Origin of the sequence: Paenibacillus phyllosphaerae (genome assembly GCF_014192105.1) — a bacterium.
Taxonomy (GTDB): Bacteria; Bacillota; Bacilli; order Paenibacillales; family Paenibacillaceae; genus Paenibacillus_Z; species Paenibacillus_Z phyllosphaerae.
Genome location: NZ_JACHXK010000021.1, coordinates 1 through 115,343 on the forward strand (window position 1 = coordinate 1; position 115,343 = coordinate 115,343).

Here is a 115,343-nt window from a genome sequence, read left to right on the forward strand (position 1 = left end):
GCGTGAGCCTTCCTAAACCACCTCAAAAACAACTCGAGAAAGCAAAAGAGAAACCCGACGTTTGAAAAAACGTGGGGTTTCTCTACAATCTGAAGCCATTCCTGGCAGAAGGAATGGCTTTTCGTTGTGCACGCCTCATCTTGATGTGGTAAGTTCAGACGCTCTTGCTCAGGAAGCCTATAGGCTTCTCTCTAATAAAGCCCCGACTTGCTTGGCCATATCTTGCGGCGAATGCGGCATTCCGTTGCGAATCCACCACTCGATGACCCCTACATAAGCCGTTCCGGCGTATTGCAGAATCACCTCATCGCTCAGGCCGGCATTCTTGCCGCTTTCCCGGTCAATCTCGCCTTCGAAGCCTTCCATGAAGTTTGCGAGGAGGCGAGTGCGGAACGAAGAGGGGGCTCCTTTCGCGTCTTTGCTTGCCAACATGGTCGAGAAGAAGAGATAGTTCTTCTCGAAATACTCGAAATAAGGCACTAAGGCATCGACCCAATCCATCTCGCATGCCCACTTGTTCATTTCCTCGATTTCATCGAAGTGAGTCTCGATGAGCTTGTCCAATAAATCATATTTGTCCTGATAATGAAGATAGATGGTACCGCGGTTAATGTTCGCGCGATCGGCAATATCCTGAATGGTGATGTTATCGAAGCTTTTTTCGGTCATCAGCTCAATGACCGCTTTTCTCATCGCTTCTTGCGTCTTAAGTATTCTCCGGTCTATTTTGGACATCGGATTATGCCACCTGGCTCTCTGAAGGAAGTTAATGAACATTATTGGCGTCGGTGTTGAGATATCAACAATCCGCGATTTATTAACCATTGCTTGTGCATGGCTAACTTAATAATATTAGACATGAGTTGAATAAACAATCGGTTTTGGTTATCCGCTCCATGTTGCTTTATTTTACCGCAACTCGTCTAATAACGTTAATTCATGATTCCAGGAGGATAAACGATGATAACTGCTAATGCACGTGCCGTACACAGTCAAGAAGGTTCGTTCCAGCTGACCGCGATCGAACGCAGGGATCTGCAGCCGCATGACGTGCTCATAGAGATTAAATTCGCCGGTATTTGCCACTCGGACATCCACTCCGCACGCGGCGAATGGGGACCGGTCCAATATCCGTTCGTCCCTGGACACGAGATCGCCGGCATCGTCAGCCGGGTCGGTTCGGAAGTGACCAAGTATGCCGTCGGCGACCGGGTAGGGGTTGGCTGCATGGTGGATTCGTGCGGGAAGTGCGTGCACTGCCATGATGGCGAAGAACAATACTGCCTCGAGGGAATGACGGGGACCTATGGTTCTGTCGACCGGTACGGGCAGTATACCCAAGGCGGCTATGCCACCCATATCGTCGTAACGGAAGATTTTGTGGTCCGCATTCCCGACGGCTTGGCGCTGGACGTTGCCGCTCCGCTCTTGTGCGCCGGCATCACGACTTACTCGCCGCTGCGCCATTGGGGCGCCGCACCCGGCAAGAAGATTGCCGTTGTCGGACTTGGCGGGCTTGGACATATGGCGGTGAAGCTTGCTCATGCCATGGGGGCAGAGGTGACGGTATTATCGCAATCGTTGAAGAAAAAAGAAGACGGGCTGCAGCTTGGCGCGGATCATTACTATGCGACGAGCGATCCCGAGACGTTCAAGACGCTGGCCGGTTCCTTCGACCTCATCGTGAATACGGTGAGCGCGAAGATCGATATTAACGACTACCTATCGCTTCTGGCAGTAGACGGTACGTTGGTCAACGTCGGCGCGCCATCGGAGCCGCTGCCGGTACACGTATTCTCGCTGATCCCGCATCGCCGCTCGTTCGCCGGTTCGTCCATTGGCGGCATCCGCGAAACGCAAGAGATGCTGGACTTCTGCGCGGAACATAACATCGCGCCGGAGATCGAGGTCATCTCCGCTAACCAGATCGATAACGCTTGGGAACGCGTACTGGCGTCCGACGTCCGGTATCGTTTCGTCATCGATATCAGCACGATGGATAAGGAATAACATTGCATCGTTTCAACATACGGGGGCACGCCGATTATGGCGTGCTTCTTTCGTTATCCGTACGTCGCAGACGGGAACTCAAGGGAGCCGAAGGTATCTCCAACCGACAAAATAAGTGCCTGTCCGCTGTATAATCCGACAAACAAATAGAAGGGGACGGTCTATAATTTGAATGACCGTTTTTATTTTGTTCCCTTCCGTTGGAAGCGCTTAATCGCTTAATCGTAATCGACAGAGGGATTCTCTGCATGCTTAATCCTACAGAAAAGGTGAAGGTGACTTGACGATGAAAATTACGGGCTATGAGACATTTATCGTACCGCCGCGCTGGCTGTTCTTGAAGATTGAGACGGATGAGGGAATCGTGGGTTGGGGAGAGCCTGTCGTCGAGGGCAAAGCCCATACCGTTCAGGCCGCCGTAGACGAGCTCATGGACGCGCTGATCGGCCGCAATCCGCTGCGCATCGAGGACCATTGGCAGGTCATGTACCGAGGCGGATTTTACCGTGGCGGGGCGATCCTGATGAGCGCGATAGCCGGCATCGACCAGGCGTTGTGGGACATTAAGGGCAAATATTACAATGCGCCGGTCTACGAATTGCTCGGCGGGGCATGCCGGGATTCGATCCGCGTCTATTCCTGGATCGGCGGGGACAGGCCGTCCGACGTGGGCCTGGCAGCGCTCGAGAAGAAGCAGGCCGGATTTACCGCCGTGAAGATGAATGCGACGGAGGAGCTGCAATTCATCGATTCCTACGAGAAGATCGATCGTGTTGTCGAGCGGGTAGCCGCGATCCGCGAGTCGGCGGGGCCGCATTTCGGCATAGGCGTCGATTTTCATGGCCGCGTGCATAAGCCGATGGCGAAGGCGTTAGCGAAGGCATTGGATCCGTACCGGCTGATGTTCATCGAAGAACCGGTCCTGCCGGAACATAACGAGGCGCTGAGGGATATCGTCGCGCATACGAGCACGCCGATTGCCACCGGAGAGCGGATGTTCTCGCGATGGGATTTCAAGTCGCTGCTGCAGAGCGGTTACGTGGATATTATTCAGCCGGATCTGTCCCATGCCGGAGGCATTACGGAGTGCAAAAAAATATTCGCCATGGCCGAGGCCTACGATGTCGCCGTCGCTCCGCATTGCCCGCTCGGTCCGATTGCGCTCGCCGCTTGTCTGCAGGTCGACGCAACCGCCCATAATGCGGTGATCCAGGAGCAGAGCCTGGGCATTCATTATAATGAGGGCAACGATCTGCTCGATTATTTGACCGATCCGGCGGTATTTGCCTACCAGGACGGCCATGTCCGTATTCCTGATGGACCGGGACTCGGAATCTCCGTGGATGAGGAAGTGGTCCGCAAGATGGCGCAGACGGGTCACCGGTGGCGTAATCCGCTGTGGAGACATCAGGACGGTACGGTGGCGGAATGGTGAACACGACTTCGCTTCATCGTACCTAAGCAGAAGAAACGAAAAGCAAAGCCGCTCCTTATTGGGGCGGTTTTTTCCTATTCTTGCTGCCCAATCCGCCGTCATTAATTGTCAGCTAACAAGCCATCCGGGCCAACATTAAGAAATGACAACGCTTTCTTAAGAATGTTGTCTTTCGGCCCGCATGCCGCTGATCCTATAATCAAGGTGAGAGGAGGAGGTCGAAGTGGAACTTGAATCAGCCGCAACTAAAACGCTTACATCAAGAGAGCGGACGTACGTGTGGAAGCGGTTTAAGAAGCAGTGGCCCCTGCACGTATTCGTGGGCTTGGGCATGGTATTTCTTCTGATTTTCTCCTATACGCCGATGTTCGGCATCATCATGGCGTTCAAGGATTATTCGATCGTAACGGGCATTAAGGGGATCTTCACGAGCGATTGGGTGGGACTGAGGTATTTCGAGGAATTTGTTAACGACTACCGCTTCGTGGAACTGGTCAGGAACACCTTGGTGCTCAGCTTTCTCAAAGTCATTTTCGCTTTTCCCGCGCCGATTCTGTTCGCCATTTTACTTAATGAAGTGAAGAATATGGCGTTCAAGCGGTTCGTGCAGACCGTCAGCTACCTGCCTCATTTTATTTCCTGGGTCGTCGTTGTCGGCATTGCGTTCTCCTTTTTGTCGACGGATATCGGTATCCTTAACAAATTGTTGGTGACAATCGGGCTTATCGATCAGCCATTGGATATTCTGACCGGCGCGAACTACTTCTGGGGATTGGCCGTCAGCAGCGCCATATGGAAGGAAATGGGCTGGTGGACGATCATATTCCTCGCCTCGATTGCGGGGATCAACCCTGCATTGTACGAGGCCGCGCAGATCGATGGGGCGGGACGGTTATCGCGCATTCGCCATATCACGCTGCCGGGGATTAAAGGAACGATCGTCGTCGTGCTCATCTTGACGATCGGCAGTATCCTTGGCGGGGGATTGGTCGGGTCGAATTTCGAACAAGCCTACTTGCTCGGGAACGACATTAATAACTCTACCTCGGAGATCGTCCAGACGTATGCCTTCAAGGTAGGTCTGGCGGACGGGCGATTCTCTTATGCGGCCGCGATCGATCTGATTCAATCGGTCATCTCGGTGATCCTGATCTTCTCCAGCAATACCATTGCCAAACGCGTGTCGGGTTCGAGTCTATTCTAAGGGTCAGGAGGGCCGGCTTGTGGGGATAACTACGAAACAGAAGGACGGGCTGCTGGACGCCGCCATCTACGCCATCCTGTTCTGCATCATGATGGCAACGCTTTATCCTTTCTATTATGTATTGATGATCTCGTTCAACAAAGGGACCGATTCGCTGCTCGGCGGGATTTACTTATGGCCTAGAACGTTTACGCTGGAGAATTATGCCACCTTCTTGTCGGACCCCCAATGGTTCAAGGCGTTGTTCGTTACGGTGGCCCGCACGGGAGTGGGAACGTTCCTCGGCGTAATGTTCACCTGTCTGGTCGCTTATGGCCTGTCCCATCGCGATCTCCTGTTCAGCAAAGGATACTTCACGATCATTATCTTCGCTACTTATTTCTCCGGAGGACTGATCCCGTATTACGTCGTCCTGCGTACGCTCGGTCTGCTGAATACGTTCGGCGTGTACGTCATTCCGTCCATGCTGAGCACGTTCTTCCTGCTCATTGCCGTTTCTTTCTTCCGCGAGATTCCGCTAGAATTGAAGGAATCCGCGTTCATGGACGGGGCGAACGAATTCGTCATTTTCTATAAAATCATCATCCCGGTATCCATGCCTCTCATCGCGACCATGTCGCTATTCATGGGCGTGGGCCAGTGGAACGCTTGGCTCGATTCGGCCTACTTCGTGCAAGCGGACTCGCTTCGGACGCTGACCTTCCGCATGATGGAGATCATCAACAAGAGCAACATTCCGATCGAATCGGTCGGCGCGGCCGCAAGCGTGTCCGGCGTGACGAACTATTCGCTCCAGGTGACCTCGATGGTCGTGTCGATCGCTCCGATCGTCTGCGTGTATCCGTTTCTGCAGAAGTATTTCGTCAAGGGAATCATGCTTGGTTCCGTAAAAGGGTAACCGATCCGAATGAGGTATTAAGGCATCTGCTTTAATATAAACGAATTCACAAACTGGAGGGGTAGCGTTGAACAAGAGCAGCTTTGGAAAGGGCTTCATCTTACCGCTTACCATCATGTCGGTCATGGCCTTGTCCGCATGCAGCGGAGCAAACGGCGATTCTAACGCGAATTCAGACAGCGGCAACGCCGCGGCATCGTCGGAGAATACGGCAGCTGGCAATACGAATACGAGCACCGATACGGCGGCGACTTCTTCCGGCGATGCAGAGGAATTGACCTTGTTCATCAATCATAGCTGGTATCCGGTAAAGGATTTTACGGGCCCGATCGCCGACCGGATCACCGAGAAGACCGGCGTGAAGTTGAAGGTGACGGTCGCGACGGACGATAAACAACTCCCGCTGATGATTGCCTCCGGCGATCTGCCGGATCTCATCTTCAGCGCTTCGGATATCGACAGACTCTCGAACGCCAATATCTCGTATTCATGGAACGAATTAATCGAGAAATACGCGCCGGATTTCCAGATCGATGCGACCAGGATCGCGATCAATACGATGAAAGACGGTAATTTCTATACCATCCGCAACGCCTTCGCGACGGAAGAGGAATGGAAGGCGAATCAATACGCGCTGGGCAATGACGGCAATCCGGGCATCGCCGTGCGCGAAGACATCATGAACGAGCTGGGCAACCCGCCGATGAAGACGCTGGACGATTTCGTCAATATCCTGAACATGGTGAAGGAGAAGCATCCGGAGATGGTTCCGCTCATCATGGACAAGAACTGGATCGAACAATATTTCATGGGCCAATTCGGCATCGATACCGGTATCGGCAACTGGTACGAGAGCGAAGGGCAAGTGAATTATTGGCTCAAACATCCGAAGGCGCAGGAATTCTTCCTCTTCATGAACAGCCTATACCGTTACGGCTACATACTGGCGGAGAACTTCGCGCATGCGAATGACCAGATTGACGACGAATATGCGGTCGGCGGCAAAGCCTTCGCGCACAGCCATACGGTCAGCGTCGCGGATCGGGACAATATCTCGGCCAAGAAGAACGGGGCAGCTTATACGTTCAAAATGATTCCGTCCGCGCTTTCGGAGGAGAAGGTCCAGGTAAGCACCGGGATCGGCTGGTCGGGTACCTTCATTACGAAGAAGAACAAAAATCCCGAGAAGTCGATCAAGCTGATGCAGTACCTTGCCAGCGACGAAGGCAAGAAGCTGACGATGTTCGGTATCGAGGGCGAGCATTGGACATGGAACGAAGAAGGATACCCAAATCTGAAGTATAGCACGGCGGACTCCGACTTCGTGAACGGCAATGGGATCAAGTGGTGGTTCCTGTACTCGGACGCGATCGTGGAAGGGCTGTGGGGCTACGTTCCCGGCACGCAGACGACGCAGGCGCTTATCGAGACCAAGGAAAAGACCGTGTACAAGCCGGAGATCGGCTTGATCCAAGTACAGGCGGATTCGGCCGAGAAGACGATCAAGACGAAGATCGACGAGATGGTCACGAACGAGAAGGTCAAAATCTACCTCGCGAAATCCGAGGACGAGGCGGCGAAGCTCTTCGAGAACATGTTGAAAACGGCCGATAAGATCGGGCTTGCAAAACTGGACGATTGGGCGAATAAAACGTACGCCGAGAAGAAGGCGTTGTTTAAGTAATTATAGGTTGTCGGTAGGGGCTGTGAGGCCTCTACCGTTTTTTACCTGCACATGGTACCCTGATCTTGATGTTGTCTTGTCTCATCGTAAAGGAGCGGTACCATGAGCATCGTCAGGAAGATCGTCTTAGGCTACGTCATCATTATCTTCATCCCGGTCATCTCCTTCGGCGTTTACTTCTACGAGCAGATCAGCGGCAGCTTCGCGAACCAATTCGTGAAGGACCGCCAGAACCTGCTCGAGCAAGCGTATTCGAACATGAGAGCCGATCTGACCCGGATCGAGTCGATCTACAGGCTGCTGCAGTATAATCCGTATATAACCGACTATCTCGAAGGCATTTATGAAAGCGATTCCGAGAACGTGTATAACTATCTGAGATACATCGATCCGCTGTTTAATCAATCCATGTTCAGCAATCCGGAAATCGAGTCCATCTTGATCTATAAGCAGAAGGAAGAAGTCTTCCCGATTACGGCCAAATTCCTCGATCGCGCCAAGCTTGCGCCTGAATATGAACCGGTCGTTCAGGCGATTAAACCCGGCAAGGGGACTTGGATTCATGAGATGAATGAAGATGATGAAAATTCCTTTGTCTTCTTTCAATATCTGTACGACCGGCAAATCATGGAGAAAATCGGGCTGCTCGAAATCCGGATCAACGACGATATGTTGGAAGGCATGTACAAAGCCGCCGGCGTGGACGTGAATGGGAGCGCATTGCTGCTGTCAAGCGAAGGCCGATTGCTGCCCTCGAATACCGCAAGCTCCGTAGACCCGGAATTGCTGGACATGATCGCCGCAAGCGGCAGCGAGGACTACTTCATCGCGAACAAATCCATCGTGAACCAGCAGTACATTCAAGAGCTTGGCGTTCGATTGGCGATCGTCAGCCAGCTAGGTGATTTTTTCCAGACCTCCAGGCAGCAGGTAATCTTTATCGTTATGGTGATCGCGGCTCTGCTCGTCTTGCTGTCGGTGATTTACTATTACCTGGCTTCCTCGATCGTCAAGCGAATCCTTAGACTCGCCAGACATATGCGGAAGATCAACGACGATAATCTGCGGCTCATCCTCCATAAGCAGAACGACCAAGACGAGATCGGGTTCCTATTCACCTCGTATAATGCGATGATCGGTCGGATCGATGAATTGATCAATAACGTCCACCGCGCCGAGCTTCGGAATAAGGAAGCCGCCTACAAGGTGCTGCAAGCGCAGATCAAGCCTCATTTCTTGTACAATACGCTCGAGACGATCCGCATGATGGCGGAGGCGAACGATGACAAGGAAGTGGCGGACATCTCCTACGCGTTCGGACGCCTGATGAGGTACAGCCTGTCCTCCGAGCACGATCACACGCTGCTGAGCATGGAGATCGAGACGGCGAAGCTGTTCCTGGATATCCATCAAACAAGGCTGGGCGGAAGAATGGACTATAACCTGCGCGTCGATATTCAGTCAGAAGCCATTCCTTGTCCGAGGTTTATCCTGCAGCCGTTGGTCGAGAATATTATCCTTCACGGCATGTCGGGCCTGCTCCGTCCGGTCAGCATCGGCATCGCTGCGGAGGAGGTCCAAGGCTTCGTACGCATTGCCATTTCCGACAATGGCGCGGGCATTCCGGAGGAGAAACTTCAACAGATCCGGGAGCTGCTGAACAGCGACAATCCGGCAGCGGGTACGCTCTCCGGGGAAAGCAGCATGGGATTATACAATGTCAGCGAGCGGATCAAAGCTTTCTATGGCCGGGAGTCGCATCTTCAGATCGACAGCGAGCACGGTCTAGGCACGACGTTAACCTTAAACCTGATGACAAAGGCGGTAGCGCACGCATGAAAGTATTGATCGTTGACGACGAGCCGTTCATTCTTCAAGGTCTCATGAAGATCGTGAAAGAGGTTGCGCCCGATCATACGTCGGTAACGGCAGCCAATAATGCCTACGAAGCGCTCGACATGATGAAGGATCGGATGCCCGACGTGACCATCACCGATCTGAATATGCCGGTCATTGACGGCTTCGGGTTGATCGCGGAGGCCAAACAGCAGCAACTGTGCGCGCGCTTCATTATCCTGACGGGGTACGACCAGTTCGAATATGCCAGGCAAGCGATAAGGTCGGGCGTGATCGATTATTTGCTCAAGCCGGTGAACCGCGAGGAATTATCCGAGCTGCTGCACGGGATTGCAAGCGAGCTTCCGGCGTCATGCGATTCCGACTATCGGCATCATGCGGACCGGATTCTGAGCTATATCCAGCGTAATTATACGCAGGAACTGTCGCTCGACGCGTTAGCGGAGCATACGGAGCTGCACCCGAATTACATCAGCAGTTTGTTCAAGAAGGAGACGGGCACGACGTTCATCAACTTCCTGAACGATCTTCGAATCAACGAAGCGAAGAAGCTGTTGGTGACGGACCCGTATCTCCCGGTGTGGCAGATCGGCGAGCGCGTAGGCTACTGCAACCGGCACTATTTTGCCAAAGTGTTCAAGAAGTATACCGGGACAACGCCAGGCGAGTATCGAGAGTCGAGACAAGTCAAAGGAGAGTGAAATCCATGCCGGAACCGAGGACAAAAGGGAAGCTGGAACTATCGTACGATCACCCTGCCAAGGAATGGAACGAAGCGCTCCCGATCGGCAATGGCCGGTTGGGCGGCATGGTGTTCGGACAGCCAATCGCCGAGCGGATTCAACTGAATGAAGATTCGGTGTGGTACGGCGGCCCGCGGGACCGCAACAATCCGGATACGCTGGAACATCTGCCGGAAATCCGCAAGCTCATATTCGAAGGGAAGCTGAAGGAAGCCGAGAGGTTGGCGTTACTTGCGATGTCCGGTCTGCCCGAGACGCAGCGGCATTATCTTCCATTGGGCGACCTGACGCTAAATTTCGACCATACGTCCGGCGAGGTTAAGGATTACGGACGCAGGCTTGATCTCGAAGAGGCGACGGTGCGCGTATCGTATGAGGCAGGTGGCGTTACCTATACAAGAGAAATATTCGCGAGTTTCCCGGATCAAGCGATGGTCATTCGCCTTACGGCTGACCGGCCCGGGGCGATCGGCTTCACCGCCCGGCTGGAGCGGGGCAGATCGAGATATTCGGATCGCGTCGGCAAGCTGGGGAGTGATGCGATCTTCATGCAGGGGAACTGCGGCGGCGAGGACGGAAATCAGTATTGCGCTGTCTTGCGTGCCGTCTCGGAAGGCGGGACGGTCAAGACGGTCGGGGAGCATCTGATCGTCGACCAAGCCAGCAGCGTTACGCTGCTGCTCACCGCGGCGACCTCGTTCCGGGCGATCGATCCGCTGGCGGAATGCGCAGATCGGGGATTGAATGCGGCGCAATTGCCGTTTAATGAATTGGCCCGGAGACATCGGAATGATTACCGGTCCTTGTTCGGACGCGTGTCGCTTACGCTAGGTGAGCAAGAGGAGAATATTGCGGGGCTAAGTACGGAACGGCGGCTCGCGCGAATGGCGGAGGGCAGCCTCGATCCGGATCTGATCGCGCTTTACTTCCAATACGGCCGCTATCTGCTCATCGCGTCCAGCAGGCCCGGATCCTTACCGGCGAACTTGCAGGGGATCTGGAATGACCGATTCTTGCCGCCTTGGGACAGCAAATATACGATCAATATCAACGCGCAGATGAACTATTGGCCCGCGGAGGCAGGCGGACTGCCCGAATGCCATAAGCCTTTATTCGAGTTGGTGGAGCGTATGCGCGAGCCCGGCCGCCATACGGCCATGACGATGTATGGCTGCAGGGGGTTCACGGCGCATCATAACACGGATATTTGGGCCGACACCGCACCTCAGGATCTCTATCTGCCGGCAACCTACTGGCCGCTAGGCGCGGCATGGTTATGCCTGCACTTATGGGAGCATTACCAGTTTACGCAGAACCGGCAGTTTCTGGAGCGGGCATACGACACGATGCGCGAGGCGGCGCTGTTCCTGCTCGATTATCTGGTCGAGAGCCCGACCGGCGAGCTGGTCACCTGCCCTTCCGTGTCGCCGGAGAATACCTACGTATTGCCAAGCGGCGAATCCGGGGTGCTGTGCGCAGGCCCTTCGATGGACAGCCAGATTATGCAGGAACTGTTCTCCGCGGTCCTTGAGGCGGAAGGCTTGCTGAGCATAGGGGAGGAGCAGGCCATTGGAGCGGAATTATCCAAGGCGCTGGATCGCATTCCGAAGCCGAAGATCGGGAAGTACGGCCAGCTGCAGGAGTGGTATGAAGATTATGAGGAGCTGGAACCGGGCCACCGGCATATCTCCCACTTGTTCGCGCTCCACCCTGGCAGCCAAATCAGCGACCGGCTAACCCCGGAGCTGGCGCAAGCGGCCAGAGTAACGTTGGAACGCCGGCTATCGGGCGGAGGCGGACATACCGGATGGAGCCGGGCATGGATCATTAATTTCTGGGCTCGTCTCCAAGAGGCGGAGCAAGCGCATCAGAATCTGGAAGCGTTGCTCGTGAAATCCACGCTGCCGAATCTGCTGGATAACCATCCGCCGTTCCAGATTGACGGCAACTTCGGCGGAACGGCCGCCATTGCGGAGATGCTGCTTCAAAGTCATCAGGGAGAGCTTCACTTCCTCCCAGCGTTGCCTTCGGCTTGGTCCACGGGGCAGGTACGCGGGCTGCGCGCAAGGGGAGGCTTTACCGTCGATATGGAATGGACATCGGGCCGAATCGTTCATGCGCGTATCGAAGCTGCCGTTCCTCAACCTTGCGTGATTAGATGCGGACGAGCGGTAACGGTATCCTGCCAAGGGAAGGCAATTCCGATAACGGATGATGGGGAAGTCATTCGTTTCATGGCAACCCCCGAGGGCATTTACGAAATAGTTGCCAAGTAAGCGGATCTAGGCAGGCGCAGGGACGAGAGGAGGGGGCTGTCCCATAAGGGTTCAATTTCACTCTTGTGAATCCTTAAATAGCTCGATTTGAACAAAAAAGTGACCGAGCGGGTACTAAACCTACACGGTCACTTTTGCTATTTTATCTGCTGCTGCTTTCTTCAGCAGATTGTGGGCAAGCGTTTGCCAGGATTTGCTGTTCTCTTTGTGATACGTGCTGTATTTAACAACCGCGTTACATGCTTCTTCATTCAAATAGGCGTAGTTCTCTTCGCTGCCATACCCCGCATCGGCGATGATGGTTCTTGGTAATTGGCCAAGTGCAGTTTTCACTTTTTCCAAATGCGGTTTCAAGCAAGGCGTGTCCGTTGGTCGTTGATGGAGACTATATCCGATGATGAATTGATTTTCCGTTCCGATTTGCACGTTATATCCTGGCTTCAGCTGGCCATTTTGCATGTGGTCTTCCTTCAAGCGCATGAACGTCGCGTCGTGATCCGTCTTGGAGTAACTGTTTCGTGTTCCGAGAATTTGTTGCTGCTCTTCGTATTTTTGAAGGCGCGGCAGCAAGTCTTTCCGAACAAGGCGGACGGCCTTCTTCAGCGGCTTGTCCTTCGTTTTTTTGTCCAGTTTGGCCTCAAGCTGTTTAACTGCTTGGTCCAGCTTTTCGCTTGTAATGGCCGCGGCTTCTCCAAGCTCACAGAGATCTAGGCCGTTCAGTGCAGCCTCCTCCTGCTTCTCAGCTTCTTCGATCGTCGCGAACAAGGTTTGTACTTTTTCTTGCAGCTTCATTATTATGTCTGACGACGGCCTTGCCCCAGACAAACGTGTACCGATTTGCGTTGGCTTCGATCTTGGTTCCATCGACGAAGTAGTGTTCCAAATTGACATATTTTTCTTCGGCGAGAAACTGAAGAACGGTGGTGAAAACCGACTCCAGCACGTCTTTCATTCGCTCGGAACGGAAGCGATTAATGGTATGGAAATCTGGACGCTGTCTAGCGGCAAGCCACATGAACATGATATTCTCGCGCCCGGCTTTGGCGATTTGGCGAGAGGAATAGATGCGCTGTGTGTACGCATAGATGATGACTTTCATAAGCATCTTAGGGTGATAGCTGTCCCGGCCGTCCGCCGGGGTAAGCTTTGGTGAAGAGGTTCATACTTAAACGGTTGACGGCGTCATTGATGATGCGGACGAGATGGTTTTGAGGGATATCTTCTTGCAAGTCCATTGGCAAGGACAGCTGGTCCATGGTATATTCTTTTGCTTTTAAAATTTTGAAGGTTTACCCAAAACGGAGCAGGTCAAATGATTCTGGAGAAGCGCCAGCGGTCGCCTTTGTGAGGGGATTCCCACTTTAGCCTATTCATTCAAGGAATCCCCGAACAACAGCGAGCGGAAGAACATTTGACTGCGCAGTGAATTAGGTAACCAAACATGATCTAAAATGAAATGGGGCCGTCCCAACCGTCATCTATGATGACTTATGGGACAGCCCCCTCTTTGCATTACCTCTATTCCGCAGCCTCTTATGAGATCATCCGCAGCGCTTAATTAAACATCGGCAGCTCGTCTCGGGTCAGTACATTGCTTGCGCCGTACAGCGCTTGAATCTCGGCATTGCTGTTGTTGCTGAACGTCAGCTCGGCCCAGCTCATCGCGAAGACCCATCTCGGCTGGGCCGCTAGCTGGCTTGCCGTCGGCAGCTTGGCGCATTCGCCGATGGCTATCGGCTTGCTGCCGGCCACGCTTAGCGCGGTGTTGTACTTCGCCGTCGTGAAGCCGTCGCTGTTATACACGTCCACGGAGAAGATGTCCCAGTAGTCGTTGCCGGGATTGTAAGTGCTCCAATTCAAGTCCAAATCCTGCATATTCCATACCCAGACGAGATTCGTTAATCCTTTGGTATTGACGAGATAATCCTTCGTCAGTCGATAGAGAGCGGCCGTGCCATTCGTGCCTGGACGCCCTGCCCACCAGAAGATGCTCTGGTTCATCTCATGAAACGGACGGAACAATACCGTGACACCATTATCCTCGAGATACTGCAAATATTGGGCGTAGTTGTCCAGCCGCGCCTTCCACGCTTGATTCAGCGTACCGCCGTTGGTAATGAGGCTCGACCACTGCGCATCGGTCAGCTCGCTGACGACACCGCCGTCCCAGTTCCCGGCGTCCGATTGCGTCGGCGGCGTCACGTGCATCATGAGCTGCACGATCGAACCGCTGTCCCATTGGCGCTTGGCCTCATAAATCATGTTCCACCGATTGTTGACATCGCTGGAGGAGAAGAGAAAGTCGCCGCTCCACAGCCCCGGGTAACGGCCGGTAATGCCGTAGACGGTATTCGTCTGTTGGGCTGGGGAGGAATTCGGCTCGCGGTTATGGATGCCGATGATCGTCTTGGACCCGCTGATGCTCTTGATGTAATCCAGCACGCCGACCGCTTGCGTTCCGTAGATCTCGAATTCATAGAGCGAGAAACCGTAGGAGGTTGCCCGTTGGATGCAATACACTTTCACATACCGCGCGGTTACCGGCGTGAAGTTGATCGTATTGTTGCCACCAGTAGCGCTGTAATTCGAATAGACGGTCGTCCAAGAGGCGTTGTCCGTCGAGGTTTGGATTTGATACTGGCTGGCGTAAGCCGCCTCCCAGTGAAGGTTGACGCTGGATACGGTCTGCGATGCGCCGAGGTCGACGATGATGTATTGCGGGTTCGAGTAAGCGGAAGACCATCTCGTGTTCCCGTTCGCGTCCACCGCGTAAGCTCCGCTATAGGAGGAGCCCTCCGTCGAGGATACGGTCACGGGTTTGTTATAAGCGAGGTTAACCGGAGCCGCTTCAGCTTGAGGGAACGATTGGGCAGTAAGAAGAATGGCGATTGCGGTAAAGAACAATGTGGCTCGTTTGAGCACTTTCGATAACATAACAATACCTCCCGATTCGATTGTTATCTTGCGACTTGCAACGCAACCCAATGACCTTGATGACGGATCAATGCTGCATTCCAGTCTTGCGACTTGCTACGTAACTTGATGGCCGGCAACACTCCTTCCAGAAGAAAATGGTTTGGACACGCATATGTAAGCGCTTCAAACAAGGCGAGTATAGCATATCCCTGAAACTTAAGTAAACAAAAATAAATTTAAATAAATTTGTTGAAATAAAAAGTGAAATCTTTTAGATTGGATATGGGCAGTATTGGCAAGATAGTCATCCGTCAGGAAGGAGGCATAAGGCAAGCAGCGTTGGCGACGCTTGCTGAAGAAGGATTAGCGCATCTCGTAAGGAGAGCAGCGAGCTAGGGAGCACTGCTAATTAGTGACTGGTAAGGCGATTACGAAGCAAAGGGAGAGAGTCATGCACATAATGGCGCAAGCAAGAAGAAGCATCTCGATGTTGGTTGCTTTCATGCTTCTGGTCGGAATCATCATGCCCGGCGGAAGTTATTGGGGGGCGGCGGAAGTACGGGCGGCAAGCGCGAATCTGATCGCCAGCGGGGATTTCGAGAGCGGCGACTTAAGCGGCTGGGACACAAGCGGCAACGCCAAGTTCGTCGTGACGGATGCGGAGCAACATAACGGTTCATTCGCGCTTCAGATCTCCGGACCGCAGAACTGGAACGGCATCAAGTACACGGCCGAGGTCGAGCCGAATACGGATTACGTCTTATCCTTCTATGGCAAAGGGCCGGGCGGAGCGGCGTTCAAGATCCTCTCGGGCACGGATGAAGCGACGATCGTAGAGCAATACACCGGCACGAAATCGGACTGGACCTTGTATCAGGCCGAGTTCAATAGCGGGGAACACGCATCGGTAAAGCTTTATGTTTCCGACACAAATGAAACCGCTTACTATGATGATTTTGTCCTGACATCAGCGGACGCGGGTGCGGAGAATCCGGGCTCTGAAGAAGAGCCAGCCGAACCGGAAGCCAATGCGGTTGCGAACGGCGGATTCGAGACCGGCGACGTCTCCGGCTGGAATACCGGAGGCAGCTCGAAATTTACGGTGACCGATGCCGAACATCGCAGCGGTCAGCATGCGCTGCAGATTCAGGCAACGAGCCAGGAGTATGCGGGCATCAAGAATGCCGTCGCAGTGGAACCGGGTACGGACTACGTGCTGACTTTTTATCACAAAGGGGCCGGGGGCTCCTACTTCAAGGTGCTGTCGGCTGCCGATGAATCGACGATCAAGGAATCGCAGACATCGGCATCGGCGAATTGGAAGAAGGTCAGCCTGACCTTCAACACCGGCACGAACGCCAACATTATCCTCTATGTTTCGGACATGGTGGGGACGGCGTATTTCGACGATTTTGCCGTAACGAAAGTGAAAGCCCCCGATGTACCGGCAGCAACCGCCGTTACGATCGAAGGCAAAGCCATAGCAACATCGGCGCTAACCGGGGCTTACGTATACGCCCATCCCGGGCATGTGGAGGAAGCTTACTCGATCTATACATGGCTGGAATCCGATACGGCTGATGGCGTGTATACGAAAATTCCGGGCAGCTACTCGCTCCCTGCGTATACGCTCACCGAGGCCCAAATCGGCAAGTACATCAAATTCCAAGTCACGCCGCTAGACAGCGAGGGCGTAAGAGGGACTGCGGCGCAGAGCGGGGCGATCGGCCCGATTGCCGAGGCCGGCGCGCGCGATGAGCTGCTGAGCCAGCTCCGGCTTGCCGATCAGCTGATTGCGGAATCGGAGCAAGGAACGGCGATCGGACAGTATCCGGAAGCCGCTTGGCAAGCACTGACCGAGGCGATCAGCGAAGCGGAAACATTGGCTAGTAAGCCTGAAGCCGCCGACGAAGATCTGCTGAGCGAGAAATCGGCATTGGCAGCGGCCATGAACGGTTTCGACCAGGCTCGCGTGACGAAGCCTACGCCGCTCCATCATTTTATTACGACGAATGGCGATAAGCTGATGGACGGGGATAAGGATCTGAGATTCATCTCCTACAACTATCCTGGCGCGTTATTCAATGAGGACGAGGCGGGCGGACTGATGCCGACGGCCTTCGAGCAGGAGGATGCGCTCCGCACCATTGCGCAATCGGGCGGCAAAGTGATCCGTACCTACTCGATCACGGTCAAGCAGCCGGATCAGCCATCCGATGTGGTGCGCCATATCGTGGGTCCGGGCGTGCTGAACGAGGAAGCGTTCCGCTCGATGGATAAACTGCTGGAATTGGCGAACCAGTATGGCGTACGTCTGATCATTCCGTTCATCGACCATTGGGGCTGGCCGCCGGGCGGCATCTCCGACTTTGCCGCTTTCCGCGGGATTACCGACACCGATGCGACGCGCAAAGCCTTCTACACCGACGCGCAGCTTCGGGACGATTTCAAGCTGACGATGGATAACGTGCTCAATCGCATCAATACGCTCACGGGCGTCCGGTATAAGGACGATCCGGCGATTCTGGCTTGGGAGACCGGCAATGAGCTGATGGTCGCCCCGGATTGGGAAGCGGAGATCGCCGCCCACTTCAAGAGCGTCGACCAGAACCAACTGTTCGTGGCGGGCAATCTGATCGAGTACCCGTCGGGCACGAGCTCGCATAGATACAAGAACGTAACGGCAGAAGCGCTTAACGATCCGAATTTCGATATCGTGAAAAGCCATTACTACAGCGGCAATTATGCGGCTAGAACGAAGGAAGACAAGGCGTTGGCCGGCAGCAAGAAGCCGTTCCTCGTCGGCGAGTTCGGCTTCAAGCCGACGCATGATGTGGAGGCGATGCTGGATGAAGTGATCGACAGCGGGGCTTCCGGCGCGATGATCTGGAGCTTGCGTCCTCATAGCGCGAACGGCGGCTTTATTCGGCACTCGGAGTACGATCCGGGCGACGGAATCGTGTACAGCGCGTACCATTGGCCCGGTATGCCGTCCGGCGACTATCAGGACGAGACGAACGTGATGCGCGTCGTGCGGGAGAAGGCGTATGCCATCGACGGGCTCGCCGCCCCTGCGCTGCCGCTGCCTGAACCGGCGCCGCAGTTATTCGAGACGGACTCAGTTGCGAAGCTCAGCTGGCGTGGATCTACGGGCGCGAGCTCTTACACGGTAGAGCGCGCCGAGCAGGCAGACGGCCCATGGACAGTCATTGGCGACGAGGTCCTTGACGATGTTCGCCCTGGGGAGAATATGTTCAGCGACCTGACGGCCGCAACCGGCAAGTCGTACTATTACCGGGTGAAAGGCGTGAATGCCAGCGGAGAGAGCGGCTATTCGAACGTGATCGGACCGGTACTGGCCCGACACCTGCTCATGGACGCGCTGGAGGATTCGTCCAAGCAATATTACGCGGATGAAGCGTCCGTCGTCTATCGTACGCCAGGCGCCGTGCTTTCCTTTGAGATCGGCGCATCGTCCGAGGACTTCTCCTTCTATCTGTCTGAAGACGGCATTCAATATACGGAGGTAACGCCGGAGCAGGATGGCAGCACCTATCGTTACGCGAACGAATCGTTGCCGAATGCGGATTACCTCCGAATTCGTTATCCGAACGGAGATCCGGCAGCCGGACAGCTGCTGAACGTGAAGATCGAGTATCGCGGAGACGGCGGTCTGCTGACCCCGATCCAGCCGTTAATCGCTTCGGGAGTCATTAGCGATGAGTTAGACGATTTGTCCAACATGTCCCAGCACAGCGACAATGTGGCGTTCGATCGTACGCGCGCCGAGCAAGCTGGCGGCGATACGTCGCGCTTAATCCGGACGGAAGCGGGAGAGGCCTACGTCGTCTACCGCAGCGTGGGGGACATGAACAGCCTCAAACTTGAAACGTACCAGCCGGAACAGCCGGGGGACGAGGGGCATTTTGAACTGTACGGCTCGGCGGACGGCATCGAATACGACGAATTGACAGCCGAGATCCGTTCCCTCGGAGGGCAGTGGTTCAAAACGAACTATGAAATTACTGCATTGCCGGCGGGGATCAAATTCATCAAGATCGCGTACCCGCTCGGCGCGGAAACAAGCGAGTTCCCGCAAATCAGCCGTCTGCAGATCGGCGTCGGCGCAGGAAGCGTGTCGTTCCCGGCGGCGGCCCCGGCAAGCATCATCGATAACGGGGAATATTACGGCGGCGAAAGCCTGTTAGTCGATCGGGTGTACAGCATGGATCCTGCTGGCGGTAAGGTTTCCCTTGAACTGGATCCGAACGTGAAGAGCGCCGGCGAATACGGATTGAAGGCAAGCTTCCAGATGGGAGCCGCTAGCTTCGTCAGTCTCGCCAAAACGCTTGGCGATGCGGACCGCAGCACCTTCGATACCGTTCAGTTCTGGGTGAAGCCTGACGGCTACGAGCGCATGCTGACGGTTCAGCTGGAGACGGAGGATGGCCAGCGCTGGTCGAAGGATGTTGCCATCTCGGGAACGAAGGGCGTTCATGTGAACCTGCCGATCGACGGCAGTATCGATAAGACCAAGCTGAGCGCATTCCGGCTGATTGTCCGCAAAGGGCAAGGCGGCGCGGACGGAGCGATCACGCTGGACGATATCCGGTTCGTTCAGACGCGGATCGTCGACGATTTCGATTCGTATGCAAGCGGTGCGGATTTCGCGCAAAGGTATAACAAGACCAATCCGCCTAGCAATCTTACCTTATCCTTGAATCCGGACGTGAAGCTCTCCGGCACGCATGCCATGCAGGTGGACTATAACTTCGGAACCGACGGTTATGCCGGGGTTATCACGTCCCTGCCGCATCTGGACTGGTCGGCTTATGATAAGGTCCGGCTCTGGGTGCAGCCGAACGGCTCACGGATCAGCTTGACCGTTCAGGTACGCATGGGATCGGGCGTCTACATGGAGGCTAAAGTCGAGCTGGATGGCGGCACCGAGGGGGAATTCATCGAGATTCCGTTCTCGGACTTCGATTATCCTTCCTGGTACGGAGGCAGCTCCGGCACGTTAGATCCGCGGGATATGGCGGAGTTTAATCTGTATCTCGGTCAGATGGCCGCGACGACATCCGTTACGGGTTCGATCGTCGTCGATCAGATTGAGCTGGTTAGTGACTCGATCGCGGTAAAAGGTGTAACGCTGGGCAAGACGAAGCTTTCGCTGAAGAAAGGAACAACGGAGCGATTGACGGCGACGGTAACGCCGGCTGAGGCAACGAATCCGGCTGTCGCTTGGTCTTCCAGCAACACGTCGGTCGCCACGGTCGGAGCCGATGGTACCGTCACCGCGGTCGGCGTCGGCACCGCGGAGATCGCTGCCGTAACCGAAGATGGCGGCTACACGGCCACGGCAATCGTAACGGTATCGAATTCAAGCGGTTCGTACAACCCGCCGTCCGGACAGGTGCCGCCAGGCGATGAGGGTTCAACGGACGGAGAAGGCGATGGCAGCCAAGACGGAGTCCTTATTATCCCGGTTGAAGTTGGTGCGGACGGCGTCGCCGTTGCAACCGTCGCTGAAGCCGAGCTTAAGAAGGCGATGGACCTGACTTCGGGCGATACGGTCCACGTTCAGGTCAAGTCCACGGATGAGACCTCTACGGTGAAAGTCATCCTTCCTGTAAAGCAATTCCTGCAGCGCGGAGACTTGCAGGCCATTCAAGTGGATACGGGAACTGCAGCCGTGACGATTACTCGCAGTCTGCTTGAGGCTATTGGCGGAGCGGATGCCTCGGAAGTCGTCTTGACCATCGGGGAAGCGCCGTCTTCTGATCTGCAGACCAGCGGATCCATGTCTATTGACGGTCCCGTGCTGAACTTCACGCTCTCGGTTGACGGAGAGCAAATTCATGACTTCCAAGGCGGCGATATCGCAGTCTCTATTCCTTACGCCGCGAAAGATAACGCGAATCCGCAACAAATCGTCGTCGTTTATATCGACGAAGCGGGTAAGCTCCATCTCGTCAAGAACGGCAAGTTTAATCCGGCTGCAGGAAGCGTTGCCTTCCAAGCAAGCCATTTCAGCCGATATGCGGTGGCCTATAATCCGATATCCTTCACCGACGCAGCCGACCGGGCTTGGGCAGCGGAAGCGATCGATGCGCTCGCTGCGCGGCAGATCGTCCAAGGTATCGGCAGCGGGCTGTTCCAACCGGACGGCGCCGTGACGCGGGCCGAGTTCATTCATATGCTCATGAACGCGCTCGAGCTGAGCGACGAGACGGCGGTAAGCTCCTTTGCCGACGTGCATCCAGGGGCATGGTATGCCCGTTCGATCGCGACCGCGGAGAAGCTGGGGATCACAAGCGGCAGAGGCGGCGCAGCGTTCGGAGTTCATGAACGGATTATGCGGCAGGACGCTGCCGTTTTGATGTACCGTGCGATGGCGGCAGTGGGGATCCCATTAGAGAACGGTCAGCAACTGGATAAGCTGTTCGCGGATGAAGCGGCAATTAGCGGCTATGCGAAGGAAGCTGTTCACGCTGCCCAGCAGGCGGGTCTCATCTTCGGTATGACTGACGGGACTTTTGCGCCGGATGCCACGGCAACAAGAGCCGAAGCGGCCGTTATGATTTACCGGCTTTTCAACAAGCTGTAGAAGGATGATTCAGAGGAGAGCAGGCCTCCTATCGAGTGCCTGTTCTTCGATTTATTAAACATTTTGAAACTATTTAAAAAATGTTGAAGAAAAAGTTTATGTGTGTTAAGATCAACGTGTAAACGATACCAACATTTACTCAAGGGGGATTTACGATGAAGAAAGTCGCATTGCTGTTCACCACGGCGATTATGATGGGCGGGCTATTGGCAGGCTGCGGCGGCAGCGACACAGAGACAGCGAACAACGAGAAGAACGCTGCTGCGAATACGACTACGAATGCGGATTCGAATTCGGCCTCCGGCAGTGAAGGCGCTGCCGAAGATGACATCAGCGGAACGATCACTTTCCTGACGAATCGCACCGACATGATCGACAAGGAATACGTGGACTACGCCAAGCGCTTCAAGGAGAAGTATCCGAATGCAGAGGTGAAGTTCGAAGCGGTAACCGATCTGGATAAAACGACGAAAATCCGCATCGCCTCCGGGGAGTTTCCGGATGTCGTGCTGATCCCGACCGTCCCGAACAGCGATCTGCCGAACTATTTCGCACCGCTCGATGACCTCGGGCTGAACGACCGCATTTATTTCAAGGATTATAAAGCATTCGAAGGCAAAGTTTACGGCATCTCGGCAGGGGGCAGCACGACGGGGATCGTGTATAACAAGAAGGCATTCGCCGATGCGGGCATCACCTCCGTTCCGAAGACGCTCGACGAGTTCTACGCGGCAAGCGAGAAGCTGAAGGCCAGCGGCGTCATACCGTTCGCCTCCAACTTCAAGGATCAATGGACGCTGTACCCTTGGGCTTCCGAACTGCCGTCCTCCATTGCGGGCAACGCCAATCTTAATAACGAACGCGCCAACACCGACACGCCGTATACGATGGATAATCCATACGGCCAAGGGATGACGATCATCCGCACGATGTACGAGAAAGGCTACCTGGAACCGGACATCAACTCCACGAACTGGGAGCAATCGAAGAAGGATATCGCAAGCGGCAAGTTCGCCATGTATCTGCTCGGGAACTGGGTTATCCCGCAGGTAATCGACAGCGGCACGACCTCCGATAACGTCGGATTCTTCCCGATGCCGTACGACAACTCGGGCAAGACCAATGTTGCGCTCGCGCCGGACTGGGCTTATGGCGTGAATAAAGACAGCGAGCATCTGGCTACGGCGAAGGCGTTCGTGAAGTGGATGGTCGAAGAGTCCGGATTCGACGATTTTGCCGGATTCATCCCGGTGCTGAAAGACAAACAGCCAAGCGTGGCGCAGCTGACGGAATTCAACAGCTTTAACCCGACCTACATCGAAGCGGTATCGGACACGAACGAGAGCACGGCCGTCGTCAACAAGGCGCAGATCGTGAAGGAAGCGCTCGTGCAGGAGTTCGTGCTGGCGAAGGATCCGCAGAAGATCCTGGACAAATACAACGAGTCATGGGCGAAAGCAAGGAAAGCCGTCAGCAAGTAAGGCAGACCAAGGCACCATATTACAGGCAAGTTTAAGCATGGCTTTCGGGAAGCGGGTTATCTTGTACGCATGAAGGTAACCCCTTCCCGTTATACAAAGACTAGAAGAGTGCTGGAATGGAGTGGAAGTATGGGAGGCATCTCGTATCGCGCGCAACGATGGCTGGTGCTGGTTGGCTTTTTGGCCGTTCCGCTGACGCTGCTCGTCATGCTCACCTATTATCCTGCGGTGAAGCTGCTCATGCAGAGTTTTACCGATTGGGACGGGATCAGTTCGGAGAGCAATTGGATCGGCTGGGAGAATTACAAGGAAATCTTCACGAACTCGGATTTATTCGGCGTATTCCTTCATCAAATTCCGTATGTGTTTGTCGGCATCGTTCAGAACGTCATCGCGATCCTGTTCGCCATCATTCTCAATTCGCGTTTAAAAGGACGCAACTTCTTCCGGGTCATGCTGTTCCTGCCGTTCATCATGAACGCCGTCGCCGTCGCATTCATGTTTCAATACGTGCTCGATACGACGAACGGCTCGCTGAACGGACTGCTTGGCGCGGTCGGCCTCGAATCCCTGCAGCAAAGCTGGCTGGGCAACGAATCTATTGTCAACTACTCGCTGGCATCCATCGGATTCTGGCGGTTCATGGGCTATAACATGGTCATCTATCTTGCTGCCCTGCAGTCCATTCCGGGCGATATGTACGAGGCGGCAAGAATCGACGGGGCTAACCGCCTGCAGACGATCTGGCATCTTACGCTGCCGAACCTGACGAAGATCATTCAACTGAACATGTTCCTGACGATCAGCGGGGCGCTTGCCGTCTTCGATCTGCCGTTCGTGCTGACCAAGGGCGGCCCGGCCGGAGCGAGCGAGACATTCCTGCTCAAGACGATTACGACCGCGTTCCAGTTCAACAACTTCGGCTTGGCTTCGGCCATGAGCATCGTGCTGCTCGTCTTGACGGTTCTCATCCTGGCCATTCAGAACGTCGTCATTAATCGGAGAGGGGACAACTAGCCATGACTGGAAAAAAATTCGATCCCGTTCAACCGATCAAATACGTGCTGCTGTTAGCGGCCGTGTTCATCGTGTTGTTCCCCCCTTATGTCGTTCTGGTCAACGCCTTCAAGGGCGAGGATGAAGGATCAAGCCCGTTCGCGCTGCCGAAAAGCTTCATGAACTTCGATAACTTCGCTGCCGTGTTCGAACGGGCGGACCTTACCCATGCTTTTCTCAATACGCTGATCATAATCGTCGCTTCCCTTGCCGGTAACATCGTGCTGGGAACGATGGTGGCGTACGTGCTCGGACGGATCGAGTTCCGGGGCAAGCAGATCGTTCTGGGCGGCTTCTTGTTCGCGACGCTGATCCCGACGATTACGACGCAAGTCGTCGTCTTCTCGCTCCTGCAGGGATTCGGCTTATACAACACGCTCTATGCTCCGATTCTGCTGTTCATCGGCGCGGATGTCATCCAGATCTACATTTACTTGCAGTTCATTAAGAACATCCCATACGAGCTGGACGAGAGCGCGATGATGGACGGAGCAAGCCTCGTTCGGATTTACCGCTCGGTCATTATTCCGCTGTTGGGTCCGGCCACGGCCACGCTCGTGATCTTGAAGACGATCAATATTTATAACGAGCTGTATATTCCGTTCTTGTATATGCCGAAGCAGGAGCTGGTCGTCGTATCGACTTCGATCATGCGGTTCGCGGGCAACAACCAGGCGCAGTGGGGCAATATTTGCGCGGCGATTCTGCTCATCATGATCCCGACCGTCGTGTTGTACCTGTTCCTGCAAAAGTATATTTTCTCCGGCGTCACCAGCGGCGCGGTCAAAGGATAGAGCAATAAAACCATTATTCAGGATAGAGGAGAGTTACGATGACGACATCCTATTTCAAGCAACGTTACGAGGCCGTTCATACCCGGTGGGAGCAGACCGTCGCCCGGAAGAATGAGCCTGTTCAAGGCGGCAACGGTATCTATGAACGCTACGCGTTACCCGTGCTGACCAATGAGCATGTGCCGCCGTTCTGGCGCTACGACCTCAATCCGGAGACGAACCCGTATTTCATGGAGCGGATCGGCGTGAACTGCGTGTTCAATCCCGGCGCGATCTTCTTAGGCGGCAAATACTATCTCGTCGCCCGCGTGGAAGGCAATGACCGGAAGTCGTTCTTCGCTATCGCCGAGAGTGATAATGGCGTGGATGGATTCACGTTCTGGAATCATCCGGTCGTGCTGCCGGAGACGGACGAACCGGACACGAACGTCTACGATATGCGACTGGTGCAGCATGAGGACGGCTATATCTATGGCTTGTTCTGCACCGAGCGCAAAGACCCGGACGCCCCGCGCGGCGACCTGTCGAGCGCGGTCGCGCAGTGCGGTATCGTCCGCACGAAAGATCTGAAGACGTGGGAGCGTCTTGCCGACCTGAAGTCCCGTTCGGCTCAGCAGCGCAACGTCGTGCTGCACCCGGAATTTATCGAAGGCAAATATGCTTTCTATACGAGACCGCAGGATGGGTTCATCGACACGGGTTCCGGCGGCGGAATCGGCTGGGGACTATCCGCTTCCATCGAGGAAGCGGTCGTTGAGGAAGAAATCATCGTCGATGAGCGGCTGTACCATACGATCAAGGAAGTGAAGAACGGCCAAGGACCTGCTCCGATCAAGACGTCCGAGGGATGGCTTCATATCGCGCATGGCGTCCGCAATACGGCAGCAGGACTGAGATATGTGTTATACGCATTCATGACCGACTTGAACGAACCATGGAAGCCGATCTATACGCCAGGCGGCCATCTGCTTGCGCCGGAAGGTGAAGAGCGGATCGGCGATGTATCCAATGTCGTCTTCAGCAATGGCTTGGCCGTACGGGATAACGGCGACGTCTTCCTATACTATGCCTCCTCGGATACGCGCTGCCATGTCGCAACGACGACGGTCGACCGGCTGGTGGACTACGTGAAGCATACGCCGCAAGATCCGCTTCGCTCTTATGCCTGCGTGCAGCAGCGCATAGCGCTGATCGACCGCAACCTGGAATTCCTCGCCGGCGGGAGAGCTTAAGGATGGAGAAGAGCGAACGGTTAGGCGTATGGTCGCTCTCGGCCATGCGGTGGGAGCTGAAGGGATTCTGGCCATGGGTACCGGTGAAAGGGACCAGCATGGAGATCGGAAGCGAGCTGATGGGCGTGACGGATTGGATTCCGGCGACCGTCCCGGGCGGCGTCCACGTCGATCTGTTCCGTGCCGGGCTGATCGACAACCCGTACCGCGATATGGCGAGCACCCATTGCGAATGGGTGGAGAACAGATGGTGGGTCTACCGCACCGTCTTCCCTGCGCCATCTCTTGCGGGCGAAGCCATCGAACTGATCTGCCAAGGATTGGATTATGAAGCGCTCGTCTATTGGAACGGCCAGCTGCTCGGCGAGCACCGGGGCATGTATGAGCCAGCTGTATTCGATGTCACGGACACATTCAGTCCGGAAGAAACCGTCGAACTGCTGATCGTGCTCAAGCAGGCGCCGGACGAGATGGGGCAGATCGGCAAGACGAGCGAGACGTTCACGCAGAAGAGCCGCTTCAATTACAAATGGGATTTCTCCACCAGGCTCGTTAACGTCGGCATCTGGGACGATATTGCGCTGGTCGCAAGGCAGCGATGCTCTATCGAGGAGCTGTCGGTAACGACGGACACGGAAGATGGACTTGGTCTCGTCCGCTTGCTAGTCGGCGTGAAAGCTTATGGCGAAGCCCGTGATTCCGTCTCCATGGCGGTAGACGTAACGGCACCAGACGGCAGGATCGTAGCATCCACGCAGATCGATATCGCGCTTGGTGAATCGTTCCGGCATACGTTGGTCGTGGAAGCCCCGGCTTTATGGTATCCGAGCGGATACGGGGAGCAGCCGTTATATACCGTGAAGATCAGGCTCGAGGATCAAGCGACGGGAGCGCTGCTCGACTCGCGGCAGCTCCGGACGGGAATCCGCAAGCTGGAGTACGTGCAGAACGTGAACAGCCCTGCCGATGCGCTGCCTTACACATTCGTCGTCAATGGCCGGAAAATTTATATTAAGGGAGCCAATCTAACCCCTCTGGACCATATGTACGGCAACGTTGACCCCGCACGGTATGAATGGATCGTACGGATGGCGAAGGCGAGCCATATGAATCTGCTTCGGATCTGGGGCGGGGGAGTGATAGAGAAGCCTTACCTTTACGAGCTGTGCGACGAGATGGGCATTCTGATCTGGCAGGAGTTCATCCAGTCAAGCTCGGGAATCGATAACGAACCGTCCAAGAAACCCGCGTTCCTGGAACTGCTGGCACGCAACGCGGTCTCTGCGCTGCGCGAACGCCGCAATCATGTCAGCCTGACGGTATGGAGCGGCGGCAACGAGCTGATGAGCGCGCCTAACGTCCCGTCCACGTATGAGGACAGCAATCTGGCGATGCTGCGCGGACTCGCTCTAGAGCATGATCCCGGCCGTCTATTCCTGCCGACATCGGCCTCCGGCCCGGTACAGTATATTACCGAGGAGCGGGGCGTCAGCCATGACGTGCACGGCCATTGGAAATATATGAATAACCCGGACCATTACCGGATTTACGGACAGGCCGATCATCTCTTCCACAGCGAGTTCGGCGTCGACGGTTTAAGCGGGCCGAAGAGTATCCGCAAGTTCTTAAGCCCTCGCTATCAGCAGCCGGTGTCGATGAAACAATGCACCGTCTGGCGTCATCATGGCGAGTGGTGGGATACGTACGACCGCGATACGGAACTGTTCGGTGAGCTTGCTACGCTGGAAAGTTTCGCGGATTGCAGCCAGTGGATCCAAGCGGAAGGACTGCGCTATATCCTCGAAGCGAACCGGAGACGGAAGTTCGAGAACAGCGGCAGCATCATTTGGCAGCTGAACGAGCCTTGGCCGAACGTAAGCTGTACGAACCTGATCGACTACTATAACGAGCCGAAGATGGCCTACTATTGGGTAGCGGAAGCCTTCCGTTCACGGCGGGCCAGCCTGGACTACGCCTCCTTGCATGCGAGAGCCGGAGAACGGCAGCAGCTTCCCGTCTATGTAAGCACGGACGGCGAGTCCGCCGACTGTACGGTCGGCGCGGAAGTGCTCGATAGCCGCGGTCAACGGTTGCATGAGCAGACCTTCTCAGGACGGACCGAAGCAGATCGCACTCTCTTCATCGGCATGCTTAACCTTGAAGTGCCTCATACCGTTGACGGGCTGTATTATGTACGCTTATCGTTGGACGTTCATGGCGAGGGTACGCGCAAGCAGGCTGATCTGTACTTATTCTCGACGGAAGGCAAGCATGTATACGCAAGCGCGCTGAACCTGCGGGGCGGCGAGCTTACGGCCGTGCCGGCGGATGCCTGGCAGGATAATGGCGGAGGGACGTTCGATCGGGTCTACGCCGTTCGCAATACAGGAAGCGAAGCGCTGCTCCATGTGTATCCCGTTGAGCATACGGATCTGTATTGGATGAAGGCGGACCAGGCTTACTTTACCCTGTTCCCCGGGGAGGAACGTCGCGTACAGGTCACCTGCAAGAGGAAGGCCGGCGAATTGTTTGCGGAACCATCCGGTTCAGACGAGAATCGGCAGCCGGAGATCGCGTTTTCTTATTTTCAAGCGGCTGCCAGGCAGCAGGAACAACTTAATAAGGCGGGGACTTGCGATGATCAATGAACAATTCGTAACAAGGGACGGGTCGCGCCTTGTGCTTGGCGGAGAGCCGTTCCGATTTGCGGGGCCGAATATTTATTGGCTGGGGCTGGACGAGAATGTGAACGGGATCGACTGGCCTTCGCCGTTCCGCGTGACCAATGCGCTGGATACGGCGATCGAGATGGGGGCAACCGTCGTGCGTTCGCATACGCTCGGCGCGTCGCACGGATGCGAGAAGGCGCTGTCCCCAACGCTTGGCGAATATAATGAAGAGGCTTTCCGGCGCGTCGACTTCGCGATTAAAGAAGCGGGACTAAGAGGGCTCAGGCTCATTATTCCGTTCGTTTGCAATTGGCATTACTATCACGGCGGCCGCAAGACCTTCGCGCAATGGCGCGGGCTGGACGATGCGGATGCCTTTTATACCGATGAACAAGTCATCGCCGACTTTGAAGCATATATCACCGTACTGTTGAACCGGATCAATAGCTATACCGGGATCGCGTACAAGGATGACCCGACGATTATGGCTTGGGAGCTGGGCAATGAGCTGAATAACGCTCCGGTCGAATGGGTGCGGCGCATCGTCCGCCACGTCAAGTCATTGGATCGCAACCATCTCGTGGCGCACGGCAAGCAGTTCCAGTTGGACGCCGACAAGCTTCAGATCGAGGAGCTCGATATTCTCGACGTTCACTATTACCCTGCGAATGCGCAGGAGCTGACCGAGGATGCGGCTGCGGTGGCGGCTGCGGGCAAAGTGTATATCGCCGGCGAGTTCGGTTGGCCGGACTGCGATCTTACGGCGTTCCTGAACGCGGCGGAGGAGCTGGAGCATGTGTCCGGCACCTTGTTCTGGTCGTTGTTCGGCCATCATGACCGGGGCGGATACGTCCAGCACTTCGACGGATTTGCCGTTCATTATCCGGGATGCGGCGTGAATGAGGACATCTTCGCTCGCGTGAAGGCGTTACGTACGCATGCGTATCGAATGAGCGGGAGACCGTTGCCGTCTGACTCGGTTCCGGAGTGCCCGGTCATCCTGGATGCGGACCGCGGGCATATCGCGTTCCGCGGCGTCGTCGGCGCTGCCTATTATACGGTGGAACGATCGTTATCGGGTGAGGAAGGCAGCTGGCAGACGATCTACGATAAGCGTCCGGCCGACCATTCGATGCCGTGGATCGACCCGACCCGCGTCCAGTCGACTTCGGCGTATTACCGGGTGAAAGCGATCAATGTAGCCGGCATGGAAGGCGATTATTCCGAGGTCATCCATTCGGCACCTTTTTAACGAGAGAGCAGCTCTTTTGCATGGCATTCGCAAAGTAAGTCCAAGGGATGAGCAATCCTTTGGACTTCTCTTTTTATATAGAAGAAATTTACATTATACGAGTTAAAATGTTGAAATTTGTTTAATAAACCTTTATGCTTAGCGTATACATTGTGTGTGGGGGAACATAGCCATGAAGAAAGTGACGCTGCAGATGATTGCAGATAAATTGGAAGTTTCGAAGGCGCTCGTGTCCAAGGCGCTGTCCAACGATCCTGCCGTTAATGAGGGAACGCGGGAGACGATCTGGCGGACGGCCGAAGAGATGGGTTACCGGATGAAGCTATCCCGCAAGACCGTTCCTGCCTCGCGTACGGGCAATCTGGCCGTACTCATGCCGCGAGCGTATCTGGACGATATGGAGTATTGGGGCAAGGTGCTGCACGGCATCGAGAAGGAGCTGATGGAGTATAGCTTCAGCATGATCTTGTCTACCATCGATATTGCGCTCACGCCCAAAGAAGGGCTGCCGTCCAGCATCCACGAACGCAAAGTGGATGGCGCGATCGTGATGGGGCACTTGCCGGACAGTTACATTAACCAGCTGCGGGACAACGATTTCCCGTTTATGATGGTGGATGCGAATCTGTTGGATCCTTCCGTTGACCATGTGCTGGCGAATAACTTCCTTGGCGCTTATCAAGCCACGATGCACCTGCTCGAGGCGGGGCATACCCGGATTGCTTATGTCGGCGACGAGGATACGTCGTGGAGTTTCCGTGAGCGCAGCCGGGGCTTCGAGGAGGCGATCCGGACGTTCAACCGCAGCAAGGGACTCCAGATCTCCGGCGTCAAGATTGAAGGTGTCGGCGTTAGCGGGAACGGGATGTACGTGACTCCGGAGTTCCCTCAGGCGCTCAAGGAGCATACCACGAATGAGCAGCCGATTACCGCTTTATTCTGCGCGAACGACTTGACAGCGTTCGAGGCTTTGCGCTTCTTGGGCGACATTGGCGTTAACTGTCCGGAGCATATCTCGGTCATCGGCTTTGACGATCTCACGTTGACCGAGATTATGCAGCCGAGACTAACGACGGTTCGCGTGCCGAAGCAGGAAATCGGCAGCCGTGCGGCAGACCTTATTCTGCGCCGGATCACCGATCCGGAAGCCGTGGCCGAGCACGTGCTGCTGTCGACTGAGCTCGTGCAACGGGCATCGGTAAGGCCTTATAAAGGGTAATAGGAACGCCGGATTTGCATGGGAATCGTGCGAAGCCGGCGTTTTTTCATCTACCGATGTCGACAAAAATATTATACCTTTTGACGATGAGACTCCATTGAGCGCTGTGTGAAAGCGCTTTACAATTAGGTGCATAATGAACGTTACGAGAGGGACTTGGTTTGAGCGACCCGAAGGTCGATCAGCATTCCATCAAGCAGGTGGATGTCTCGCGTTCGTCAATGACTTAATTGTCTAGGAGGGAACGTCAATTGAACGTCAAGAAATTGGTGTCATTAGGTTTGGCTTCGGCAGTCATATTGTCATCATACCCGCTGCAGGCCGCTCAAGCTGCGGATAATCCGGAACCGGACAACGGGTTGCTCGCTCACTACGACATGTCCAAGGCCAATGGTAAGTTGGTCGATCTGACAGGCCATGGCCTGGATGCGGAGTATGCGGGATTTCAAGACAGCGACTTCTTGGACGAGAACCAAGACAAGCTGCTCAATTTCACGGGGGACAAGAACAAATACGTCAAGCTGCCAAGAGGTCTGATTACCGACGAAACGTTCACCATCGAAGCCAAGTTCAGCACGGCTACGGGCGCGAATCACTGGCTGTACACGCTTGGCACAACGCCGGGGAGCTGGCCGAATGTCAACAACTATGTGTTCCTGAACCCGATGCAGAGCAACGGGACCGTTCGATTCGGGATTAAGAACGCGTCCACGGAACTGCTGTTCCAAGGCGCGATGATTCAGCCAGGCGAGTTGAACACGTATACGGCTACGTTCGAGGCAGGACTCATTTCGTTCTATCTGAACGGAAGCCTGGTCGGATCGTTGCCGCATACCTATTCGGTCATGGACATTCTGGCCAAGGGCACGAATGCGGCGGATAACTTCATCGGTTATCTCGGCAAATCATTGTATAACCCCGATCCTGCGTTCATCGGGAAGCTGGCAGACTTCAAGGTGTATGACAATGCCTTGTCGGCAGAAGAAGTGAAGGAACAGTACGATTCCGGCGATGAAGGCGAGACGCCGGCAGATGGACCGTATACGGGAAATCCGATCATTAAGGACAGGTTCAGCGCGGATCCGTCTGCCATGGTTCATGATGGCAAGGTCTATCTGTATGCTGGGCGTGACACCGCAGCGGTAGGCGCCAACGGCTATAATATGCCGAATTGGGATATCTACACGTCCACCGATATGAAGAGCTGGAAGCTGGAAGGCTCGGTTCCGCGAACAATCTTTACGTGGGCGCAAGGCAATTCCGCTTGGGCGGCGCAAACGATCGAACGAGACGGCAAATTCTACTGGTACACGACGGTCGAGAATAGCAACGGAAGCGGGATGGCGCTCGGGGTCGCCGTGTCGGACGATCCTGTCACCGGGTGGAAGGATGCGATCGGCAAACCGCTCGTCTCGACGGATATGACGGCCAATCCGTCGAATATGGGCGGCTATGCATGGGACGATATTGACCCGACCGTGTTCATCGACAAGGATGGGCAAGCTTATCTCTATTGGGGCAATACGCATCTGTATTACGCGAAATTGAAGGCCAATATGATCGAGCTGGACGGCGAGATCCACAAGGTCGATATTGCGGGAATGCCAGGCACGTATACGGAAGCGCCTTGGCTGCACCAGTACAAGGACAAATACTATCTTTCGTTCGCGATGAACTGGCCGGAGGATATTGCCTACGCCGTGAGCGACAGCCCGGCAGGACCGTGGACTTATGGCGGCAAGATTATGGAGGAGACCGAAGGAACGGGCACGAATCACCAAGCCATCATTGAATTCAACAGCGAGTGGTACTTCATCCATCATACGGCTGCGCTCCCGACGGGCGGCGATTACAGACGTTCCGTATCGATCGAGAAGCTGAATTATAACCCGGACGGATCGATCCAGCCGATGATCCCGACGGCATCCGGTATTCACGGCAGTCCGGAATTGCTCCAAGTCAGCGGGGATAGCGGCTTCATCTATCATGAGAATGGGAAAGTCGGGACGGCTTCCCAAGGAACGAGCGCAGCCAAGTTCGAGTGGTTCATTGCGCCTGGCCTTGCTAATGAAGGCAGCGAGTACGTCTCGATCCAAGCGGAGAACAGACCCGGGTATTACTGGAGAAGAAGCGGCAATAACATCGTGCTCGAGAAAAATGACGGAACAACAAGCTTCAAGGAGCAGGCGACGTTCAAGAAAGTAGCCGGCCTTGGTGACCAACAACAATTCTCGCTGCAAGCGTACGCGGATGAGCAGTTGTATGTGATGCAGACGGGGAACCGCGCGTTTGCCGCAGCGGCTCCCGCTACAACGGAAGAAAAGGCGCGAGCTACGTTCCGGTTCGGGGATGGCCGTGTTGACGGCGTCACGTTGGATATCGAGTCCGATACGATTAAAGCAGGATCGCAAGTCGTGTTAACGGCCAAAGTTACGCCTGACGAGGCGTTGATCAAGGACGTAGAATTCATCTCGTCCAACTCCAACGTTCTGTCGGTCAATGGCGACTCTTATCTGACGCCGGACGGCGAAGTTCGTGTTCTTCTGGATGCCAAAGCAGCAGGGACGGCTGACATCACAGCTAAGACCAAAGAGGGGAACATCACGTCCAGGATCACGCTTACGGTAATAGAAGGGACAGCAACGCCTTCGCAAGTGAAGGATGTCCAAGCAACGTTCAATTCCGCGCAGAAACAAATCACGATTGCAGGTACGCTGGACAAAGGAGCAGGCAGAAAGGTCACGGTCCGCATCGTCAATTCGGACGGTACGACCAGGCTGATCGAATCGACAACGACGGGCAGTAACGGCAAGTTCATATTGAACTATCCATTCAATCCCGTCGTGAATGGCGAATACCGGATTGAACTTTATGAGCAAGACCTGCCCGAGCCTTACCAGACCGATCTGACAATCCGGCAAGTAACCGCGCATTACGATTTCGACGGGGATCTGAACGAGCTGACGGGTAACTTCGGTTCCGGCAGCATTACGGGAGACCGCATTAATAATCAAGGCGGGACCATTGCGTACGGCGAGGGTATTACCGGTCAAGCGGCTGCATTCGACGGGACATCCGGTATCCTGTTGCCGAACGGATTAATCGACAGCAGCGCGTACAGCGTATCGCTCTGGCTGAACCCTGCCGAGTTTACTTCCTTCACGACAACGTTCTTCGGGGCCAGCAGCACTAGCCAATGGGTCAGCGTCGTCCCGAGCGGCAACCAATCCGATACGCTTGTCTGGTCGGGCAACAGCACGTGGTACGATGCCAGCACGGGCATGCGGCTGGAGCAAAACAAATGGAGCCATGTCGCATTCACCGTAGATAACGGAGCGATCAAGGTTTACGTCAATGGCGAAGAGAAGTTCAGCGGCACGAACTTCCCTAATGTGTTTGCTGCTGCCAATGCGGTCTTCGGACTTGGCGTCAACTATTGGGATACGCCATTCCAGGGATTGATGGACGATCTGCGCATTTACAACAATGCGGTTCTGTCCGGTGCGGAGATCCGTAACCTGTATGACCAAGCGCTGAATCCGACCGTTCCCGCATCGGCCCAATTAACGGGTCCGGAAGCGGTCTCCAGCGGTCAAAGCTTCGATGTCGCGTACAAACTTGCAGGCGACGTTCAAGAATCGGTCGCGCAAGACATCATCATTCAATATGACGCGGATAAGCTGACGTTCGTATCCGCCGAATCGCTGCAAGAGCATTTCCTGCTGGCAGGACAGCAGGAATCCCAAGGGCAGATCCGCATTCTTGCGACCCGTGTAGGAGACGTGAACCTGTCGGAAGACTTGCTGAATCTGAAGTTCGCCGCCAAAGGGTCCGGAAGCGGCGGGGACGCCGATATTACCGTGACCAGCGTCGTAACCGCGAATGCGGATGGAGCAGAATCCACACTCCCCGGCGGAACGCATCGCGTCACGATTAATGAAGTTAATCGGGCGGCTCTGCTGCAACTGATCGAAGAAGCGCAGCAGTTCCATAACGCAGCTGCAGAAGGAACCGCGGTTGGCCAATATCCGGTTGGATCCAAAGCGACCCTGCAAACGGCAATTAGCACCGCAAGCGCAGTGGCGGAGCAGGCGGATGCTACGCAGGCCGAAATCGAGCAAGCGACCGAAACGCTGCAAGCAGCACTGCAAGCGTTCAAGTCTTCGGTCATCAAACCGGCAGCAGGCGATATCAATAATGATGGCCGTTACAGCATCGGCGACCTCGGCATCATTGCCGCCGCATACGGCAAAACGTCCGCGGATGCGGATTGGAGCCTGTACGGCAAAGCGGATCTCAACAATGACGGCATCGTCGACATTAAGGATCTGGTCACAGCCGCAAGACTGATTCTTGGTTAATGACATCATGATCGATCTATAGCTCTTCTAGGAGACCTTGGGTGTTAATTCCCAAGGTCTTTTTTCTTTGGCTCGGCGTGGCATACGGATAGATGATTTACCTCACAGCATCGGTACATGAACAGGTCTATACTTGTGCTCAAAAAGGTGTGGAGGAATTCGTATGGGGTATGCGAAACCGGAACAACTTGCGGCGCTGTCTGTACAGGCAGGCGAGAAAAAAGCGAACCAGCCGCTGCCGGCTCAGATCCTGCTCGGCTTCGCGGCGGGCGCTTTTATCGCGATCGGTTTCCTGCTGGCGATTAAGGTGAGCGCCGGCGTTCCAGCCTCATGGGGCGGCATGAACGGCGTAATTGGCGCTGCGGTGTTCCTCTTGGGCCTTATCCTCTGTTTGGGAGCAGGCGGCGAGCTGTTGACCGGCAATATGATGGCCGTACCTTTGGCTTGGTTCGCCGGGAAAGTATCGCTTAGGCAGTGGGTTTCGAACTGGCTTGCCATCACGATCGGTAATTTTGCCGGGGCTCTCTTCGTGGCTTACGTGTTCGGACATTTGGTCGGGTTAACCGAGCATGGCGCCGCGCTCGCCAGAATGACGGATTTATCCTCCGGCAAGCTGGAAGAGTCCTTCTTCGTGGCGTTGCTCTCGGGCATCGGGTGCAATTGGCTTGTTTCTCTAGCCGTATGGATGGCTTACGGCGCCAAGGACGGAGCGGGCTTCGCCATCGCGATCTGGTTCCCGACCATGGCTTTCGTGGCGCTCGGATTCCAGCACGTCGTGGCGAATATGTTCCTTATTCCCGCTACAATCTTCGCAGGCCAGGCCGACTGGCTCGACTGGCTGTCCAACTTCATTCCCGTTTACCTCGGCAATGCGATCGGAGGTTGCGTATTCGTCGGCGGCTTGTATGCGTTGGTCTATGCTAGAACCCTCAAGGAGAAGGTATAACGGTGAGGAATATCACAGTATACGCGAAGCAGCCAGCGTATAATGAAGCCATAGAGAACAATCCCGCGAAGCGCAAACGGAAGAGTGGAGTCACGGCGAGAGCAAGAGGATCTCCGAGCGCTAGACGACAACATACTACGTGAAACAATTCACGTAGTATAAAATCGAAGAGGTGAGCAAGTATGGTAAACGAAGCCTATAATCAGAAGATCACCCGTAACTTATTGCAGTACTGTTACACTTGCCAAGAGGCGCATGCATGCGATGCGATGGAGAAATGCCAAGCATGCTGGGAAGCCCATGGAATGCTGAACGATCCGGATGAAAGAAACGAGCGCAAGCCGCTAACGACAGAAGAGCTCTTATTCCTCTACGCCTTGTGAATGGACGGCTTTCCAATAAGTCATGCTCCCGGCAAGAGCGGATTGCCCTGCCCCTGCATGGCCGAGTCACGCAGATAAACGTTTTGCCGATCAAGCTCAATACAAAGAGGAGTGGAATTTAATGGAACTTTCTTCGCATACGAGTCTGAACGCGCCATTCATCCAGGAGATGTGCGAGATTACCCATCACATGTGGAAACTTGGCTGGGATGAACTGAACGGCGGCAATGTCAGTTGTCGCCTGGACGCGGCTCTAGTAGCCGAATATATGGACATCCGCAAGCCTATTCGCACGCTCCGGCTGTCGTTTCCGGTACATGAGCTTGCCGGCGAATATTTTATCGTGACGGGCTCGGGCAAATATTTTCGCAACGTAATCAAAGATCCCGAGGCCAATCTTGGCGTCCTCCGCGTATCGGGCGACGGCGAGCAAGTGGAGATCCTATGGGGCTTAAGGGACGGCGCCTTGCCGACGAGCGAACTTCCGTCCCATTTCCTTAGCCACGCGGAACGACTGAAGGCAGATCCTTCCCACCGTATCGTGCTGCATACGCATGCGACGAACGTCATCGCCATGACCTTTACGCATGACCTGGATGAGAAGCGATTCACGAAGACTTTGTGGCAGATGTGCACGGAATGTTTGGTCGTATTTCCAGATGGGGTCGGCATTGTCCCCTGGATGGTGCCGGGCAGCAATGATATCGGAAGAGCGACAGCTGAGAAGATGAAGGAATTCCGGGTTGTCATCTGGCCGCAGCACGGTATCTTCGTGACGGGGGCTACGATGGAGGCTACCTTCGGGCTTGTGGAGACGATCGAAAAAGCGGCCACGATCTATAATTTGATCGGAGGGCGGGAGATCAGACAGACGATTACAGACCGCCAGCTGATTGAGCTCGCTCAGGCGTTTCGCGTCACGCCAAGAGCGGGGATACTCGAATAGTCATTTTCATCAACCGATCCAGGGATATTCCGGGGTCGGTTTTTTGGCGAGCTAGCGAATGGACGCATAGCTCGCTTGTTCTCGTTTCATTTGCAAACAGGCACAGTGGCAGGATTGCGTTGTACCCAGATCGAATTGTTAATTGAAGGTAAGCCATTGAGCTGCCAAATCATTTACTCCACAGATTATCGACAGGGAAGGACTTAACCATGCGTTTCTATCATTGGCTGATCGGGCTTGTATTGGCAGTGGCCGTTCCGACGCTCGTATATGGGTTGATGCTCGGCCCTATCTTTTTCGACGTCGTGAAAAGCAGCTTGTTGCCGCCTCCGACAGATTTTCAGTATCACGATTCTTATTTTGTCGTAGTTCATTTTCAATTCTTTATCCTACTTGCGCTGTTAACCTTCCTGCTCTACATCGTGGGGACATTCCTAATCGGGCGACGCAGACGAAAGGCTGCAACCGTAAGACCGACTAGCCGCTAACGTCGAAGGGAGTATAGGTGAAGGAAATGATTATCCTTAGAAGGAGTGACCACGATGAAGGTAAAGCATGAAAAGTTCACCATGAAAGGCGTCGGGAGACTGAATGAAGATGCTATTGTAGCGCATACCCAAGCGAATTTGTACGGGGTATTGGATGGCGTATCTTCCTTGGTGCCTTATCAGAATGCCAAACAGGAAACTGGCGGTTTCATCGCGGCGAATTTGGCGAAAACCTACTTTGAATCCTTAGCTGCTCCTGGAAGTTTAAGGGATCACCTGATTGAGGCGAATGATCTTCTTAGGGAACAAATGGTGCTCGCTACGATTGATCTGGCGAAGAAGGAGGAACTGTGGGGAGCGGCGGCAGCAATCATTCGAATTCAGGAAGACGGAGTGGAGTATATTCAGACTGGGGATTGCATGGTTCTAGCCGTGTATGAGAATGAGGAAGTTCGACCATTAACCTGGAGACAAGTGTCGCACTTAGAAGCTCCGGCCTTCGCCAAATGGGAGTCAGGGATAGCGAACGGGTTGAAAAGCCGGGAAGCGCTTCATGAAACCATTATAGATACCATCATCCAGAATCGATATCGGTCTAATACGGCTGGCGGTTACGGGGTCTTAAACGGGGATCAAGAAGCAGCTCGATATTTCGAATACGGGAAGATCAATCTCACGTGTCTAAAACATATGATTTTGCTAACGGATGGAATGTTCTGGCCGACAAATGACGTGCACGAAGAAAGTTCGTACTGGAGCTTTGTCGCACATGAGATATTGAAAAAAGGGATAGAACCATATACCAAGGCATTGATAGAGCTGGAAGAAAGCGATCCCGAGTGTATCCGCCATATCCGATTCAAGAAATCGGACGATAAAACGGCAGTGGTCATTAGTTTTCATTAATAAGACGAAGCAATGCATGCTTACATAAATGGCGCAATTGCCCATGGTGCTAGCGTCGGCAAGTTTACATGTATTGGAGATTGCAGGAATACCCCCCCCTGTACAATAATGGAAGTAAAACCTTAAGTAAAGGATGGGAAACGATGGACTTTACACCGCTGTCCCGGTTTATCGACCGCATCACCGCTTGGCGCATTCCATGGGCGGAAGTGCTTGTCATGCATCGCAATGAGACGGTTTTCCGCTACCGGGCCGGCTATGCCGATCTGGAAGCGAAGACGCCGATCGACGAGGACCGAATCATCTATCTCTATTCGCTGACGAAAATACTAACGTGCACGGCCGCGCTTCAATTGGTGGAAAAGGGAACGATTCTGCTCGGCGATCCGCTCTCCGACTATCTGCCAGAGTTCGCCGAAATGAAGGTGCGCAAGGCGCAGACGGACGATGGATGGGCAACGGAGCCCGCGGAACGTCCGATCACGGTTCGCGACCTGTTCGCTATGACGGCCGGCTTCTCCTACGACCTCGCGGCGCCATCTATTAAGGAGGCTGTGGAACGTACCAATGGCCGGCTGCCGACTCGCGAATTCGCAAAGGCCCTGGCCAAGGAACCGCTGCTGTTCGAGCCGGGGACCCGGTGGAACTACAGTCTCTGCCATGACGTTCTCGCGGCGCTTGTTGAGGAGGTCGACGGAAGGCGGTTCAGTGCATACGTGCACGAAGAGATTACCGGGCCGCTCGGCATGCGCGACACCGGCTTCTTCCTATCGGAAGCGCAGCAGAGCCGTCTCGTGCCGCAATATGTTTTCAATGATGAGCTCGGTAAGGCCGATCATATGGACGGTAACTGGTACCTCATCGGCACGGAATTCGAGAGCGGCGGGGCCGGTCTGTTGTCCACCGTAAGCGACTATGCGCTGTTCCTGAATACGCTGACCAATCGCGGCACAAGCCCGGAAGGCGTGCGCATCTTGTCAGCTGCCAGCGTTGATCTGATGAGGACCGACCATCTGACCGATCGCACCCGAAGCGACTACAACTGGGCGCATCACGCCGGTTACGGCTACGGGCTGGGCGTCAGAACCCATGTCTCCGCAGCGGGCAGCGGATCCCTATCCCCGCTCGGCGAATTCGGCTGGAGCGGCGCGGCCGGCAGCTTCGCGATCATCGATCCCGAGTCGCAGCTGACCGTCATGTATGCGCAGCATTTGGTGAACAATCAGGAGCCTTACGTACATCCTCGATTGAAAAATATCGTGTACTCCTGCCTGAAATAAAAAAAGCGTACATAGAAGAAGGCGTCACAGGCCAGACCTGCGGCGCCTTTTGCCGATTAATACCATTCCCAACCTCGGTATGCAAACCATTCCAGAGCGGAATGCTGCATACCCAACCTCGGTATGCAAACCATTCCAGAGCGGAATGCTGCATACCCAACCTCGGTATGCAAACCATTCCGCTTATTTCGCTTGATGTTGTTTCAACGCAGCTTTCTTGGCAGCTAATTGTTTGGCGAGATCAGCCTCATTGCGAGTGATCGTCCGAATCTCTTCGTTTAATTTATTGATTCGTGTCATTTTGACGCTTAGATCGTTGTGCGACTGGCTTAATTTCATATCTCTTTCCAATTGTTTGATCTTAGCCTGAGCTTTCTTCTTTTTGCTCTTCTCGTTTTCGTTCTTGCTTTCTATGTCGGCAATTTCCCGCTGGAGCTTGTTGATGACGGCTTGTGTGAAATTAATGGACATTCTTGCACCTCATATTCATGTAGTGTAGCTGAGACATCATTATACTACAAATTAACGTGTTAATATGGATGTGGAGGGATAACGAAATGATTCATGAACTAACCAAGCGATTCGCATACATGTCCGCTGACGGTTCCGTTGACCGTCCGATCCTCGGTGCAGTCCTAGGAGAAGATCGGATTCTCTTCGTGGATGCGGGCAACTCGCTGCGCCATGCGTCGGCGTTCCGAGAAGCGGTGAGGGAGGCGTATGGGACTCGGCCATCCCTAACTGCGTTGACGCACTGGCACTGGGATCACAGCTTCGGCGCTGCTTATGACGCATCATCGCCGCTCGTCGCAACAGAGATGACGCGCCAAGCGCTTCAACAGCTAGTCGGCTTAGATTGGTCGGACGAAGCATTAGATGAACGCGTCCGGGAAGGAAAAGAGATTGCGTTCTGTGCGGACTATATCAAAAAGGAATATGAGGGCATGGAACGGGATATCCGAATCTCTCTGCCGGACATGACTTTTACCGACGCCTTAACGCTCCATCTCGGAGCAGTCAGCTGTGAGATGCAGCATATCGGCGGCATTCACGCTGAAGACTCTTGCATCATGTATGTCCCCGAGGAACGGGTATTGTTTCTCGGAGATGTTCTCGGACCGGCAATCTACGATGGTCCTCGTTATTATGTAGCGCAAGATTTCTTGCGGATCGTCGAGAAAATCAAGACATATCCAGCGGCATGGTACATAGAGTCCCATCATAGGCCTGTGACGGCTGAAGAGTTTTGGCCGGAGATCAACGAGTATTGCACGCTGGCAGAACTTGTGATGGAGTATGGCCCTAATAAGCAACGAATTGAACGCGAATTGGCCCGGCAAATGAAAAGGGAACTGGCCGATGGGGATCGAGATGCCATCCATCAATTTTTGTTGGGGGATCAACGTCAGTCTCTTTTGCTAGGGGAATAAAATCAATGGCGGGCATACGCGAAGGCCCTAAAGGAGAGGAATGACAATGAACAATTTCTTGTTTGGACAATTAAAATTCGTTCGAGACAATACGATCAAACAGGTTAAAGGGATAAGCGAGGAAGAAGCACGCACTGTACCACGAGGATTCAACAACAATATGCTGTGGAACCTGGGTCACATTCTTCTCGTTCATGAAAAGTTTTCGTTTGCTCTAACGAATGAAAAAATGGAGTTGCCTAAGCATTTTGCAGAACTGTTTGCTTCTGGCACCAAGCCGGAACAGTGGGGAACGCAGGTACCTGGCTTGGATGAAATGTTGCTTTTGCTAGCTAAGCAAATCGAACGGATCGAGCAAACCTTGCGGCACCGTCTAGAAGAAGAACTTGAGCAACCATTTGTTACCTCGGCTGGTCTTGAATTACTGGCAGTTAAGGAATGCCTCAGTTTTTGTTTGTATCATGAAGGCATGCATGTTGCCACGATTAAAGCCATCAAGCAGCAGTTGGCCCAACGGTAGCTCCCCGTAAGCCGTTTGTTCGTCCATGCCACTATACTTAAGGATAGTAACTGATCTACATATCACTTCTTTTCAGCAGGAAGGCGCCATCCTATAATGAAAGCAGGTTCTGCCTATCGTGTGCAATGGGCTTAATCAATCCGTTACGAACAAGAGGTGCAGTCTTGCTGCTGGTCAAACGAATACTGCAATTAGCGATCCCGTCCATTGCCACTTTCTCCTCCATGACCTTCACGGGCTTGCTGGTACTCATGATCGTCGGCAATCTGGGAGCAGCGTCGATCGCGGTTGTCGGCATTGTGAACATTATCATTTATAATCTATGGGCCTTGTTCTCAGGGGTTCAAGGGGCGATCAACTTTCTTGTCGCCCAGAACTATGGGTCCGATAACATCCGGCAGGGGAACCAACGGATGCAGATTGCGCTGCTCATCACAGCCGCACAAGGAATAGCCCTGCTAGCGGGCAGTTTTCTGGTCCCTTACGGCATTCTCTACCTGATGGGCTCGAATGAAACGATCCTCACCCTCGGTACTCCATATCTTATGGTGAGAATGCTGGCGCTGATCTTCACGATGTTTAATACCGTGTTTTTCGCTTATATGCGGGCAGTTGGGGATACGCGTACGCCAATGACCCTCTCCCTCATTAATAGCGCGCTTGTCGTCACATTGACTTATGTGCTGGCCTATGGGGCGTTCGGCTTCCCAGATCTCGGACTTCAAGGTGCCGCGTGGAGCATTGTGGCTGCTGAGGGCGTTACCTTCCTGCTCAGCTTGCTCGTGTATTACCGTTTCATGAACGGCGCGTACCTAACGCGGAGCTGGGTGCGCATCGAGTTGCAACAGGTGCGTCTGCTTATGTTCGAGAGCATGAAGCTTGGTGTTACCGAGCTGTCGAACAGCGTAGGCATGCTTGTGTTTACGGCCTGTATTACGCGGCTCGGCACGACGGCGATCGCTGCCAATGAGATTGCGCTGAACATCTTGTCCTTCGGGTTCATGCCATCGAATGGTTTCGGCGCTGCGGCTACGATCGGGATCGGACAGGAGGTGGGCAAAGGGAATGGCGCAGCCGCCCGAAGATTCGGCATTGTGACGGTGTATCTTGGCCTTATCTTTATGGCGCTCATCTCGGTCGTCTTCATCCTGTTTGCCTTGCCGATCGCCAAATTGTATACCTCGGAAGCCGCGGTGTATGAAACAGCGGTATCGCTCATCCATCTGACTGCTTGCGTGCAATTGTTCACAGGGGCGAATATTATCTTCGGCGGCGGACTTCGCGGCATAGGGGATACAACGTTTTTGTCCCGGACGGCACTTGCCTTGAACTGGTTGTTATTCATTCCATTGACGATCCTGTTGACCAGGGTGCTCGATTGGGGACAGACTGGCGCTTGGTCGGCACTATGCATGCTCATCGTCCTGACGGCGGTTGCCAACGGATGGCGCTACCTGACGATCGACTGGATGCGTGTCAAAGCGACGACCGGCAAAATTCCGGCAGCGGCTGTAACAGGGCATATGTAGGAAAAGAAAGCAGTTTGTCACGTTCCGCGTATAACCGAGGCAATCGTTTCTTCATCAATAAGAGGCAGCGAAAATCCCTTTCAGGCACGAACTCCATGCCTGAAGGGGGTTTTTGTTTAGCGCGATTTCTATAGGGCGCGTCTACATATCGCTATTGCTATCCGTATTAAATCTTAATAATCACGTTACCTCTCTTACGTTCGGTCTCTACGTACCTGTGAGCGTCCGGCAGGAGTTCTAACGGGTAACGCCGATCGATCACGGCGTAAATCGTTCCATTTCTTGCGAGTTCCAAGAGAAACACCAAATTCGCTTTGTTTTGCATAAGGCCGGCTGTTGCGAAGATCGCCCGTTTGTTTTTAAATAAGGAAGTCCACAACATGTGCAGAATAATAGACAACTTAGGTGAGGTAGTCAGATAGATTCCTTTGTTCAAGAGTACACGCTTACATGGGACAAAGGAGCTTTTGCCTACCGCATCAAAAATGACGTCATACGCTTTGCCCGCTTTCGTAAAATCCTCTCGGTTATAGTCAATCACATCATCGGCGCCGGCTTCTCTTACCAAAGATTCGTTGGCAGCGGAGCAAACGCCGGTTACTTCTGCGCCATAGTATTTGGCTAATTGCACGGCATAGATGCCGACAGCTCCGGAGGCACCATGAATCAGCACTTTCTGTCCCTTGCGCAACTTTGCCTTGTCTCTTAAAAACTTCAATGCTGTCGCGCCCCCGTCACAGACTCCGACGGCTTCTTCAAAGGTGATGTTCCCCGGTATAACCGCAAGGGGGCTCTCTTCGGACAGACACTTATATTCCGCATACGCTCCGAGGTTTTTGACGCTCATCCCCAGAACGCGATCCCCTGTCTTAAAATGCTTTACGTCTTGGCCCACTGCTTCGACTTCTCCGGCGAATTCGGTTCCCCCGACGGCATATTTCGGTCTGGACAGTCCGTATAACCATTTAATCATTCGCGGATCGCCCTTGCGAAAAGCGCAATCCGACGGCCCTACTTTGGCAGCATGGATACGTACGAGAATTTCAGCGTTTCCAGGCGACGGTTTCGCGACTTCTTGCTGGACAAGTACTTCCGGTGAACCATACGAGGTTTGCACCATGGCTCTCATGGGTTTCTCCTTTCGTTTAAGTAATGATTCCATTGTAACTAAAGGTATGTATACGCACATTGACTTAAGTCAAGGGTTAGTCGTCAAGTTAACTGTCCTTCATCCTCATTCTAACTACAACTCCCAGTGATTCGGCTATCCTATCACTTCGTAAATTTCTGTATACTCATGTTGCATAACGAACGGGGAGGAAGTCAGATGGATCATGGCGGATGGAAATCCGAGCGAATTACCGATCAAGGCGGGAAAATAATTATAGTAACTGGCGCGAACAGCGGGCTTGGACTTGAAGCGTCGACTGTTTTAAGTGCAAAAGGTGCAAAGATTATCATGGCGGTTCGTGATCTTGAAAAAGGAAAAGCCGCCGTTTCAGAGATCATACATAAGCATAAAAAGGCCAATGTGGAATTGATGCAATTGGACTTATCCGACTTTAACTCCATTCATAAGTTTTCGGAAGAATTTCACGCCAAGTATTCAAATTTGCATATCTTGATCAATAATGCTGGTATTATGTATCCTAAATACCGGGAAATAACAAAACAAGGTTTTGAGACACACTTTGGCACGAATCATCTGGGCCATTTTTTATTGACTGGCTTAATGCTAGACCTCCTTAAGAATACGCCTCAGTCCCGAGTAGTTACCCAAAGCAGTGCACTCCATAAATATGGTGGGGACATTCATTTCGATGACCTGAACGGGGAGAAGACGTATGACAAATCCAAGGCGTATGCCCAAAGTAAACTAGCTAACCTGTTATTCACCTATGAACTAGACCGGCGTTTCAAGATTCATAGACAAGATAGCATGGCTACAGCGGCGCATCCTGGCTATACGGCTACCGGTCTTCAACGATCACAAGGGTTGCTGGTGGCACTTGCCAACAAGTTCATCGCTCAAAACATCGAAATAGGGGCTTTGCCCGTTTTAAGAGCGGCAACCGAAGGGGATTTAGTGGGATCCGAATATTTTGGACCGACCAAATGGTTGGAGACTCGCGGCTATCCTGAAAAAGTGACTTCAAGTGACAAGTCCTACGACGCTCAGCTGGCTAAGAAACTTTGGGAAGTTTCTGAAAAACTAGTGGGGTTTACGTACAAATTCAATTAAGATGACTCCAATTTGAAAATGGAGGAGGCTTTCGATGTACAATGAAAATAGGCAGACTTTGAATATCGATTCTATTGCGGAATTGCATCACGTACTCGGTATTCAGAAACCGGAGCATCCTTTAATTAGTGTCATTCGCATAGAAAGTATACCGCGGATCAACTACGATTCCGTGAGAATCTCGTTTGGGCTTTTTAATATTTCATTGAAGAGAAATGTTCGCAACAAAATTAGATATGGCCAGAAGTATTACGATTTTGATGAAGGTATGATGTCCATGATGTCACCGGGTCAGATCGTTTCTTTTGATCATCGTGAACATACTGAAGCTACGGGTTGGTGGTTGTTTTTTCATCCCGATTTTATACGAAACTATCCGCTAGGTAAAAGGATTAGGGAGTTTGGTTTCTTTTCCTACGAGGTCAATGAGGCGTTGCATCTATCCGATCATGAAGAACGAATAATCGTGGATCTGATCGATCATATTCAGCGAGAATACCATTCGCCGATAGACATGTACAGTCAGGATGTGATGGTTTCCTATCTCGATGTGCTGCTCAATTACACGAATCGATTTTATAACAGACAGTTTATCACTCGAAAAACAGCAAGCATGGATCTGTTGGTCCAAATAGACGACCTGTTAACGGACTATTTTAACGGAGAGTCGGTGCAACAAATAGGACTGCCGACGGTGCACTATCTTTCGGGCAAACTGAACCTATCTCCAAACTATCTAAGCGATATGCTGCGTAAAATCACGGGACAGAGCGCCCAGAAGCATATCCACAATAAGCTAATCGAGAAGGCAAAGGATTACTTGGTAACGTCAACATTGTCGGTCAGTGAAATCGCCTATCGAATGGGGTTCGAGCATCCTCAATCGTTTAGTAAGCTTTTTAAAAACAAAACCAATCAATCTCCAATGGATTATAGAAATTCGTTTCATTAACCTGTTGATCGGATTTGACCGGTTCAGGGCTATTGTGGGAGCAAAAAGAGTTTCCTATATATCCCTATAAAATAGATCGCTAAAAGGCGAACGCTAATTCCATAACAAAACAACCATGATGAGGCTGCCGAAAAGATCGGTGGCCTCATTGAGCTATCGGGGAGAATTGACCTTCCCCGACGATCCAGAAATGCAAAATAATACAAAGACAATGCCTATCAAGTAAAAGTTGCTACTGCCGATATATATATAGTATTACATCGAGAAGATAGATGATCCTTTCCAAGGATTAGAGGAGAAACGTTATGAGCAAAAACAGAAAAATTATGCATATTTTGAGCAATACCGCTAGACAATTCCTTCTTATGCGCAGCAAGTTGATACTTGCTTTTTTGGCAGTTCTCATTGTTCCTAGTGTAGTCATTGGATACTTTTCCTATGACAGCGCAAAGCAAACGGTACAGGAAAAAATGACAAGTGGAACTAACTCGAGCATGGCGCTTGTGACGAATAGCTTGCACAATTATTTTTCGCCGGTTGTGGATGAAGTCAATCTGCTGGCAGAAGACCTTAACGGTCTGACGGAACAAAGCCAGACAGCCGAACATTTTAACCGTTTTAAGAATCATTTTACCAATTTTGAAGCCTTAGTATTGGTCAATGATGCAGGAACGTATACAGCGGTTCCGGCCGTCGAGCAGACGGACTACGATCCTAGACAGGAAACCTGGTACAAGGAGGCTTTAGCCGCTTCAGGTAAAGTTGTTATTTCGCCTCTTGCCAAAAATGAAGCTACTGGAAATTTTATCACTGTAGTGTCTCGAATGCTGAATAATGGAAATGGCGTATTGGCCGTTTCGTTAAACCTAACCCCGCTAGCCGAAAGCTTAAAAGGGACGAAGATTGGCGACACCGGAACGATGATGGTAATCGATTCGGCGAACCAGGTCGTCACCGGCACCGGTTTTGTGTTTGACGTCGGTGCTGTCCAAGTCGGTGGGCCAATCGAAGGTATGATTACAGTCCCGGACAGTTTGCCAAGTGATTTAACAACGATAAAAAAAGAGGTTCTTCCCCTACAGAATATGGACATGGAATTCTACTCCGCAGTTGAGCCGGTTACAGGCTGGAGTGTCGTTAGTATTATTGCTCTGAATGATTATGCAGTTGCAGCCGAACCGATCTTAAACCGGATGCTCCTTGTCCTGGGTATTGCAGTTTTGCTTGCGGGTATCATTATTTTCTTCATGATTCGTATGGTGCATGGTCCGCTGAAGCAGCTAAAGCAGGTTACGCGCAGCGTCAGCAATGGCGATCTGACTGTAGCCGTAGCGATGAAGAGAAGGGATGAATTCGGCGATTTAGCTGCGGATTTCAATGTGATGATTACTTCGCTTCGGTCAGTTGTCTCTGAGATGCATTCGACCTCGATGAAGCTTTCCGCTTCTTCTGAATCGATTAAGGATAGCTCGGAGCATACAGCACAATCCGTTCAGCACGTAACCGAAACAATTATGGAAACGGCAGAAAATGCGATGAGCGGCGCCGAAGTCTCGAAGCAGACCGAAAAATCTGTTGTCGAGATGGCCAAAGGCGTCAGCTCTATTGCCAAGTCGGCTGGCGTTATCGTCTATTCCGCCGAGCAGACGGAAAAGGATATTGCGCTTGGCAGCAAGACATTTGGGCTCGTACGCGGTCAGATGAACCGTATACAGGAAGCAGCTTCTGAATCCGCTCTGCTCATTGGTGAGCTATCCGGGCTTTCAAGTGAAGCTGAACGCATGAGCCAAAGCATCGCGGATATTGCGAAACAGACTAATCTACTGTCATTAAACGCCTCGATTGAAGCTGCTCGCGCAGGCGAACATGGGCGCGGCTTTGCTGTTGTTGCTGGTGAAGTGCATAAGCTGTCCGAACAATCAAAGGAAACAGCCCATGCTATCGGCAGCAACATTAATAAGATGTTTGCGTACATTCAAAGAATAAACGACACAATGCATACCCATGTACAGGAACAAATCGGAGAAGGCCTAAGAGTCAGCCAAGAAGCGGTGACAGCTTTTACTAATATTGAACGATCTACAAGCCAGATTGTCGAACAAATTCAAGGCATCTCAGCAGTAGCAGAGCAAATTGCGGCAAGCACAGATCAAGTATCGACAAGTGTAACTGAGCTGGCGAATATTTCGAAGCAGTCTGCCCAAAGCGCTCAGACTACATCCGCTGCTGCTCAGCAGCAGATGGCCTCAATGGAGGAAATTTCCTCTTCGACACAGGAGCTAGCTGTCATGGCGTCTCAACTTCAAGAGACGGTCAAGCGCTTCACCCTTTAAGCCTCGTAGGAAAGCTGCCCCGCGTCTTCAAAGATGACGCGGGGCAGCTTTTCTCATTAAGATAAGCGTGTGACAGGAGACAGTTGCACGAGCTGCTCCATAATAAGTCGGCTTGAACAGTTCGGCTGCATCGGCTTTTTTAATTAGATGGCAGCCGACCAGATGATCGGCTGCCGTCCCCAGAAGCTTAGGTATCTCAAACACCTACCAAGGAAGCAGTTCTCTTTTGTGAAAGAAGCCGCCGGTCGGTCCATCTTGAGGGAGCGTAGCCAACCAGACCGCACTCTCTGCTCCCTCGTGGATCTCCATTGGGGCATCGGCGCCGCCCATATCGGTTTTGACCCAGCCTGGATGGCAGGCATTCACCTTGATCGTTGTGTCGCGAAGCGCAATGGATAGCTGCACGGTCCAGGCATTTAACGCTGCCTTCGAAGAGGTGTAAGCAGGGACAGATCTTACGCCGTACATGGGGTTGGTGAGCAAGGTCCCAAGTGAGCCAAGAATACTGGACTGATTCACGATACGACCGGCTGGACTTGCCTTAAGTAAGGGCAACAGCGCGTCCGTGAGGGCAAGGGGACCAAAGAGATTCACCTCAAAGCTGGCGCGTACAGCCTCGACAGGAGTTCCCAGGTGATCCGTATATACGCCCGCATTGTTGATCAGAATATCCAGTTTTCCGAATTCAGTTTCAAGTCTTCTCACCGCTGCTTGGATATGATCGGGGTTCGTGATGTCCAGTTCTATACCGTGTGCTTCAATTTGCTCTTCGCGCAAAAGAGTGGCGGCGGCTTCAGCCTTGGATAAGCTTCGTGCTCCAAGAAGCACAATTATGCCCAACTGGCCAAGCTGACGTCCGATTTCAAGACCGATTCCCTTATAGGCTCCTGTAATTAACGCGACTTGTTTCGTTGTTGCCATGTGATTACCTCCAACGTTTTAGTTTTGTACTGAACAGTACATAATGGTCAAAAAAAATTAGTCGAGCAAGAGAATGATTTGTTGTACAGCTTGCTCGACTAGAGTAATATCCGGATTGGATTTCATTGTGACGGCGAGGCCAACGGCCGAAATGACGATAGCACTCGCTAAAGCCGGCGCATAAAGGGTTTCGGATAATTCCCCGCTTTGTTTACCCTTTTCAAGGATCGACTGGATCAGCTCCGTAATCTGCTGCTGGTAAACCCTAGTGAATTGGGTAAACCCTTGATGATGCGGAGCCAGTTCTACCATCGTATTCACGCACAAGCAGCCTAACTCCGGTCTGTGTCCATCTGCACTGCTAACAACTCCTTGAAGATACAAGAGTACGGCCGCCTTAGCTGATGGCGCACTTTCAAGCTTTTTTTGGATGAAGGCGAGACTGCGTTCAGCATAGAGCGATAAGGCAGCTTGGAACAACGACTCCTTGTCCCCGAAGGTACTGTACAGGCTCGGTCGCTGAATTCCCATTGCACTTGTCAGATCGCTTAAAGATGTGGCCTCATATCCTTTTTCCCAAAACACCTGCATGGCAGCAGTTAATGCTTGATGTTCATCAAATTCCCGGGGCCTTGCCATTATGACTTCTCCTTTTTGTACCGATCGGTATATAACGAATATAATCAATTTTGCATTTTCTGTCAACTGTGGGAATGAGGTGAAAAGGAAGAGCCATGGCAGCTGCTCCATTTCACATTAAACTACTGGACAACACTGCCTAGTTATAAAAAATTCCTAGAATTCAAAATATTGGTCACAAATGTTATACTAACGATCAGAACAGGGAATCTTCGATTTCTACCGAGGAGGGATCCAATTCCGATGAATTTGGCCGTCAAGTGGATGCAAAAATTCAAAGACCGCGAAACCCAGTCTAAGCTGAAAGTCTATCAGGACAAAGTAGAACTCATCAGGCAACGGAATTTGGAAGTATGGGACGATGGGGAGCTTCAAGCTGAATCCCTCCGGCTGCAAAAAGAAGCAAAATCGGGCACGCCTTTGGATGAGCTGCTGGTCGATGCTTATGCGTTGGTCTGCGAAGCAGCGAAGCGAAAGCTCGGATTACAGCCTTACGATGTCCAGATCGTGGCTGCGATCGCACTGCATGAGAGATTTGTGATCGAGCATCATACCGGAGAAGGCAAAACGCTTTCTGCTGTTATGCCCGCTTATCTGAATGCGCTGACCTGCGAAGGCGTTCATGTGCTGACTTTTAACGATTATTTGGCCAATCGGGATGCGGAATGGATGGGTCCGATCTATCGTTTCCTTGGGTTAACCGTAAGCTCGGTTCAAGCGGGTATGAGCTTGCCTGAGAAAAGGGAAGCGTACGCGAAGGATATTACTTATGTGACGGCCAAAGAGGCGGGATTCGATTATTTGCGCGACACGATCGCCCTGAACGAAGTCGATACCGTGCATCGTCCATTCCACTACGTCATCGTCGACGAAGCGGATTCATTGCTTCTTGATGAAGCGCGGGTGCCGTTAGTCATCAGCGGCGAGACGGGCGCTGCCAGCGACGATCGTATTCGTTTCGCAGAAGTGGCTCGGCAACTGGAGCAAGCAGAGCACTACGTCTTCGATGAGTTCCAACGGAACGTATACTTGAATGAAGCGGGCGCAGCCAAAGCGGAGGTACTGCTGGGATGCGGAAATTTGTACGATAGCCATAACAGTCAGTTGTTAATCTTATTGAATTGCGCGCTGCATGTGGAATCGTTATTGAAAAAAGACGTCGATTACATCGTCCGGGACGGGAATATCGAGCTGATCGAAGAATATACCGGCCGCGTGGCGGAGAACCGGTATTTGCCGGACGGATTGCAAGCCGCGCTTGCGGCCAAAGAAGGACTGCAGCCGACAGCTGGCGGGAAAATTCTCGGGATGATCACCCTTCAACACTTCATTAGTCTGTATCCGAAGATTGGCGGAATGACGGCTACCGCGCACGCTTCCGCAATGGAATTCGAAGATATTTATGAGCTGCAGGTCGTGCGAATTCCGCCGAACCGGCCAAACGTGCGGATCGATCATCCGCACCGGATTTATACCCATAAAGAAGCCAAGCTTAAGGCGCTTGTACACGAAATCTCAACCGTCCATGCGAAGGGGCGTCCCATCCTCATCGGTACGTCGAGCGTCGAGGAGTCTGACTTGTTGGCGAAGGCGCTGGCTGTTGCCAACGTACCTTGCCATGTTCTAAATGCGAAGAACGACGCGGAGGAAGCTGAGATCATCGCCAAAGCGGGGGAGGTCAGTGCCGTGACGGTGTCCACGAATATGGCGGGACGCGGCGTCGACATTCGGCTAGGCGGAGGCAACCCCACGCAAGCGGAAGCTGTCGCCAAGCTGGGCGGGTTATATGTGATTGGTACCCATGTCAACGAAAGCGTACGGATCGACGACCAGCTGCGCGGGCGTTCCGGCCGTCAAGGCGACCCGGGTGCATCCGTATTTTTCGTAAGCTTGGAGGACGAGTTGATGCTTCGCTTCGGCATCGATAAAGCATTTCGCGCTCCCAGACAAAATGAGGCTCTCGAAGATTCAGTGCTCCGCAGCAAGCTCGCCCATATTCAGCGCGTGATTATGGGGCAGAACTTCCAAATTCGCCAGGAACTGAACCGTTATTCGGATATGGTGGAGGATCAAAGGCGAATTTTATACGCGGAAAGACTCGGAATTCTGCAAGGCGAGAAGCCGATGAGCCCCTCGGAGCAGCGGGTACGGCTTTACTATATCGACGAGTGTTGGGCTGACCATCTGGCATACGTTTCTTACATTCGAGAAGGCATCCACTTGGAGAGCCTCGCTAGCGGCAATCCGATCGACGAGTTTCATCTGCAGATCACCCAAGCATACGAACAAATTCCAGCTAAAATAAATAGCGAGTCGGCGAAGATGCTTGCAAAGCTCGAAGGTTCGAATGAACCGGCGAAATGGGAAGCGTTCGGTCTGCAGAGTCCTACTTCCACTCGGACTTATATCATCAACGATCAATACATCGAGAATAAACGGAGCTCATGGACCGCAATGACTGTATTCGCTTTTGGGATTCGGAAGATGTTGAGGCCGATATTCAACCTATCCGAATTTTGATGCAACAGGTATTCGAGCAGCCATCCAATTAATCGAGAAAATAGCTAGTTCAACTAACAGCCCCGGTGCATAGTCGCGCCGGGGCTTGCGGTTATTCATCATTCGCGCTACTCATGCCAGCGGCACGTTGAGGAAGAGAAGCTGTCTTTTGAGCGCCGCGGGTGCTTGAGGGACGGCTCTTCGTCGACGCTGCGCAAAACTTCGATAAAAAGGGTAACGTTTCTGAAAAGAAGGATACGGAATCGTTCGTCCGATTGCCTTACTATGAAGTTGAAAGCAATTATTCTTAGCAGGCGAAGGGAGAAGTTCTGGTGTCCAATAACGCGATTAGACCCGGGCAGGTCTGGCTTGACACGGAGGGCAAACGAATTCACGCTCACGGCGGTTCCATCTTATATCTTGACGGCGTCTTCTACTGGTATGGCGAGAACAAGGAAAAGTCCACGCCTGGCAACGGAATCTGGCATTGGGGCGTTCGCTGTTACGCTTCCCGCGACCTATACAATTGGGAAGACAAGGGGTTAATCATTCCACCTGACCTCGAGAACAAGCAATCCTCGTTGCATCCGTCCCGATTCATGGACCGGCCGCATATCATCTACAACCGGTCGACCAAGAAATTCGTCTGCTGGCTCAAAGTCATGCAGCCGGATCACTCCCAGAAATCGACCGTTCTGATTGCCGATGATATTCTCGGTCCTTATACGATGGTTCGTGACGGCCTGAAACCGCTTGGCATGAGCGCAGGAGATTTTGACCTCGTGGTGAATCCGAGCGACGGCAAGGCTTACTATTATTTCGAGCGCGTGCACAGTGAACTGATCTGCGCCGATCTTACCGATGATTATACGGACGTAACGGGCTATTACTCGACCCATTTTCCGCAATCCCATCCGCCTTACGTTCGGGAAGCGCCGGCCCACTTCTATCGGAATGGCTTACATTATCTCGTAACGTCCGGCACGACCGGTTACTTCCCGAATCCGTCCGAAGTCGCTTGCTCCAAGCTCTATCATGGGCCGTTCGAGGTGCTTGGCGACCCTCATGTCGGGGATGAGTCGAATACTTCGTTCCACTCTCAGATCTGTTCCGTATTCAAGCATCCGCACAAAAAAGATCTGTATATCGCTTTGGCGGATCGCTGGATCACGGAGCATACGCCAGGCAATCCGCAAACGTACGAGGAAGCGGCGGCGATCTTCGACCGGTTGTTCGGGCCATCCGATACGTCTGAGCTGAACGGAGATAACTTCGCCCCCGTCGATACGTCCAAAGCGACTTTCGTATGGCTGCCATTCCGCTTCGACGGGAAGATGGCGTACCTGGATTGGAAGGACGAGTGGAGAATCGAAGATTACGAGTAGCAATCGAATCGCCATGCCTTCTACTTGGAAGGTATGGCGATTGTCGCTTCAGCAACTATGACTTGCCGGATCGGAATGTTCCCCGGTATTGGCTTGGACTTATTCCCATCACCTTGCGGAACACCTCGCGGAAGTGAGCGGCATCCTGATAGCCGACGCTCTTGGCGACATCGGCAATCTTCCTGTCGGTGTCCGTCAACAGCCGGCAGGCAAGTTCGACCCGCTTATGCTGCAAGTATTCCGAGAATCCCATCCCCGTTCGCTGCCGGAACAGGCGAATGAAATGCCGCTCGCTTATGCCGGTCTGCGCGGCTAATTGCTCGACCTTCCACGGTTCCGCGATCTGCGCCTGGATATCGTCGAGTATGCCGGTTAGTTCGGTCCGTCCCGTTTGATCCAAAGTCCGGCTATCTTGGCGGTTGGGGTTAGATTCTAACATGCGGGCAATCTGAACCGTCAGCTGAAGCAAACCGGCAAGCAGACTGGTCTCGAAGCCCCCATGCTGATCCGTGAATTCCCGATGCATCCGTTCGAACCAAGGCGCGAGCTCCAGTTGGGTATCCATCAGAGATAGATAGGTTCCGGGCTGGCCGCCAAAGATGCGCAGCGGGTCCTCGCTCTTGCTGAGCGGCGATAACCAGGCGGTAAGCTCCCCGATAAATTCGTGGCGGATACATAGATTGTAGACTAAGAGACGGCTCGACGTACCGCTGGGGCGGAAAATATGGGAGGTGCCCACCGGTATGACGTACAGGCAGCCTTTACCGGTTCTATTGATCTGGTCCGCCACATAATGATAGCCTTCGCCCGAGAGGACATACACGATCTCTAGGTAGGCATGGCTATGTTCTCTGAGCTCGAAGCCCTCGACCCAACGATTGAGGAAAATCGGAAAGTCACCGCGAAAATGTTCTTCGATGGGTGAAAGAAAAGCAGGCGCTTTCCCCGCTTTGTTCGAAGTATTGGTAATCATGTCATTTTCTCCTATGCCAAATGTCATTTGTACCTGCTTTGTGAATGTTCCGCCTATTATACAATCTATGTAATGAGATCGAAAGGGGCAAGATCAATACATGACGAAGACGGTTCAAAAGCAAGCAGCTACTTGGATTTGGTTTCCGGGCGATTTTGAGATTCGGCTGCATGAGAAAATGTCGGCCAAGCGGACTGCACGCGGAGTCGCCTATCCTGCCTATTGGCGGCTTGACCGGCACTATTCGAATGTCAAATTCCGTTACACATACGAATTGGAGCAAGAAGAGGAGATCACGATCGCTGCCGAAGGCGTATTCTCTCTTTATCTGGACGGAAGGGATAATTACCGCGCGAATCGTTCTACCGTCAAGCTTCCTGCAGGCCGCCACGAGATTATGGTAAGCGTGTTCAATGATACGGAGGTGCCCGCGCTCTATATTACGGGGAGCACGATTCGGACCGGTTCCGACTGGGAGGTGACCTCTTACCAGAACGATTGGCTGTCCGCAGGCTCGTGGACATTCGACTCCCCGGCTCAGAAGCCGTCTGCGTTCCGACTCGCTGTTACGCCTCAAGAACCTGCCTCGGTCGACATTCGGGACGGCTATCCACTCATCGACTTCGGGAAAGAAACATTCGGCTATCTTCGCTTCCATAACGTGACAGGGAATGGGGAAGTGAGAATCTATTACGGAGAATCGATGGCTGAGGCACTGTCGCCGGATAAATGCGTCACCTTGGATGTCTTCAATACGCAAGAAGCGGCAGCCAAGGAGCAAGATGGCATCTACACGTTGGAAGACGGCAAAGCGTTCCGTTACGTATGGATTCATGCCGATCCGGGCGTAACTTGGGAGCGGGTATCAATGCTTTATGAGTATGTTCCCGTTACGTACCGGAGTTCGTTCGAGTGTTCGGATAACAAATTGAACGAGATTTACAAGATATCGCTCTACACGCTGCATTTGAACACGAGAGAATTCTTCCTGGACGGCATCAAGCGGGATCGGTGGGTCTGGTCGGGTGACGCTTACCAAGCGTTCTTAATGAATTACTACAGCTTCTTCGACCTCGATGTCACGCGCAGGACGCTCGTCGCGCTGAGGGGAAAGGATCCGCTGGCGATGCATCAGAATACGATCGTCGATTATTCGCTGTATTGGTTCGTGTCCTTGTACGACTACTATCTCTATACGGGAGACCTGGCCTTCATTCGCCAGAATTACGAGCGAGCCGTATCGCTGATGGCATTCTGCCTGAAGCAGCGGAACGAAGAAGGATTCATCGAAGGAAGACCCCAGGATTGGGTATTCGTCGATTGGGCGGATCTTACCAATACGGGAGCCGTAAGCACGCTGCAGATTCTGCTGGCAAGGGGACTGGAGGCTATGCGTGCGTTCGCCGCCCTTATGGACGATGAAGCAGCGGCCGCTGCGTATGGCGATCTAGCGGAGGAGCTGAAGCGGAAGACGCTGCAGCTATTCTGGGATGACGAGAAGGGCGGTCTGCTGCATCATCGGGTTGACGGCGAGACGAAGCCAACGCTGACGAAGCATGCCAACATGTTCGCGATGACTTACGGTTACTTGTCGGAGGAACAGCGAGCAAGCGTTGTTCGCAGCGTCATGCTGAATCCGGAAGTACCCCGTATCCGGACGCCTTACATGCGATTCCACGAGTTGGCTGTACTCTGCGAGAGCGGAGAGCACGATGTCGTGCGCCAGGAGATGCTTTCGTATTGGGGCGGCATGATGGACCTCGGAGCAACCTCATTCTGGGAGGAATACGATCCATCGCTTGCGGATGACCGGCATTACGGCATGTACGATATGCCATTCGGCAAGAGCCTGTGCCACGCTTGGGGCGCCGGACCGATCTATCTGATCGGCAAATACTATCTGGGCATAACCCCTTCATCGCCAGCCTACGAAACCTACCGGATCAAGCCGTATTTGGGAGGGCTCCAGCATATGAAGGGGACGGTTCCGATCGGGGAAGGGCAGATTACCGTTGAAATGGATCTGTCTACGATCCATGTCGAGACCACCAGCGGTTCAGGCGTGCTTTCCTTCAGCAGCAAGAATCGCCCTGAGTGCGCGGACGGCGAAATCAGGCATATCGAGGGAATCGATTATGAGTTAGCGATAGAGGCAGGCAAGCGTTACAGCATCACTTATCAGGCGTAGCGCGGCATTGATAGCTATGTGGCAGGAACTCCCCCGAGCGGGGAGTTTTTGCGTTAGTAGCAGCTAGCTCATGTAGGATCGCGTTCCCTGCCGGTACTGGCTCGGGGTCTCGTTGAAGATTTCCTTGAACTTCTTATGGAAGAAAGAAAGGCTCGAGTAGCCGACTTCCTCGGCAATGTCCGCGATCGGAATATCGGTGTTCTTCAAGTATAACGCGGCCTTGTTCAGTCGTTGCAGCTGCAGCAGATCCTTGAACGACTTGCCGGTCGTCCGTTTCAGGATGGCAGACAGGGCATTCGGATGGAATTTGAAATAAACGGCCATATCGACCAAGGAGCAGTCCGTGTAGTGCTCCTCGATGTACCGCAAATAATCGACGACCGAGGAATCCTCCGTGCTCCGGCTATGCGCGGAAAGCTGGAGATCGTCGATATGCCGAATTAGTTCCGTGAACAAGATGACGAGGTACGAATTAATGATATCGTGCGAATTGATCCCCCGGTCGAAATACTCGCACATGAGCTGCTCCATAATTTGCCCGGTCTTCACTACGCCGTGCAGCGGGAAGTGGAGGAACTGGTTGGTCTTGCGCTTGTCGATGAGCGAATGGATGAGGAATTCGGAGATGATGCTCTTGCTGGTGATCCGACTTATGAACCCGGTGGAGAGATAGTCATGCTTCAACTTCATATCGACCACGATATCTTCTTCCGTCGTTTCCAGCACGGTGTGGGGCGTCATCTTGTCGATCAGCATCATCCCGCCTTGGGAAAGGGGAATCTGCTGGTCGTTAATAATGACCGTGCATTGACCGCGATATACATAGACCATCTCGATATACGGATGGACATGCATCGGCACGCTCGAGAAGGGACGCTGGATCGAGATGACGAGCTGGTCGTCGATCAGCTTCTGCGTAATGTCGAAGGTCAAGTCGAACATGAAGACCGGAATTCCGTTGATCTTTAGCGCTTTGGGCTGCAGTCTTGCTTTGAGCGCCTCCCAATTAACAATTCCGTTGTTGTTGTTTTGCAAATATGCATGCAGCTCCGATGTCTCCATCCCCGTGCATCTCCCTTCCTTGTTGCGCTACGAAATCTGTTCCCTAAGTATAGCCTTTGCCGATGGTCGCATCCAGCCCTTAAAATTCGATTCAAGCATAGAAGCAGTACGAAAATCAACGTTTTCGCGCCAACTGGGAATCAATTGCAGTCCTCGTCGATTTGATTCGAGCATATAAACGCTTTCATATCGGCATTATCAGCCTCTGCCAGGACTGCTATGATAGGTCCAAGGTTCGAGATGTAAGAACTGCAAATTTACCCATAGGAGTGGACCAGATGACATTTGCTTTTCCCCAAAACTTTATCATCGGCTCGGCGACAGCGGCCTATCAAGTTGAAGGTAACAATACGAACAGCGATTTCTGGGCGGAGGAACAAGCGGAAGGTTCGCCTTACGCCGACAAATCGGGCGATGCGATCGACCATTACCGGCTGTATCGGGAAGATATCGCCTTGATGGCGAGCCTAGGATTGAAAGCTTACCGCTTCTCGATCGAATGGGCGCGCGTGGAGCCGGCACCGGGCCAGTATTCCAAGTCGGAGCTTGCGCATTACCGCGATGTTTTGTTGGCTTGTTACGAATACGGCCTAACGCCTGTCGTAGCCTTGCATCATTTCTCGTCTCCGCAATGGCTCATGCGGTTCGGCGGCTGGGGCGGCGAAGAGACGCCTGCGCGCTTCGCCAAGTACTGCGAAGCGGTCTTCCAAGAGCTCGGCGATCTGATTCCTTACGTCCTTACTTTCAACGAAGTCAATCTCCCGGTCATGCTGCGCGAAACGTTCAGCAATATCGGCTTGATCCCGCCGGTCGGCATTGACGCTGCGGCTTGGTCGGCGCCGAAGTGGCGGGAGTCTGCGGCAGCGCTGTGCGGTACGACGGTCGACCGTTACGTGACGTTCCATATGATCTCGGACGAGCAGAAGATCGCCTTGCTGATGGAAGCCCACCGTCTCGCCAGACAGACGATTAAGCGGTTGCGGCCTGATACGCAAGTCGGCTTGTCGATGGCACTGTCGGATGTACAGTCCGTTCCGGGCGGCGAGGAGGTTGCTGCGCACAAATGGCAGATGTACTTCGAGCAATATATTCCGATGCTGGAAGGCGATGATTTCTTCGGTCTGCAGAATTACACGCGCGAAGTGTATGGACCGGAGGGCCGGGTGGCGCCTGCTGCGGACGCCGAGCTCACCCAGATGCGATATGAATACTATCCGGAAGCGTTAGGCGAAGTAATCCGCAAAGTATCCAAAGCGATTCAGCTTCCGATCTTCATAACCGAGCATGGGGTGGCGACGGATGACGACGAGCGCCGGGTGGAGTTTATACGCCGGGGTCTCGCCGGGGTGCAGGCATGCTTGGAAGAAGGGATCGATGTTCGGGGCTATCTGCACTGGACAACGTTCGATAACTTCGAGTGGAATGCCGGTTATTCCATGCGGTTCGGCCTCATTGCGGTCGATCGCTCGACGCAGGAACGGCAGGCCAAAGAAAGCGCCCGGTATTTGGGCCGCATCGCGGAATCGAAGACGATCTAACTGATATGCGTTCGGACTTACCCGGACGGAGCAGGCTCGCGACGAAGAGCCCCCGTCCGGCAAGACTAATAGAAGGAGCACATCTAATGCTGAAACGAAGTTATACGCTGCTTGACCCAGACGGCCTTCATGCCAGACCCGCGAATGAACTCGTCTATACGGCGGGCCGTTATCTGGATTGCGCGCTGTTCGCCGAGTTCGACGGACGGCGGGTGACCTTGCACTCGATCCTCGGATTCCTTACCTTGACGGCCCGTCAAGGAGGCGTGTTGACCGTCACTGCGGACGGCCCGAACGAGATCGAGGCGCTCGACGCGCTGCAGGCGGTAATCGAGCGGGAAGGCATCGGCCAGTTAATAGAAGCGTCATAGCGAATAGAAGGCTTGCTTGACTACATCTTAGGAGGATTATCCATGAGCAGCACGGCAACATTAGATCATGCGGAGAGCGCCGGCAATCCGGTCCAGAGCGAGAAATTGTCGCTGAAGGAACGATTGGGATACGCGGTCGGCGATTTATCGACGAATATCATTTTCACGGCCATTTCGACCTTCCTGACCTTCTTCTATACCGATATCGCCGGCATCTCGGCAGGGATCGTCGGTACGATCTTCCTGATTACGCGAATCGTCGACGGCGTCCTGGATATCGGCATCGGCGCCTTGGTGGACCGGACGAAGAGCAAGCACGGCAAGGCCCGTCCTTGGATCAAGTGGATGGCGGTCCCGTTCGGGTTGTCGGTCATGCTCTTGTTCACGGCTCCGGATCTGGGACCGACGGGAGCCATCATCTACGCCAGCGTCACCTATTTCATCTGCATGCTGATCTATTCGTGCATCAACATTCCGTATAGCGCGATGAACTCGCTGATGACGCAGGACCCTTACCAGCGGACCTTGCTTAACATTACGCGCATGGTGCTGGCCTTGACCGGCGGCGTCGCGATCAGCATGTTCGCCATGCCGATGGTCAACGGATTCGGCGGAGGGAAGATGGGCTGGGCCACCACGTTCGGCATCATTGGCGCAGTATCGCCATTCCTCTATGCCATCACGTACAAGACGACGAAGGAACGCGTGAAGCCCGTCGTGGTGCAAAAGGATATTCCGCTGCGCGTCGGAGCAAAGTCGCTGATGCGCAACAAGTATTGGATGATCGTCCTCGGGTTCTCGATCTTCCTGTTCCTGAACACGGGCATAAGCAGCGCGCTGAACATCTATTATGCGCAATACATTCTGCATAATCCGGGATTGGTGGCGGCCTTGGGCATCGGCAGCATTCTGCCGATCATTGCCGGTATTCTGCTGTGCGCGCCGCTCATGAAGCGGATCGGCAAGCGCAATACGATTCTCGTCGGCTGTGCGGTAACGCTCGCAGGTTCGCTGCTGATTCTCGTGGATCCGTCGAATTTCGAGATCGTCCTGATCAGCACGATTCTGAAGACGCTCGGCGTCGCTCCGGCTGTCGCAACCGGTTCCGCATTGCTATCCGACACGGTCGAGTACGGAGAATGGAAGACAGGCGCGCGTACGGAAGGACTCATCTTCAGCGGAGCGTCGCTTGCTTCGAAGATTGGCAGCGGTTTCAGCGGAGCGATCGTCGGCTGGGCGCTGGCGATCGGCGGTTACCAAGGGGGCCTAGAGATGCAGAGCGATTCGGCCATCACCGCGATTAAGGTGCTGTTCATCGGCTTCCCGATCGTGCTCGTGTTGCTGCAAATCGTATTCATGTTGTTCTACACGTTGGAGAAGAAGCTGCCTTCCATTATGGAGGAGCTGCAATCTCTGTCGGGTAAGGCCAAACAATAAGGAAGAATAGTCGCCGGACAAGGCGATAAGATAGGAAGGTCGAACGAATGAGTCAACTAGAAGTGAAAGCGTTAACCTGCGAGTATCGCTCGAATCCGCTCGGGATTGACGTGATTCACCCGAGATTGAGTTGGAAGATTCAATCGGACCGCAAAGGCACGCTGCAATCTTCTTACCGGATTCAAGTTGCTCTGGATGAAGCTTTCGAGAAGTTGGCATGGGACTCCGGCGTAGTCGGTTCGGAGCAATCGATTCATGTTGTCTATGCAGGCGAACCTTTGGAGGCACGTACTCGCTACTATTATCGGATCAGGGTGGGAGATAACTTCGGCAGGGAGTCGGATTGGAGCGATAGCGCCTGGTGGGAGACCGGATTGCTCAATCAGTCGCCATGGCGGGCTAGTTGGATAACGCCTGCATCCGCGCAGCTGGATCCCGGCACGGAAGCGGCATTCCTGCTGCGCACAAGCTTCCCCGTCAGCGCAGGCGTGGCCTCGGCAAGAATTTACGCCTCGGCGCTTGGCTTGTACGAACTCCATGTGAACGGCAGCCGAGTCGGCGACGAGGAGCTGACACCGGGATGGACGAGCTACGGGCACCGTATCCAATATCAGACCTATGACGTGACCGCTCTCTTGCGAGAAGGCGAGAACGGCATCGGTATTACGCTGGCGGATGGCTGGTACAAAGGGGGCATGGGCGATGGCCTGTTCCGCTACGGCGACCGCCGGGCGGCGCTGCTGCAGCTTAGCGTAACCTACGAAGACGGCACGGAAGCTTGGGTGGTAACGGATTCGGACTGGAAGGCGGAGACGGGTCCGGTCCGTTATGCCAATATTTATCACGGGGAGAAATTCGACGCCCGGCTGGTTCGGGAAGGCTGGAGCCACGGACGATATGACGCATCGGCATGGCAACCGGTAGAGACGATCGAAGGACCGACGAACAAACTGATCGCCCAGGAGAATGAACCGGTTCGCGTAACGGAAGAGATTCGCCCGATCGCGGCCATCGTGACGCCTAATGGCGATACGGTGTTGGACATGGGGCAGAACATGGTCGGCCGGATTCGGCTCACCGTCGATGCCCCGGCAGGTACACGCATTGTGCTGAAGCATGCGGAGGTACTCGATCGCGAAGGCAATATCTACTTCGGCAATCTGAAGGAAGCGAAGCAAGAGGTCGAGTACATCGCCCAAGGTGCGGGAACGGAAGCGTACGCGCCGAAGTTCACGTTCCAAGGCTTCCGCTACGTCAGAGTCGAAGGGTATCCGGGACAAGCGGACGGATTGCCGCTTGACCGGTTCGTCGGCCAGGTGCTGCATACGGATATGGCTCGCACGGGCAGCTTCGCTTGCTCCGACCCGCTCGTCAATCAGCTGCAGACGAATATCGTATGGGGACAACGGGGCAATTTCATCGATGTGCCGACGGATTGCCCGCAGCGCAACGAACGGCTCGGTTGGACAGCGGATGCGCAGGTATTCGTCTCGACGGCGCTGTTCAATTACCAAGGCGGCCCGATGTTCACGAAATATATGCGCGATCTGAAGGCGGACCAGCTGCCTGACGGCGGCGTTCCGTTCGTGATCCCCAACGTGTCGAACGGCGATTCCGCCGCAGGCTGGGGCGACGCGGCCGTCATTATTCCTTGGACGCTGTATCAATCTTACGGCGATGTACGTCTGCTGGAAGAACAGTACGACAGCATGAAGGCATGGGTAGACTATATTCGGGCGCAGGGCGAGAACGAATACGCCTGGAACACCGGCTTCCAGTTCGGGGATTGGCTTGCGCTCGATGCCAAGGAGAACAGCTATGTCGGGGCGACGCCGCGCGATCTCGTCGCGACCGCCTACTACGCCTACTCGACGAGACTGCTGCGGAATAGCGCCGTCGTTCTCGGGAAGTCGCAGGATGCCGATGCCTACAGTAGCCTGCTCGAGGGGATCATTGCGCACTTCCGGGGCGAATACGTAACGCCGTTCGGCCGGATGGCGTCGCCGACCCAGACCGCGCATGTGCTGGCGCTCGTCTTCGATTTGGTCGAGGGACCGATCCGCGCTAGGATCGCCCGCGATCTGAACGATCTGATCGTCGAGAACGACTACCATTTGACGACCGGGTTCGTCGGGACGCCATATCTCTGCTTCGCATTGTCGGGCAACGGCTACCATCAGACGGCGGTCAAGCTGCTCCAGCAGCAGAGCTATCCGGGTTGGCTGTATCCGATCACGAAAGGCGCCACGACAATCTGGGAGCATTGGGACAGCATCAAGCAAGACGGTTCGTTCTGGTCCGACAACATGAATTCCTTCAACCATTACGCGTACGGCTCCATCGGCGATTGGCTGTACCGGAGCGTGGCGGGACTCGATATGGATGGGACGGCGCCGGCTTACAAGAAGATCCGCATTCATCCGAAGCCGGGAACAAGAGGCATGCAAGGGGCGAGCGCTTCGCTGGAATCGATGTACGGCGAGATTCATTCCGGTTGGCGTACGGCTGACGGACTGATCGAAGTCACGATTCGCATACCGGCGAACACGACGGCAGAAGTGCTGTTGCCCGGCGCGCAAGCGGATCAGATGCTCGTCAACGGTTCGGCAATTGCGTCGGCGGAAGGCATGTCATGCGGCCTTGCAACAGCGGAAGGTTTGCACATTACGGCAGGTTCGGGCGAGTATACGTTCACCTATCGGAACGATGAACTGTTCCGAGTAGCCTTCACGGAGGACAGCTTCGTCCGGGAGATGCTCGCGTATGAGGCCGACAAGGAATTGCTGATCCGGCATCTGCCGGAAGTCGACCGGCCGCCGCTGAAGTTCTACGTGAAGAACTTGACCTTGAAACAACTGATCAAGGATACATCCAAAGGGATCACGCAAGAACGGGTAGCGGGACTGCTCGCGGAATTGAATCGGGTCGAATATCAATAAGACGAGGAACGCTTGGCATCTTAACTGCGGTTAAGATGCGCAAGCGTTTTTGCGTTCTTACGCTTGTCGGGCCGGGCGGCAGTCCACGGTGAAGAATCGGGTGTAATTATGAGACCAATCGAAATGGTCTCATTTTTTTTGTTAGATCGACTTAGGAGCATATTTCATCTCGAACGTTAATCAGGTCACTGTCATGTAGATGGGACTTTTCCCATTATTTTGACACAATCTCCTATTCGGGATAACGTTCTTCTCGAGAATAGGTCTGTTATACTAATTGGTAACTAATCATTCAGGGGACTATTAGGTATATGGAGACTAAACAAATGATAGAAGATTTTCTTCGTTCATCCAAGAAGACCACGGTTCTGCTTGAAGAGCTGGAAGCCCTTTTTAGCGGTGCTTCTATTGAATGGAGCGATTTTGCAGCTGTTGTGCAGGAGCTAGAATTCACAGAGGTACTGGAAGCCGTGCGGTCTGCCGGTCGTACGGCCAAGCAGCCGTCATTGGCTTACCGTTATCGCATGAATAAGCAACAGATGAGACAGCCCTTGGTCAACCTATTGCACCAAAGCCGGCAAACGACCCATTCTGCAATCCAATTGGACGGTTATTATTCGCTTTCTGAGCATGAATACGAGCAAGACAAGCCCTATATCGAACGCATTGATCAGTACTTGAAGCAGTATGGATTCCCATCAGAAGCCGCGCCGGCTCCGGAGCGGAGCTTTCAGTTGGTTAACAATGAGAAGTGGATTACCGAACTTGGCGGATATACACTGCTGAAACGTCTCGGATTATGGGAACGGATGATGGTGCAGCCGGTATCCGATCCGCTTATGATGGCCGTTAACCCGACCACCTCGGATCCGTCAGCGGGGCAGAGCTGTATGCATCTAATTGTAGAGAACAAAACCACGTTTCAAGCACTGCTGCCTGTCCTGCCGAAAACAACATTCCGTACGCTAATCTACGGCTGCGGCAATAAAATTACAGGGAACATCGACATGTTCTCCATGCAGTATCCGGTCAAAGGTGTTGATCATCGATTCTTTTATTTCGGAGATCTCGATTATGAAGGCATTCGTATCTGGTATGAGACAAACAGGCAGCGACCGATGATTCCGGCGCTTATCTTCTATGAAGCGTGCTTAGCCAGGCCATTCGTGAAGGGTAAGCACAATCAAAGACGAGACGAGGCGGCCATTGAAGCATTCCTCGCTTATTTTACACCAATACAGCGCGAGCGGATTGAGCATTGCCTGGTTTCAGGAGGTTATTATCCGCAAGAAACGTTAACGACTTCGCAGCTGCAGCAATTATGGAGGAGTGAACAGTGGAGAACATGGATCGGGAGGACCTAGCGGGAACCATAACCGGCTTCCAGGAACGGATGTCGAGAATTGCCTTATTCGATCCGTTATTCGAGTTGCAGCGCAAGAAGCAAACGGACAAAGAAGGCAACACCATCGATATGATGGAGCTGGGCATGCTGACACTGTTGTTCTTCTTCGAACAGAAGCTAATGCGGCATGCAAAAGCCGGAGTCAAAGACCTGGCCGTGTATTTGCACCGAATAACGACAGGCAAGCTGAGCGTGGAAGTACGGGAATGGGAAGACCTGGCTCGCAGCATTATTCAAGTGTTCCGGCCGGCTTCCGGCAAGAAGCGAGAGTTTACGTTCTTCAACTGGGACATCCGCGAGCAGCAAACCGTCTATACATCCATATTGAAGGCGAATGCCTTCGATTCGAGAACGAATACGCAATATTACGCACTTGACGAGGACGGACTGGAGCTTGTCTTTGCAACCAAGGAGTTCTATTCCGAATTCCAGCTGTCCATCCATCAGCTCGTCCTGCGCAAGCAGCTTGAGAAAGGAGAGTTCCACGGGGCGCTCCGGCAGATCAATGAGATGCGCGTCGATGTCGAGACATTACAGGAGCGAATGATCAAACTCGAGCATGAGATTAAGCGAAGCATCGTCTCCGAGGAAACGTTGCAGCGCTATTCTGCGCTGCTCGAGGACATCTACATGCGGCTGCAGCGGGAGAACGAGGAATTCGAAGAACTGCTGCAATTCGTAAAGGAAACACGGATGCGGCTGCATGCCGACATGAATCTGGAGAAGCAGCAGCGAGCCTACGAATATATTCTGCGGATTGCAAGTGAATTAGAGAAGGTGCATAACGAGCACTCCGGGCTGCTGCAACAAAGCATGGATCTGAAGAATAAAGCGCTGCATTCGGCCAAGGAATCGCTGTATTATACGGGGATCAGCTCCTTTAACTTTGATCAGGACCTTGTCGGTTTCGTCATTGGAGCTCCGCTTCCACTGGAGGCGTCCAAGGCGGTAGTCGCGCCGTTTATGGGTCTGATGCAGACCCCAAGTTGGTCTCCGCTGACCGTGTTCGCAGAGCAAAGCATTACAGGCAACGGCGAAAAGGAGCCGCGTGAAGAGTCGTTTTTGGAAGCGGCGGATACGGAGGCCAATGACGGGTTCTCACGACAAAGACGTGAATTGTTCAAGGCGGTCTTGATGCTGCTTCTGCAAGAACTGGAACAGCAAGCACCCGTGGAGCTGAGGCGGTTGTTCATGCGGCTTGAGTCGTACAATCAATCGGAGTGGTTAATGTCTAGAAGCTTCTTTGACTTCTGGCTTATTCTTCATCAGCGCAGTCCTGTACAGGCGCGGTCCATAACAGAAGAAGACCGCGAAGCAGAATGGGAAGAAGTATTCTCCCTGCTTGGCAGCCGTATTCTGGTCGTTCATGAGTTACCTGACATTATTGCAGAGGCTGGATCTCGCTATCAGATACAGAATATGACGATTTCTTGGGGGGCGGAGCAAGCTAATGTACGACAATAATACCGTAATGGAAGCCTTCAGAGTCTACGCTCAATTATCCATGACGGGTATAGCGGAGAAGGAACGGCTGCAGGAATATATGGCAGACGACCAAGTAAGAGGGTTAGTGGATCAGTTCGCGGCGGAAGTTGATTGTACGGTCATTGCAGCAGGAGATCAGCTGTATCTGATCCCGCTTGTTCGCTTGTCTCCGTTTCATTTCAGCAACGAGTATATGAAGAAGACCTATCTTCGAACAACCGCCGTGAACGCGGACCTGTATCTTATGTATCTCGCAGTTATGGTGTTTATCGGCGCATTCTACGACAGCTATCAGAGTGTGGAGCCGACCCGTAATTTCATTCCAATCGATGAGTGGGCCATTCTGGTGCAGGAACGAATCGATGTGTTGAAGGAGCATAGCGAGGATGAACTGAAGCAATACGAACGGGAATTCTCCTACAATTGGGCAGCAGTCATCGAGAAGTGGGATATGATGGACGATATCAAGGAGACGGCCAAACGTCAGAGCGGCAATACGATCAGCCGGCTCAGCTTTTTGGACACGGTGAGAAGATTCTTATTCGACCAGCAGCTGGCAGAAGAGGTCGGTAGCGGCGAGATCGGGCTGACTGAGAAAACGAAGGTTTTCGTGCAGCGCTACTTTATGGAGCTAGAATATAACCGTGGCATCTTGAATTTCCTGTATGGCCTGGATGAACGCCCAACGCCGAACGAGGAGGTGGATGATTATGCCCGCGATCTCCAAAATTAGATTTACGCATGTGTTGTATGAAGGCGGCAATAAACGGTATAACGACGAAACCTTTTTCTTCGATGGTCATAATGGCGCGATCGTGCTCGAGAATGGCGGCGGTAAAACGGTCTTCATTCAGACAGCGCTTCAAGCGATGCTTCCCCATACCGATCTTTCCGGACGCAAGCTGAAAGATACACTGCTGTTGGAGAATGGTCCTGCTCATATTGCTGTGGAGTGGATTCTAAGCGATAAGCCGCGCCGCAGATATGCCGTCACTTGCGTCAGTCTGTTCCTTAGCGGCAACGGCGTCGATTCATTCCGCTACGTTTATGAATATGGGGAACACGACGCGCACGGCCTTGATCACATTCCCTACGTCAAAGCTTATATGAATAAATCCAGGCCGGCCGACAAAGGGGAGATTCAGGAATATTATTCTTCCATGATGCAGCGGTTTCCGTTAAAGGCTCGCACCTTCGATACGATCAAAGCCTATAAGGCTTATCTGGAGGAAAGCTACCATATTATCGAATCAGAATGGCAAGCTATCGTCAAAATCAATGATACCGAAGGTGGCATAGAGAAGTTCTTCGATGATTGCAAGACGACGTCACAGCTCTTCGACAGATTGTTGATTCCAACCATCGAGCAGGCGATGGAAGGCTATGAAGAGGCCCGATTCGTCACTATGTTCGAATCGCATCGCGAAGGGTTCAAGCGTTACAAGGAATTAAAGGAGCAGATTGAAGATAACAAGCGCATTCAGAAGGAACTCGTGCATTATGTCCAACTGCATGAAAGGCTGCAGCAGGCGGAGGATCGGTATCTTGGGACCCGAAGAGAAGCCAAGGCTTATCGTCATCTGACCTTGCTGCAGCATGGCGAACAAGAGGGGGAGCAGGCCCGACTTGGCGAACGCGAGCAGATCTTGCACAGTCAGCATGACGCTTTAAACCGCAAGTGGAAGTCGCTTGAAATCGCCGAGATGGAGCAGACAAAGCGGAAGGAAGCCTTAATCCTGCGCGAAATGCAGGATGAAGCGGACGGTTTGCAGGAACGGCAGACGAAAGCCCAGTATCACTATCATTCCATGCATTACGCGGAGCACAGGACAAAGCGTGAATTGGCTCAGCTCAGAGCTGCACAATTGGAGCAGCAGCTGGCCAGGCTGGAACAAAGCGAAGATGAGCAGCAGCTGCAGGAGCGTTGGGAACGGATCGGCGGGGAACTTCGTACTGTATTCGAGCGTCAAGAGAAGCGGATTAACGCTACGCTTCAAGCCGTACAGACACAGCTGGCAGACTTAATTCAAGAGCAGTCGGAGACTGAGTTGACGATCGACCATCTGCGTAAGGAAGTACGGACATGGGAGCTATCGTATCGGGAAACAAATACGAAACTGGAGATGAAGAAGGAGCAACGTGACGGGATTACGAGAGGAATCTTGGCCAATCCTGCCCTTGAACAGGTGGAGGAGCAAATCCCGGTCTGGTCTGCGCGTCAGCAGAGGCTGGAGGAAGAGCGTATTGCTCATGATAGCCGATTGAAGCAAATGGCGGAGGAACGGGCATCCATTCTTGAACGCCAAAAGGGTAATGAACGTAAGCGGCTTGAGATTGAACGGGCAAAGGCCATGTATGAACACCAAAAGAAGCAGCTTGATAACGAGCATACAAAGGTGCTTCGCGAATTAGCGGCTTTACGCTCGAGTTGGGAGCATGTGCCCTCCATATATGAGAAAGAAGCCTCAATTACGGAACGGCTTCACGATGGTGTCTCAAGGCGTCAGTCGCAGAAAAATGACCTCCTGCTGCAAGAGCGGCACGCTTATCGTTTCGTTGACGACTATAACGGGCAAAAGCAGTTTTTTGCTGATCCTCTCATAGAGCGGAGGCTAGCGTCCTGGAAACGGAACTTTTCTTTGTTACAGACCGGTGTTGAGTATCTGCAAAGCTTAGAACTTGATGGGCATGAGCTTGCAGAGAATAAGCTGTGGGCGATTACTCTTGTAACCATCGAGTCGGAGCAAGGGCTGCTTATGCAGAAGCTGACGGAAGCCGCTCATGAATTGGCTTTCCCGATTCGGGTGCTTAATACGGCAGAAGCGGCAGCAATCTTGGAAGGTGCGCATGCGAAGCTGCATGACAATTGGGCCGTTCCCGTACATTGGCAGGGCAATCTGAACCGTGCTGCTTTTGAGCAATGGAAGGAAGGTCTGCTTCAGCATGCGGAATCCATTCGCGCCAAGCGGGAGGACGTTGAGGCCCAATTGCAGCACTGGCAGCATGGATGGCAGGTTCTGTCGAGATTTCTGTCGGACTACCCGTTGAGCCGTTCTCAGGAAATTGAAAAGCAATTGCATGAAAACAGAGAACAGCTCGTGGAATCGTCTCGGGAGAGGGAACAGCTAGAACAGAATTTGAATCAATTAGAGGAATTGGCAGAGAAGTACCGCAAAGAACAGGAACGCATGTTGGATGAAATCCATCATTTAGGCGTATGGCTGAAGGATGCCCAGCATTATATAACGTTAGGTTCGGAGATGAGGAAGCTGGAACTTGCACTCATCCCTATTCACGAGCAGCTTAATGGCTTGCAAGCCCAGCAACGTAAGAAGGAGTACCAACTGCATCGAATTCAAGAAGAACGGGAAGACGCAGAGAATAGCTGCGGCAACCTCCGCACAGAACGACAGCTGTTGCTTCATGATGACCTGTATCAACCAGCCCAAGCTTTTGTCTACGTAGATACGGAGCGTTCGCTAATGGAGCTGAAAGAAGCGTACAAGATGCTTGATCGGGAACGGGAAGGCCTCCTTATGGCGCGTAATGAGCTGGAGCGAACTCTGCGTCACGAGCAGGAGAAGGCGGCGAATGCGGACCAGATCATGATAAGCCTGCTGCGAGAGCATCCGGATGTAAACCAACTTGCCGATTTGCCGGCTGACCTGGAAACGCAGAAGGAAGACTGGTGGGGGCGGATCGAGCTCTACCGGAAGCAGGTGAGCGAGGCCAACGAGAAGTTGGCCCGGCAGAATAGGCAGCTGCAGAAGATTGAAGGTGTCATCGAAACGTTGGCAGGCGAATATGGGAAGCACTTTCAGGGCGAGCAGCCCGTCCTTCTTACAGACGATCTGGCGGAAGTCAAGATGGGATTGGAGTTGGAGCAGGTGAAGCTGGAGAAGGAGAACAAGGAGCTGCAGCAGCGAATTCGTTACGTTGCAGGCCAGCTTCTCGACTTGGATCGTGTAAGGCAGCTATGGGATAAGCATGCATTGCTGCACAGGATGGATGATCAGCGCCTCATCGCCATGCCGATCGAAGAGCAGGCCGAGATGGATTTCGCCTACGCACGGATGAAGTGTAGCGAGCGAACAATAAGCGCGCTGGAAGCCGGAAAGCAAGCGGTTGAGAAAGAACGAGAACTTGTTCGTAAAGGCATTCAGCAGTTCAAGGAATTCTGCCTTGCTCATGTGAAAGACGTTAAACTTCGGCAGATGGTTGTACAAGGCGTGGAGATGAAACAATCCTACACCGAAATTGTAGAATTCGGCATGGTAATGGAGACAAGAATTCAGAAGGCGCTTCATGTCATGACAGAGACTATTCAGACGCATGACCGCGAATTACAGCAATTCATCCATCGCATCCATATGCACCTGAAGCAAATTACGAGCGAATTAAAGGAACTGCCCAAGAAGACACGTATTAAAACAGCAGATGGCTGGCGAGAAATCTATAGCTTCCTCATACCAGAATGGGGGGATCAAGAAGGAAAAGAACGGATTCGTGAGTATATGGAATGGATTCTCGCCCAGTTGGAGAAAGGTCGTTATCTGGATGAACAGGGCAAGGAAATGCACAACGATGTCCGCAAAAGTCTGGAGAAATGGCTGGATTCGAAGCAACTGCTGCAGGTTGTGTTAAAAAGTGAAGCGATGAAAGTGAGTTGCCGCAAGGTCATGAACGATCATCACGTTACGAAGTCCGCATTCACTTGGGAACAGTCGAATCGATGGTCAGGCGGAGAGAAGTGGAGCAAGAACATGACGCTATTCCTGGGTCTGCTCAATTATGTGGCGGAGAAGAAACATTACATTCAATCAAGCATGAAGCTGCATCGCAGCGTTATTCTTGATAATCCGTTCGGCAAAGCGTCCAGTGATCATGTGTTGGGGCCGGTCTTTTTTATCGCAGAACAGCTGGGATTCCAAATTCTTGCATTGACCGCTCATGCGGAAGGTAAATTCCTGCAGGATTATTTCCCGATCGTTTACAGCTGCCGGTTGCGTCATACAGCCGATTCCTCGAAGCAGATTATCGAGTCGGCTCAGCAAATCAAGCATGCTTACTTCAAGGACAATGCGCCGGAATCGCTTGATCGGATAGATGCCCGAGCAGGTCAAATCACTTTATTCTAAAAGAGAGAAATAGTAAAAGACCGGCAGTTGTCCGGTCTTTTACTATTTTGTACATACATTCCCTGTAAGATGTTGTATGATATTCGTCTGTGCTATCACAATTTACTTTACTGGGGTGTAAGAGATGAGAAGGTTGCAACGTGTATTAGTGGTGCTGGCGGGTCTGATGCTGTTGATCTCGCCGACGCTGGCGGAGGCCGCTGCATCGGCTGCCGCTAACGGAAAGTCGACGGACGCTTTGGCTATCACATTGGCGGAGATGTCCAGTTTCACTGGCGTTACGAGTGATGGCTGGATTTACTATTTGGAGTATGATGAAGCTTCCGGCAGGTCTGTGCAAAAGAAGAAGAAGGCGGACGGCTCCGGCGCGCAAGTCGTGAAGAATAGCGAAGTTTTCATTAAACCATATAATTATTCCCGATTCGTGAACTACAGTTATACCGATAATAATGTGATCTCGCTAACCAACAAGCCGCAATTCGTCAAGCAACTGGCGCAGAACCCGAATGCGTCCATTATCGATATTATCGGCGATTCCGTCATCTACTGGGTTGGGACGGTGAAATCAGGCAAGTTCACGACCGGGACGATCAAGAAAGCGAAGCTCGACGGCAAACAAGTGACGGTATTAACGGCCGATAACGGGCAGATCGATTGGGCAAGCTTCACGGTCTACAAGAATACGCTCTTCTACACCATGGAAGAGAACAATACGTATGTGCTGTACCGCGTAGGGCTGGACGGCAAGAACAAGAAGAAGCTGGCAAGCGATTATTATGCGCCTGTCGGACAAATGGACAAAAAGGCAGGCCCGGTCACGTATTACGGCCCGTATCAACGAAGAAACATCGTGATTTCGAACGATCAGATCGTCTACCTCAACATGAACGAATCTGCCGTGCGGCTGAAAATCGACGGCAGCGGCAAACTGTTGCTTCATGAGGACGAGAGCGGGAACCCTTTTGTGGAGGGGGACTGGCTGTATTACAGCACCAAATCGGATCCGGAAGCCAAAGATTGGCTATCGAGCTATTCTTACTACGGACCGATCTATAAGGTGAAGCTCTCGGGCGGTAAGCCGATCCCGATCACGAAGGGGCACAGCGGACTGCTCTTCGTCAAAGACGGCTGGGTGTATTATGAGACGGAGTCGTATGAGCTGGATCATCGTCTCATTCGAGTGAAGACGGATGGCAGCAGCGCGCAAACGGTTCTCGCCGGACTCGTCGGCGATCAGGAGTTTTACACGCGGGCCGTTATTGGCGATTGGCTCACCTACACGTTGTATGATAACGAGGAGTCAGCGGGCGATTACCGCATTAAGCTGAACGGTACAGACAACACCAAACTAGCTTACAGCACGGCTCCTGATGCGCCAACCGCAGAAGAGCAGGCAGAATACGAGCAGGCAGTCCGTCAAAACTACGGCAAGTATGAAATGCCTGATATGCTGAAACAGGTGATTGCACTGGAGGATGAGCTGCGTGAGCGGAAAATGCTGCTTGGCGGCGGACTCATTCATCCGTATTTCGAAGGGTTCGGTATCGGCTATCGCTACGAATCAACGCCGATCGACGTGATCCCGTTTGCGATGGATAACTATGATGACGAAGTTCATTACGGGTTCCTGACCGATTTCGGTACCGTATCGAATCTGGACGAAGCCGCTATCGTCCGCGTCTCGCCTTATGAGGATGATCCCGTGCAGATCGTCGCCGGCAATTTCCGCGCGTTCATGCAGCTGCTCGCTTATAAGCCGATGAGCGTTCAATATTGGATGGCCGACATGCCCGAAGACGATTATGCGTATCTGCAGGAAGAGGCCGCAGAGGTGGAGCAATCCCTGACGCAAAAAGAAAAAGACGTGATGAGCATCGTCCGTGAGCGGTTTGCCCTGGAACCGATCAGTGATGTTTACGCCTACATGCAGAAGCTCGGCGAAGATCGCGAGAAGAAGATCGCCGCTGCAACCGAAGATGGGCTGGGCGTCGTTTACAGCGGCACCGAAACGGCTTCGGTCCAACCGCTGGCGTTCGATTTTGAGGAATATGAGGATGGCGTGCATCGCGCGGATCTGAAGGATTTCTTCGAAGAGGCCTCGACGCTGGACAAGCTGGTGTTCTTCCGGGATGGGCAATATTATTACCTCTGGCACGATAATAGCAAGGCCATCGCATACTTACAGGAACAGCTGAAGGCTATGGGACTGGAAGATGAGGCCAATCGGATCGCTTATCCGGAGCCGTACGAGTATGACGATGAATATGGAGCGGATTACGAAGCCCTCTACGAATACTATTTCGGCTCGTAGCAGTTAGCAAAAACCGTGAGGTCGAAGGAAGCTTATGCTTTCTTCGGCCTTTTTGTGATGCGGCAAAGGCAAGATACTTAACACTTTCACATGCTGTGTTGATATATGAACAGATCGTGTTTCTTTAACCATTGCATTCAAGCGCTCGATCGGACAATAATAGACACAAGTTGATTAACCGAACGCGTTTGATTAGCCTAACTGCATCGATAGGCAAGAAAGGAGACCACGCTCATGCTTGTGTGCACGACTCGCGTGTTGCCGATATGAACGATACACGTAACGATCGTCCGCTCCGGCTGGCGCTGATCCTGGCCGCATTCTCCGCATTGGGCCCATTCACGGTCGATATGTATCTCCCTGCGCTCCCGGAGATTATGAATGATTACGGAACGAACGCATCCACGATTCAAGTGAGTTTAACCGCCAGCTTATTGGGGCTAGGCTTAGGTCAAATGGTCATGGGACCGCTCAGCGACAGTTATGGAAGACGCAACCCGCTCATGATTGCGATGGTGCTATATATCCTTTCCTCGATCGGTTGTGCCGTGGCGCCGAATGTGGAGACGTTCATCCTGCTGCGATTCATCCAAGGCGGCGCGGCTTCAGCGGGACTCGTCATTGCCCGTGCCATTGCCCGGGATCGATACAGCGGCGTCGAGATGACGAAGTTTATCTCGCTGCTTACGATGATCAGCAATGTAGCTCCCTTACTTTCACCAAATGCGGGAAGTGCCGTTACAGCGTACGCTTCATGGTCGGGCGTGTTTGTTTTCCTCGGCTTGCTAGGTATACTATTGACGGTGATTACCACTAGGGGGTTAGAGGAAAGTTTGCCTCCGGCTAAGCGGGTCCCCAGCAGCTTGGGGGCGTTCATGCGGAACTACAATCATTTGTTGCGGGATCGCACTTTTATGGGGTATGCGCTTGTTAACGGTATCCTGTTCGCCGGCATATTTGCTTTTGTTGCCGCCACGCCGTTTATTTATCAGAACATCTTCGGCGTGTCGCCGCAGGTCTTCTCGATTCTGTTTGCCATGAACGGTCTTGCGATCATGATCGGATCGCAAATCGTCAAACGGGCCGCCGGCCGGCTGTTTGAACCTCTTATTCTTCGGTTGGGATTAACGCTATCCGTCATTGCGACTTCCGCGATCCTGATTGCCGTCCTTGCGAATGGTTCCTTAGCAACGATCGTTGGTTCTACCTTCTTGTTCGCCGTATCGATTGGAATGATAGGACCGGTATGCGTCACGTTAGCGATGGAATCGCATGGACAACATGCGGGAAGCGCGTCCGCCATACTCGGCACGCTGCAGTTTTCATTAGGCGCGGTTATTTCACCGCTTGTAGGCATCGCGGGCGAACATTCGGCACTCCCTTTCGGGGTGGTGATTTTCGCGACAAGCGTACTCGCCTTCGCAGCCTACGTGCTGCTGATTAGGAAGGCAAGAACAAGAAGCGGCGGCTTTAAGAACGCGGATACGAAACCTTACTTCGAACAGGGGGATTAACGAAAATGGACATTAGAAGAGTGGGATCTCAGCCTTCAGGCAAAGGACCTTCAGATTATTTTACCGGTACGGTTCGCATCGATCCGTTATTTGAAGCGGCCGATCCGGCGCGCGTAGCCGGCGCCAGCGTAACGTTCGAACCGGGAGCCCGAACCGCCTGGCACACGCATCCGCTAGGTCAGACGCTGATCGTCACGTCGGGCAAAGGACGCGCGCAACGCTGGGGAGGTCCGATCGAAGAGATTCATCCCGGTGACGTGATCTGGTTCCCGCCGGGCGAGAAACATTGGCACGGCGCTTCGCCAGCAACGGCGATGACGCATATCGCCATTCAAGAACGCCAAGACGGCAAGGCGGTCGAATGGCTGGAACATGTCCGTGACGACCAATACGAGTCCTAGTTTACGAGCGCGGTCTAAGGGTCGTCTTCGTGAAGACACGGGAATTTGGGAAGGCATCCTTCGGGGTGCTTTTTTTAATTTGTAGTGAACGGTTCACTCTCGAACCAAAACTAGCTATAATTAGGAATAGATTAGACAGACTAATCGAAAAAATTCCAATACATCTAGGATGACGACAGGATACTCAATACTATGAATGAACGTTTCGCGGATTTCATCACGATACTGCTGCCTACGTATTTCTTCTTCTATTTGGCCATTACGTTGATCCATCGGAATAGGAAGAGCATGGTGAACCGAATTGCGGCTCTACTGATGCTTGCCTATTTGTTTTATTTTGTGGGGGAATATATTAAGACGTCCCTGTTGCCGGAATACCAAATGCAGATCGTACTCTACGGAAACTCTCCTATGCTCTTGTTCGTCATTTGTTTCCTGGTCCATCTTAGCATTCTCATCGGAGGTTCCATAACCGAGCCTCTGAAGCGTTGGCTGCCTATCGTTTACGCAGCTCCGTTTATATTGTGGGCGATATTCTTGCTGGCGAAGGATCACCGTGAACTGTACGATGCATCCATAACGGATGGCCGCAGCCCGCTGGATCCGTTGTTCTTGCTGCTCACCATTATTTTCGTAGCCGGATATATACTGATGTCCGTCATCATTCTGGCCGTTAGCTGGCTTCGTACACATGAGGCTAAGCTTCGAATGATCGCGCGGTCCTTGCTGATTAATCTATTCTCGCTGTTTGCATGGTTTGTCGTGGTCACAAGCCTTCTGCAGTCCGGGGTACTGACTGCGCGTTATGCCATGATTCTCTATTTTATCGGCTATTTGACGTGGGCGGTCGTACTACGGCATTTGATCGGCAAGCATAACATCATGCCGGACTACCGCAAACTATTCCATATTTTGTTCAAATCCGCGCCGACGGCCATTCTGCTACTGGACCGCAGCGGCACCGTCAAAGAAATGAATCCGCGGGCGAATCAATGGTTCGAGGGGATTGCGGTTGCCGACATCCCGAGCCACTTCGAATTCAATAACGGGCTTCGTCTATGCGAACTGGTAACCCGGGTATTCCAAGGCCAGAGCAACGTCTCTTCGGAGATCAGGCTGACTCATCTGAAACAAGGGCAGCTCGACCTCATGATGGGCCTGGAGCTGATCGATGGCGGCAACGAGGAACTGTTCGTTATGCATCTTACGGATATTACCTCGCTGAAGGCTACGGAACGCAGGTTATTGGAGTCGGAGAGAAGTTATAAGCATCTCGCGCATCATGACCCGCTAACCGATCTCTATAACCGGATTGCGATTCAAGAACAACTGGAGCACAGGATCGCGAACCGGGAATCATTCGCCCTTGTACTTATCGATCTGAATAACTTCAAGCAAGTGAATGATACGTACGGGCATTTGGTCGGGGATCTCTACCTCAAGCATATCGCGCATATCTTGAAGCAATGTACGGCGCCTGGCGATGTCGCAGGCCGGGTCGGGGGCGACGAGTTCGTGCTTATCGTGCCTTGTTCGCCGGATAGCGATGCGCATGAGCAGATCGGCCGCCTGCTCGAGAAGGGAACCCGTTACGCCTTCTTGCATGAACAGACGGAGATCCCGGTATCGTTCTCCGCCGGCGTAAGCGTATATCCTATAGATGCTTCTGACGTGACGAAACTAATGAAACATGCGGATGAAGCCATGTATGCCGTGAAACGGGCAGGGAAGAATGAAGAGGCCTTAATTCGGAAGTGAGAGCAGAAGCATCTGGGACGTATCTGGATGCAGCTATACAGCTAAATACGGTGAAATGACAGACCGTTGAGCCTATCAGCGGTCTTTTTCTTATGCGTGCGGGCCGATATTCAGGATTGCATTCATGCCATAGATATTTTAATATGAAACTTGAATTAATGAATTTATCATTGAGTTAATGAAATTATCAATCCATCGTTTGATACGAAAGGCCATCGACCAAATCAAGTATTCGAGGAGGCTCTCTTATGTCCGTACCTAATTCCGTTTATGAAGGCTATCTATTGGCTCACTTTATCGGGGAGCAGCCGGATGGCGAACAGGTTTATTTCGCCTACAGCGAGGATGGTTTGCATTGGAAAGACCTGAACGCGGGGCTGCCGGTTCTGCGTTCCGAGCTAGGAGAGCAAGGCGTACGGGATCCGTTCTTGGTGCGATCCCCCAAGGAAGGCAAGTTCTATCTGATTGCCACGGATCTGCGGATCGCCAGCGGCAAAGGTTGGGCGGCAGCGGTATCTGAGGGAAGCCGCGACATTATCGTGTGGGAGTCCGCGGACTTAGTAAGCTGGTCCGCGCCTTGGCCGGTCACGGTCGGCGTACAGGGAGCCGGCTGCGTCTGGGCGCCTGAGGCGATCTATGACGAGGCCGCGGACGAGTTCCTCGTGTTCTGGGCCTCCGCGACGCAGGAAGCGCACGAGAACGAACGGAAACAAAAAATTTACAGTGCCCGGACCAAGGATTTCCGAACGTTTACGGAGACCGAGAAGTATATCGAGCGGGACAACCACATCATCGATACGACGATCATTGCGCATAACGGCGCCTACTACCGTTACTCCAAAGACGAAACGACGAAGAATATTCGGCTCGAGCAAGGCACCTCGCTGGATAAGGACGCCTTCACTCCGATAAGCGCACCGGACTTGGAGGCGATAATGGGCGTAGAAGGTCCTCAAATCTACAAATTGGGAGACCGTGAGGAATGGTGCCTCATCGTGGACCGTTTCGCGGAAGGAAAGGGTTACCTCCCGCTGCTGATCTCAGACCTTGCAAGCGGCGAATTCCGGGTATTGACGGATGGGGCGTTCGATATGGGGACGACGACCAAACGCCACGGCGGAGTGCTCCCGATTACCTCAGATGAAGCCAGCCGTCTGCTTGCGGCTTTCGGCGACGGACATCAGGTATTGCCCGGGCAATATGCCGACCCCGACCTTGCGAAGTTCGGCGATCGCTATTACCTTTACCCGACAACCGACGGATTCACGGGATGGTCGGGCAAACAATTCCATGTGTTCTCTTCTGCCGATATGCGCATATGGAAAGACGAAGGCGTTATTCTGGATTTGGCGACGGAAGATGTGCCTTGGGCAGTCGGCAGCGCATGGGCTCCGGCGATAGCAACCAAGAACGGGAAGTATTACTACTACTTCTGCGGCAAAACGACAAGCGGCGACAGCGCCATCGGCGTTGCGGTTGCCGAGACGCCGGCTGGTCCGTTCCGTGCGGAGCCAGAACCGCTCCTGACGTTGGATCAGATGAAGCGTCTTGGCATTGCCATGAGCCAGGCCATCGACCCGTCCGTCTTCTACGAAGAGGATGGAACCGCTTACCTGTTGTTCGGGAATGGACATGGGGCCATCGTACAACTTAACGAAGACATGGTTAGCGTAATCGAAGATACGATGAAGAATATTGAGGGCCTGCATGATTTCCGGGAGGCGGTTACCGTTCTGAAGCGCGGCGGTCTCTATCACTTTACGTGGTCCTGCGATGACACGGGCAGCGAGGATTACCACGTGAATTACGGGACGGCAGAGAACCTGTATGGTCCGGTTACTTACCATTACCCGATTCTGGTCAAGAACCCGGACAAGAATATGCTCGGTACCGGCCACCACTCGATATTCCATGAGCGTGAGACGGATCAATACTGGATTGCCTATCACCGGTTCGTCACCCCTCTTACGCGGTTTACCGAAGGCAAGGGTTTCCATCGCGAGACGTGCATCGATCCGCTCGTCTTCGGTGAGGATGGACGGATGGTGAAGGTGCAGCTGTAGCGGCTGCTCGAATCGACAAGCGTAAGGAGGCAGGCGGGCGATGATGAAGACAATGAGCATAAAGGATGCTAATACCGATATGGCGGCTGGAGAAACCCTTCAGCTGCCTTCATCCGTCGAGGTCGAGTTAGAAAGTGGAATTATCGAGCGGTTGCCGGTCCGATGGAACGCCGTGGACCCCGCGCTGTTGGAGCGTCCGGGAAGCTTCATGGTTGAAGGGACGATCCAAGAGGACGAGTATCCGAACCCGTTGGTTCTGAATCGTGCGGATCCCTATGTTTTGAAGCATACGGACGGATATTACTATTTTACCGGGTCCGTGCCGGAGTACGACCGGCTCGTGCTGCGTCGTTCCCGGACCGTCGGCGGGTTGTCAATGGCGGAGGAATCGGTCATCTGGACCAAGCACACAGAAGGCGAGATGGGCAACCATATTTGGGCGCCGGAACTTCATTGGATCGATGGGAAGTGGTACATCTACTTTGCGGCCGGCTCCGCGGAGAACAAATGGGCGATCCGCCCATATGTGCTGGAATGTTCGGATGAGAATCCCCTTACGGGAACCTGGACGGAGAAAGGGAGAATCGAGCTGCCGATCGACAGCTTCTCGCTCGATGCCACGACCTTCGAGCATAATGGGAAACGGTATTTGGCCTGGGCTCAAATTATCGACGATTCCTGCATCTACATTGCCCTTATGGATACGCCTTGGTCGATCGCAGGCGATCCCGTGAAGATCGCCTCCCCGGAGTACGACTGGGAAATCCAAGGGCATCGCGTGAATGAAGGACCAGCCGTCCTGATTCGCAACGGATTCGTGTTCATGGCTTATTCCGCCAGCGCAACGGATGACCGTTACTGCATGGGATTGTTAACGGCGGACGCCGCGGGCGATTTGTTGGACCCATCCTCATGGTCCAAATCGAAGGAGCCGGTATTCGTCAGCAACGAGGCAGCCTCCCAATACGGTCCGGGCCATAACAGCTTCACAGTGTCCGGGGATGGCTCCGCCGACCTTCTAGTCTATCATGCTCGATCCTACCAAGAGATCGTCGGCGAGCCGTTGTACGATCCTAATCGTCACGCTCGCGTGCAGCGCCTGTTATGGAAACCGGACGGCACGCCTTTTTTCGGCAAGCCTGGATGGAAAGCGGATCTGGGCGGACGCGCGGCAAGATGCAAGGTAACCGTCCGGTAAGGTGACGTTGCTGTAAGGCGACGCCGCTATATAAGTTGAAACAAAAGTAACGAACAAAAAAGCGGAGCAAGAGAGATGAATTGGAGAAGCGCCAGCGTTCGCCTTTGTTCTCGGATTTCCACTACTATATTTGCTTTAATTAAGAAATCAGAGAACAACAGCGATCGAAGATCATCACTCATGCGAAGCGTATTCTTTGTTCGGATCTAAAGTTCAGTTTCCATAGCAGCCAAACGATAACAAAAGGATGGGATCGTCAATCATGCAAGCATATCTATTCGTTCATTTTAAGGAAAAGCGGACACCAGACGGCGAGCAAGTCTACTTCGGGATCAGCAAGGATGGGTTTCATTGGGAAGAGGTGAATGGGGGCAATCCTGTTCTGTGGAGCTACTACGGCGATAAAGGGGTCCGGGATTTCACGATCACGAGAACCAAAGAAGGCAAATTCGTCATCTTGGCAACGGACTTGAGCTTGTCGTACGGGATGCTCAATCAGTACCAACATTCCTGGGATGAAATCTCCCGCAACGGCAGCAAATGTCTCGTCCTCTGGGAGTCGGATGATCTGATTCACTGGTCTTCGCAGCGGATGATTCAGCTGGGAGACGAGAACTTCGGCTGCCTATGGGCGCCGGATGTGATCTACGACAAGCACAATGACGATTATGTCATTCACTGGTCGTCCTCGCATAGCAGCAATCAGTATGGCGAGAAGGGAATCTATTACTCCCGCACGAAGGACTTCGGGAATTTCACGGAGCCGCAAGTCTTGATCCGGAAAGCGGACAGCGGCGTCATCGACTCGGCCATGTATGAGGAAGACGGCAAGTATTACTTATTCTTGAAGAGCGAGAAGAATCCGGCCGGCATCATTCTTATGGAATCGGAGCATATCACAGGGCCATTCGAGAAGATCGACGCCTTCGACCGGAGCGTGGCCTCGCTGCAAGCGGGTCAGTACGAAGCGCCGACCGCCGTCAAATTGGAAGATGGCCGATGGTGCTTGTTCCTGGACTTCTACGGCGTCTCCGCCGAAGAGCAAGGCTATGTGCCGTTCGTCGCAGAGCAGCTCTCGACCGGCGAATTCGTTCGTTCGGACCAGTCCTTCCGTTTCCCTTACGGATTCAAACACGGCACGATCTTGCCGATTACGATGGACGAATACGAGAAACTGCAAGGATATACGAAAAAGCCCTCGGAGTACTAGGGCCGGGAGCGGTATCGCGGAATGAGAAGCGGACGTAATGAAACTGCATCATAAGATAAGACGGCCTAAGTTCAAGCTTACACTTGAACTTAGGCCGTTTTTTTAGCATGATAACTGCAGACCATTACCTTCGGAAAGGGGTTGGAACCACGGTGACAACTTATCGAATTGGCGTGCTATATGGGGATGGAATCGGCCCTGAGATTACGAGAGCGACATTGGAAGTTCTGAAGGCGGCTGTGGAGCAAACGGGAGGCGCAGACTTCGATTACGTTGAACTGCCCATGGGATGGGAAGGCATTGAGAAGTATAACAACCCGATCCCGCAGGTGACGATAGACGCGCTGCAAGAAACGCATGGCTGGATTATGGGGCCGCATGACTCCGCATCTTATCCGAAGGTGCACCAAGCCAACCGCAATCCAAGCGGCGAGTTGCGTCATTGCTTCGACCTATTTGCCAACGTTCGCCCGGCCAAAACGATAAAGGGCATCAAGAGCGTCGTAGGCGAAGCCGATCTTGTCATCTACCGCGAGAATACGGAAGGTTTCTACTCAGATCGCAACATGCATGTTGGTACTGGAGAATGGCAGATTACGCCGGATATCGTCGTGTCCACAGGCGTTTTCACGAGGAAAGCAGCAGAGCGTATCGCGCATGCCGCGTTCCAAATGGCTATGCAGCGCCGCAAAAAAATAACGATCGTCCATAAGGCGAACGTTATTAAACTAGGAATGGGTCTCTTCCTGAACGTTTGCCGCCAAATCGGTGAGCAATACCCGGAAGTGCAAGTGGATGATTTTCACATCGACGCAATGACTGCACATTTGGTGCGCCGCGCTCATTTCTTCGACGTCATCGTCACGGAAAACATGTTCGGCGATATTCTGTCTGACCTGGCAGGTGAACTCGTAGGGAGCCTAGGATTAGCTCCTTCCATCAACACGAACGAGAATCAAGCGATGGCGCAAGCCGCCCATGGTTCTGCACCGGATATCGCAGGCAAGAATATCGCGAATCCCATCGGCATGATGCTCTCGACCGTCATGTTCTTGGAGTGGTTGGCCAGTCGCCACGGTGACGGAAACCTCATTCAAGTCGCCCGGATGATGGAACATGGAATCTTCACGACGGTCGCTGAGGGTGTCAAGACGAGGGACCTTGGCGGCAGTGCATCGACGACTGCATTCACGGCGGCAGTCGCAGCGCATATTGCCCGTTAACGGAACTCGTTAACTGAATCATGCAAGAAGAACGGATGGAGGAGGAATGACAGTGGAACAGGACGCTAAGAAAAAGGAGCTAGTCATCGAGCAGTTTACTCGCAGTAGGGCGGAATATGTCTCAAGCGTCTCTCATGCCACAGGCGACGACCTTGATCTATCGGTTGCCTGGCTGCAGCCCGATCAGCATTGGAAGGCGCTTGATATCGCAACTGGAGGGGGGCATGTGGCCAAGAAGCTCTCGCCTTTGGTCAGAACCGTAGTTGCAGCGGATCTAACTCGCGCGATGTTGGAGACTGCAAGAGCGTTCATTCAGCCTGATTGCAATAACGTCGAATTTATCGTTTCGGATGCAGAGGATCTTCCATTTCTCGACCGCACTTTCGATCTAGTGACCTGCCGAATTGCGGCACATCATTTTCCGAACCCACAGCAATTCGTGTGGGAGGCCGCTCGAGTATTGAAGCCTGGCGGCTGCTTCCTGCTCATCGATAATGTTGTTCCCGATAACGAAGCAATCGATAGGTTCGTTAACCGGATCGAACTGTTGCGGGATGAGAGTCATGTTCGATGCTGCAGCGTAAGCGAATGGAAGCGGTGGATGTCGCAGGCAGGCTTTGCTATATCGAATGATCGGCTTCGCAAGAAGAGCTTCGATTACCCGACCTGGGTAAGAAGAACAACCCGCAGCGAACAACAGGTCCAAGACGTTACGGCTTATATTCAAGCCGGACAGGAGGACTTGCAAGCATACATCGGATTGAAGACGAATAACGGCGAGATTCAGCAGATTACGATCGACGAGTGGATGGTCTTGGCGATCCGGGAATAGAGGAGGGCTGTATCCATTGAGGGTACAGCCTTTGTTTTTCTATATAAGATGAACGCATAAGATTAATCAAGAGAGAAGAAAAAGAGATGAATCTGAAGAAGCGCCAGCGTTCGCCTTTGTGATCGGATTCCCACCTACGATAATTCATTCAAGGAATCCGGGAACAACAGCGATCGAAAGATCATCACTTTTGCGAAGCGACTTGATCGTTAAGTTTTCGAGTTCAACTTATATAGCTCTTTTAATTAGAACGCAACATATACCGGGTTGGAACCGGCAACCTTTAACGGGCATGAATCTGCCGATATTGACTAGGGCTGAGCGACTCATGCTTCTTGAAGACGGAGCAGAAGTAGTTGGCGTCCTCGAAGCCGGTGAGCGCAGCGACTTCCTTCACGTGCATCTCGGGATGCTGCAGCAGCAGCTCCTTGCTTTTCTTAATGCGGACGGAATGGATATATTGGAAAATGCGAATGTTGGTCGCCCGCTTGAAGACGTTGCATAGATGCTGCGGCGTAACCCCGGTGACCTCGGCCAAGTTATCGAGCGTGAGAGGGCGGCTATAGTGCTGCTCGATGTAATCGAACAACGGCTTCAGCTTGTAATTGAGGCTCGTGGGACTGTGGTTGGGCAGCACCGAGGCATATTGCACGATATCCGTAAGCAGGGCGTACACGACGCTGGAGCATTGGAGTCCTTGGAGCGCGACATCCGATTGTCCGATTGACAGCGCTTTACGGATATGGGCCAGGAAGAGATCGGGTCTGGTTAAGTAATACACGCCGGAAGCCGAGATCCCGGCCGAGCGGTTCAAGAACGCTTCGACCTGATAGCCGTCGAAGACGATCCAGTCCACGATCCACGACGAGGTGATCGCGTAATATTCATGGGCGGCTCCCTTGAGGAGGAACATCGCCATGCCTTCTTTGACGCGATACGCTTTTCCGCCTAGCAGCAGCTCTCCTTCTCCTTCTACGCATTGAATCCATTGATACAAGTACCCATTCGGGCGTACGACATGCTCCTGGTTCCACTGCTGTCCGGCTTGAACGAGATAATAGGGCAGCTCCTTGTCCGAATCCGTCATGAGCGGAATGTATCGTCTCGTCATCATCATCACCTTCATATATTGCTAGGATTCTTAAAATCGTTCGATTGTTGGCCTTATTCACGGCATATACAATTAACAATATAACAAAGCTGTAGCGCTTACAACGACAACGATAACCGCTGGGAGGATGTTGATTCAAGATGTGCAGAACCGAGACGCCGCTGATGAAGGGTTGGGAATTTACGCTGAGCGAGCCGGTAGACGCGAATTTCGAACCGGTCCATCTGCCGCATGACTGGGCCATTACCGCCCCGATCGACCGCAACATGAAGCAGGGAGCAGCGCAAGGTTTCCGAGACCGGTGGGGCATCGGATGGTACAGGAAAACCATGACCCTGGCAGAGAAGGAAGAAGGCTCCGTCTACCGCCTGCAGTTCGACGGCGTATATGAGAACAGTACGGTATGGGTGAACGGCACCTTGGTCGGCGGGCGCAAATACGGCTACTCCCGATTCACGCTGGATATTACGGATTGCGTCCATGCAGGAGACAATCTGATTCTGGTCAAGGTGGATAACACTTCGTTCCCTGCCGACCGATGGTATTCGGGAGCGGGCATCTACCGCACCGTCAAGCTGCTGACGCTTAAGGAGAAGCATCTCGACGAGGAAGACATTCAAGTGATATCGGAAGTCCACGGGGACTCGGCGATCGTAACGGTTCATACCGGGGCGGCTTCCTGGGTGAAAGCATGCGTAACGAATGAGGACACGCGCTTAACCGCCGAATCCGACAACGGAACGATCCGCCTCGAGATCCCGAATGCGAAGCTATGGAGTCCCGAAGAGCCGCGTCTGTATCAGTTGGAATTGTCGCTCTATGAGGGAAGCCTGGAGAGTCGGCTCACCGATGTCTATCGGCTGCGGATCGGTATTAGAACGGTCGAGATGGTCGCCGGCAAAGGCATGTACCTGAACGGCCAGCCGGTCAAGATCAAAGGATTATGCGTGCATCAGGATGCCGGCTCCCTGGGCGTGGCGGTCACGCCCGAAATCTGGAGGGAACGGTTGCTTGCGTTCAAGCAAATCGGCTGCAATGCCATTCGCATGTCCCACCACATCCCGGCTGCGGAGCTGCTAGATCTGTGCGACGAGCTAGGGATGCTGGTTTATGAGGAACCATTCGATAAGTGGACGGGAGGTTCGTACCGAAGATATTTTGAGACGGAATGGCAGCGGGACTTGGCTTGCATGGTGCGCAGGGACCGGAATCATCCGTGCATCTTCATGTGGGGCGTGGGCAACGAAGTCGAGAATCAAGGGCAGGCGTCGATGCTGCAGATTCTGAAGATGCTGAAGGATCATCTGCTGACGCTGGATACCACCCGCCCCGTCTCGTATGCCATGAACCCGCATTTCAAATACGAGAACAACGTCGATCTGGCAAAAGTGGAGGACATTCAGCAGTTCGTGGATACGGAGAGCGATACCGAGATCTATGACCTGGGTGACCGGATCGAGCGGATACGCCGCATTGCCGAGATCGTGGATGTGATCAGTTGCAACTATCAAGAACAATGGTACCCGGCCATCCACGAGGCCATTCCGGACAAATGTATATTGGGCACGGAGACGTACCAATATTTCCGAGGGCATGCCGATCAGATGCAGAATTTCAGCGAAGAAGTCCCTTGGATGGATGTGGAGCGGCACGACTATGTCATCGGCGGCATGTTGTGGACGGGCATCGACTATCTCGGCGAATCGATGGGTTATCCCGCCAAAGGCTGGGCAGGCTCCCTGTTCTGGACGAATCTGGAGCGCAAGCCGTTGTCCTATCTGTATGAGAGCTATTGGTCGGAGAAGCCGATGGTCTATATGGCGGCGATGGACTATTCCTTGCAAGACGAAGGGGTTAAGGAGCATTGGGACGCGCCCCGATATGCGAGCCATTGGAACTTCCCGCAGTTCAACAAGAGCGTGATTCCGTACATGATCGCCACGAACTGCGAGGAAGTGACGTTGGAGCTGAACGGCAAACGGTTCTATACGAAGCGGCCTTCGGAATACCCTAACCGGATGATCACCGGATTTGTGCCTTATTTGCCCGGTACGATAACGGTACGAGGATTCAACGGTTCGCAAGAGGTATGCTGCTATACGCTTGCAACGGCTGGACCTTCCGCGAGACTCGGGTTCGATACGGAATCGGTCCGGCTGGCGGCGAGGGAAGGCTATCATCAGCTATGGACCGTCCGGGCCAAAGATCACGAAGGCATCCCCGTCTTCGGGGAAAGCGCCAAAGTTACCTTCCGCGTCACGGGTCCGGCAGAGATCGTGCGCGTCGATAACGGCGACCTCTGTTCCAGCGAGCCTTATGACCGGTATTGGATGCATATGTACCGGGGAGGCGTCAGCGCGGTCATCCGGCTAACCGGTGAAACGGGACGCATCGTGCTATCGGCTTACGCAGACGGGATGCAGCCTGCGCAGGTTGTTATTGAGGCGGAATAAGGACGGATCAATGGTTTCAACCTTGTCTAAGCCGGTTAATAGAAGACAAGTGGGAAGTGGTTAAAGAAACACCGTTAGGAAAATGAGACCGAAAGGTCATTCCGAAAGGTTGTTGATTTCCAATGAGCCCAAACTTACGAAAGACGAAACGGTCGAGATTTCTTCGATTCTTTTCCGGTAAGGCACCCTAGCAATTGGACGATAGCTTGTTAGTACATGTATGATTACGCTTCCCACCCAAGCTCCGCGAGTTCGCTCGCGGAGCTTTTTTGTTGTCTGCGTGAATCCAGCGCCAGAATCATTCATGACGGTTTTTTGCACAAACATCTCTGATTTAAACATGGGCATTGTCGAAGAGAGAGAGTATATTTGTAAGCGTAATCATTATTGAACGTAACATCATCCAAGATGGGAGGCGCGAAGTGAATCGTTGTTCGCGGCGGCTTCGCCTGGCGTAGTCGCTACGATTTGTATCATTTTCGAAATTAGTCATTATTTTACGAGGAGGAATTAAAGTATGGGTACAAGATCTGCATCCGTCCGTCGAACGATGGTTGCTTCCATATTGTCCTTGTCCATGGCATTCTCGCTGGTCGTCCAGCCGACTCCCGGGCATGCCGCGTCTTCGGACAGCCTGCCGGCCCGTCAGGCCGAGTATCTGAACCGCGGTCTGGTCGCGGTCCTGACCGATAACGGCGTCTTCTTGAGCTGGCGCTACCTGAATACGGATTCGGACAACATCGCATTCAACGTCTATAAGAACGGATATAAGGTGAATGCGGCGCCGATCAGCGACGCGACGAACTACATAGACACGACGGGGGCCGATAGTTCTCAGTATCAAATTTCCGCCATCGTGAACGGCAAAGAAGAGATGCAGCGGGAGACCGTCTCCGTCTGGCATAACGATTACTTGCCGATCCCGCTGGATAAGCCGGCCGACGGCCGGACGAAGGACGGCGGCAACTACTCCTACACCGCAAGCGACGCGTCCGTGGCGGACGTGGACGGCGACGGCGAATATGAGATCGTCTTCCTGTGGAATCCGACCAACGCGAAGGACAATTCGCAAGCCGGCTATACGGGCAATGTCTATATGGATGCCGTGGAACTGGATGGAACGAAGCTGTGGCGCATCGACCTCGGCGTGAACATCCGTGCCGGCGCGCACTATTCGCCGTTCATGGTGTACGACTTCGATGGCAACGGCACAGCCGAAGTCGTCGTCAAGACGGCGGACGGCACGAAAGACGGCAAAGGCACCGTCATCGGCGACGGGTCGAAGGATTATCGCAACGAAGGCGGGTACATCTTGTCGGGACCGGAGTATCTGACGCTGTTCGACGGCGCAACCGGCGCGGCCCTCACCACCGTGGATTACGTTCCGCCAAGAGGTAATGTAGGCGACTGGGGCGATACTTACGGCAACCGCGTGGATCGTTTCCTGGGGGCCGTCGCTTATCTCGACGGGGTGCACCCAAGCGTGGTCATGACCCGCGGTTACTACACGCGTACCGTGCTCGCTGCTTACGATTATGTCGGCGGTAAGCTGGTGCAGCGCTGGGTGTTCGATTCGAACGAAGCGGGCAAACAGTACGAAGGGCAAGGCAACCATGGTCTGAGCGTACTGGACGTGGACGCGGACGGCAAAGACGAGATTATGTTCGGCGCCCTGGCTATCAATGACGACGGCACATTGCTGTACGGCACCGGGCTTGGCCACGGCGACGCTATGCATGCAGGCGTGCTGGATCCGAGCAAGGACGGCTACCAAGTTGTGAGCGTGCATGAACATACCAACGCCGAATACGGGCTCGAGATGCGCGATGCGGCAACGGGCGAGATTCTGTGGGGCGAATATACCGGCATCGACACGGGCCGAGGCATGTCGGCGGATATCGATCCGAACTATCCGGGCTATGAATCGTGGGCTACCACCATCGTCGATGGGCAGATGGTTCCGGTAACCAATGCGCATGCAGCCAACGGAGATATTATCTACACCAAGGAAGAAGCGCCGAAGAGCGCCAACTTCGCGATCTATTGGGACGGCGATCTTGGCCGCGAGCTGTTCGACCATGTGTGGGACAACAGCACGGGCAAAGGCGTTCCGGTCATTTATAAGTGGGACTACGAGAACAAGAAACTGAACGAAATTTTCAGGGCGGCAGGCTCGCTGACCAACAACAGCACCAAGGGCAACCCGGCGATTCAGGCGGATATCCTCGGCGACTGGCGGGAGGAAGTGCTGTTGCGGAGCGAAGACAGCACGGAATATCGGCTGTATACGACGACCATCCCGAGTTCGTACCGGATTCCGGCGCTGATGCAGGATCCTGTCTACCGCTTGGGCGTAGCTTGGCAGAACGCAGGGTACAATCAGCCACCGCACACGGGATTCCATATCGGCTACGGCGAGACGGAGTTCCCGCAGGCGAATATTGCGCTTACGGGCAGCGCGGAAGCGCCGCAGCCGGTGTATCAATTTGACTTTGGCACGGAAACTGCAACAGGTGCAACCGCTGTGCAGGATACGCAATACACGGCAGGCACAGGCTACGGATTCGAGGCTACGAGCGGAATTACTGTGGGCACAAGCACGGTTTCCTTGCCGGCAGATGCCAAATTCGCGGTAGACTTGCCGAACGCCAACTATAAGGTAACGCTGAAACTTGGCGCCGAAACGCAAGACTCCAATGTGGGCGTCAAATCCGAGTTCGTTCAGAAGTTGGCGGTAACGAATGTGCAACAAGGCGAGCCGCTGACGTATTCCTATGACGTCGCGCTTGTCGACGGTCAGCTGGAATTCATTTTCTCCGGCACCGCGATCAACGTGCAGGAGATTACGATCGAGAAGTACGCGGACCAAGCAGCCGGCGCTTCGACGACGATCTACATGGCCGGCGATTCGACCATGCAATCGTACAGCGCTATCCAAGCTCCGCAGGAAGGCTGGGGCCAGCAATTCGGACGTAATTTCGCGCAGGGCGTCGTAGTCGAGAACAACTCGATCGGCGGCCGCAGCAGCAAGTCGTTCATGGTCGACGGCCGCTTGGATACGATCTTGCGCGAGATTAAGCCGGGCGATTACTTCTTCATCTCCTTCGGACACAACGATGCGAGCGCGGGCATTCCGGAGCGTTATGCGTCTCCAGCGGACTACAAAACGTACTTGGCCCGCTATGTGAACGGCGCCAGACAGCGCGGCGCAACGCCGGTCCTGCTTACGCCGGTAGGCCGCAGAGATTTCAATAACGTTACCCAAGAGTTCAACGTCAGCTTCCCGGAATACGTGCAAGCGGCCAAGGAAGTGGCGTCGGAACTTGATGTGAAGCTGATCGATCTGAGCCAGCTGAGCATTGCCCATTACAACAAGATCGGACTCGCGGCTTCGGAGAAGCTGTTCCTGTACGCCAATCCGGGCGAGTACCCGAAATATCCGAACGGCGTGAACGATAACACGCACTTCAGCGGTTACGGCGCGCAAGTGATCGCCGGTCTGGTCGCGGGCGCGGTTAAGGAAATGAACCTCGGCCTCTCGCCATTCGTGATCGATCCGGATGTGGCCGAACCGGAGCCAGAGCCGGAGATCCAGCTCTATGAAGAGAACTTCGAAGGCGACCCGGCCGCCATCCAATACGCCATGGTGAATTCGACCGGCATCGCGGGAACGATGACGGGAACGGTCGTGGAAGGCAACGGCGGCAAGGTGCTGAACGTGGTCGGTTCCGGTTCCGGCAACCGTGCCAAGACATTCCGGCTGTTCGATGCGGTGAACGGCGATATCGTCAACGTGAACTTCGATTGGAACGCGGGCAATGTAGGCGCTTCCCCGTCGGAAGGCCATCTGTCGCTGCAAGACGCGAACGAGAACCTGATTCTGACGCTGTACACGACGAGCGGCACGAATACGCCGATCGGCTATTTCGCGGGCCATTACACGCCTGACTACAGCACGGGCAACACGACTCTTCCTGGCGGCATTGCTACGACTCTGACGAAGAACCAGTGGGTCAATGTGGATGCGACGATTAATTTCGCGGAGAAAACGATCGATCTGACCCTAACGAGCAAAGCGGATCCTGCCGTCACGCAGACGATCGAAGATATCCCGATGAGCGCAGGTACGGCCTATGCGGATAACGTAAGGGCGATGCGTTTCCTCGGTACGAGAAAAGGCGGCGGCGGCACCCTCAACTGGACCACTCAGATCGACAACGTACGGATCGAAGGCTCGATGCTTGCGCCGACGTCCGGCGATCAGACCGCATTGATCGCGCTGCGCGATGAGGTGAAGGCATTGGATCTGTCCGGTTACACGGAACAATCCGTAGCGGTGTTGAACAAAGCTCTCGCAGCTGCCGAGGCAATCATCGGCACGGAAGCAACGCAAGCTCAGGTCGATCATGCGCTTCATGCGCTGAAGGTAGCGAAGGAATCGCTGACCAGCGAACCGGCCGGCGACATTAGCGCCTACCAGTTCGACTTTGGCCCCGGCAGCGCGGCCGAAGGATATACGCAGGTTAACGCAACACGCGCTTACGTGGAAGGCAACGGCTATGGTTTCGCCGATACTGCCCTCGTGCAAGACGAGAACCGCAATACCGGTAATGCGCTGACGGAGGATTTCACCCGCGTGAACGGCACTTCCTTCCTCGCGGAGATGAAGCCGTCCAATTACCGCGTCACGATGACGATCGGCGATGCCACGGAAAGCACGAATGTCGGCGTGACGGTGGAACAAATGGCCAAAGTGCCGGTCACGACAGTGCCGGCTGGCGAATTCAAGGAATTCACGTATGACATCGCGCTTATCGACGGCGTATTCAACTTCGAATTCACGGGCAACACGCCGAAGATCAATGCGCTGAAGATCGAACGTCTGGCGGAGAACGGCACGGGCGACAAGCCGGTCATTTACCTGGCGAGCGATTCCACGGTGGCCAACTACGCGGAGAGCTACCGTCCGCAAGCCGGATGGGGCGAGCCGCTCGGCGGCTTCTTCGATCAAGAGCAAGTGACGGTCGATAACCGCGCTGTCGGCGGACTCAGCAGTAAGACGTTCCTCGTCGGCGGTTACTTGAACGATCTGCTGCTCGACATTCATGCAGGCGATTACCTGTTCATGCAATGGTCGCACAACGACTCGACGCCATCGCGTCCGGAGCGTTATCTGACGCCGGAGCAATTCAAGGTTTATCTGAAGACGTACATCGACGGCGCCGTGCAACGCGGAGCGACCCCGGTTCTCGTTACGCCGGTGAACCGTCGCGACTTTACGGATGAGACGCTCAATAAGAGCTTCCCTGAATATGTAGCGGCGATGAAAGCCGTTGCGCAAGAAACCGGCACGCTGCTGATCGATCTGAATCAGATGAGCTGGGAGTATTTCCAGGAGCTCGGTACGGAAGGAACCAAAGGCATCTTCATGTGGGTCGGCACGACGGAAGACAACACGCATCTGCAGATGAACGGCGCTACGAAGGTAGCGGAGATGGTAGCGAAGCTGGTGAGAGAGCTGAACATTCCGCTTTCTTCCGCGGTCACGCTGGACGGAGAGCTGTACGGCTCGCTTACGGGCAGTTCGGCTAGCGTAGTCGGCGGCGCGCCATTCTCAACGGACTACAAACTTCGCAACGTTGAAGAAGCGATCTACGCGCAAGATATTATCGTCAACTACGATGCGGAGCAAGTGGAATTCATCTCGGCGGAATCGCTGGCGGAAGGCTTCCAACTGCTGAACGTTGACGCTGACACGCCAGGTCGCGTCCACATGATCGCGGCTTCTACAGGCGAGAGCAACGCGATCGCCGAAGATACGACGCTCATCAAGCTGAACTGGAAGGCAATAGCAGTCAGCGAGACGGCTTCTACGGCCATCTCGGTTACCAACACGACGGCGAATGGCACTGGTGCGGAGAAGCAAGTCGCCGCAGCAACGGCAGCCGTGCAGATCCGCGCGATTGCGGACAAAACAGCGCTCGAGTCGCTGGTCGCAAGCGCTCAAGATCAGTACGACACAGCCCAAGTCGGCACGAAGCCAGGCCAATATTCGCAGCAAGCCAAGGATACGTTCGGCGCGGCGATTGCAGCGGCAACGGCGGTTGCGGAAGACGAATCCGCAACGAACGCACAAGTTGCGCAGGCGGTCGAAACGCTGACAGCGGCGATGAATGCCTTCGCGGCATCCGTCAACGTTGCGCAGCCTGGCGATACGAACGGCGACGGCGCGTACACGATCGGCGACCTCGGCATTGTTGCCGCGGCTTACGGCAAGACGTCCGAAGATCCGCAGTGGAACGCGGTCTACAAGAAGTACGATTTGGACAACGACAACACGATTGATCTGGACGATCTCGTTATCGTCGCTCGCGGTATTCTGACGACGCCATAGAAGTTGCAGCACGAAGAGGGAGGCTAACCAGCCTCCCTTTCCGCATTTTAACAGGATGTCCGAGCCCCATAACGGCAAAAAAAACCAGACCGTATTGGTCTGGTTTTTCGCTGTCATTATTGCTGTTGGTTCGACGAGCGGTTAGCGGATTGCTGCTGCTCGAATACCTCTGCCGCTTCTTCGGCGGAGAATTCCGTATCGTTTTGTCCCGGAACAGGAATTTCATAGATTCGCAACCAGTGGAAGAACGGTTCCCCAATATAAGCGGATCCCAGTCCAAAGATGAGAGCTTTCACAAAAGGATTCCAATGAGGCTTGATCTGCAGCAAAAATAGAATGGTCACGGGCATTAACGTTAAATCCCAAGGAACATAGGTGGGCAGGAGCGGGATAACATGAAACCGATAGTGCCATAATCCAAGCTGATCGCCGATGACATCCAGCACAATGGAGAGCGTTGACACATACAGACTAACAAATAATAATCGGCACGTGCTTTGTTTCGGTCTTGTCCAATACCAGATCACCCATGGCACAATGGTTAAGGCGACTCCAAACCACCATAAGTCGGTGAAGATAACGTAATCATGCCAGATTTGTATTTTTTCGCGAATGGTCTCGTAGGTCCGTTCGATATTTTCATCCATTAATTTAATGGCGGTTTCTTTTTTATCCAATCGGAATCACCTTCCTGGATATTAATGTTCTCCAATATGAGGTGAGGTAAACTTCCGGCTGATGGACAAAACGGTAAGCTATTAGTTCTTGTAAAGACAGCAAACCCGGCAGATGGTGCACGAATCTGCCGGGTTTCTTATTGCCGTTATTCCGCAGCAGCAACCCAATGGCCCGGCCGCGCTTCGATGAACCGGGAGCGTTCCAGCCCGTAAGGATCAGCGGCATCCGCCTCTGTACGGATTGGCGCGCTTTTGCGTGATTCGACGGCCGGATCCGGTACGGGGATGGCCGACAACAGCGATTGCGTGTAAGGATGGATCGGATTGGCGTATAGCTCCTCGCTCTCCGCAAGCTCCACGATCTTGCCTTTATACATGACGGCAACGCGGTCGCTGATATGCTTCACCATGGACAGATCATGCGCGATGAACAGATAGGTTAACCCGAGTCGCTGTTGGAGTTCTTCGAGCAACTTCACGATCTGCGCCTGGATGGAGACATCGAGCGCAGACAGCGGCTCATCGCAGACGATGAATTCCGGCGATACGGCTAGCGTCCGGGCGATGCCGATCCGTTGACGCTGACCGCCGGAGAACTCATGCGGGTAACGCTGAGCATGGGAAGCTTGAAGCCCGACCATCTCGAGCAGTTCCTCGACCCGTTTCTGCCGTTCTTTCTTCCCTTTGTGCAGCCCATGCACGTCGAGCGTCTCGCCGATCAGATCGGCAACCCGTAGCCGCGGATTCAAGGACGCATACGGATCTTGGAAGATGATGCCCATATGCCGCCGCATCGTCTTCATCTCCGTCCGGTTCAACCCTTGAAGCGGAATGCCCCGGAACAGCACCTCCCCGCCGGTCGCCTCATGGAGCCTCAGAATCGTCCGGCCCGTCGTCGACTTGCCGCTGCCCGACTCGCCGACGACGCCGAGCGTCTCGCCAGCTTCGATATGGAAGCTGATGTCATTGACGGCTTTGACGGTCTGGCCTTTGCCAAGGTCGAAATGCTGGCGCAGCGAACGGACTTCAAGCAGCGGCACATCATCGGCAGGACGGGCGATGACCGGCAGCGGCTTCGGTTTCTTCGGTTCGTCGAGTCTCGGCAGCGCCTGGAGCAGTTTCTTCGTATAGGGATGCTTCGGATCGGCGAAGATCTGCTCAGTCGTGCCGCTCTCCACGATCTCGCCATCCTTCATGACCACGACACGGTCGCACATGCCGGCCACGACGCCCAGGTCATGCGTAATGAGGATGACCGCGGTGCCGAGCTGCCGCTGGATCGTCTTCAGCTCATGCAGAATCTGCGCTTGAATCGTCACGTCCAGCGAAGTGGTCGGTTCGTCGGCAATAAGCAGCGACGGGCGGCAGGCGAGCGCGATGGCAATCATGACCCGCTGGCGCATCCCGCCCGAGAACTCATGGGGATATTGCTCGTAGCGGGCCTCGCTATTCGGAATGCCGACCATGTCCAGCAGCGCGATGGCTTCCTTCCTGGCTTCTGATCCGCTTAGCTTCCGGTGCTTGTTCAAGCTCTCTTCGATCTGCCTGCCGATGCGCATCGTCGGATTGAGCGAGGACATCGGGTCCTGGAAGATCATCCCGATCTCCTTGCCGCGGATATGCTCCATCTCCGCATCCGTCTTATCCGCCAGGTTCTCGCCTTGGAAGAGAACTTGGCCGCCTTTCACGATCGAAGGAGGGGATGGAAGGAGACGCATAATCGTGCGGGCCGTTACGCTCTTGCCGCTCCCGGACTCCCCGACGATGCCGATCGTCTCGCCGCGGTTAACCTCGAAACTGACGTTCCGAACCGCCTCGACTTCCTGATCGCGCGTGAAGAAGGATACCGAAAGATTATGTACCTGCAATAGTTGGGTCATGATTTCACCTGTACCTTTATATGAGTTTACAAATAATTACAATAAAACATAGGTAATTCGTGAATTTATCCATAGATATAAGAGAAATAGGCAAGGATTAATCGATTAACAAGAAATTATTGACTTTCCACTGAACTAAAATATACTATATCTATCGGAATAGTTCAATTAAAGACTGCGAAAGGGAGCGAATGTCCTTGGTAGAGTATGTTACGGCACCAAGCCGCCGCGGAATCGCGCAGCCGCTAACCGCCGTTTTTCGCAAAATGCTCCGCCATCCTGTCTATCGGTATCTTCTCTTCCTGTCCGGCGCGCCGATCACGCTCATCGTGCTCGTCTGTTATCAGTACCGCAGATCAAAGCTTGGGTATCGGACCATCGCGGCCGAAGTCGAGAACGAACTGCGGCAATCGGGAGATTACGAGTCATTGGCGGCAGAAGTTCGCCAACAACAGCAGCGCAAGCATCGGTTCTTCGGCAGACAGCCGGATGAGAAGCAGCTGGAGAGGGAAGTCGCGCATCTTGCAAGTTTGAAGTTCAACGCGCGCGTGAAGGAACGGATCGAACGGAATATCGCGGAGAGAGGACGGAAGATTACGTTCGAGGACACGTACCGTCAGTTGATCGAGAGTCCTCTTCTATTCTTGCTGTCGCTCTTGCTCGGATGGCCGATGTATATCCTGATGGGGATTTACGCCAATCCGTATTTGAAATACATAGCGGAACGGCTTGTGATGGCGATCTTCGTCATCTTCGGAGTCGCGTTCCTTGTATTCACGCTTCTATACTTATCGCCGATGAATCCGGCGGCCAACTTGCTGGGAGAGACGGCGACGGATGAGCAGATCGCCTCATTCAACCGGCTGTACGGTTTGGATCAGCCTTATCTCGTTCAGCTGTGGGACTCGCTGAAAGGGATTCTCACCTTTGACTTAGGCAAATCGTTCGCGGGCAACGAGCAGGTAACCGAAGCCATTGCGGGCAAATTCCCCGTCACGTTGACGCTGACGGTCGTGTCTACCCTTATTGCCGTGCTGATCGCGCTGCCGATCGGCATTATTTCCGCGACGCGGCCGAATTCGTTCTTCGATTACACGTTCATGTTCATCGCGCTGCTGGGACTGTCGATTCCGAACTTCTGGCAGGGATTGATTTTTATCCTGAATTTCTCGATCAAGCAATCCTGGCTGCCGGCCACCTATAATCCGGAGAACTGGTTGTCCGCCGTTATGCCGATCGTCGTTCTGGGAACAGGACTGACCGCCGCCGTAGCCCGCATGACGCGTTCATCCACGCTCGAGGTCATCCATGAGGATTACATCACGACGGCGAAGGCCAAAGGGCTCAGCAGACGGACGGTGCTGTGGCGGCATGCGGTCGGCAATGCGCTCATTCCGATCGTAACGGTGATCGGCTTGCAGTTCGGCGGGATGCTCGGCGGGGCCGCGGTCACGGAGAAAGTGTTCAATATTAGCGGGATCGGCAGCTATATCGTAGATAAACAAATCATTCCGGATATCCCGAGCATTATGGGCGGGGTTGTCTATACGGCGATCACGATCTCCGTGGTGAATGTGCTGGTCGATCTGCTCTATGCGTTCCTTGACCCGAGAATCCGCTCCAAGATGAAACAATACTGATGCAGGAGCTGTCCTATGAAGCCTATTATTACTGATCAACAACGGCAGTTCCGGTTAAAGTCCGCGCCGGAGTACAGCCAGGCGAGCTTCGCCTGGATCGTCTCCATCGCGCTGTCGCTCTTGCTGCTGCTTGGCGGTTACCGGTCCGAGACAGGGGATTTCTCGCCGGTTCTTCTGACCTTGAGCGGCGCTTATCTCGTATTTGCCTTGCTGCAGCTTGCGGTATGGGCGCGGATACGCCTGGATCTGATTCGCGACGGTTCGATTCGGGGCGGAACGAGGGTGCTGGGTTACGGACTGATGCTCAGCTTGCTGAGCGGCAACGTCTTCATCGCTACTGCCGCATTTCAGCTCGTGCGGGCAAAGAAGAATGCGGCGTACACGCTCGCCGTCTATACGCTGCTTACCACGTTATTGGTATTTGCCGTATCCGCGCTTAATCTCTACAAGCCTTATGTAGCCAATTCGTTCCTGACGGGGATGGCCTTGCTGCTGGTCGCGGCGGTCATCCAGCTCGGAGCGCTGCTGTTCCTGGCGAAGGTCGCGGATCGCTCCGTACTGCCGCGTTCCACGGCGATTATCGCCGTCATCCTGATCTTGACGGCGTTGACCGGCAATGTGTTCGCGCTCTTGCTCGGACTGCTGCTGATTGCCAGGCTGCGCGATGGAGGCGGCAGCGCCGGCTCCAAGACCGGGCAGGTGATCGACCGGTTGTCGAGAAGCTCCACTTCGATGCTCGGACTGCTGTTCATCCTCTTCCTGTTCGCCTTGTCGGTGACCAGTTACTGGACCTTCGATTACAGCCTTGCCATCGAGAACAACTACAGCGCGATTCTGCAGCCGCCGAGCCTTGCTTATCCGCTCGGTACCGACAACTTCGGCCGGGATCTGTTCTCCCGGATCGTGTTCGGCGCGCGGATCTCGCTCATCGTCGGGCTGTTGTCGACGATTATCCCGGTGGTAATCGGGGGATTGCTCGGGGCGTTATCGGGGTACTACGGAAGGCATACCGACAACATCATCATGCGTGCGCTCGACATCCTCTACGCAATCCCGGGCATTCTGCTCGCGATCGCGATTATCGCGGCGTTCGGGGCAAGCACGGTGAATCTCGTGATTGCGCTAAGCGTTGGCGCGATTCCGACCTATGCCAGGACGATGCGCGCGAACGTGATGCTGGTGTCTACGCTCGAGTACGTCCAGGCCGCCCGCGCGATCGGCTCCAGCGATTGGGTGATCCTAACGAAACATGTCGTGCCCAACTCCCTTGCCCCGATGATCGTCAAGTCATCGCTTACGATCGGCACGGCCGTCATCTCGACGAGCAGCCTCAGCTATCTCGGTCTCGGCGTTGAGCCGCATATCCCGGAGTGGGGCAATATACTCAAGCTCGGCAGCGCCTATCTGGAGACGCACGCCTATACGGCGATTTATCCGGGTATCGCGATCATCGCGCTTGTGCTCGCCTTCAACTTCCTGGGCGACGGCTTGCGCGACGCTATGGATCCGAAGCTGGATTAAAGGCGCTAGCCCAATCACTTACGTGTGAAACCCATTCATATTCTGTCGGCTTCCGACGTTACGAAACAGGAATGAACGATTGATGAGTGTGAGTTTATATATTGATTTTGTACTTATATGGAGGGGAAAGCATGAACAAGAAAGGGAAATTCGCGGCCTTGCTGCTCATCAGTTTGACGATGGTGCTAAGCGGCTGCAAAGTAACGACCAAGAATGAGGCTGCCGAGGCGCCTGCGAACACGTCGAACACGGCGAATACGCAGCAGACCGAGACGGCGGACGACGGCTCGCTGGTCGATATCGAGCTGCTCGGCATGAGCTCCGGCGAAGCGGATCTGAACATTATCCGCGACCAGCTGACGAAGAACGGTTTCAACGTTAAGCTCAACATTCAAGCCGATTACGGCAGCTTCAAATCGCAGCAGGACGCAGGCAACTTCGACATCGCCCTGTCCAGCTGGACGACGGTAACCGGCAATCCCGACTATGCGGTGCGCTCCCTGTTCAAGACAGGCGGAGATTACAGCATTCTCGCCGATTCCGAGATCGACAAGCTGATCGACACGGCGTCGACGCAGACGCCTGAACAGTATGTCGACACGTACAAACAGTTCGAACAGCAACTCGTATTCGACAAAGCGTACATCGTGCCGCTCTACAACTCGCTTAAGGCGCAGGCGCTTAATCAAGACGTGTTGAAGCAAGAATCCGTTCGTCTGTCCAAGTCGCGTTCGCTCGTATGGGAAGACATCGACTTCAAGGATGAGTCCAAGCGCGCCACGGATTCGCTCGTGCTGCAATCGACCATGCCGACGTTAACGTCGCTTGACCCGATCAAAGGCAACGACGGCTCCATCAATATGATTAACACCAACATGTACGTCCGCTTGCTCAACCTGACGGACGACGACAAGCTGACAGCCGATGGCTCGCTGTCGTATAATTTCGCGATCGACGGCAGCAATTCGGAATACTACTTCGTCCTTCGCGACGACATCAATTTCGCTCAGATCAAAGACAAGAAGGCTGTCGATACAAGGCAGCGCGTCGGCGCAGAGGACGTCATCTTCTCCCTGAACCGCGCCAAGGACAAGAACTCCGTGCCGGACCATCGTACCTTCACGCTTCACGAGCATATCAAGACCGTCGAAGCCGTAACGGATCTGGCAGCGCTCGAATCGGCTAAGCTAGCCAGCGGCGAGACCGTAAAGACCGCGCTGGAAGCCGGGTTGGAGAACAAAATCACGGGTCTTACGGCCGACAAAACGAAAGCCGACCATAAGTCCGGCAACTATCAAGTCATCAAGCTGACGACGACCGAGCCGTTCCCGCAAGTGCTGAACTACCTGGCGCACCAATCGGCAGGCATCGTATCCAAGAAGCAAGTCGAGAGCATCAACACCTATGACGTGGCCAAATTCGACGTTAACAAGGATATCCCTTACGGCGACCAGAACACGGTTACGGAAGGCGCGCAATACAACAATACGCTGTTCGCAAGCGGCCCTTATATCCTGTCTTACAAGAACGATTACGAAGCGATTTTCTACAAGAACCCGGGTTATCTGAAAGGCACCGACCACGAACCGAAGATCGAGAACATCAAGATCCGCTTCATCAAAGATGCCGACAGCGCGCTGGCAGCGCTGCGCAGCGGCGAGATCCACGTCTACTACGGCGTGACCGAAACCAAGTTCGACGTCGTCAAAGGCGACAGCAAGCTATCGCTGCAAACGATGCCGAGCAACGGAGTCTCCTACCTGCTGTTCAATACGAAGAACCGTCCTGTAGCGGAGAGCGCCGATCTGCGTAAAGCCGTGCTCTATTCGATCAATCAAGACGAAATTCTGGCGTACTACAACGGTAACAAAATCAAGGCGGTATCGACGGTCAGCCCGCTCGTTCAGACAGGGCTTGAACTGAAGAGCGATCCGGCCAAAGCGAAGGAATTCCTGGCGGCTTATAAAGCAGCCAAGTAAAACGGCGAAGGAGGAGGGGAAGCATGACCGACACGTTCCATCCGGCTCCGGCCAAATTGTCGCAATGGGATGCGCTCAGCCTGGAGTCGCTGCGCCGTCACGGCTGGTCGAATGAAGAACTGATCCGCCGCGTCGAGTCTGGCGAACTGCCGGAAGATGACAGCAAATTCCGGTTCACGTATGTGGATCTGGTTACATTAGCGCGTGAACAAAGCGAGATCTTCACTCAAGCGGTCACGCAAGGGTATCAGATCAAATTCAGTACCTTGGGAGGCAGCCGCAGTTGGTTATTCCTCGTCTTGAACCGCGAGGCGGAGCTCATCTCCGAACCTGGCCAAGAGGCCGTTCAAGCCTCGCTTACGGAAGCGGAGGCCGAGCGACTCGCGTCCGTCTTATCGTTCGGCTGGACGGTAAAGCTGCAGGATGAAGCGGTGGACGCCGACGGAAGAGCGGTGTACCGCGTCGTCCCGGTCGAACGAGGTCCTCTCGCCGTCTAAGACTAGCCTAACGAAGAACGCCATCCGTTCCTGTAGAGGAGCGGATGGCGTTTTTTTGGGCTTATTGGCCGGTTTATTGCAAGGAAGGATGCCCCTCACGAATGACCGCAATCATCCGGAGCAGCTCCGGCATATGCTTGTGCTTGCCCGGGTAAGCGATGAACAAGTCGTTACGGACTTCCAAGCCGTCGAATACGATCTGAATGCCGGGCTCTCGAGCATGAAGCATGTATGTCGGCACGATGCTGATGCCGAGCCCCATCCCGACCGATTTCATGATCGCGTGCAAGTTCGGGATGACATGCAGCGGCTTGATCAGGGGACGGCGCTTGAAGTGTTCCCGCCACAGCCGTCTAATGATCGGCAGTTCCAGTCCATAGGAGATCCACTGTTGCGAGGACAGCCATTCTTCCTTTTCCTTTAGGCTGGCCAGATCGGGAACGGCGAGCCGCTCCGGCGCGATGATTTCGAACGACTCTTCCGCGAGCTTCTCGTGTTCGATGCCGGGCACCGCGTATTTCTTGGACGTGACGATGAGGTCGACTTGGTCTTCCTTCAACAGCGCGATCAATTGGTCGGCCGTTCCGAAATAGGAGACGGTACTTAAGTTCGCTTGCGCAAGCTTAGGCAACAGCAGCTCGTGAAAATATTCGAGCGACCATCCCATTCGAATCACGCTCGTGCTGGGAAGCGATGCCGACTTGAGGCCGGCCGTCTCTTCTTCCAACGACTCGACCAGAGGTGCGAGACGGGAATAGAGTTCCTTGCCTCGCTCGGTGGCGACGAGTTTCCGGGACACGCGGGCGAATAGCGGCTCGCCGACTTCGGCCTCGAGCGCGGCGAGATGCTGGCTCATCGCGGGCTGCGTCATCATTCTCGTCTTAGCCGCCTCGGATACGGAATGGTGTTTGTAGATGGCGATGAAACTCCGGTACCATTCGAAATCGACCATAACTGTCTTCAGCTCCTCTTCAATGTGCAGGTTAAATTATAAAAATATTTATGATCTAGCGCAATTTATATAATTATCTTTATCTATAATGCGCGAGTATACTAACCTGGTAACCACATTACAAACCGAGGAGCGGAAGAGAAATGAAACATATACTGATCGTCGTCACGTCAGCCCATCGCATGAACGCAAACAAAGAGACAGGCCTATGGCTGTCGGAGTTCGCAGAGCCTTATATCGAATTTACCAAAGCGGGCTATGCCGTCACGATAGCGAGTCCTCTCGGCGGCAAGACGCCAGTTGATCCGAGCAGCTTGAGCGCTGATCTGGAAGCAGAGATTCTCGATGCGCGGCAGTACCTGGAGAACACCGTGCCGCTAAGCGTTGTGAACGCGGCGGATTACGATGCGATTCTGTTGCCGGGCGGTCACGGCACGATGTTCGATTTGCCGGATAACGAGACGCTGCAAGGGCTCTTGCGCGCCATCTATGAGAACGACAAAATCGTTGCCGCCGTCTGCCATGGACCTGCGGGCCTTGTAGAGGCAAAATTGTCGGATGGCCGCTTCCTGGTTGAGGGCAAGCGACTCACCGCATTCACCGATTCGGAAGAACATGCGGCAGGTCTGGCGGCCGATATGCCGTTCCTGCTCGAGAGCAGACTGCGTGCAGCAGGCGCCAACTTCGTGACGGCGCCGGACTGGTCCGATCACGTGGAGGTAGACGGGAACCTGATTACCGGCCAGAATCCGCAATCGACGCTCCAAGTCGCCAAAGCGGTCATCGCAAAGCTTCAATAATTCGCTTAGGAAGCGCAAGACGTATGCTTCCGGCCTCCCTAAGATATAGCTGATCTACCAGCGCTCAACATTGGCGGTCCATGTTGAGCGTTTTTTTGCATATGAGCGTGGTCTGCCTACAATTAATCCTAAAGATGATACTTATAGTCCGTCGACTTTGGCATGGGTTTCCATATAACATGGAGATATCGGTAGGAGTTACATGGAAGAAGGATGTTGCCTGATGAGCGTATTAGATGATTTCGGCTTGCGGCTGAAGGAGCTGCGGCTTCGCCTCCAGATGTCGCAAGATATGCTGGCCGTTCGTTCCGGGTTGGACCGGACCTATATCGGCGGCGTGGAGCGGGGCGAACGCAATATTTCGCTTAAGAATATCGAGCTGCTCTGTAACACGCTCGATATCGATATTAGTTACTTTTTCGACCACGAACGCTTCTCACTGCATTCGACGCATCTGAAGAATGAGCTGGGACGGCCGTTTGCGGAGCGCTTTAATTACCGGGTAACGCCGGAAGATCATCTCATTGCCTGGCAAGTGAACGGCCCCATCTCCTTAGATGAGATCAATCGGATCACCGCGGATCTCAAATCCGCCTGTCTGCAGCTGGCCCCCGGAAAAGTGAAGCTCTTGATCGATAACCGGAACATGATGGTAAGAGGGCAGCCCATCGTTTTTCAACACGAAGTTACGGAGAGATGGGAAGAGCTGCAGCGTTGGTTCCTGCCGCATTGCGAGCAAGTGGTCGTGCTGTGCAACAGCAAGCTGATGCAGAACCAGATGAACCGAATGGCCGGTCGAAGCGGGCTCATTGCCGTGCAGAAGTGCCTGTTCGTCCAAGGGGAAGCGTGGCTGTCCGAGGAACTTGACCCGCGCAGCTTGTTCGGGCAACAGCAGCATGATTTTGCGTGATTGAAATTTGAAATTTGCAGCAAGGCTAGCAAAAGAAAGGAGAATAACATGGATACCGTAGTAGCAACGAATCCGCCCCAAGGACCCAAAGGCTCCTGGTTGAGCGGCAATCTGATGGACTATCGGAAGGATCCGCTCGGATTCCTGGTCGATCTGCAGAAGAATTATGGAGGGGCGGCGAAGATCCGATTCGGACCCCAGACGATGTACGTCATCTATGACCCCGCATTGTTGAAAGAAGTACTGCTCACCAAGCAGGAGCATTTCGTTAAGCTCAAAGCATTCCAGGAAGCGAGACTCTTCGTCGGCGACGGCGTGGCGACGAGCCATGGCGAGAAGCATAAGCGGGTGAGACGCTTGATCCAGCCGCATTTTACGAAAGCGCATATTCAGAAGTATGCCCTGCAGATGGTACACATCGTAGAGCGCGAACTGCGCACCTGGAAGATCGGCGAACGCCGCGACCTGACCGAAGATATCTCGAACATCACGTTCGCCATCATTGCCAAGACGCTCTTCAGCCTGGAGGGCGATGGGTATGCCCGTGCCATCCGCGAGCCGTATGAACTCATTAACCGCATGTGCGCCGAACGGATGCGCCTCCTCGTCTCTATGCCCCTGTTCATCCCCACTGCCAAGAACCAGGCCTACAAGTCGGCCCTTCACGCGCTTGACCAAGGCGTCTATGACATTATTAAGCAGCGTCGAGCCCATCCCGAGCAAGAGGAAGGCGATCTATTATCCGTCCTGATGGAGGCTAGGAACGACCAAGGCGAGGGCATGACGGATCAAGAGCTTCGCGACGAGCTGATGATCATGTTTATTGCCGGACATGAGACGTCGGCGAACGCTTTATCCTGGGCTTTCTCGTTCATTATGCAGCAGCCGGAAGTCGAGCGGAAACTTTATGAGGAGTGGGATCGGGTACTCCAAGGCGCACCCCCGACGGCAGCAACCTATATGCAGCTCACTTACACCCAGAACGTTCTGTGGGAGGCGATGAGGCTGCGTTCCCCAAGCTTCTTCACCGGCCGTTCGGCCACCCGTGACGTCCAGATCGGTTCGATTCAAGTCAAGAAAGGCCAATCCGTGCTATTCAGCCCCTTCGCGATTCACCACAACGAAACGTATTTCCCCGATCCGTTAACATTCCAGCCGGAAAGATTCGAGAATGATCTGCTCAAAAACATCCCTCAATTCGCTTATATTCCATTCGGCGGAGGGCCGCGTGGCTGCGTCGGCAACCACTTCGCCATGCTGGAGATGGTCATCGCCCTATGCATGATCGGTCAGCAATATCGCCTTCGGCTTACACCCGGACACCCGCCGATCGAGATGGAACCGCTCATGACCTTACGTCCCAAGAACGGCATCCAGGTCGTCGTTGACCCGAGATAACGTTAAAGCCGGCCTGCCGGCGCAAGTAACGAGCACATGATCGCGACGACGCCGGCAAGGACGCTTATGCTAGACTAGCAATTATGAAAGAGGGCTGATGGCCCTCTTTTTTGCGCTTCGATGGCGAGATTATGCTAATTTATGACGGTATAATCGAGGTGCGCCGTTCCTTGTCCCCGATATAATCAAGGCATGCGATCTACCATATGGGAGGGAACAACGTGTTAAGAAGAAGGACATGGTCAGGCTTGATGGTGAGCGTCATACTCGGAGGCGTTCTCGCGGGATGCAGCGGCGGGAACGGGAATACCCCGGCAACCAATAACGGCAATGCGACGGAGGCGAACGGCGGATCTTCATCCGGCGAAAATATGCAACCGCTTACACTTAGTTTCTATAGCGAAGATCCGAATCCGAACTGGTCCAATATGGAAGATGAGGTCGGACAGGTCATTACCGAGAAGACCGGAATTACGCTCGACGCCGAGTTCGCGGTAGGCGATCCTGTCCAGAAGTCGGCCTTGATTGCCGCAAGCGGCGATTATCCCGATCTCATCAGCGCGAAAGGCAGCATCAACAAATTCGTCGATGCGGGAGCGGTGCTCGACCTGACCGAGCTGATCGACGAGCATGCGCCTAACATCAAGAAGCTGTACGGCGAAGAGCTGAAGCGCGCCCGCTACAGCAGCGAAGATCCGGCGATCTATGCGCTGCCGACCTATTCGGGCGTCGGCCATACAAGCTTCAACGCGGGCGGGGGATTCGAGCTGCAGCATCGCGTCGTGAAGGAGCTTGGTTACCCGGAGATCCGCACGGTGAAGGACTTCGAGAATGCGATCAAGACTTATCTCGAGAAGCACAAGGCGGACGAGAACGGGGTTCCGAACATCGGATTAACCCTTAACGCGGACGACTGGCGGATGTATATCTCCGTGACGGATCCGGCTCCGATGGCGACAGGCGCTCCGGGGGACGGGGAATACTTCATCGACTTCGAAACGCAGGATGTGACGTACCATTTCCGCCGCCCGGTAGAGAAAGAGTACTTCCGCTGGCTGAACCATATGAACGCCGAAGGGTTGCTCGACCGGGAGAGTTTCGTTCAGAAATATGATCAATACAAAGCGAAAGTCGCTTCCGGCCGCGTACTCGGTCTCATCGACCAGGATTGGAACTACGGCGACGGCGAGAAAGCGCTCAAGGCCGAAGGCAAATTCGACCAAGGGTACGGCCACTATCCGGTGACCTTGTCGGAGGAATATAAAGATACGAGCTTCTGGCCGACGGGATTCCTCGGCGGCTACGGGATCGCCATCTCGGCCACGAATCCGGATCCGGTGCGCACGATTCAATTCCTGGATTATCTCGCCTCCGACGAAGGTCAGGTGCTGATGAACTGGGGGATTGAGGGCAAGCATTACGAGGTCGTAGACGGCAAACGCACGATCCCGCAAGAGGTGAATGACCGCAAGATCAATGACGCCGCCTCCTTCCAGAAGCAGACCGGCATCGGGCATTACCTGAACTTGGCGCCTCACTACGGGGACGGCGTGAAGGATCCGAGCGGCAACTACTACACGACCCAATTCCCCGAGCAGATCGTGAAGGACTTCAACGAGGTCGAGAAGGAAGTGCTGACCGCCTACAAGGCGACGACTTGGAAGGATCTGTTCCCTAAAGAAGATGAGTTCCCTGTCCGTCCATGGGGCGCGGCCTGGAATATTCCGGTGCCGGGTGACAGCGAGATCGTAATCCTGGACGAGAAGCTAAAGACGATCACATGGAAACGAATTCCGGAAGTCATTCTGTCCAATCCGGCCGACTTCGATAAGCTGTGGGCCGATTATATGGCGGAGCTTGAGGATGCGGGCGTCGAGAAAGCGGAAGAGCTGCGCAAGGAGCTCGTCCAAGAACGCGTCGAAATGTGGAAATAAGCAGGATTGGCGAAGAGGGCCTGATCAGATCGGTCCCTCGCTTTGTCCGCTGCTCTTACGCAAAGTTCGCGGGGATACGCCATACGACTTCGTGAATTGGCGCGTAAAGTAGTTGCTGTCGTTGAACCCGCACTCATAAGACACTTGGGTGACCGGCAAGCTCGTCTGCTTGAGCAGATTATAGGCACGCTCCAGTCGAAGGCGCTGCAAGTATGCGATCGGCGTCGTCTCGTAATAGGATCGGAAGATCCGATTGAGATGCCTCGCCGATATATTGGCATGATCCGCGATCTCTTGGAGGGTCAGTGGCTCGAGATAATGATCTTCCATGTAGGAGATGGCGCTCGCGACGTGGTGCAGGTTGCTCGGATTGGCTTCTTGGTGCAGGTCGAATTGGCGGGACAAATAAACGACGAGTCCGATGAACTGCGACAGCAGCATCGTCTGGTAGCCTTGCGCCTGATTCTCATATTCCTCGACCATCGCAGCGATCAGGGGGCTGATGGACTCGAGACTCGGTACCGGTAGACTGAGCTTATTCCTATACGGATGAATGCTGCGGTAGTAGGGCTCCAGGATGAACAGCGTCTGATAGCCGCTGGACGTCCGAAGATCCGGTCCGGCATATTGCAGCATTTCGGACCGGTACATGATGTTGCATATTTTGAAATTGGCAGGATCTTTGTAGGCATGCGGCGTCGTGCCGTTGATGACGAAGACGTCTCCCTTCTTGATGAAAGAAGCGTCGGTATTCACGATATGCGTAGCATTCCCGCTGAGCACGATAACAAGCTCGGAGAAGTCGGCATGCCGATGCAGCTCGGTGTCTTCCTCATGTCCGCCATATTGAATGAAGAACGGCGTCTGGTCATCGTTTGTGAACCACCTTAAGAATACATTGGTCAAGCGTTTCCACTCCCGCAATCTTAGTGATAACTCTATCATCCTATCTCGGGAGACGATATTCAAGGCAGGAAGGGCAATTCGACAGGAAACTTAGCAAGAAATTGAACTTTACCATAGTGAGGAGTAACGTCCATGGAATATCGCAATCCGGTCATTAGCGGGTTTCATCCCGATCCGAGCTTGTGCAGAGTAGGCGACGACTATTATTTGGTGACGAGCTCGTTCGAATATTATCCGGGCGTGCCCTTGTTCCACAGCAAGGATCTGGTGCATTGGGAGCAGATCGGCCACTGCCTAACCCGTCAGGAGCAGCTCGATCTGAGCAAGGCTTGGAGCTCGGGCGGCATCTATGCGCCTACGATCCGGTATCATCAGGGAACGTTCTATATGACGACGACGAACGTGTCCAGCGGCGGGAATCTGATCGTATCGGCCACAGATCCGCGGGGAGAATGGTCGGATCCCATCTGGGTGGACCAACCCGGCATCGACCCCGATCTTTTCTTCGACGAAGACGGGACGGTCTATTATTCAACCTCGTGGGATGGCGAGGGGCAGGGCATCTACCAGAGCCGCATTGATCTCGCAACAGGCAAGCGGCTGTCGGACATTAAGCTGCTGTGGCGAGGGTCAGGAGGGCAATTCCCGGAAGCGCCGCACCTCTACCGCATCGGCGATTGGTATTACCTGCTCATTGCGGAGGGCGGAACGGAGTATGGGCATATGGTGACGATAGCCAGGAGCGAGCGTCCCGACGGTCCGTTCGAGAGCTGCCCGTCCAATCCGATCCTGACGCATCGGAGTCTGCGGAAGCCGATTCACGCAACGGGTCACGCGGACTTCGTCCAGACGCAAGATGGTGAATGGTGGGCCGTATTCTTGGGCATCCGCCCGGCAGGCTATCCGATGCGCCATCACCTGGGCAGAGAGACATTCCTTGCGCCGGTTGCCTGGACAGAGGATGGATGGCCGATCATTGGCGACAACGGCACGGTCGACGAAGTCATGCCCGCAGGTAATCTGGCGTTACAACCGCTGCCTGCCCCAGCTGTGAGGGATCATTTTGAAGGGGAAGCCTTAACGCCGTCTTGGGTATTCCTGCGAACGCCGGTCAGCGAGAACTGGTCGTTAACCGAGCAGCCGAGTTCCCTGACGCTCCATGGCTCGCCATTAACGTTGAACGATGCCGGAGCTTTGACGTTCGTCGGCCGAAGACAGCAGCATTTCGCATGCAGCGTCTCCGTGCAGTTGAACTTCTCCCCGCAGCAAGACGGGGAAGAAGCGGGATTGACCGTCTACATGAATGAGCGGTTCCATTACGAGATCGCGCTGACTCGCGCAGGCGGCGAATCCAAGGTCATTTTCCGCAGAAGGGTCGGCAGCCTGTGGAAAGTCGAGCAGGAAGCGCCATGGGAGGCGGAGTCGATCATCTTCACGATCGAGGCGGATCAAGAGCATTACGGCTTCGGGTTCGCGGCCGATGAGCAGCAAGAAATCCGCTGGTTGGGCCAAGGGGAATGCTCGCTGCTGGCGACGGAGGTAGCCGGCGGGTTTACCGGCGTGATGATGGCGATGTACGCGACGGGCAATGGCGTGCAATCGCAAACTCCGGCGCATTTCGACTGGTTCGATTACGAAGTTGCGGAGTAAATCGTTACATGGCGAATAAGGGCAAGACCGAATATCTCGGTTTTGCCCTTATTTGTCGTGAGGCGGAGGGATTTCACCGCGTGTTACGGCGTCATCCCAACTTCATTCATCTGCGTTAGCGCTGATTGTTGTTCCATCAACTCGCTAGGAAACGTAATGGAGGCTACCGTGCCCGATGCGTTGGACCGGATATTCAGCTCTCCGCCCATCTCCAGGATGATTTGTTTGGAGATGAACAGCCCTAATCCATTACCGGATTGCTTCGTCGTGAAGAAGGGAGTGAATAGTTTGTACATGATATCATCCGGAATGCCCGGTCCCGAATCCTGCACGAAGATCGTCAGCGTCTTGTTGTCTTGGCTTAACCCCAAGACCAGCGTTCCTCCGTTATCCATCGCTTCGATGCTATTCTTGCATAGATTAAGGACGACTTGTTTCAAGAGGGCCATGTTGGCTTTGATCGACTTTTCCGCCGTAACGCCATATGTATCCAGCTGGATGTTTTTGAGATTGGTATCGACTTGAATGAGCGGCATCAAATCTTTGAACAACTTCGTCAAGCTGATCGATTCCATGCTGCTCTCCTTCGGTTTGCGCAGCCACAGCATCTCGCTGACCAGATCGTTGATGCGGGCGAGCTCCGTCAAGATCAGGCTCACGTATTTTTGTTCCTTCTCGATGCCATGCTTCTGCAGCGTCTCCCCGAGCAGCTGCACGAATCCGCGTACGCCTGTCAGCGGGTTGCGAATCTCGTGCGCCACCCCTACGGCCAGTTCGCCGATCGCGGCGTTCAGTTCGGACAACCGCAGCATTTTCTCCATGCTTTTGCGTTCGGAGACGTCGACGGCGGAGGCAATGATCCCGCTCACGTGTCCATGGCTGTAATAAGGGGTAAGCGTCTTGAACAAGCTTTTGCCGCAGAGCTCGATCTCGAAGCTGACCGTCTCGCCGCTCAAGGCGCGTTCGAAGTATTGCCCTTCGGTATCATATAGATTCGGGAAAATCTCGCGGACGGTCTTCCCGTAGCTATTGGCGGTCGTATAGCCGATTTCTTCGGCGATTTTACCCTCGGCCAACACGTAATAGAACTCGCCGTCTTCCCGTTTCTTCATCTGGACCAAGAAGCCGTTCACGGAACGGACGGTCTGCAGCAGCTCGTCCTTCATTTCGTCGTAATCGTTGCGGTCCAATGCTTTCACGAGGGTAATGTCTCTGCCGGCAATGAGAATGCAAGGCGTGTTGAAGATCTGGATCAGCTCGAAATTCAGCAGGCAGGTCAGCGTTCTGCCGCTCTTATCCAGAATATCCAGCTCCAAATCTTCGACGATTCCATGCGTCGATAACTGGTTCTTGAAATTCTCGCGAATCTCCGTATTGGCCCATACTCCGAGTTTGAATACATCCAACTCGAGCATCTGTTCCTTCGTATAGCCAAGCCGCTGAAGCGCCGAATTGTTGGCGTAGATGAATTCGCCTTCTTTGAACGTGGTGATGCAGACGAATTCCGATTTGATGTTCAGAATACGGTTCAGCATTAATTGGGTGATCTCCATATTTCTCTCTACCAAAAGTTCATGCTCAAACCGAGCGCTAAGTGAGTTCATGCCTGCCCCCTATGTTCACTGACTACGGGTATGTTGTAGTGATTATACACCCTCCTTAATTATGGGAGTAGTGGGAATTGGTGATTTGGGGATTATTACCAGGAAAATCGACCTGCAGATGGAGTAAAGGAGAAGCTATTAAGTTGGAGCTGTATCTCAATATACTAGAAATGTTATAATTTTGAAGTGTTTAACCGGATATATGGATACTTTTATTAGGAGTGATATGGATGATTGATTGTAGTATTGCAGAGCAGTTTATGATAGATATTCGGAGCCAACTTGCACTTCCTGAGGGGATCTACAACAAGACAGGTATTCTTAAAGGGAAAGATAATTTTAGGTATCTCCACATTGCTAGAAACAACAGCCCTGTGTGGAATCTCGACGATTGCATGATGAAAGTGAGAGTCTATTGTAACCGTCCAACGTTGGCGACACGAGTGGAATTCGGTTTCCATCAAGACAAAGCAAATTTGAGTGAGATAGAGAAGGTCTATCTGCGTGGGGTATTTCATCAATATGCAAAATTGCATGGGCTAGAGGAGCATAGAAAATACGAGGATAAAGAATTCTATAATGTTTACAAAGAATTTGAAGGTGGGCCAGAAGAAGTAATGAGGCAGACGACAGCATTCTTTGAGGCTCTTTTGAAGACAGCTGAGGACTTTATCGATTCCATGCAAAAGTAGAAAGATTGAATTTAAGTAGAACCTCCAGTTTCACCTAAACGGTGAGATTGGAGGTCTTTTCTTTGACCCATTAAATGCCCCCTCCGTTACACTCGCCAACAAACGGTGGTTGTCCGAATGCCTCTCATTCTATTACAATTGGGAGCATTAACGGTAGGGGAGGACGGAAAATGCCCATCCGCTGGCTATCGCCGGTAACAGCT

75 protein-coding genes and 1 pseudogene (1 of these 76 running past the window's edge) are annotated in these 115,343 nt (G+C 53.6%); 61 read left to right on the forward strand and 15 right to left on the reverse strand.

Going from position 1 to position 115,343, the window contains the following annotated elements:
* Positions 1 to 177: 177 nt before the first annotated feature.
* Positions 178 to 735: a TetR/AcrR family transcriptional regulator gene (locus FHS18_RS28330; RefSeq protein ID WP_183603769.1), complete on the reverse strand. Its 558-nt coding sequence runs from the start codon at positions 733 to 735 to the stop codon at positions 178 to 180.
* Positions 736 to 960: 225 nt separating this feature from the next.
* On the opposite strand from FHS18_RS28330, the gene FHS18_RS28335 reads away from it, so the two are divergent.
* From FHS18_RS28335 to FHS18_RS28370, 8 genes are all read left to right on the forward strand, one after another.
* Positions 961 to 2,010, forward strand: a complete 1,050-nt coding sequence (locus tag FHS18_RS28335; protein WP_183603770.1) for an NAD(P)-dependent alcohol dehydrogenase — start codon at positions 961 to 963, stop codon at positions 2,008 to 2,010.
* Between the two features lie 286 nt (positions 2,011 to 2,296).
* Positions 2,297 to 3,445: a galactonate dehydratase gene (dgoD, locus tag FHS18_RS28340; protein WP_183603842.1), complete on the forward strand. Its 1,149-nt coding sequence runs from the start codon at positions 2,297 to 2,299 to the stop codon at positions 3,443 to 3,445.
* A gap of 223 nt (positions 3,446 to 3,668) precedes the next feature.
* Positions 3,669 to 4,649: an ABC transporter permease gene (locus FHS18_RS28345; protein ID WP_343060718.1), complete on the forward strand. Its 981-nt coding sequence runs from the start codon at positions 3,669 to 3,671 to the stop codon at positions 4,647 to 4,649.
* A 19-nt stretch (positions 4,650 to 4,668) separates the two neighbouring features.
* On the forward strand, positions 4,669 to 5,547 hold the full coding sequence (locus tag FHS18_RS28350; protein ID WP_183603771.1) for an ABC transporter permease family protein: 879 nt from the start codon (positions 4,669 to 4,671) through the stop codon (positions 5,545 to 5,547).
* Positions 5,548 to 5,614: 67 nt separating this feature from the next.
* The gene (locus FHS18_RS28355) at positions 5,615 to 7,231 is read left to right on the forward strand and encodes a type 2 periplasmic-binding domain-containing protein (protein WP_246427969.1); all 1,617 of its coding nucleotides are present in this window, start codon (positions 5,615 to 5,617) and stop codon (positions 7,229 to 7,231) included.
* 102 nt (positions 7,232 to 7,333) lie between these two features.
* The gene (locus FHS18_RS28360) at positions 7,334 to 9,070 is read left to right on the forward strand and encodes a cache domain-containing sensor histidine kinase (protein ID WP_183603772.1); all 1,737 of its coding nucleotides are present in this window, start codon (positions 7,334 to 7,336) and stop codon (positions 9,068 to 9,070) included.
* Entirely contained in the window at positions 9,067 to 9,789 is a 723-nt protein-coding gene (locus FHS18_RS28365) for a response regulator transcription factor (protein ID WP_183603773.1), read from the forward strand. The genes FHS18_RS28360 and FHS18_RS28365 overlap by 4 nt, the downstream gene beginning before the upstream one ends.
* A 5-nt stretch (positions 9,790 to 9,794) precedes the next feature.
* A complete protein-coding gene (locus FHS18_RS28370; protein WP_183603774.1) occupies positions 9,795 to 12,107 on the forward strand; it encodes a glycoside hydrolase family 95 protein in 2,313 nt (770 codons plus the stop codon).
* 183 nt (positions 12,108 to 12,290) lie between these two features.
* On the opposite strand, the pseudogene FHS18_RS35480 reads toward FHS18_RS28370, so the two are convergent.
* Positions 12,291 to 13,363: pseudogene (locus FHS18_RS35480) on the reverse strand (IS1182 family transposase); the annotation flags it as partial.
* Between the two features lie 298 nt (positions 13,364 to 13,661).
* A complete protein-coding gene (locus FHS18_RS28380) occupies positions 13,662 to 15,041 on the reverse strand; it encodes a glycosyl hydrolase (RefSeq protein ID WP_183603775.1) in 1,380 nt (459 codons plus the stop codon).
* A gap of 433 nt (positions 15,042 to 15,474) precedes the next feature.
* On the opposite strand from FHS18_RS28380, the gene FHS18_RS28385 reads away from it, so the two are divergent.
* The 14 genes from FHS18_RS28385 to FHS18_RS28450 all read left to right on the forward strand — a co-directional run bounded on the left by FHS18_RS28385 (position 15,475) and on the right by FHS18_RS28450 (position 40,646).
* A complete protein-coding gene (locus tag FHS18_RS28385) occupies positions 15,475 to 21,633 on the forward strand; it encodes a carbohydrate binding domain-containing protein (RefSeq protein WP_183603776.1) in 6,159 nt (2,052 codons plus the stop codon).
* Between the two features lie 155 nt (positions 21,634 to 21,788).
* On the forward strand, positions 21,789 to 23,114 hold the full coding sequence (locus FHS18_RS28390) for an ABC transporter substrate-binding protein (protein ID WP_183603777.1): 1,326 nt from the start codon (positions 21,789 to 21,791) through the stop codon (positions 23,112 to 23,114).
* Positions 23,115 to 23,243: 129 nt separating this feature from the next.
* Complete coding sequence (locus tag FHS18_RS28395) at positions 23,244 to 24,131, forward strand: carbohydrate ABC transporter permease (RefSeq protein ID WP_183603778.1); 888 nt, start codon at positions 23,244 to 23,246, stop codon at positions 24,129 to 24,131.
* Between the two features lie 2 nt (positions 24,132 to 24,133).
* Positions 24,134 to 24,964, forward strand: a complete 831-nt coding sequence (locus FHS18_RS28400; protein WP_183603779.1) for a carbohydrate ABC transporter permease — start codon at positions 24,134 to 24,136, stop codon at positions 24,962 to 24,964.
* Positions 24,965 to 25,002: 38 nt separating this feature from the next.
* Positions 25,003 to 26,196 (forward strand): glycoside hydrolase family 130 protein, encoded by a 1,194-nt coding sequence (locus FHS18_RS28405; RefSeq protein WP_183603780.1) that lies wholly within the window; start codon positions 25,003 to 25,005, stop codon positions 26,194 to 26,196.
* Between the two features lie 2 nt (positions 26,197 to 26,198).
* Positions 26,199 to 28,844: a glycoside hydrolase family 2 protein gene (locus FHS18_RS28410; RefSeq protein ID WP_183603781.1), complete on the forward strand. Its 2,646-nt coding sequence runs from the start codon at positions 26,199 to 26,201 to the stop codon at positions 28,842 to 28,844.
* Positions 28,834 to 30,117 carry a glycoside hydrolase 5 family protein gene (locus tag FHS18_RS28415; RefSeq protein ID WP_183603782.1) on the forward strand — a complete coding sequence of 428 codons (1,284 nt, stop codon included), beginning with the start codon at positions 28,834 to 28,836 and terminating at the stop codon, positions 30,115 to 30,117. The genes FHS18_RS28410 and FHS18_RS28415 overlap by 11 nt, the downstream gene beginning before the upstream one ends.
* A 172-nt stretch (positions 30,118 to 30,289) precedes the next feature.
* Complete coding sequence (locus FHS18_RS28420) at positions 30,290 to 31,336, forward strand: LacI family DNA-binding transcriptional regulator (RefSeq protein ID WP_183603783.1); 1,047 nt, start codon at positions 30,290 to 30,292, stop codon at positions 31,334 to 31,336.
* Between the two features lie 251 nt (positions 31,337 to 31,587).
* Positions 31,588 to 35,697, forward strand: a complete 4,110-nt coding sequence (locus tag FHS18_RS28425; RefSeq protein ID WP_183603784.1) for a LamG-like jellyroll fold domain-containing protein — start codon at positions 31,588 to 31,590, stop codon at positions 35,695 to 35,697.
* 163 nt (positions 35,698 to 35,860) lie between these two features.
* Complete coding sequence (locus FHS18_RS28430; RefSeq protein WP_183603785.1) at positions 35,861 to 36,643, forward strand: formate/nitrite transporter family protein; 783 nt, start codon at positions 35,861 to 35,863, stop codon at positions 36,641 to 36,643.
* Between the two features lie 504 nt (positions 36,644 to 37,147).
* Positions 37,148 to 37,972, forward strand: a complete 825-nt coding sequence (rhaD, locus tag FHS18_RS28435) for a rhamnulose-1-phosphate aldolase (protein ID WP_183603786.1) — start codon at positions 37,148 to 37,150, stop codon at positions 37,970 to 37,972.
* A 209-nt stretch (positions 37,973 to 38,181) separates the two neighbouring features.
* Positions 38,182 to 38,460, forward strand: coding sequence for a hypothetical protein (locus FHS18_RS28440; RefSeq protein ID WP_183603787.1), 279 nt, complete (start codon positions 38,182 to 38,184; stop codon positions 38,458 to 38,460).
* Positions 38,461 to 38,514: 54 nt separating this feature from the next.
* Positions 38,515 to 39,366, forward strand: a complete 852-nt coding sequence (locus tag FHS18_RS28445) for a protein phosphatase 2C domain-containing protein (protein ID WP_183603788.1) — start codon at positions 38,515 to 38,517, stop codon at positions 39,364 to 39,366.
* Between the two features lie 143 nt (positions 39,367 to 39,509).
* Positions 39,510 to 40,646 (forward strand): serine hydrolase domain-containing protein, encoded by a 1,137-nt coding sequence (locus FHS18_RS28450; protein ID WP_183603789.1) that lies wholly within the window; start codon positions 39,510 to 39,512, stop codon positions 40,644 to 40,646.
* A 183-nt stretch (positions 40,647 to 40,829) separates the two neighbouring features.
* On the opposite strand, the gene FHS18_RS28455 is transcribed toward FHS18_RS28450, so the two are convergent.
* Positions 40,830 to 41,117: a hypothetical protein gene (locus FHS18_RS28455; RefSeq protein ID WP_183603790.1), complete on the reverse strand. Its 288-nt coding sequence runs from the start codon at positions 41,115 to 41,117 to the stop codon at positions 40,830 to 40,832.
* 86 nt (positions 41,118 to 41,203) lie between these two features.
* On the opposite strand from FHS18_RS28455, the gene FHS18_RS28460 reads away from it, so the two are divergent.
* The 3 genes from FHS18_RS28460 to FHS18_RS28470 all read left to right on the forward strand — a co-directional run bounded on the left by FHS18_RS28460 (position 41,204) and on the right by FHS18_RS28470 (position 44,125).
* A complete protein-coding gene (locus FHS18_RS28460) occupies positions 41,204 to 42,076 on the forward strand; it encodes an MBL fold metallo-hydrolase (RefSeq protein ID WP_183603791.1) in 873 nt (290 codons plus the stop codon).
* A gap of 46 nt (positions 42,077 to 42,122) precedes the next feature.
* Entirely contained in the window at positions 42,123 to 42,596 is a 474-nt protein-coding gene (locus tag FHS18_RS28465) for a DinB family protein (RefSeq protein ID WP_183603792.1), read from the forward strand.
* A gap of 164 nt (positions 42,597 to 42,760) precedes the next feature.
* On the forward strand, positions 42,761 to 44,125 hold the full coding sequence (locus FHS18_RS28470; protein WP_183603793.1) for an MATE family efflux transporter: 1,365 nt from the start codon (positions 42,761 to 42,763) through the stop codon (positions 44,123 to 44,125).
* A gap of 166 nt (positions 44,126 to 44,291) precedes the next feature.
* On the opposite strand, the gene FHS18_RS28475 is transcribed toward FHS18_RS28470, so the two are convergent.
* Entirely contained in the window at positions 44,292 to 45,254 is a 963-nt protein-coding gene (locus FHS18_RS28475) for an NAD(P)-dependent alcohol dehydrogenase (RefSeq protein ID WP_183603794.1), read from the reverse strand.
* Positions 45,255 to 45,452: 198 nt separating this feature from the next.
* Here FHS18_RS28475 and FHS18_RS28480 point away from each other — a divergent pair, with 198 nt between their 5' ends.
* The 3 genes from FHS18_RS28480 (at position 45,453) to FHS18_RS28490 (ending at position 49,652) form a co-directional block, all read left to right on the forward strand.
* Positions 45,453 to 46,367, forward strand: a complete 915-nt coding sequence (locus FHS18_RS28480; protein WP_183603795.1) for an oxidoreductase — start codon at positions 45,453 to 45,455, stop codon at positions 46,365 to 46,367.
* 34 nt (positions 46,368 to 46,401) lie between these two features.
* Positions 46,402 to 47,319, forward strand: a complete 918-nt coding sequence (locus FHS18_RS28485; protein ID WP_183603796.1) for a helix-turn-helix domain-containing protein — start codon at positions 46,402 to 46,404, stop codon at positions 47,317 to 47,319.
* 305 nt (positions 47,320 to 47,624) lie between these two features.
* Positions 47,625 to 49,652, forward strand: coding sequence for a methyl-accepting chemotaxis protein (locus FHS18_RS28490; protein WP_183603797.1), 2,028 nt, complete (start codon positions 47,625 to 47,627; stop codon positions 49,650 to 49,652).
* A gap of 204 nt (positions 49,653 to 49,856) precedes the next feature.
* On the opposite strand, the gene FHS18_RS28495 is transcribed toward FHS18_RS28490, so the two are convergent.
* Positions 49,857 to 50,573 (reverse strand): SDR family oxidoreductase, encoded by a 717-nt coding sequence (locus FHS18_RS28495; protein WP_183603798.1) that lies wholly within the window; start codon positions 50,571 to 50,573, stop codon positions 49,857 to 49,859.
* Between the two features lie 57 nt (positions 50,574 to 50,630).
* A complete protein-coding gene (locus FHS18_RS28500; protein WP_246427972.1) occupies positions 50,631 to 51,323 on the reverse strand; it encodes a TetR/AcrR family transcriptional regulator in 693 nt (230 codons plus the stop codon).
* 132 nt (positions 51,324 to 51,455) lie between these two features.
* On the opposite strand from FHS18_RS28500, the gene FHS18_RS28505 reads away from it, so the two are divergent.
* Entirely contained in the window at positions 51,456 to 53,732 is a 2,277-nt protein-coding gene (locus FHS18_RS28505; protein WP_183603799.1) for a preprotein translocase subunit SecA, read from the forward strand.
* A gap of 311 nt (positions 53,733 to 54,043) precedes the next feature.
* The gene (locus FHS18_RS28510) at positions 54,044 to 55,096 is read left to right on the forward strand and encodes a family 43 glycosylhydrolase (RefSeq protein ID WP_183603800.1); all 1,053 of its coding nucleotides are present in this window, start codon (positions 54,044 to 54,046) and stop codon (positions 55,094 to 55,096) included.
* A gap of 55 nt (positions 55,097 to 55,151) precedes the next feature.
* Here the strand turns inward: FHS18_RS28510 and FHS18_RS28515 are convergent, their stop codons facing one another.
* The gene (locus tag FHS18_RS28515; protein WP_183603801.1) at positions 55,152 to 56,069 is read right to left on the reverse strand and encodes an AraC family transcriptional regulator; all 918 of its coding nucleotides are present in this window, start codon (positions 56,067 to 56,069) and stop codon (positions 55,152 to 55,154) included.
* A gap of 100 nt (positions 56,070 to 56,169) precedes the next feature.
* Between FHS18_RS28515 and FHS18_RS28520 the strand changes: the two genes are divergently transcribed.
* Positions 56,170 to 58,257 carry an alpha-L-rhamnosidase-related protein gene (locus FHS18_RS28520; RefSeq protein WP_183603802.1) on the forward strand — a complete coding sequence of 696 codons (2,088 nt, stop codon included), beginning with the start codon at positions 56,170 to 56,172 and terminating at the stop codon, positions 58,255 to 58,257.
* Between the two features lie 63 nt (positions 58,258 to 58,320).
* On the opposite strand, the gene FHS18_RS28525 is transcribed toward FHS18_RS28520, so the two are convergent.
* On the reverse strand, positions 58,321 to 59,319 hold the full coding sequence (locus FHS18_RS28525) for an AraC family transcriptional regulator (RefSeq protein WP_183603803.1): 999 nt from the start codon (positions 59,317 to 59,319) through the stop codon (positions 58,321 to 58,323).
* Positions 59,320 to 59,597: 278 nt separating this feature from the next.
* On the opposite strand from FHS18_RS28525, the gene FHS18_RS28530 reads away from it, so the two are divergent.
* From FHS18_RS28530 to FHS18_RS28610, 17 genes are all read left to right on the forward strand, one after another.
* Complete coding sequence (locus FHS18_RS28530; protein WP_183603804.1) at positions 59,598 to 60,857, forward strand: glycoside hydrolase family 1 protein; 1,260 nt, start codon at positions 59,598 to 59,600, stop codon at positions 60,855 to 60,857.
* A gap of 86 nt (positions 60,858 to 60,943) precedes the next feature.
* On the forward strand, positions 60,944 to 61,228 hold the full coding sequence (locus FHS18_RS28535; protein ID WP_183603805.1) for an HPr family phosphocarrier protein: 285 nt from the start codon (positions 60,944 to 60,946) through the stop codon (positions 61,226 to 61,228).
* Between the two features lie 42 nt (positions 61,229 to 61,270).
* Entirely contained in the window at positions 61,271 to 62,665 is a 1,395-nt protein-coding gene (locus FHS18_RS28540) for an MFS transporter (protein ID WP_183603806.1), read from the forward strand.
* A 47-nt stretch (positions 62,666 to 62,712) separates the two neighbouring features.
* A complete protein-coding gene (locus tag FHS18_RS28545) occupies positions 62,713 to 65,604 on the forward strand; it encodes an alpha-L-rhamnosidase (protein WP_183603807.1) in 2,892 nt (963 codons plus the stop codon).
* Between the two features lie 311 nt (positions 65,605 to 65,915).
* Complete coding sequence (locus tag FHS18_RS28550; protein WP_183603808.1) at positions 65,916 to 66,968, forward strand: Wadjet anti-phage system protein JetD domain-containing protein; 1,053 nt, start codon at positions 65,916 to 65,918, stop codon at positions 66,966 to 66,968.
* Positions 66,950 to 68,473: a replicative DNA helicase gene (locus tag FHS18_RS28555; protein WP_221401506.1), complete on the forward strand. Its 1,524-nt coding sequence runs from the start codon at positions 66,950 to 66,952 to the stop codon at positions 68,471 to 68,473. The genes FHS18_RS28550 and FHS18_RS28555 overlap by 19 nt, the downstream gene beginning before the upstream one ends.
* On the forward strand, positions 68,460 to 69,227 hold the full coding sequence (locus FHS18_RS28560) for a DUF6063 family protein (RefSeq protein WP_183603810.1): 768 nt from the start codon (positions 68,460 to 68,462) through the stop codon (positions 69,225 to 69,227). The genes FHS18_RS28555 and FHS18_RS28560 overlap by 14 nt, the downstream gene beginning before the upstream one ends.
* Entirely contained in the window at positions 69,205 to 73,632 is a 4,428-nt protein-coding gene (locus FHS18_RS28565) for a coiled-coil domain-containing protein (RefSeq protein ID WP_183603811.1), read from the forward strand. The genes FHS18_RS28560 and FHS18_RS28565 overlap by 23 nt, the downstream gene beginning before the upstream one ends.
* A gap of 133 nt (positions 73,633 to 73,765) precedes the next feature.
* Positions 73,766 to 75,943 (forward strand): DUF5050 domain-containing protein, encoded by a 2,178-nt coding sequence (locus tag FHS18_RS28570; protein ID WP_183603812.1) that lies wholly within the window; start codon positions 73,766 to 73,768, stop codon positions 75,941 to 75,943.
* Between the two features lie 266 nt (positions 75,944 to 76,209).
* Positions 76,210 to 77,457: a multidrug effflux MFS transporter gene (locus FHS18_RS28575; protein WP_183603813.1), complete on the forward strand. Its 1,248-nt coding sequence runs from the start codon at positions 76,210 to 76,212 to the stop codon at positions 77,455 to 77,457.
* A gap of 5 nt (positions 77,458 to 77,462) precedes the next feature.
* The gene (locus tag FHS18_RS28580; RefSeq protein WP_183603814.1) at positions 77,463 to 77,858 is read left to right on the forward strand and encodes a (R)-mandelonitrile lyase; all 396 of its coding nucleotides are present in this window, start codon (positions 77,463 to 77,465) and stop codon (positions 77,856 to 77,858) included.
* A 192-nt stretch (positions 77,859 to 78,050) separates the two neighbouring features.
* Positions 78,051 to 79,616 (forward strand): sensor domain-containing diguanylate cyclase, encoded by a 1,566-nt coding sequence (locus tag FHS18_RS28585; RefSeq protein ID WP_183603815.1) that lies wholly within the window; start codon positions 78,051 to 78,053, stop codon positions 79,614 to 79,616.
* 248 nt (positions 79,617 to 79,864) lie between these two features.
* A complete protein-coding gene (locus tag FHS18_RS28590) occupies positions 79,865 to 81,679 on the forward strand; it encodes a glycoside hydrolase family 43 protein (protein ID WP_183603816.1) in 1,815 nt (604 codons plus the stop codon).
* 40 nt (positions 81,680 to 81,719) lie between these two features.
* Entirely contained in the window at positions 81,720 to 82,877 is a 1,158-nt protein-coding gene (locus FHS18_RS28595) for a family 43 glycosylhydrolase (protein ID WP_343060723.1), read from the forward strand.
* 262 nt (positions 82,878 to 83,139) lie between these two features.
* A complete protein-coding gene (locus FHS18_RS28600; protein WP_183603817.1) occupies positions 83,140 to 84,087 on the forward strand; it encodes a glycoside hydrolase family 43 protein in 948 nt (315 codons plus the stop codon).
* 152 nt (positions 84,088 to 84,239) lie between these two features.
* A complete protein-coding gene (locus FHS18_RS28605) occupies positions 84,240 to 85,310 on the forward strand; it encodes an isocitrate/isopropylmalate family dehydrogenase (RefSeq protein ID WP_183603818.1) in 1,071 nt (356 codons plus the stop codon).
* 52 nt (positions 85,311 to 85,362) lie between these two features.
* Positions 85,363 to 86,142 (forward strand): class I SAM-dependent methyltransferase, encoded by a 780-nt coding sequence (locus tag FHS18_RS28610; RefSeq protein ID WP_343060724.1) that lies wholly within the window; start codon positions 85,363 to 85,365, stop codon positions 86,140 to 86,142.
* A 283-nt stretch (positions 86,143 to 86,425) separates the two neighbouring features.
* On the opposite strand, the gene FHS18_RS28615 is transcribed toward FHS18_RS28610, so the two are convergent.
* Complete coding sequence (locus FHS18_RS28615) at positions 86,426 to 87,268, reverse strand: helix-turn-helix domain-containing protein (protein WP_246427973.1); 843 nt, start codon at positions 87,266 to 87,268, stop codon at positions 86,426 to 86,428.
* Between the two features lie 125 nt (positions 87,269 to 87,393).
* Between FHS18_RS28615 and FHS18_RS28620 the strand changes: the two genes are divergently transcribed.
* Positions 87,394 to 89,706, forward strand: coding sequence for a glycoside hydrolase family 2 TIM barrel-domain containing protein (locus FHS18_RS28620; RefSeq protein WP_183603821.1), 2,313 nt, complete (start codon positions 87,394 to 87,396; stop codon positions 89,704 to 89,706).
* 517 nt (positions 89,707 to 90,223) lie between these two features.
* On the forward strand, positions 90,224 to 96,100 hold the full coding sequence (locus FHS18_RS28625; protein WP_183603822.1) for a rhamnogalacturonan lyase family protein: 5,877 nt from the start codon (positions 90,224 to 90,226) through the stop codon (positions 96,098 to 96,100).
* Between the two features lie 116 nt (positions 96,101 to 96,216).
* Here FHS18_RS28625 and FHS18_RS28630 read toward each other — a convergent pair whose 3' ends face one another.
* Complete coding sequence (locus FHS18_RS28630) at positions 96,217 to 96,777, reverse strand: CBO0543 family protein (protein ID WP_183603848.1); 561 nt, start codon at positions 96,775 to 96,777, stop codon at positions 96,217 to 96,219.
* Between the two features lie 146 nt (positions 96,778 to 96,923).
* Complete coding sequence (locus FHS18_RS28635; RefSeq protein WP_183603823.1) at positions 96,924 to 98,657, reverse strand: ABC transporter ATP-binding protein; 1,734 nt, start codon at positions 98,655 to 98,657, stop codon at positions 96,924 to 96,926.
* A 197-nt stretch (positions 98,658 to 98,854) separates the two neighbouring features.
* Between FHS18_RS28635 and FHS18_RS28640 the strand changes: the two genes are divergently transcribed.
* The 4 genes from FHS18_RS28640 to FHS18_RS28655 all read left to right on the forward strand — a co-directional run bounded on the left by FHS18_RS28640 (position 98,855) and on the right by FHS18_RS28655 (position 104,294).
* Positions 98,855 to 100,297: an ABC transporter permease gene (locus FHS18_RS28640; RefSeq protein WP_409348586.1), complete on the forward strand. Its 1,443-nt coding sequence runs from the start codon at positions 98,855 to 98,857 to the stop codon at positions 100,295 to 100,297.
* 15 nt (positions 100,298 to 100,312) lie between these two features.
* On the forward strand, positions 100,313 to 101,818 hold the full coding sequence (locus FHS18_RS28645) for an ABC transporter permease (RefSeq protein WP_183603824.1): 1,506 nt from the start codon (positions 100,313 to 100,315) through the stop codon (positions 101,816 to 101,818).
* Between the two features lie 131 nt (positions 101,819 to 101,949).
* Positions 101,950 to 103,797: an ABC transporter substrate-binding protein gene (locus FHS18_RS28650; protein WP_183603825.1), complete on the forward strand. Its 1,848-nt coding sequence runs from the start codon at positions 101,950 to 101,952 to the stop codon at positions 103,795 to 103,797.
* A 23-nt stretch (positions 103,798 to 103,820) separates the two neighbouring features.
* On the forward strand, positions 103,821 to 104,294 hold the full coding sequence (locus FHS18_RS28655) for a hypothetical protein (protein WP_183603826.1): 474 nt from the start codon (positions 103,821 to 103,823) through the stop codon (positions 104,292 to 104,294).
* 73 nt (positions 104,295 to 104,367) lie between these two features.
* Here FHS18_RS28655 and FHS18_RS28660 read toward each other — a convergent pair whose 3' ends face one another.
* Entirely contained in the window at positions 104,368 to 105,246 is an 879-nt protein-coding gene (locus FHS18_RS28660) for a LysR family transcriptional regulator (protein ID WP_183603827.1), read from the reverse strand.
* A gap of 143 nt (positions 105,247 to 105,389) precedes the next feature.
* Here FHS18_RS28660 and FHS18_RS28665 point away from each other — a divergent pair, with 143 nt between their 5' ends.
* The 4 genes from FHS18_RS28665 to FHS18_RS28680 all read left to right on the forward strand — a co-directional run bounded on the left by FHS18_RS28665 (position 105,390) and on the right by FHS18_RS28680 (position 110,288).
* Complete coding sequence (locus FHS18_RS28665; protein WP_183603828.1) at positions 105,390 to 106,046, forward strand: type 1 glutamine amidotransferase domain-containing protein; 657 nt, start codon at positions 105,390 to 105,392, stop codon at positions 106,044 to 106,046.
* A 223-nt stretch (positions 106,047 to 106,269) separates the two neighbouring features.
* Complete coding sequence (locus FHS18_RS28670) at positions 106,270 to 106,956, forward strand: helix-turn-helix domain-containing protein (RefSeq protein WP_183603829.1); 687 nt, start codon at positions 106,270 to 106,272, stop codon at positions 106,954 to 106,956.
* A 48-nt stretch (positions 106,957 to 107,004) separates the two neighbouring features.
* Complete coding sequence (locus tag FHS18_RS28675; RefSeq protein ID WP_183603830.1) at positions 107,005 to 108,354, forward strand: cytochrome P450; 1,350 nt, start codon at positions 107,005 to 107,007, stop codon at positions 108,352 to 108,354.
* A 251-nt stretch (positions 108,355 to 108,605) separates the two neighbouring features.
* Positions 108,606 to 110,288, forward strand: coding sequence for an ABC transporter substrate-binding protein (locus FHS18_RS28680; protein WP_246427976.1), 1,683 nt, complete (start codon positions 108,606 to 108,608; stop codon positions 110,286 to 110,288).
* Positions 110,289 to 110,312: 24 nt separating this feature from the next.
* On the opposite strand, the gene FHS18_RS28685 is transcribed toward FHS18_RS28680, so the two are convergent.
* The gene (locus FHS18_RS28685) at positions 110,313 to 111,194 is read right to left on the reverse strand and encodes a helix-turn-helix domain-containing protein (RefSeq protein WP_183603832.1); all 882 of its coding nucleotides are present in this window, start codon (positions 111,192 to 111,194) and stop codon (positions 110,313 to 110,315) included.
* Positions 111,195 to 111,326: 132 nt separating this feature from the next.
* On the opposite strand from FHS18_RS28685, the gene FHS18_RS28690 reads away from it, so the two are divergent.
* Positions 111,327 to 112,844: a glycoside hydrolase family 43 protein gene (locus FHS18_RS28690; protein ID WP_183603833.1), complete on the forward strand. Its 1,518-nt coding sequence runs from the start codon at positions 111,327 to 111,329 to the stop codon at positions 112,842 to 112,844.
* 83 nt (positions 112,845 to 112,927) lie between these two features.
* Here the strand turns inward: FHS18_RS28690 and FHS18_RS28695 are convergent, their stop codons facing one another.
* Entirely contained in the window at positions 112,928 to 114,379 is a 1,452-nt protein-coding gene (locus FHS18_RS28695; RefSeq protein ID WP_183603834.1) for an ATP-binding protein, read from the reverse strand.
* 299 nt (positions 114,380 to 114,678) lie between these two features.
* Here FHS18_RS28695 and FHS18_RS28700 point away from each other — a divergent pair, with 299 nt between their 5' ends.
* Together FHS18_RS28700 and FHS18_RS28705 are read left to right on the forward strand one after the other, a co-directional pair.
* The gene (locus FHS18_RS28700) at positions 114,679 to 115,140 is read left to right on the forward strand and encodes a hypothetical protein (RefSeq protein ID WP_183603835.1); all 462 of its coding nucleotides are present in this window, start codon (positions 114,679 to 114,681) and stop codon (positions 115,138 to 115,140) included.
* Positions 115,141 to 115,310: 170 nt separating this feature from the next.
* Positions 115,311 to 115,343: the 5' portion of a cache domain-containing sensor histidine kinase gene (locus tag FHS18_RS28705; protein WP_183603836.1), read on the forward strand. The gene runs 1,797 nt beyond the window's last position; only the first 33 of its 1,830 coding nucleotides appear in the window; the start codon lies at positions 115,311 to 115,313; the stop codon falls past the right edge of the window.

Coding starts and splice junctions, on each gene's coding strand:
- FHS18_RS28675 (WP_183603830.1), top strand. CDS start 107,005: ATGGATACCGTAGTAGCAACGAATCCGCCCCAAGGACCCAAAGGCTCC.
- rhaD (WP_183603786.1), top strand. CDS start 37,148: ATGGAACTTTCTTCGCATACGAGTCTGAACGCGCCATTCATCCAGGAG.
- FHS18_RS28660 (WP_183603827.1), bottom strand. CDS start 105,246: ATGGTCGATTTCGAATGGTACCGGAGTTTCATCGCCATCTACAAACAC.
- FHS18_RS28515 (WP_183603801.1), bottom strand. CDS start 56,069: ATGATTACCAATACTTCGAACAAAGCGGGGAAAGCGCCTGCTTTTCTT.
- FHS18_RS28400 (WP_183603779.1), top strand. CDS start 24,134: ATGACTGGAAAAAAATTCGATCCCGTTCAACCGATCAAATACGTGCTG.
- FHS18_RS28635 (WP_183603823.1), bottom strand. CDS start 98,657: ATGACCCAACTATTGCAGGTACATAATCTTTCGGTATCCTTCTTCACG.
- FHS18_RS28690 (WP_183603833.1), top strand. CDS start 111,327: ATGGAATATCGCAATCCGGTCATTAGCGGGTTTCATCCCGATCCGAGC.
- FHS18_RS28330 (WP_183603769.1), bottom strand. CDS start 735: ATGTCCAAAATAGACCGGAGAATACTTAAGACGCAAGAAGCGATGAGA.
- FHS18_RS28455 (WP_183603790.1), bottom strand. CDS start 41,117: ATGTCCATTAATTTCACACAAGCCGTCATCAACAAGCTCCAGCGGGAA.
- FHS18_RS28460 (WP_183603791.1), top strand. CDS start 41,204: ATGATTCATGAACTAACCAAGCGATTCGCATACATGTCCGCTGACGGT.
- FHS18_RS28490 (WP_183603797.1), top strand. CDS start 47,625: ATGAGCAAAAACAGAAAAATTATGCATATTTTGAGCAATACCGCTAGA.
- FHS18_RS28560 (WP_183603810.1), top strand. CDS start 68,460: ATGTACGACAATAATACCGTAATGGAAGCCTTCAGAGTCTACGCTCAA.
- FHS18_RS28625 (WP_183603822.1), top strand. CDS start 90,224: ATGGGTACAAGATCTGCATCCGTCCGTCGAACGATGGTTGCTTCCATA.
- FHS18_RS28480 (WP_183603795.1), top strand. CDS start 45,453: ATGGATCATGGCGGATGGAAATCCGAGCGAATTACCGATCAAGGCGGG.
- FHS18_RS28575 (WP_183603813.1), top strand. CDS start 76,210: ATGAACGATACACGTAACGATCGTCCGCTCCGGCTGGCGCTGATCCTG.
- FHS18_RS28655 (WP_183603826.1), top strand. CDS start 103,821: ATGACCGACACGTTCCATCCGGCTCCGGCCAAATTGTCGCAATGGGAT.
- FHS18_RS28585 (WP_183603815.1), top strand. CDS start 78,051: ATGAATGAACGTTTCGCGGATTTCATCACGATACTGCTGCCTACGTAT.
- FHS18_RS28540 (WP_183603806.1), top strand. CDS start 61,271: ATGAGCAGCACGGCAACATTAGATCATGCGGAGAGCGCCGGCAATCCG.
- FHS18_RS28475 (WP_183603794.1), bottom strand. CDS start 45,254: ATGAGAGCCATGGTGCAAACCTCGTATGGTTCACCGGAAGTACTTGTC.
- FHS18_RS28410 (WP_183603781.1), top strand. CDS start 26,199: ATGGAGAAGAGCGAACGGTTAGGCGTATGGTCGCTCTCGGCCATGCGG.
- FHS18_RS28395 (WP_183603778.1), top strand. CDS start 23,244: ATGGGAGGCATCTCGTATCGCGCGCAACGATGGCTGGTGCTGGTTGGC.
- FHS18_RS28440 (WP_183603787.1), top strand. CDS start 38,182: ATGCGTTTCTATCATTGGCTGATCGGGCTTGTATTGGCAGTGGCCGTT.
- FHS18_RS28670 (WP_183603829.1), top strand. CDS start 106,270: ATGAGCGTATTAGATGATTTCGGCTTGCGGCTGAAGGAGCTGCGGCTT.
- FHS18_RS28665 (WP_183603828.1), top strand. CDS start 105,390: ATGAAACATATACTGATCGTCGTCACGTCAGCCCATCGCATGAACGCA.
- FHS18_RS28580 (WP_183603814.1), top strand. CDS start 77,463: ATGGACATTAGAAGAGTGGGATCTCAGCCTTCAGGCAAAGGACCTTCA.
- FHS18_RS28380 (WP_183603775.1), bottom strand. CDS start 15,041: ATGTTATCGAAAGTGCTCAAACGAGCCACATTGTTCTTTACCGCAATC.
- FHS18_RS28390 (WP_183603777.1), top strand. CDS start 21,789: ATGAAGAAAGTCGCATTGCTGTTCACCACGGCGATTATGATGGGCGGG.
- FHS18_RS28365 (WP_183603773.1), top strand. CDS start 9,067: ATGAAAGTATTGATCGTTGACGACGAGCCGTTCATTCTTCAAGGTCTC.
- FHS18_RS28485 (WP_183603796.1), top strand. CDS start 46,402: ATGTACAATGAAAATAGGCAGACTTTGAATATCGATTCTATTGCGGAA.
- FHS18_RS28465 (WP_183603792.1), top strand. CDS start 42,123: ATGAACAATTTCTTGTTTGGACAATTAAAATTCGTTCGAGACAATACG.
- dgoD (WP_183603842.1), top strand. CDS start 2,297: ATGAAAATTACGGGCTATGAGACATTTATCGTACCGCCGCGCTGGCTG.
- FHS18_RS28370 (WP_183603774.1), top strand. CDS start 9,795: ATGCCGGAACCGAGGACAAAAGGGAAGCTGGAACTATCGTACGATCAC.
- FHS18_RS28695 (WP_183603834.1), bottom strand. CDS start 114,379: ATGCTGAACCGTATTCTGAACATCAAATCGGAATTCGTCTGCATCACC.
- FHS18_RS28495 (WP_183603798.1), bottom strand. CDS start 50,573: ATGGCAACAACGAAACAAGTCGCGTTAATTACAGGAGCCTATAAGGGA.
- FHS18_RS28620 (WP_183603821.1), top strand. CDS start 87,394: ATGTGCAGAACCGAGACGCCGCTGATGAAGGGTTGGGAATTTACGCTG.
- FHS18_RS28335 (WP_183603770.1), top strand. CDS start 961: ATGATAACTGCTAATGCACGTGCCGTACACAGTCAAGAAGGTTCGTTC.
- FHS18_RS28600 (WP_183603817.1), top strand. CDS start 83,140: ATGCAAGCATATCTATTCGTTCATTTTAAGGAAAAGCGGACACCAGAC.
- FHS18_RS28615 (WP_246427973.1), bottom strand. CDS start 87,268: ATGAAGGTGATGATGATGACGAGACGATACATTCCGCTCATGACGGAT.
- FHS18_RS28595 (WP_343060723.1), top strand. CDS start 81,720: ATGATGAAGACAATGAGCATAAAGGATGCTAATACCGATATGGCGGCT.
- FHS18_RS28360 (WP_183603772.1), top strand. CDS start 7,334: ATGAGCATCGTCAGGAAGATCGTCTTAGGCTACGTCATCATTATCTTC.
- FHS18_RS28450 (WP_183603789.1), top strand. CDS start 39,510: ATGGACTTTACACCGCTGTCCCGGTTTATCGACCGCATCACCGCTTGG.
- FHS18_RS28700 (WP_183603835.1), top strand. CDS start 114,679: ATGATTGATTGTAGTATTGCAGAGCAGTTTATGATAGATATTCGGAGC.
- FHS18_RS28650 (WP_183603825.1), top strand. CDS start 101,950: ATGAACAAGAAAGGGAAATTCGCGGCCTTGCTGCTCATCAGTTTGACG.
- FHS18_RS28590 (WP_183603816.1), top strand. CDS start 79,865: ATGTCCGTACCTAATTCCGTTTATGAAGGCTATCTATTGGCTCACTTT.
- FHS18_RS28420 (WP_183603783.1), top strand. CDS start 30,290: ATGAAGAAAGTGACGCTGCAGATGATTGCAGATAAATTGGAAGTTTCG.
- FHS18_RS28385 (WP_183603776.1), top strand. CDS start 15,475: ATGCACATAATGGCGCAAGCAAGAAGAAGCATCTCGATGTTGGTTGCT.
- FHS18_RS28405 (WP_183603780.1), top strand. CDS start 25,003: ATGACGACATCCTATTTCAAGCAACGTTACGAGGCCGTTCATACCCGG.
- FHS18_RS28645 (WP_183603824.1), top strand. CDS start 100,313: ATGAAGCCTATTATTACTGATCAACAACGGCAGTTCCGGTTAAAGTCC.
- FHS18_RS28535 (WP_183603805.1), top strand. CDS start 60,944: ATGCTGAAACGAAGTTATACGCTGCTTGACCCAGACGGCCTTCATGCC.
- FHS18_RS28680 (WP_246427976.1), top strand. CDS start 108,606: ATGGTGAGCGTCATACTCGGAGGCGTTCTCGCGGGATGCAGCGGCGGG.
- FHS18_RS28530 (WP_183603804.1), top strand. CDS start 59,598: ATGACATTTGCTTTTCCCCAAAACTTTATCATCGGCTCGGCGACAGCG.
- FHS18_RS28505 (WP_183603799.1), top strand. CDS start 51,456: ATGAATTTGGCCGTCAAGTGGATGCAAAAATTCAAAGACCGCGAAACC.
- FHS18_RS28430 (WP_183603785.1), top strand. CDS start 35,861: ATGGGGTATGCGAAACCGGAACAACTTGCGGCGCTGTCTGTACAGGCA.
- FHS18_RS28555 (WP_221401506.1), top strand. CDS start 66,950: ATGGATCGGGAGGACCTAGCGGGAACCATAACCGGCTTCCAGGAACGG.
- FHS18_RS28445 (WP_183603788.1), top strand. CDS start 38,515: ATGAAGGTAAAGCATGAAAAGTTCACCATGAAAGGCGTCGGGAGACTG.
- FHS18_RS28500 (WP_246427972.1), bottom strand. CDS start 51,323: ATGGAGCAGCTGCCATGGCTCTTCCTTTTCACCTCATTCCCACAGTTG.
- FHS18_RS28520 (WP_183603802.1), top strand. CDS start 56,170: ATGACGAAGACGGTTCAAAAGCAAGCAGCTACTTGGATTTGGTTTCCG.
- FHS18_RS28545 (WP_183603807.1), top strand. CDS start 62,713: ATGAGTCAACTAGAAGTGAAAGCGTTAACCTGCGAGTATCGCTCGAAT.
- FHS18_RS28525 (WP_183603803.1), bottom strand. CDS start 59,319: ATGGAGACATCGGAGCTGCATGCATATTTGCAAAACAACAACAACGGA.
- FHS18_RS28565 (WP_183603811.1), top strand. CDS start 69,205: ATGCCCGCGATCTCCAAAATTAGATTTACGCATGTGTTGTATGAAGGC.
- FHS18_RS28415 (WP_183603782.1), top strand. CDS start 28,834: ATGATCAATGAACAATTCGTAACAAGGGACGGGTCGCGCCTTGTGCTT.
- FHS18_RS28550 (WP_183603808.1), top strand. CDS start 65,916: ATGGAGACTAAACAAATGATAGAAGATTTTCTTCGTTCATCCAAGAAG.